Origin of the sequence: Thermoleptolyngbya sp. C42_A2020_037, from assembly GCF_015272455.1 — a bacterium.
Classification (GTDB): domain Bacteria; phylum Cyanobacteriota; class Cyanobacteriia; order Elainellales; family Elainellaceae; genus Thermoleptolyngbya.
In genome coordinates this window covers 1-94217 of the sequence record NZ_JACYLP010000041.1, presented here as the reverse complement: position 1 = coordinate 94217, position 94217 = coordinate 1, and the positions used below count along the sequence as shown (strand labels likewise).

General features: G+C 55.8%; 86 protein-coding genes, 1 tRNA gene and 2 pseudogenes. 47 read left to right on the top strand and 42 right to left on the bottom strand.

Features of this window, described 5'->3' with window-relative positions; all coding sequences use genetic code 11:
* Positions 1-839, top strand: an 839-nt coding sequence (locus tag IGS16_RS13555) for a hypothetical protein (RefSeq protein WP_297086226.1), incomplete at its 5' end; no start/stop codon positions are given.
* A gap of 346 nt (positions 840-1185) precedes the next feature.
* On the opposite strand, the gene IGS16_RS13550 is transcribed toward IGS16_RS13555, so the two are convergent.
* On the bottom strand, positions 1186-2646 hold the full coding sequence (locus IGS16_RS13550; protein WP_297086224.1) for an ATP-dependent DNA helicase RecQ: 1461 nt from the start codon (positions 2644-2646) through the stop codon (positions 1186-1188).
* 271 nt (positions 2647-2917) lie between these two features.
* Here IGS16_RS13550 and IGS16_RS13545 point away from each other — a divergent pair, with 271 nt between their 5' ends.
* Positions 2918-4087, top strand: coding sequence for an alpha/beta hydrolase (locus tag IGS16_RS13545; RefSeq protein WP_297086222.1), 1170 nt, complete (start codon positions 2918-2920; stop codon positions 4085-4087).
* A gap of 260 nt (positions 4088-4347) precedes the next feature.
* On the opposite strand, the gene IGS16_RS13540 is transcribed toward IGS16_RS13545, so the two are convergent.
* Positions 4348-4590 carry a hypothetical protein gene (locus tag IGS16_RS13540; protein ID WP_297086220.1) on the bottom strand — a complete coding sequence of 81 codons (243 nt, stop codon included), beginning with the start codon at positions 4588-4590 and terminating at the stop codon, positions 4348-4350.
* Positions 4591-4592: 2 nt separating this feature from the next.
* Positions 4593-6176 (bottom strand): sodium:proton antiporter, encoded by a 1584-nt coding sequence (locus tag IGS16_RS13535; protein WP_297086218.1) that lies wholly within the window; start codon positions 6174-6176, stop codon positions 4593-4595.
* Between the two features lie 400 nt (positions 6177-6576).
* On the opposite strand from IGS16_RS13535, the gene gap reads away from it, so the two are divergent.
* Positions 6577-7599: a type I glyceraldehyde-3-phosphate dehydrogenase gene (gap, locus tag IGS16_RS13530; protein WP_172356154.1), complete on the top strand. Its 1023-nt coding sequence runs from the start codon at positions 6577-6579 to the stop codon at positions 7597-7599.
* Between the two features lie 174 nt (positions 7600-7773).
* Here the strand turns inward: gap and IGS16_RS13525 are convergent, their stop codons facing one another.
* Positions 7774-8457, bottom strand: coding sequence for a TrkA family potassium uptake protein (locus IGS16_RS13525; RefSeq protein WP_068507369.1), 684 nt, complete (start codon positions 8455-8457; stop codon positions 7774-7776).
* Positions 8458-8701: 244 nt separating this feature from the next.
* Positions 8702-10297, bottom strand: coding sequence for a sulfatase (locus IGS16_RS13520; RefSeq protein ID WP_297086216.1), 1596 nt, complete (start codon positions 10295-10297; stop codon positions 8702-8704).
* A 288-nt stretch (positions 10298-10585) separates the two neighbouring features.
* On the opposite strand from IGS16_RS13520, the gene IGS16_RS13515 reads away from it, so the two are divergent.
* Both IGS16_RS13515 and IGS16_RS13510 read left to right on the top strand, forming a co-directional pair.
* The gene (locus IGS16_RS13515; protein WP_297086234.1) at positions 10586-11077 is read left to right on the top strand and encodes a DUF427 domain-containing protein; all 492 of its coding nucleotides are present in this window, start codon (positions 10586-10588) and stop codon (positions 11075-11077) included.
* 166 nt (positions 11078-11243) lie between these two features.
* Positions 11244-12881, top strand: coding sequence for a family 10 glycosylhydrolase (locus IGS16_RS13510; RefSeq protein WP_297086214.1), 1638 nt, complete (start codon positions 11244-11246; stop codon positions 12879-12881).
* Between the two features lie 21 nt (positions 12882-12902).
* On the opposite strand, the gene IGS16_RS13505 is transcribed toward IGS16_RS13510, so the two are convergent.
* Together IGS16_RS13505 and psb28 are read right to left on the bottom strand one after the other, a co-directional pair.
* On the bottom strand, positions 12903-13430 hold the full coding sequence (locus IGS16_RS13505; protein ID WP_297086213.1) for a MogA/MoaB family molybdenum cofactor biosynthesis protein: 528 nt from the start codon (positions 13428-13430) through the stop codon (positions 12903-12905).
* 34 nt (positions 13431-13464) lie between these two features.
* Positions 13465-13800: a photosystem II reaction center protein Psb28 gene (gene psb28 / locus IGS16_RS13500; RefSeq protein WP_297086211.1), complete on the bottom strand. Its 336-nt coding sequence runs from the start codon at positions 13798-13800 to the stop codon at positions 13465-13467.
* A 1361-nt stretch (positions 13801-15161) separates the two neighbouring features.
* On the opposite strand from psb28, the gene IGS16_RS13495 reads away from it, so the two are divergent.
* Both IGS16_RS13495 and IGS16_RS13490 read left to right on the top strand, forming a co-directional pair.
* Positions 15162-16007 (top strand): Uma2 family endonuclease, encoded by an 846-nt coding sequence (locus IGS16_RS13495; RefSeq protein ID WP_297086209.1) that lies wholly within the window; start codon positions 15162-15164, stop codon positions 16005-16007.
* A gap of 127 nt (positions 16008-16134) precedes the next feature.
* Positions 16135-17619, top strand: coding sequence for a glycosyl hydrolase family 57 (locus IGS16_RS13490; protein WP_297086232.1), 1485 nt, complete (start codon positions 16135-16137; stop codon positions 17617-17619).
* Positions 17620-17712: 93 nt separating this feature from the next.
* On the opposite strand, the gene IGS16_RS13485 is transcribed toward IGS16_RS13490, so the two are convergent.
* The 9 genes from IGS16_RS13485 to IGS16_RS13445 all read right to left on the bottom strand — a co-directional run bounded on the left by IGS16_RS13485 (position 17713) and on the right by IGS16_RS13445 (position 28457).
* On the bottom strand, positions 17713-18240 hold the full coding sequence (locus IGS16_RS13485; RefSeq protein WP_297086207.1) for a hypothetical protein: 528 nt from the start codon (positions 18238-18240) through the stop codon (positions 17713-17715).
* A gap of 77 nt (positions 18241-18317) precedes the next feature.
* Complete coding sequence (gene lpxB, locus IGS16_RS13480) at positions 18318-19544, bottom strand: lipid-A-disaccharide synthase (RefSeq protein WP_297086205.1); 1227 nt, start codon at positions 19542-19544, stop codon at positions 18318-18320.
* Positions 19544-20368, bottom strand: coding sequence for an acyl-ACP--UDP-N-acetylglucosamine O-acyltransferase (gene lpxA, locus IGS16_RS13475; protein ID WP_297086203.1), 825 nt, complete (start codon positions 20366-20368; stop codon positions 19544-19546). The genes lpxB and lpxA overlap by 1 nt, the downstream gene beginning before the upstream one ends.
* A 3-nt stretch (positions 20369-20371) precedes the next feature.
* On the bottom strand, positions 20372-20890 hold the full coding sequence (gene fabZ, locus IGS16_RS13470) for a 3-hydroxyacyl-ACP dehydratase FabZ (RefSeq protein WP_068507388.1): 519 nt from the start codon (positions 20888-20890) through the stop codon (positions 20372-20374).
* A gap of 140 nt (positions 20891-21030) precedes the next feature.
* Positions 21031-21951: a UDP-3-O-acyl-N-acetylglucosamine deacetylase gene (gene lpxC, locus IGS16_RS13465; protein WP_297086200.1), complete on the bottom strand. Its 921-nt coding sequence runs from the start codon at positions 21949-21951 to the stop codon at positions 21031-21033.
* Positions 21952-22004: 53 nt separating this feature from the next.
* Positions 22005-24350 (bottom strand): BamA/TamA family outer membrane protein, encoded by a 2346-nt coding sequence (locus IGS16_RS13460; RefSeq protein ID WP_297086198.1) that lies wholly within the window; start codon positions 24348-24350, stop codon positions 22005-22007.
* Between the two features lie 224 nt (positions 24351-24574).
* Positions 24575-25363 (bottom strand): phosphoribosylaminoimidazolesuccinocarboxamide synthase, encoded by a 789-nt coding sequence (gene purC / locus IGS16_RS13455; RefSeq protein ID WP_297086196.1) that lies wholly within the window; start codon positions 25361-25363, stop codon positions 24575-24577.
* Between the two features lie 65 nt (positions 25364-25428).
* Positions 25429-27069, bottom strand: coding sequence for a DUF2079 domain-containing protein (locus IGS16_RS13450; protein ID WP_297086194.1), 1641 nt, complete (start codon positions 27067-27069; stop codon positions 25429-25431).
* 83 nt (positions 27070-27152) lie between these two features.
* Positions 27153-28457, bottom strand: a complete 1305-nt coding sequence (locus tag IGS16_RS13445; RefSeq protein ID WP_297086193.1) for an AAA family ATPase — start codon at positions 28455-28457, stop codon at positions 27153-27155.
* A 254-nt stretch (positions 28458-28711) separates the two neighbouring features.
* On the opposite strand from IGS16_RS13445, the gene IGS16_RS13440 reads away from it, so the two are divergent.
* On the top strand, positions 28712-29275 hold the full coding sequence (locus IGS16_RS13440; protein WP_297086191.1) for a Uma2 family endonuclease: 564 nt from the start codon (positions 28712-28714) through the stop codon (positions 29273-29275).
* Between the two features lie 4 nt (positions 29276-29279).
* On the opposite strand, the gene IGS16_RS13435 is transcribed toward IGS16_RS13440, so the two are convergent.
* Complete coding sequence (locus IGS16_RS13435; protein WP_297086189.1) at positions 29280-30377, bottom strand: formylglycine-generating enzyme family protein; 1098 nt, start codon at positions 30375-30377, stop codon at positions 29280-29282.
* A 388-nt stretch (positions 30378-30765) separates the two neighbouring features.
* Between IGS16_RS13435 and IGS16_RS13430 the strand changes: the two genes are divergently transcribed.
* A complete protein-coding gene (locus IGS16_RS13430) occupies positions 30766-31695 on the top strand; it encodes a glycine betaine ABC transporter substrate-binding protein (protein ID WP_297086188.1) in 930 nt (309 codons plus the stop codon).
* Between the two features lie 10 nt (positions 31696-31705).
* On the top strand, positions 31706-32680 hold the full coding sequence (locus IGS16_RS13425) for an ABC transporter ATP-binding protein (RefSeq protein WP_297086186.1): 975 nt from the start codon (positions 31706-31708) through the stop codon (positions 32678-32680).
* A gap of 14 nt (positions 32681-32694) precedes the next feature.
* Here the strand turns inward: IGS16_RS13425 and IGS16_RS13420 are convergent, their stop codons facing one another.
* Both IGS16_RS13420 and IGS16_RS13415 read right to left on the bottom strand, forming a co-directional pair.
* Positions 32695-33777 (bottom strand): aromatic ring-hydroxylating dioxygenase subunit alpha, encoded by a 1083-nt coding sequence (locus IGS16_RS13420; RefSeq protein WP_297086184.1) that lies wholly within the window; start codon positions 33775-33777, stop codon positions 32695-32697.
* Positions 33759-34868, bottom strand: a complete 1110-nt coding sequence (locus IGS16_RS13415) for a RuBisCO accumulation factor 1 (RefSeq protein WP_297086182.1) — start codon at positions 34866-34868, stop codon at positions 33759-33761. Before IGS16_RS13415 ends, IGS16_RS13420 begins: the two co-directional genes overlap by 19 nt.
* 131 nt (positions 34869-34999) lie before the next feature.
* Here IGS16_RS13415 and IGS16_RS13410 point away from each other — a divergent pair.
* The 3 genes and pseudogenes from IGS16_RS13410 to IGS16_RS22355 all read left to right on the top strand — a co-directional run.
* Positions 35000-35072: transfer RNA gene (locus IGS16_RS13410), tRNA-Ala, on the top strand.
* 347 nt (positions 35073-35419) lie between these two features.
* Positions 35420-35722, top strand: coding sequence for a hypothetical protein (locus IGS16_RS13405; protein WP_297086180.1), 303 nt, complete (start codon positions 35420-35422; stop codon positions 35720-35722).
* Between the two features lie 385 nt (positions 35723-36107).
* Positions 36108-36474 (top strand): annotated as a pseudogene (locus IGS16_RS22355) (hypothetical protein); the annotation flags it as partial.
* A gap of 139 nt (positions 36475-36613) precedes the next feature.
* Here the strand turns inward: IGS16_RS22355 and IGS16_RS13400 are convergent.
* Positions 36614-37132, bottom strand: coding sequence for a hypothetical protein (locus IGS16_RS13400; protein WP_297086178.1), 519 nt, complete (start codon positions 37130-37132; stop codon positions 36614-36616).
* Entirely contained in the window at positions 37132-39198 is a 2067-nt protein-coding gene (locus IGS16_RS13395; protein WP_297086177.1) for a DNA phosphorothioation-associated putative methyltransferase, read from the bottom strand. The genes IGS16_RS13400 and IGS16_RS13395 overlap by 1 nt, the downstream gene beginning before the upstream one ends.
* Positions 39199-39449: 251 nt before the next feature.
* Between IGS16_RS13395 and IGS16_RS13390 the strand changes: the two genes are divergently transcribed.
* The 16 genes and pseudogenes from IGS16_RS13390 to rpmB all read left to right on the top strand — a co-directional run bounded on the left by IGS16_RS13390 (position 39450) and on the right by rpmB (position 52693).
* Positions 39450-40421, top strand: a complete 972-nt coding sequence (locus tag IGS16_RS13390; RefSeq protein WP_297086175.1) for a DUF4007 family protein — start codon at positions 39450-39452, stop codon at positions 40419-40421.
* Between the two features lie 14 nt (positions 40422-40435).
* The gene (locus IGS16_RS13385; RefSeq protein ID WP_297086173.1) at positions 40436-43951 is read left to right on the top strand and encodes a hypothetical protein; all 3516 of its coding nucleotides are present in this window, start codon (positions 40436-40438) and stop codon (positions 43949-43951) included.
* Between the two features lie 44 nt (positions 43952-43995).
* Positions 43996-44640: a Uma2 family endonuclease gene (locus tag IGS16_RS13380; RefSeq protein WP_297086171.1), complete on the top strand. Its 645-nt coding sequence runs from the start codon at positions 43996-43998 to the stop codon at positions 44638-44640.
* Positions 44641-44692: 52 nt separating this feature from the next.
* Positions 44693-45505, top strand: a complete 813-nt coding sequence (locus IGS16_RS13375; protein ID WP_297086169.1) for a phosphoadenosine phosphosulfate reductase family protein — start codon at positions 44693-44695, stop codon at positions 45503-45505.
* A 281-nt stretch (positions 45506-45786) separates the two neighbouring features.
* Positions 45787-46446 carry a Uma2 family endonuclease gene (locus IGS16_RS13370; RefSeq protein ID WP_297086167.1) on the top strand — a complete coding sequence of 220 codons (660 nt, stop codon included), beginning with the start codon at positions 45787-45789 and terminating at the stop codon, positions 46444-46446.
* A gap of 4 nt (positions 46447-46450) precedes the next feature.
* Entirely contained in the window at positions 46451-46594 is a 144-nt protein-coding gene (locus IGS16_RS13365; RefSeq protein WP_297086165.1) for a hypothetical protein, read from the top strand.
* 41 nt (positions 46595-46635) lie between these two features.
* On the top strand, positions 46636-46812 hold the full coding sequence (locus IGS16_RS13360) for a DUF2281 domain-containing protein (RefSeq protein WP_297086163.1): 177 nt from the start codon (positions 46636-46638) through the stop codon (positions 46810-46812).
* Between the two features lie 10 nt (positions 46813-46822).
* Positions 46823-47098 carry a hypothetical protein gene (locus IGS16_RS13355; RefSeq protein ID WP_297086161.1) on the top strand — a complete coding sequence of 92 codons (276 nt, stop codon included), beginning with the start codon at positions 46823-46825 and terminating at the stop codon, positions 47096-47098.
* Positions 47095-47499 (top strand): type II toxin-antitoxin system VapC family toxin, encoded by a 405-nt coding sequence (locus tag IGS16_RS13350; protein ID WP_297086160.1) that lies wholly within the window; start codon positions 47095-47097, stop codon positions 47497-47499. The genes IGS16_RS13355 and IGS16_RS13350 overlap by 4 nt, the downstream gene beginning before the upstream one ends.
* A gap of 106 nt (positions 47500-47605) precedes the next feature.
* Positions 47606-48457, top strand: a complete 852-nt coding sequence (locus tag IGS16_RS13345) for a DUF4007 family protein (RefSeq protein ID WP_297086158.1) — start codon at positions 47606-47608, stop codon at positions 48455-48457.
* A gap of 278 nt (positions 48458-48735) precedes the next feature.
* Complete coding sequence (locus IGS16_RS13340; RefSeq protein WP_297086156.1) at positions 48736-48957, top strand: helix-turn-helix transcriptional regulator; 222 nt, start codon at positions 48736-48738, stop codon at positions 48955-48957.
* 65 nt (positions 48958-49022) lie between these two features.
* Positions 49023-50141: an HNH endonuclease domain-containing protein gene (locus tag IGS16_RS13335; RefSeq protein ID WP_297086154.1), complete on the top strand. Its 1119-nt coding sequence runs from the start codon at positions 49023-49025 to the stop codon at positions 50139-50141.
* Positions 50142-50169: 28 nt separating this feature from the next.
* Positions 50170-50361, top strand: coding sequence for a hypothetical protein (locus IGS16_RS13330; RefSeq protein WP_297086152.1), 192 nt, complete (start codon positions 50170-50172; stop codon positions 50359-50361).
* A gap of 143 nt (positions 50362-50504) precedes the next feature.
* Positions 50505-50708, top strand: a pseudogene (locus tag IGS16_RS13325) (nucleotidyltransferase family protein); the annotation flags it as partial.
* Positions 50709-51515: 807 nt separating this feature from the next.
* Positions 51516-52337: an MBL fold metallo-hydrolase gene (locus IGS16_RS13320; RefSeq protein ID WP_297086148.1), complete on the top strand. Its 822-nt coding sequence runs from the start codon at positions 51516-51518 to the stop codon at positions 52335-52337.
* 119 nt (positions 52338-52456) lie between these two features.
* Complete coding sequence (rpmB, locus tag IGS16_RS13315; RefSeq protein ID WP_068508289.1) at positions 52457-52693, top strand: 50S ribosomal protein L28; 237 nt, start codon at positions 52457-52459, stop codon at positions 52691-52693.
* Positions 52694-53002: 309 nt separating this feature from the next.
* Here the strand turns inward: rpmB and IGS16_RS13310 are convergent, their stop codons facing one another.
* Positions 53003-53545, bottom strand: coding sequence for a response regulator (locus tag IGS16_RS13310; protein WP_297086146.1), 543 nt, complete (start codon positions 53543-53545; stop codon positions 53003-53005).
* A gap of 382 nt (positions 53546-53927) precedes the next feature.
* Between IGS16_RS13310 and lipA the strand changes: the two genes are divergently transcribed.
* Entirely contained in the window at positions 53928-54884 is a 957-nt protein-coding gene (lipA, locus tag IGS16_RS13305; RefSeq protein ID WP_297086144.1) for a lipoyl synthase, read from the top strand.
* Between the two features lie 30 nt (positions 54885-54914).
* On the opposite strand, the gene IGS16_RS13300 is transcribed toward lipA, so the two are convergent.
* Entirely contained in the window at positions 54915-55667 is a 753-nt protein-coding gene (locus tag IGS16_RS13300) for a PspA/IM30 family protein (RefSeq protein WP_297086142.1), read from the bottom strand.
* A gap of 215 nt (positions 55668-55882) precedes the next feature.
* On the opposite strand from IGS16_RS13300, the gene IGS16_RS13295 reads away from it, so the two are divergent.
* Positions 55883-56626 (top strand): MOSC domain-containing protein, encoded by a 744-nt coding sequence (locus tag IGS16_RS13295; RefSeq protein ID WP_297086140.1) that lies wholly within the window; start codon positions 55883-55885, stop codon positions 56624-56626.
* A gap of 189 nt (positions 56627-56815) precedes the next feature.
* Complete coding sequence (gene htpG, locus IGS16_RS13290) at positions 56816-58786, top strand: molecular chaperone HtpG (RefSeq protein WP_297086138.1); 1971 nt, start codon at positions 56816-56818, stop codon at positions 58784-58786.
* 115 nt (positions 58787-58901) lie between these two features.
* Here the strand turns inward: htpG and ffh are convergent, their stop codons facing one another.
* From ffh to IGS16_RS13270, 4 genes are all read right to left on the bottom strand, one after another.
* A complete protein-coding gene (gene ffh, locus IGS16_RS13285) occupies positions 58902-60371 on the bottom strand; it encodes a signal recognition particle protein (RefSeq protein WP_297086136.1) in 1470 nt (489 codons plus the stop codon).
* A 219-nt stretch (positions 60372-60590) separates the two neighbouring features.
* A complete protein-coding gene (locus IGS16_RS13280) occupies positions 60591-61757 on the bottom strand; it encodes an NDP-sugar synthase (RefSeq protein ID WP_297086134.1) in 1167 nt (388 codons plus the stop codon).
* Positions 61758-62112: 355 nt separating this feature from the next.
* Positions 62113-62958 (bottom strand): segregation/condensation protein A, encoded by an 846-nt coding sequence (locus IGS16_RS13275; RefSeq protein WP_297086132.1) that lies wholly within the window; start codon positions 62956-62958, stop codon positions 62113-62115.
* Between the two features lie 169 nt (positions 62959-63127).
* Positions 63128-63493 (bottom strand): lipopolysaccharide assembly protein LapA domain-containing protein, encoded by a 366-nt coding sequence (locus IGS16_RS13270; protein WP_172353785.1) that lies wholly within the window; start codon positions 63491-63493, stop codon positions 63128-63130.
* Between the two features lie 1276 nt (positions 63494-64769).
* On the opposite strand from IGS16_RS13270, the gene IGS16_RS13265 reads away from it, so the two are divergent.
* Positions 64770-65414: a sugar transferase gene (locus tag IGS16_RS13265; RefSeq protein WP_297086130.1), complete on the top strand. Its 645-nt coding sequence runs from the start codon at positions 64770-64772 to the stop codon at positions 65412-65414.
* Positions 65415-65654: 240 nt separating this feature from the next.
* Here the strand turns inward: IGS16_RS13265 and IGS16_RS13260 are convergent, their stop codons facing one another.
* Together IGS16_RS13260 and IGS16_RS13255 are read right to left on the bottom strand one after the other, a co-directional pair.
* Positions 65655-65951, bottom strand: coding sequence for a hypothetical protein (locus IGS16_RS13260; RefSeq protein WP_297086127.1), 297 nt, complete (start codon positions 65949-65951; stop codon positions 65655-65657).
* A 47-nt stretch (positions 65952-65998) separates the two neighbouring features.
* Positions 65999-67363 (bottom strand): FAD-binding oxidoreductase, encoded by a 1365-nt coding sequence (locus IGS16_RS13255; RefSeq protein WP_297086125.1) that lies wholly within the window; start codon positions 67361-67363, stop codon positions 65999-66001.
* A 287-nt stretch (positions 67364-67650) separates the two neighbouring features.
* Here IGS16_RS13255 and IGS16_RS13250 point away from each other — a divergent pair, with 287 nt between their 5' ends.
* From IGS16_RS13250 to IGS16_RS13235, 4 genes are all read left to right on the top strand, one after another.
* Positions 67651-69126 (top strand): DUF2157 domain-containing protein, encoded by a 1476-nt coding sequence (locus IGS16_RS13250; protein WP_297086123.1) that lies wholly within the window; start codon positions 67651-67653, stop codon positions 69124-69126.
* A 128-nt stretch (positions 69127-69254) separates the two neighbouring features.
* Positions 69255-69962 carry a GDYXXLXY domain-containing protein gene (locus tag IGS16_RS13245; RefSeq protein WP_297086122.1) on the top strand — a complete coding sequence of 236 codons (708 nt, stop codon included), beginning with the start codon at positions 69255-69257 and terminating at the stop codon, positions 69960-69962.
* 229 nt (positions 69963-70191) lie between these two features.
* Positions 70192-70827 carry a metalloregulator ArsR/SmtB family transcription factor gene (locus IGS16_RS13240; RefSeq protein WP_297086120.1) on the top strand — a complete coding sequence of 212 codons (636 nt, stop codon included), beginning with the start codon at positions 70192-70194 and terminating at the stop codon, positions 70825-70827.
* A 166-nt stretch (positions 70828-70993) separates the two neighbouring features.
* Positions 70994-71659 (top strand): YgcG family protein, encoded by a 666-nt coding sequence (locus IGS16_RS13235; RefSeq protein WP_367185793.1) that lies wholly within the window; start codon positions 70994-70996, stop codon positions 71657-71659.
* A 104-nt stretch (positions 71660-71763) separates the two neighbouring features.
* Here IGS16_RS13235 and sbcD read toward each other — a convergent pair whose 3' ends face one another.
* A complete protein-coding gene (gene sbcD / locus IGS16_RS13230; RefSeq protein ID WP_297086117.1) occupies positions 71764-73083 on the bottom strand; it encodes an exonuclease subunit SbcD in 1320 nt (439 codons plus the stop codon).
* A 217-nt stretch (positions 73084-73300) separates the two neighbouring features.
* Here sbcD and IGS16_RS13225 point away from each other — a divergent pair, with 217 nt between their 5' ends.
* Both IGS16_RS13225 and IGS16_RS13220 read left to right on the top strand, forming a co-directional pair.
* The gene (locus IGS16_RS13225; RefSeq protein ID WP_297086116.1) at positions 73301-73912 is read left to right on the top strand and encodes a DUF3318 domain-containing protein; all 612 of its coding nucleotides are present in this window, start codon (positions 73301-73303) and stop codon (positions 73910-73912) included.
* On the top strand, positions 73909-74211 hold the full coding sequence (locus tag IGS16_RS13220) for a serine protease (RefSeq protein ID WP_297086114.1): 303 nt from the start codon (positions 73909-73911) through the stop codon (positions 74209-74211). The genes IGS16_RS13225 and IGS16_RS13220 overlap by 4 nt, the downstream gene beginning before the upstream one ends.
* On the opposite strand, the gene IGS16_RS13215 is transcribed toward IGS16_RS13220, so the two are convergent.
* Positions 74141-75358, bottom strand: a complete 1218-nt coding sequence (locus IGS16_RS13215; protein ID WP_297086112.1) for a chromate transporter — start codon at positions 75356-75358, stop codon at positions 74141-74143. The genes IGS16_RS13220 and IGS16_RS13215 overlap by 71 nt on opposite strands.
* A gap of 271 nt (positions 75359-75629) precedes the next feature.
* On the opposite strand from IGS16_RS13215, the gene IGS16_RS13210 reads away from it, so the two are divergent.
* Complete coding sequence (locus IGS16_RS13210; protein ID WP_297086111.1) at positions 75630-76925, top strand: carbamoylphosphate synthase large subunit; 1296 nt, start codon at positions 75630-75632, stop codon at positions 76923-76925.
* A gap of 122 nt (positions 76926-77047) precedes the next feature.
* Here the strand turns inward: IGS16_RS13210 and IGS16_RS13205 are convergent, their stop codons facing one another.
* The 3 genes from IGS16_RS13205 to IGS16_RS13195 form a co-directional block, all read right to left on the bottom strand.
* The gene (locus tag IGS16_RS13205) at positions 77048-77302 is read right to left on the bottom strand and encodes a gas vesicle protein GvpG (protein WP_297086109.1); all 255 of its coding nucleotides are present in this window, start codon (positions 77300-77302) and stop codon (positions 77048-77050) included.
* Between the two features lie 41 nt (positions 77303-77343).
* The gene (locus IGS16_RS13200; RefSeq protein WP_297086107.1) at positions 77344-78090 is read right to left on the bottom strand and encodes a GvpL/GvpF family gas vesicle protein; all 747 of its coding nucleotides are present in this window, start codon (positions 78088-78090) and stop codon (positions 77344-77346) included.
* A 157-nt stretch (positions 78091-78247) separates the two neighbouring features.
* Positions 78248-78670, bottom strand: coding sequence for a gas vesicle protein K (locus IGS16_RS13195; protein WP_297086230.1), 423 nt, complete (start codon positions 78668-78670; stop codon positions 78248-78250).
* Between the two features lie 317 nt (positions 78671-78987).
* On the opposite strand from IGS16_RS13195, the gene IGS16_RS13190 reads away from it, so the two are divergent.
* From IGS16_RS13190 to IGS16_RS13175, 4 genes are all read left to right on the top strand, one after another.
* The gene (locus IGS16_RS13190; protein ID WP_297086105.1) at positions 78988-79185 is read left to right on the top strand and encodes a hypothetical protein; all 198 of its coding nucleotides are present in this window, start codon (positions 78988-78990) and stop codon (positions 79183-79185) included.
* A gap of 495 nt (positions 79186-79680) precedes the next feature.
* A complete protein-coding gene (locus IGS16_RS13185; RefSeq protein WP_297086104.1) occupies positions 79681-80784 on the top strand; it encodes an amino acid ABC transporter substrate-binding protein in 1104 nt (367 codons plus the stop codon).
* Positions 80785-81106: 322 nt separating this feature from the next.
* Positions 81107-82291, top strand: a complete 1185-nt coding sequence (locus IGS16_RS13180) for an ABC transporter permease subunit (protein WP_297086103.1) — start codon at positions 81107-81109, stop codon at positions 82289-82291.
* 79 nt (positions 82292-82370) lie between these two features.
* The gene (locus IGS16_RS13175) at positions 82371-83585 is read left to right on the top strand and encodes an amino acid ABC transporter permease (protein WP_297086102.1); all 1215 of its coding nucleotides are present in this window, start codon (positions 82371-82373) and stop codon (positions 83583-83585) included.
* Positions 83586-83720: 135 nt separating this feature from the next.
* Here the strand turns inward: IGS16_RS13175 and IGS16_RS13170 are convergent, their stop codons facing one another.
* The 5 genes from IGS16_RS13170 to IGS16_RS13150 all read right to left on the bottom strand — a co-directional run bounded on the left by IGS16_RS13170 (position 83721) and on the right by IGS16_RS13150 (position 87861).
* Positions 83721-84068, bottom strand: coding sequence for a hypothetical protein (locus IGS16_RS13170; RefSeq protein ID WP_297086101.1), 348 nt, complete (start codon positions 84066-84068; stop codon positions 83721-83723).
* A 20-nt stretch (positions 84069-84088) separates the two neighbouring features.
* Positions 84089-84211 (bottom strand): hypothetical protein, encoded by a 123-nt coding sequence (locus IGS16_RS13165; protein WP_297086100.1) that lies wholly within the window; start codon positions 84209-84211, stop codon positions 84089-84091.
* Between the two features lie 224 nt (positions 84212-84435).
* A complete protein-coding gene (locus IGS16_RS13160; protein WP_367185792.1) occupies positions 84436-86097 on the bottom strand; it encodes a SulP family inorganic anion transporter in 1662 nt (553 codons plus the stop codon).
* Between the two features lie 148 nt (positions 86098-86245).
* Positions 86246-86746, bottom strand: coding sequence for an N-acetyltransferase (locus IGS16_RS13155; RefSeq protein ID WP_297086097.1), 501 nt, complete (start codon positions 86744-86746; stop codon positions 86246-86248).
* Between the two features lie 221 nt (positions 86747-86967).
* Positions 86968-87861: a methylated-DNA--[protein]-cysteine S-methyltransferase gene (locus IGS16_RS13150; RefSeq protein WP_297086095.1), complete on the bottom strand. Its 894-nt coding sequence runs from the start codon at positions 87859-87861 to the stop codon at positions 86968-86970.
* Positions 87862-88416: 555 nt separating this feature from the next.
* Between IGS16_RS13150 and IGS16_RS13145 the strand changes: the two genes are divergently transcribed.
* Both IGS16_RS13145 and IGS16_RS13140 read left to right on the top strand, forming a co-directional pair.
* The gene (locus tag IGS16_RS13145) at positions 88417-89106 is read left to right on the top strand and encodes a TetR/AcrR family transcriptional regulator (RefSeq protein WP_068508344.1); all 690 of its coding nucleotides are present in this window, start codon (positions 88417-88419) and stop codon (positions 89104-89106) included.
* 781 nt (positions 89107-89887) lie between these two features.
* Positions 89888-90169 (top strand): response regulator transcription factor, encoded by a 282-nt coding sequence (locus IGS16_RS13140; RefSeq protein WP_084782168.1) that lies wholly within the window; start codon positions 89888-89890, stop codon positions 90167-90169.
* Between the two features lie 262 nt (positions 90170-90431).
* On the opposite strand, the gene IGS16_RS13135 is transcribed toward IGS16_RS13140, so the two are convergent.
* The 3 genes from IGS16_RS13135 to IGS16_RS13125 all read right to left on the bottom strand — a co-directional run bounded on the left by IGS16_RS13135 (position 90432) and on the right by IGS16_RS13125 (position 92297).
* Positions 90432-90686, bottom strand: coding sequence for a YkvA family protein (locus IGS16_RS13135; RefSeq protein ID WP_084782171.1), 255 nt, complete (start codon positions 90684-90686; stop codon positions 90432-90434).
* 230 nt (positions 90687-90916) lie between these two features.
* A complete protein-coding gene (locus IGS16_RS13130) occupies positions 90917-91732 on the bottom strand; it encodes a TlyA family RNA methyltransferase (protein WP_297086228.1) in 816 nt (271 codons plus the stop codon).
* Positions 91733-92063: 331 nt separating this feature from the next.
* Entirely contained in the window at positions 92064-92297 is a 234-nt protein-coding gene (locus IGS16_RS13125) for a hypothetical protein (RefSeq protein ID WP_297086091.1), read from the bottom strand.
* A 227-nt stretch (positions 92298-92524) separates the two neighbouring features.
* Here IGS16_RS13125 and IGS16_RS13120 point away from each other — a divergent pair, with 227 nt between their 5' ends.
* Positions 92525-93664, top strand: coding sequence for a DegT/DnrJ/EryC1/StrS aminotransferase family protein (locus tag IGS16_RS13120; protein WP_297086089.1), 1140 nt, complete (start codon positions 92525-92527; stop codon positions 93662-93664).
* Positions 93665-94217 lie beyond the last annotated feature (553 nt).

Here is a 94217-nt window from a genome sequence, read left to right as displayed (position 1 = left end):
GAATTCATCGTCCTCAGCCGCATTCCAGCCTCTTAGTTTTGTCAGTCAAGCAGGGGATAAAGGTTTCTCACAGGACTCAACAGCGATTAGTGCATCGTCAAATCTTTGAGTTACCGCAAGTGGAAGAAACGGTTGAGGAGATGAGTATCGATGGAGGTAAAGTGCGATTGCGAACACCCGAAGGAGAACCGAGTGAATGGCGAGATTACAAGGCAGTGAATCTGCACGAGTCCTGTGTTGCTGCCTTCTTTCAAGACAATGAGCAGTTGGTCAACTGGGTCAATGTTCAGTCTTTATCTGACCCATTGACTTGTATTGGAGATGGGCATGATGGGATCTGGAATGTCTACACCCAGATTGGCAACCAGACCCAAAGACGGGAGATTTTGGACTGGTATCACTTGGTTGAGAATTTGGGCAAAGTGGGTGGTTCTGTGCAACGTTTAGATGCCGTGGAAACCTGTTTGTGGCAAGGCGATGTCGAGGGCGCAATTGCACAGTTTGAGGATTGGCAACACGAGCGGGTTACGAATTTCGTTAGCTACCTTAACAAGCATCGACAGCGGATTGTCAATTATGGCTACTACAGCATTTTCTTGCCTCGTGAGGCACATGCTGCCCTCACGAGGCAAGGGCTTATTGACCATCCGTGTGCCTCACTAGCTTCAAAAACGCTGTATCAAGCTGAAGGAGTCTCCATTGGTTCCGGGGCAATTGAATCGACCGTTAAACAACTTGGGCGGCGAATCAAGATATCGGGGGCGCAGTGGGACAAAGATAACGTTCCGCAGGTGCTGAAGCAACGTTGTGCCTACCTCAATGGGCAATTCTCAACATGAGTCTTGCAAAATTGGGATGCACTCCAACAGTGTTTGGGTAAGATGCAAACTTTAAGTCGCGGTAGATTTGGGTCAGTAGTTCGAGGTTCCAAAAGTTGTCGGAGGGCGATCGCCGGGAGGTTTCGGTGTTGGGAGATGAAGGGCGATCGCCGGAAGGTTTGGGTGCTGAGAGAAACGGGCGATCGCCCAGAGGTGTTGGTGTTGGGAGATGAAGGGCGATCGCCAGAATTGGTGTAAACTGGCGATTTGTGCGAATACGGTTTCTGGTGTCGATGAGAAAACAAGTTTGTAATCGCGAGAGTTCGAGTGTAGTTGGCGGGATCATCTCCTGCATTGAGTCCATCAACTACAAACAGAACCTACAGCGATCGCACGTTTGGCAGCGCAGCGCCTCTGCCTCTTTGGCAAAGCCAAAGCTCCGCAGCAACAGCCGCCAGCGACACTCGTGAGTATAGAGGTAGTCCTGCATTTGGCGGATGGCGGGGTCTGCCCGGAAGGGCTGCGGTGTCGCGCCAGGCAGGATGCGGTAGTGAAACGGATCGTCCCAGACCAGCTGACCGTTGCGGTGGAGCAGGGCCAGGGCGATCGCCCCATCGGGAAACTGGCGGGCCACCCCGGCCACGGGCCCCGCTTTTGGCAGCTTGCAGATCAGCGATTGGGCAGTTTGGTGCTGCGATCGCGCTTTTTCGGTGAAAAACTGCTGCCGCTGGCGATCATCCGGGTTCAGCCAGCCGGGGCGATCGCTCACCAGGGTTAACGCTTCGGCGGGTTTGCCGTCGCGCCCGGCCCGCCCCACCTCCTGCACATACTCACTCAGCAACAGCGGCGCGTGATAGTGAATCACCCAGCGGACGTGGGGATGATTAATCCCCATGCCAAAGGCGCTGGTGCAAACCACAAACGGCATTTCTCCACCCAGCCACGCCTGCTCAATCCGTCGCCGCTGCGCCGGAGCTAGTCCCGCATGGTAGGCCGCCGTGGGAAAGCCTTCCTGGGTTAGCCAGTCCGCCAGTTCCTCGCCCTCCCGGCGCGATCGCACGTAGACCAGCCCCGCCTTGCCCTGCCGTGCCCGGATAAATCGCAAGAGCGATCGCCTGCGCCCGCGTGGACTCCACACCGGTTGCACGGACAGCGCCAGGTTGGGGCGGTAGGGATTCTGCAAAAACACCTGCGGCTGGTTCAGCCCCAGCACTTCGGAAATCGTCCGCTGCGCCTGCGGGTCGGCGGTGGCGGTGAACGCGGCGATCGCCAGTGTTGTGCCTGCGGGTTTCGCTGCTAGCAGCGCCGGTCGCACTGCCCCCAGCCGCCGATAAGCCGGCCGAAACGAGTCGCCCCACTGCACCAGGCAATGCGCCTCATCCAAAATTAGCCCGCGAATCTGCACCTGCGGCTGGCTCAGGAGGTTCCACACGGGCGCACTCAGCAGCGTCTCCGGCGACAGATACAAGAGTCGCAGCCGCCCGTGTTCCAACTGCCACAGTGTTTGCTGGCGCTGGCGGGGCGGCAGTTCGCTATGCAGCAGGGCGGCGGGCAGCCGCTTTTCGCGCAACTCCTGCACCTGGTTTTCCATCAGCGCCACCAGCGGCGACACCACCAGTGTCAGCCCTGCTTGCAGCAGCGCCGGAAGCTGGAAGCAAATCGACTTGCCACCCCCCGTCGGCATGACCACCAGGGCATCGCGCCCAGAGAGGAGCGATCGCACGATGTCGCCCTGTGGCGGTCGAAAGTCGTCGTAGCCCCAAACCTGCTGAAACGTCGCCCGGACACGCGCCCACTCTGGCGCAGAAACAGAGTCGGTCAGATGCATCGCCGATGGAAAAGCAAAAGAACTGCCTTCAGGATTCCCAGATTGAGTCAGAATGGCGCGATAGGGAGCCTCGCCTGAAGCCTCTGAGCCACATCCCCCCTGCCCTCTTGGAGAGTCAACCCATTTGCTTGCAACTGGCAGGGCGACGATAATAAGAGCGGCTCAACGGCTCACATCGACGGCTCACATCGACGGCTCACATCGACGGCTCACATCGACGATTCACATCGACGACTCACAGAAGGTTGGATACCTCAATCCTGTTCCCAATATGCAAACAGCCCCCACCCCTACAGCCGCCCAGATTGATCAAGCCAGAGAGGCGATCGCCGCCTACGTCCGCCAGATTGAGTCCAGTCCTGATCGGCGTGAGGGAGCCTATCCTTATTGCCTGTTTCACGAGCCAGGACAGCCGATTCGCGGTACGGTGATGATGTTTCATGGGTTCAGCGCCAAACCGCACCAGATGTGGCGATTGGCAGATTACCTGTTTCGCAATGGGTTGAATATCTACCAATGCACCCTCGCCGGCCACGCCTTCGTCAACCCCGACAAAAACTGGTGTCAGGTGGATCTCAAGCCCGAAATTGCTATTCCCCTCAAAGAAAAAGTGGCCGCCGACCCCGTGCTGCAAGCATCGCTGGCCAACCTAACCAACCCCAAAGCGGCTGGCGACCTGCCCCGGCCCAGCTATTTGCAGCGGATGGCGCTGATTGCTCGATTGCTGCGGATAGAGCCGCGCCTGCTGGACATTCTGAAGGCGATCGATCGCCCGAATGATCCCGACTTTGACCGCTATTTCATCTCATCACATCTGCACTATCTTACCGATGCCCGCGATCGCCTGCAGGAACTGGACTCTCTGCCAGGGCCCATCTTCACCGTGGGCCTGTCCGTAGGGGGTGCAGTGGCGCTGGCGCTGGCCGCCGACCAACCCGACCGAATTGCGCGAGTGGTTGCCTATGCGCCCCTGCTAGAAATCTACGGCGAAGAGCGGCGCAAGTATGTGGAACTGGCGGGGCCGCTGGATATTCGCGAACTGGGCTGGGACCCTGCGCTACGGTTTCCGGTGGGGGCGCTGACGGCAAATGCCCGCTTTGGCAAAGCCTACGTGCAGCAAAATGTTCGCAGCATTTCCCGAACACCTGTCTTCATGGTGCTAACGGAAAACGAAGACGCAGCCGACATCGAGACGAATCGTAAGTTTTATCAAAACCTGGGGGGCGATCGCCAGGGGCATCGCTTTTATCAATATCCGCAGGAAGACCTCGTGCCGCACCCCATGATAGACCCCACCGAAGTTAGCCAGGGCATGAGCAACCGCTTTTGGCAGAGCCTTTACCAAGAAACCTTCCGGTTCTTAACCACGGGCGAAGTTAATTCCAGTAACCTCCGGAGCATTGATCAAGACGCTGCCTTACCCGCCGTGCCACCGATCTAAGTCTCGGTCAGAGCAAGCATAGTTGGCACTCGGAATCTGCTCTGACGGGTTTGGTAAACCTAGGGCATGACCATCAACGCGCAACCTCTTGCGAGACGGTTGCTATAAATACCGCCATTTCGCTACCCGATTCCGCCTTTGAAGACGCAGAGAGAGTCGCTATGCTGAACCATCTCAACCAGGTTTATGACCGAGAATCTTCTGCACTGGCTCCAGCACTGGCAAAAGTGCAACTCCTATCTCTGCCGCATGAGGACTAGTCATGTATCTCTTCCGAGTAGGGCTACAGCCTGTTTTGTATCTGTAGATTGGAGGACGATCATTTGTCCAATCTCATAGACTTCCAAATTTTTCAGCAGTTCGAGGTTCCGAGAGATGTCGGGGGGCGATCGCCCAGAGGTTTTGGTGTCGGGAGATGAAGGGCGATCGCCCAAAGCTGTCGGTGTTGGGAGATACGGGGCGATCGCCGAAAGACGAACCTGTACCTGTTTGATCTTACTCACTCTTACTCGTCCTCCAAAAGCAAGATCTGTTCGTCGATTTGCTGAAGCTGTTCGCGGGCGATCGCCTCAGAAATCACCCGTTTTCGCAGGGCCTCTTGCAGGGCGCTTTTTTCCGACAGCAGCAGATGGCGGCGGATGGCATCGAGTTTGGGGCGATCGCCCGCGTCGATTGCGCCAGAGTCCGCCCGCTGGTTGTAGCGATCGCGCAGAGATTTTTCGGCGCGGGCCACCTGGACTTGATAGCGCGATCGCAGTTCTTCATACACAGCCTTGGGCAATACGCCCGTCTTCAGCAGGCTTTCTAGCTCGTCCTGGGCAGCTTTGGCGGCGATTAGTTGCGCCTGCAATTCCTCGGTTTGGCGGCGGGTTTCCGACAGGGGCGATAGCTTTAGCTGCTTCACCAGCCACGGCAAGCTGAGGCCCTGCCCCACCAACGACAGCAGCACGGCTCCATAGACCAGCGCAATCAGATTGCCGCGTTCCGCTAGGCTGGCAGGCAGGCTCAGCGCCAGCGCCATCGACAGCGAGCCTTTGATGTTGCCCAAAAACATCACATGCTGCCAGCGCAGGGGAATTGGGCGATCGAAGGGACGCAGCAGCGCCAAGAGCGGATAGACCGACAGCAGCCGCCCCACCTGATACGCGGCGATCGCCAACAGCACAGCGGGCAGGTTCCGCCACAGCGTAAACAACTCCAGTTCCAGACCAATCAGCAGAAAAATAAATGTATTGACCCCAAAAGCAGCGTAATCCCAGAAGTTATACAGCGTGATGCGACTGGAGGCAGAAAATCGCCGCGATAGACCCGCATTCCCCACGATCAGTCCAGACACCACCACCGCCACCACGCCCGACACCCGCAGCAACTCCCCAAGCTGATACGCCCCCAGCGCCAGCGCCACCGTCAGCAAAATGCCGCTAAGGGGATCGTCCGACTGAGTAAAAAAGCCCGCACAGAGATAGCCCAACACCAGCCCCAGCAGTGCCCCGCCTGCAATCACCACCACAAATCGCTGCACGCCTTCCGTCAGCGTCACCGAACCCGTCAGATGCGCTTGCAAAATCAGCCCAAACAGCACCAGGGCAATGCCATCGTTAAACAGACTCTCGCCCTCCACAATGGTCGAAAGGCGACCCGGCACAGCAACTTCTTTGAACACGGCAATTACCGACACCGTATCAGTAATGGCCAAGATCACCCCCGCCAGCAGCGCCGGAATCCACCCCAAGCCCAGCCCAAACTTCAGCACCAGCGCAGTGATACCTGAAGCCAGCACCACACCTGGCCCCGCCAGCAGCAGAATTGGCCTTAGAGTGCTGCGGAGGCGGCTGATGTCAGTGTTGATGGCAGATTCAAACAGCAGAATGGGCAAAAACAGGTTCAGGATCAGCGAGGTGTTGAGGCCAACTCGCTGGGGCAACAGTTCGGCGATCGCCAGCCCTGCAATCACCAGCCCCGTCACGTAGGGCAGCCGAAACCGCCGCGACAGCAGCGCCACCGCCGTCGCCACCAGCAGCAAAATAATCAGCACCGGAATTAGCTCTGGCACGTCACGAGTGGCAGTGGCCGCGGTTCCAATCAACATCACAGGCTCAAAGTTCAATTTGAAGTTCAATCGGTTTAGATCCAGCAGGTTTAGCGTTGAGTAATCCTGCTGACAAGACGAAATAGGGCAGTTGCTATAGCCTAGCTGCAAGGAGTTGAGGCAGCGTTCAAGGTAACATTCAAACCAAGACTGAAAGGGCGTTGGCACCAGCCTTGCGGAACCGCATCGTCCCTCAGGAATCGGATTGACAAAGCCCTGAAATCATACCGTTTTCTCAGCTTCACCTTAAGGAAATCCGGTAATCTGGGCAAGAATTCCAATTTGCCCCTAGTTTGAGATCTAGTTTTACAACTGGTTTCGCAGCTAGTAAGGCAGCGCTGATGACGTAGCAACTGAAAGCCGCCATTGAAACCCTCCCACACCCAAGGAGATTTACCCTATGACCGTTAGAGTCGGCATCAACGGATTTGGTCGCATCGGTCGCCTGGTGCTTCGCGCAGGCATCAACAACCCCAAGTTTGAATTTGTCGGTATCAACGACCTCGTACCCGCCGACAACCTCGCCTACCTGTTCAAATACGACTCCACCCACGGCATGTATCACGGCACGGTGGAAGCCACCAGCGACAGCATGACCCTCAACGGGCACAAGATTCCCTGCATGGCCACGCGCAACCCCGCAGAACTGCCCTGGGACAAGCTCGGCGTAGACTACGTGGTAGAATCTACCGGCTTTTTCACCGATTATGAAGGCGCATCCAACCATCTCACCGCAGGCGCGAAGCGAGTGCTAATTTCGGCTCCTACCAAAGACCCCGAAAAAGTCCCCACCTACGTCGTTGGCGTGAACCACGAAGACTTTGAGCCTTCCAAAGACGTGATTGTTTCCAACGCAAGCTGCACTACCAACTGCCTCGCCCCGATCGCCAAGGTGCTGCACCAAAACTTTGGCATCGCCGAAGGGCTGATGACCACGGTTCACTCTATGACCGCCACCCAGCCTACCGTCGATGGCCCCAGCAAAAAAGACTGGCGCGGCGGCCGCGGCGCTTCGCAAAACATCATTCCTTCTTCGACGGGCGCGGCCAAAGCCGTAGCGCTGGTGCTGCCAGAACTCAAGGGCAAGCTGACGGGCATGGCTTTCCGCGTCGGCACGCCCGATGTGTCGGTGGTTGACCTCACCTTCAAGACCGAAAAAGCCACCACCTACGAGGAAATCTGCGCCGCCATGAAGGCCGCCTCGGAAGGGCCCATGCAGGGCATCCTAGGCTACACCGAAGAAGAAGTAGTATCAATGGACTTCCGCACCGACCCGCGTTCCAGCATCTTCGATGCCAAAGCCGGCATCGCGCTCAACTCCAATTTCTTCAAGGTTGTGTCCTGGTATGACAACGAGTGGGGCTATTCCAACCGCGTCCTTGACCTACTCTTGCAAATGGGCGAAGAGGATGGGTTGATCTAAGACCCAGTGTGCAGTTTTACTGCCGCCTTATCCTAATATCAACCCTGTTGAGATGGGGTTTAGATTTTTTGTAGAAGCTCTGCTATACGGGGCTTCTACAAAAATTATTGGGGAATTATTGAAGATACTATCGCCGAGTTTTAATACGGGTTGCTAATTCTTGAAAGCCGGAAATTAATCTGTGGGGCAGCCTTCGATGAAATCCACCGCCTGATGAATGGAGCCGGGTTTGGTAGCCATGAGAATTGTGGAACCCGCCTCCAGCACCGTGCTGCCCTTGGGAATGACCAGGTTTTCATGATGGTGGGGCTGATAGCCAATGATCAGGGAATCACGAGGAAAGCGGGGATCTTGGGCAATCTCAGCAAGGCTGCGGCCGACAACGCGGCAACTCGCTGGGATATGGAGCTTAAGGATTTCGATTTGCCCTTGGTCGAAGTGCATGATGGACTCGACCTGGGGATACTCAATCGCGTTGGCCATGGTGGATACGGCCAGGTCGATGGCGTTGACGACGGTGGTTGCGCCCGCGATGCGATAGGGTTCGGCAAAGTCGCGATGGCGCATCCGCACGACGATTTGCGGCACGCCGTAGTGTTTTGCTAGCGTCACCATTGCCAGATTGAGCGCGTCTTCTCGCAGCACGGCGGCGATCGCATCTGCCTTGCGAATGCCTGCTTCTAGCAGCACTTCAGTACTCACGGCGCTGCCCTCAAACGCCATTGCGCCGATCTGTTCTCGCGCATAGCGGCAGGCGTTGGGGTCAATATCCACCAGCGCAACCGTGTGCCCCAGTTCTACGAGCGTTTGCGCTAGACTGATGCCAATTACACCCGCACCCCCGATCAGGACGTACATGCTAGTCTCCTGAGTTGACCCGTAATTTTTTGGTAACTCTTTTTGGTAAATTTGGGCAAAACCTGATTTGATCAGGACTCACGCACTTGCGATACGTTTTCTGGGTTTTGGACGATTTCTCACGGGCTGCGCCTGCGAGAAGCCCTCCAACTGCGTAAGTCCTATTTGATTTTGGATTGGAGATTTTGGATTTTGGCGAGGGTGGTCTAGATGGGCCTTAGCCCCAACTCCCAACCCCTGAATTTTAGTCTTCCAGATAGCCTAGGTCGCGCAGGCGGCGCTGCACTTCGGGATCGTCGAAGCCAGGGGCGCGATGCTGTTCCGTTGCACCAGCGCGATCGCCATATTCCACGCCCTTGCCTGCATATTCCCCAACAAACTGCTGCAAGCACTCCTGAAGCACTTCCACGTTTTCTGGCAGGATGTCGCTGAGGTTGAGGGCTTCCGTGGGATCTTGCTGAAAGTCGTATAGCTCTAGGCGATTGGCGAAGCGATCTGTCCCGGAATCGCCCCCGGTTTCGATCAGCTTGTGGTTGCCAATCCACACAGCGCGGCGCGGCTGATCGCAGGCGCGGGCCAGCACCAGTTCTGGCTGCCGCTTATAGAGCAGGTTCACCACGTTTTGCGGCGGAATCGCTTCGGCAAAGACACGGCGATCGCCCTCGCTGCCAGGAGCCTGCGCCAAGGTCAGAGTTTCCTCCACTTCGTTGGCCAGTCCGGCACTAGTCAGCACGGTATGAAACAGGCGACGAGTCGAAACGACCTCCTCTCGCACTGTGCCCTTGGGTAAATTGCCGCTGGGGTCGTGGATAATCAGTGGCACCTGAATCAGTTCGTTATAAAGCGTGATGGAGTGGCCGATGAACTGCTTTTCGCCCAGGTGTTCGCCGTGGTCGGAACACACGATGACCAGCGTGTTGTCCAATCGCCCGCTCTCCGCCAGCCTGCGGAAAAACGCGCCCAGCAGTTCGTCCTGATACGCCACCTCTGCATCGTACATGCCGTCCAGCGTGGCTTTCTGGCGTTCGTCCAGCACCTCCGCTAGGGGAGCCAGCCAGCCATAGATATCGCCATTAAACTGCTTCAGGTAATGCTGTGCCGCCTTGTCGCGCAGGACGTTTGGCGCAAACCGCTCCACATACTGCCGGGGCGGGTGGTAGGGCATGTGCGTGCCCATCAGGTTCAAAAAGCTGAAAATGGGCTGATCGCTATCAAGTCCTTTGCGGTCGATCAGCAGTTGGGCCGCGTCGTCCAGGGATTTGCGCGTGTTGCCCTTAAAGCTCAGCGCCGTTTGCCAAAGGGGAACCATGAGCGGCGTAAAGGACAGCGCCAGCATCAGTTCCGATCGCGCAAAGGAATCCTGCACCCGGTTTAGCAAATTAGCGAGCGATCGCTTAAAAAACTGCCGATATTTGCCCACCAGCCCAGACGGAATGCCAGCCTGGTTGGGACGTGAGGTGAGCAGACCGCTATAGTTCAAAAAGCTGTAGAACCCACGCCGCAGCCCGTTGTTGATCACGCCCACCAGCGGATTGTTGCAAAAGCCCGCCGTATAATAGCCGCCTGCGCTCAGCCGCTCTGCCAGCGTGGGAATGTGATCGGGCAGCCGCGAGTAGGACTGCAACACGCCATGCGCCGAGGGGTAGAGGCCTGTGAACATCGTGGCGTGGGAGGGCACGGTCCATTGCGCCGCAGACACCGCATGGTGAAAGCGGGTAGACGTTGCGGCAAATGCGTCCAGATGGGGCGAGGTCGGCAGCGGGTAGCCGTAGCACGAGAGGCGATCGCGCCGCTGCGTATCCAGCACAATAAACACAATGTCAGGCCGCGCCGTGGACATGAGCCAACTCCCAGCGTTGAGCGTTTACCCCTTAGATCATAAGGGAGGGTTGCGGGATTGGGGTCGTGCGGGAGAGGGAGATGGGGAGGGAGGAAGAAATGAAAAATGAAGAAGGAAAAATGAAAAACGAAAAATAAAACCTCTTCGTTCTTCCTTCTTCGTTCTTCCCTCTTCGTTCTTCCCTCTTCCTTCTTCGCTCTTCCTTCTTCCTTCTTCGCTCTTCCCTCCAACCCTGCACTACACTAAGGGGCAATCAGTTTGAGTAACCATTGCAAGGGGCAGAGCGACATGCGCGATCGCATTGTGCCAGGGCCGGGACAAGAGTCGGTGTGGGATTATCCCCGTCCGCCTCGGCTAGAGGCAACGTCAAAGCGGGTGCAGGTGGTGTTTAATGGGGTGGCGATCGCCGACACGCAGCGGGCGAAGCGGATCTTGGAAACGAGCCATCCGCCGGTGTACTATATCCCGCCGGAGGATATCCGCATGGAGTATCTAACGCCGACTCCGCGCTCTAGCTTTTGCGAGTGGAAGGGGCAGGCGGGCTACTATACCGTCACCGTGGGCGATCGCACGGCGGAGAACGCAGCCTGGTTTTATGCCAACCCGGTCAGCGCCTATGCCGAAATCAAGGATCACGTTGCGTTCTATCCGAGTAGAATGGACGCTTGCTATGTCGATGGTGAGCAGGTGCAGGCTCAACCGGGTGATTTCTACGGCGGCTGGATTACGCAGGAGATTGTCGGCCCGTTCAAAGGGGGGCCCGGCTCCTGGGGATGGTAATCCTAAGTCGGATTTCTGATTTGGGTGCAGACAGCAGCGCTGTTTTGAGGCGCGTTCTTTTTGGGAAGGCTTCTACTGGTCAAGACAAAGGACAACAAGGCGGAGTCCCCAGGTTGGCTCAGTTCTGGATGTTATTCCGCTGATGACGTAGAAATTAGGTTGGCTCATGACAGGTTTGCGACAGATGGGTTTGCGACAGGTGGGTTTGCGACAGGTGGGTTTGCAACAGACGGGTTCGCGACAGGTGGGTTTGCAACAGACGGGTTTGCAACAGGTGGGTTTGCAACAGATCTTGGCTGGGATTCGGTGGCGAGGCGTGTCGAAAATTTTGGCGGCGGTGCTGTTGACTGGGAGCCAGTGGGGGCTGGCGGGCAGCCGCGTGGCAGAGGCCCAAATCGAACCCTACTGCAATTTTTCTGCCGAAGACATTACCCAAAAGCAGGCTTTCCTGGTGGGGGCGTTGCAGGGCGATCGCAATGCGGGCAATCGCTACCGCAATCTGATCGAGCAGCATGGCGATCGCCTGCGTCGCTGTCGGCGCGAAAGCTGGCTGAAAAACCAGGCGGTGTGGCTGCGGCTCTATCCCTGCGATGCGCGACCCGGAGCGATTGAGTATCTCATGGATCAGATTGTGAACCGGGGCTATAACCAGGTTTATGTGGAAGTCTTTGGCGGCGGGCAGGTGCTATTGCCCCGTGCGGAGAATAATACGCCCTGGCCGTCGGTCGTTCGCACGCCGGGGTTTGAAAATCGAGATTTGCTGGCAGAGGCGATCGCCAAGGGGCGCGAGCGGGGGCTAAAGGTCTATGCCTGGATGTTTAGCATGAATTTTGGTCATACCTACGCCCAGCGCCCCGGTGCAGAGCAAATTCTGGCCCGCAACGGACGCGGGCAAAACAGCATGACCTTCAACGGCGCAACGGGGATTAACAGTCTTGGCGAGGTGGTATCGGAAGAGGTGTTCATCGACCCCTACAACCCCCAGGCTAAGCTGGAGTTTTATAACCTGGCGCAGGCGATCGCCCGTCGTCGCCCAGATGGCATGTTGTTCGATTACATTCGCTATCCCAAGGGCAACGGCAATGCGTCCGTCGCGGGGCGGGTGCAAGATTTGTGGGTCTACAGCCCCGCTTCGCAGCAGGCGTTGTTGCAGCGGGCGCTGAATCCCAGCGGGCAAGACCTGATTCGTCGCTTTTTGCAGCGGGGCTACGTCACGGCGCAGGATATCCAGGACATTGCCACCGCCTACCCGCTGGATGGACAGCCGCTCTGGCAGGGGCGATCGCCCGATCCGCTCTACGCTTCCCTCACGCCCGATCAGGCCCGGCCCTCCCTGCAAACAGAACTCTGGCAGCTCAGCGTAGCCCATGCCTTCCAGGGTGTCCTTGACTTCCTCACCGCAGGCACTACACCTGCCCAGCAGGCCGGCATTCCTGCGGGTGTGGTGTTCTTCCCGGAGGGCAACCAAACCGTGGGCGCGGGCGGCTACGACTCACGCTTGCAGTTTTGGGATCGCTTCCCAAGCAATTTGGAATGGCATCCCATGTCCTATGCCACCTGCGGCCGGGCCGACTGCATTGTGCGGCAGGTGCAGCGCGTGCTGGCGGGCGCACCCGCAGGGACGCGAGTGATGCCCGTGCTAGCGGGCACTTGGGGGCGCTCGGTCAGCAACCGCCCACCGCTCGAAACTCAGATGCAGGCTATCCGCCAGTCTGCGCCCCAGATCGACGCCATCAGCCACTTCGCGCTGTCCTGGCAAGATCCAGAGGGCGATCGCACGCGCAAGTCTTGCCGATTACCTTAAGATGCCCTGAGTAGGATTACCTTAGCCAGAGAGATTTCTAGTTCCCTGCACCTGTTGGGTCAAATGCACCAACTCCGGCAGGATTAGCGCGTCCATTGCAAGTCGAACGGCATTGCTGGAGCCAGGGAGAGAGAAAATCAGCGTGGTGCCGCGCAGTCCAGCGGTGGCGCGAGAGGCGATCGCCCGCGAGCCAATTTCTTGATAGCTCAGCCAGCGAAAGACCTCGCCAAAGCCGGGGAGCGTTTTATCCAGTAAGCTTTCAATCGCATCATAGGTCGTATCACGAGGAGCAATGCCCGTGCCGCCGTTGAGGAGGATGGCAGAAATATCGGGGCGATCGCACAGTTCCAAAACCCTGGTGCGGATTTGCTCAGGCTCATCCGGCAAGATTTCGTAAGCCAAGACGCGGTGTCCGCCAGACTGGAGGCGATCGCTCGTCAGTTGGCCGCTGCGGTCAGTTTCCGGCGTGCGCGTATCGCTCACCGTAATCACCGCGCAGCCAACTGACAACTGTTCTGTGTCTGGGTGGGGAAGCGCTGCATAATTCATAGATGCTTTAAGAGTCCCCAAAGTTCTGTAAAGCTCAGGACTTAGTGAATCCGAGTCCATGCTCCTCAGCGTAACGCTCCATGAACCGCATAAATCGGTTCCACTCGTCTACGCTCTTAATCACGTAGACTGCTTCGAGGGCTGCTGGCTGACCGTTGATGAACTTGGCCTTGACCTCACGGGTCACTAACTCGCCTTCTTCGTCGAGCAGGTACATTCCCGTAATATCCTCGGTGCTCTCCATGCTCAAGGCCTTAGGGTTCTCAAAATAGAATGTCGCCGTCCCGTTGGTACCGTCTTTTGAACGGGTCATCCGCACATCGGGAACGACCTCTTCTGTGATACCCCTAGAAAACTGGATTTCAGCCATAACCTCTCCCTTACAAACTGTTACCGTCGGCTTAATATCCCATCTTCTCACGGTAACAGCCTACTAAAGCAGCCACACCCACAATCGCGTGCATCTGTACTTCAGTCAAGGGGGCTACCCAATCAGTAGCCCGATCAATAGCCTGTCTGATTCCAGTCTTTGCACAAGACCGTGAATTTGATTGAGATTGCTAAACCCACTCAAGAACCTAGACAAGGAGTCTGAACGTATGATGCAGCTTTCTAAGCACAACCCAGAAACCCCATCTCGCGCAATTGCTGACCCTTCTGATGTCAATTCTGTCCCTACTTCGAGGTGGATTGCCGACCACAGTACTACCGCATGGGTGTATCGGTTTCTCTCCGCCCAATCGCCCATTTCCCGAGAAGACATCGGCAGAGTCGTCTATTTTAGCTTCGTTACAGAGTTATTTGAGACTCTCGTCTGCGAAAAGACCATTTCCCTAAGCAAACTCGAAGGAGTCGTACAGCAGTTCCAACCACACGGGGGACGGCGGTCGATAGACTATCACAATTGCCTTGCAGCCTACCGAAAGCATTATCTCAATAGTGATGGGGTCACAAGCTGGCGATTTCGGGAAGTTTATTTCCACAGCCATGAAGAAGCCTTATTTGTGAGAAGCGTACTGGAAGATCAAGGAACCCAACCCACAACTCGCATTCTCGCTGCTCTGCTGCTCCTAACCTGCCGCTATCGAAGCTGTCTGTTTCGTGGAAACACCAGTTGGAGCGTGTTGCCAAGTCGAGTCCCTATCCTCACGTCAGCGAGTACCCTGTTGATGCAATTTCTAGATTGCTGGCAAGACGGTTTTTGGAAGGGTAACCAGACCTATATGTGAGAGATGCAGGATGTGACAGTAGGGGTTAGTGACAGCAGGGGTTAGAAGGATTTGGAGTTAGCCCTACAGGGCTGACAAATGAACGGCTGACAGAACTTTTTGTGTCGCCTCAACATTCTTACCTGCTGCTGTAGACGCGAAGGGAACTGTCAACAAGGGCCTCCTGTAGAGGGGGGAGCCTGAAGAGGCCGACGATCTACGAAAGGGCGATTGTCGGCCCTTTTGCTGATTCTGGTTTCAGTAGGGGCACAAGGCTACCATCAAACCAGTCTGACCGATACACTTGAAACATCCGTTAGAACATCGGTACGTTCGAGATGAGAAATCTGCACTAGTGCTACGTCATAGCTAGAGCTTAGGTTGGTAGTCAGCGCTTTAGCGCTGAAGCGCTGACTACGAGCCAAGGCATCACCCTAAAACTAAACCATGACACTGCACTAGTCTCTGTGCTTATCAAGTTTGCCCCTCAAGTTTGCACCCATTAGTGTTCTGGAGCAAGGCTATGGCGATCGCCCCTTCCCAACCCGCCCTATCGCTTCCCGACCATACGCAACTGCCCGAAACCGACGGCACCTTTGTGAAGAACTTTCAGGAGCATCCCCAAAGCCTGCTGCTCACCGATTCCATCCGTCCTGTTCTAGACGCGCTGCATCCTGACGGGCAATACGCCATCGGGCAAGACTGCGGCATCTACTGGCGGCTGACTGACCCTCCGGAGCGCGGAGCCGAAGCCCCCGACTGGTTCTATGTGCCCAACGTGCCGCCCCTGCTAGACGGACAGCGGCGGCGCTCATACGTCCTCTGGCAAGAAATCATTGCGCCGCTGATCGTCATTGAGTTCGTCTCTGGTGACGGATCTGAGGAGCGTGACACCACCTCGCCCCTAGCCAGCCCAGAGTCCAAAGCGGGAAAATTTTGGGTCTATGAACAGGCGATTCGCGTCCCCTTCTACGCCATCTACGAAGTAGACAAAGCCTCGGTCGAGGTCTACGAGCTAGTCGGAAACCACTATCAGCGCTACACGCCCAACGAGCGCGGACATTTTCCAATTGACCCCATCGGCGTGGAACTAGGCATCTGGCAGGGGCAATACCTGAATCAAGATTTGCCCTGGCTGCGCTGGTGGGATTGTGAAGGCAATTTGCTGCTGAACGGCGACGAGCGGGCAGAACAAGCACGGCAGCGGGCAGAGCAAGAACGGCAGCGGGCAGAGCAAGAGCGGCAGCGGGCAGAACAAGAGCGGCAGCGGGCAGAACAAGAACGGCAGCGGGCAGAGCAGGAAAAGGAGAGGGGCGATCGCCTCGCGGCCAAACTGCGCGAGCTAGGCATCAACCCAGAAGACCTGTAAGCGCTAAGGGGCTTTAGCAACTCAGGTTCTTGAAGCCAGATTCCTTAAAATAAGCCGAGAGACTCAGCAGAAGCCAGCCACTAGAACTATCTTAAGAGCAGTCTTAACTCAAGGAACTGCGCTCATGATGACTGCTGTTGCTGATTTGCCAGCCCTTTCTCCCACGCACCACGAACTGCCCAACATCTGCGGCTGGGAAGCGGAAATTAGCGCCGTGGTCAACCACAGCGACCCTGTGTTTTTGCCCCACACCGCCCTGCGACTGGAAAGTATAACCAACGGGTTTGCCTGTGCCCTGCATATGCATCAGCCCACCATTCCCGCAGGTTGGGATGGGGCGCTGATCAGCAATTTGCAGTATATGTTCGAGCATCCGGGCGAGGGCGACAACCACAACGCAGGCGTGTTTGCCTGGTGCTATGGACGCATGGGCGACTTTATCCCCGAACTGGTGGGCAACGGCTGTCAGCCGCGCATCATGCTGGATTATTCCGGCAACCTGCTCTGGGGGCTGGTGCAGATGGGCCGGGAAGACGTGCTGGGCAACCTGCGGCGCATCACCTGCGACCCGCACTATCACCCCTACGTGGAATGGCTGGGCACGATGTGGAGCCATGCGGTGGTGCCTTCCACGCCGATTCCCGACCTGAAGCTGCATATCCAGGCGTGGCAGCAGTATTTCGCGGCGCTATTTGGCTATGAGGCGCTGCGGCGGGTGAAGGGCTTTTCGCCGCCAGAGATGCACCTGCCCAACCATCCCGACACGCTGTATGAATACCTGAAGGCACTGAAGGAATGCGGCTATCGCTGGCTGCTGGTGCAGGAGCATTCGGTGGAGCGGCTAGACGGGTCGAGCCTGACGCAAGACCAGAAGTATATTCCCAATACGCTGGTGGCGCGAAATTCTCACGGCGAAACGGTGCGGATGACGGTACTAATCAAAACCCAGGGGTCGGACACGAAGCTGGTGGCGCAGATGCAGCCCTATCACGAAGCGAAGGGGCGCGGGCGGCAGGAAATCGGTGGCGTGTCGGTGCCTTGCTGCGTAACGCAGATCGCCGATGGAGAAAATGGCGGCGTGATGATGAATGAGTTTCCGCGCGATTTTCACCCGGTGTGGTACCAGATTCGAGATGGGCATAGCAGCGGCACGGTCGGGCTGAACGGCACGGAATACCTTGAGCTAATCGAGGCGGCGGGCGTGAACCCGGCGGACTATCCTGAAATTCAGGCGGTGCAGCAGCACAAGATTTGGCAGCGGGTCGATCCGCAGGATGCCAGTCCTGAACAGGTGCAGGCGGCGATCGCCCAGATCCAGTCCACCGATCCTCAATTCCACATGGACGGCGCTTCCTGGACGAACGACCTGAGCTGGGTGGCAGGCTACGAAAACGTGCTGGAGCCGATGAACCAACTCAGCGCCGCCTTCCACCGAAAGTATGACCCGCTGGTGCAGCAAGACCCCGGCATCACGCGCCAGCCTGACTATCAGCAAGCACTGCTTTATAACCTCTTGCTGCAAACCAGTTGCTTTCGCTATTGGGGCCAGGGCACCTGGACAGATTATGCGCGGGAGATTTTTCGGCGAGGGCAGGAAGTGTTGGCAGGGTGAGGATTGGAGATTTTAGATTGCCGATTTTGGGCCGGTTTGGGGTAGCAATGCGGGCGATCGCCCCAAAATCCAAAATCTAAAATCCAAAATCCCCTAAACGCCCTCCAGCGCCGCCTGGATCACCGCCCGCTGCTCGTCGTCGTAGCGCCAGCGGTTCAGAAATTCAGCGTAGGGGCCATCACCTGTTTTGGCACTGTCGCGGAGTTGCTGCGCTTTTTCAGTCACTTGTGGTAAGCCGACCCGTTGGATCAGATCTAGCGTGCGGCGGCTGACCCGCTCGGAACCCTGTGCCATGTCTTCGACTTGGTTGCGGCGGTGGGCGATCGCCATTGCGGAAGACATGGCCACGTTTTTCACCAGCAGTTCCGCGACGGTTCCGGGGGACGATTGCAGCGCTTTTACCACGGCTTCTGACGGCGTATCTGCCAAGGCGCTGTCGCTGGTGAGATAGGTGACGAAAAAGCCCCGCGCCCCATTTTCGCTGGACACCAAAGCGGCGATCGCCTGTTCCTCTGCCTCAGCCGACAGCGTGCCTGCCGCCATCTGTGACATTAGGTCTTGCGTCAGGGCGATCGCCTGCTCAAAGGACAGATCTGGGGGAAGGGTGAGGGGGTTGGTCATGGCGGCCTCCAACTCGGTTTCCCCAGGATCATATAGCAGGGAACCGGGATCAGGTTATGCCAGCCGCTCGCCCTTTTCTACGCCATTACCCGTCCCATCTCTCGATGCGCCAACAGATCTAGCACCTCCCCCGCAGCGCGATCGCACACGCCGCCAGCCCCTAGCACTTGGCGCAATCGGGTATAGTCTTGCTGGGTCTGGTGGCGGCGGGCTGGGTCAATCAGCAGCGCCAGCCCTTCGCGGGCGATATTGTCGGGAGTTGCCGCTTCTTGCAGCAGTTCCGGCACGATCGGCTCCATCATTACCAGGTTGGGTGGCGACATGAAGGGAATCGAAAACTTTAGGAAGCGGCGGGCGATCCACGCGGTCACGCGGCTGACGCGGTAGATGACCACCTGGGGCACGCCTGCCAGCGCAATTTCCAGGTTGGCCGTGCCAGATTTGGTCAGCGCCAAGTCGGCAGCAGCAATCACGGTCTGGGTCTGCTCGGTCACAATCGTCGCCCGCAGCCCGTAGCGCCGGATCGCCTGCTCAACAGGGGTCTGAAACTGCGACAGCGAAAGCGGAATCCAGAGGTGCGCCTGGGGCAGGGCAGCTTGAATTTGCTGCGCCGCCTGACACAGCACGGGCAGCAGGTGTTTGACTTCCTGGCGGCGAGAGGCAGGCAAAAGGGCGATCGCCACTTCATCTTCGGCAATGCCCAACTGCTGACGGGCTGCGGCGCGGCTAGGAAAGGTGGCCACGCGATCCACCAGGGGATGCCCAACGTAGGTCGCGTTTGCGCCCCATTTTTCGTAATAGCGGGCTTCTTCGGGAAAAATGGCCAGGAGGCGATCGCTCAGGCTAATCACCTGCCGCGTCTTAGCCGGACTCAGCGACCACACCCACTCCTGCGGCGCGATGTAGTAAATCAGCGGCACCTGGGGAAAGTGGCGACGCATATAGGTGCCGATGCGCGAGTTTGGCCCAAAGTAGTCAATCATGACGACCAGATCGGGCGGATGCTGCTGTAATTGCTGCTGCACTCGCCGCTGGAGCATCAGCGTCGGCAGCACAAAGGGCAGTGCCTCGACAATGCCGACAGAACCGATGGCGGTCGTATTGCCCAGCAGGGTTGCCCCGGCCGCCGCCATGCGATCGCCCCCCAGCGCCAAAATCTCCAGCGCCAGACCGCGTTTCTCAGCCTGCCGCCGCAGCGCCTCCACCAGCAGCGCCCCCTGCAAGTCGCCCGACACCTCGCCCGTGCTAATCAAAATCCGAGCCGACCGGGCCGCAGGCGAGTGGGCTGGCTCAACCGTGTCCATCAATCTGCGCCTCGGCTGCGACCACTCCCCGGAATCAGCCCCCGGCGGCTTGGCAATTGCGACAGTTGCAAAAATTGTCGTAGATGCTGCAAGGGTTCGCAGTCGGGCAGCAGGTCGATCTGCTCGATTGCCTGATTCAGCGGCAGCCCAGAGCGATAGAGGGTGCGAAAGGCTTTTTTGAGTGCTTGATAGGTGCGTCCTTGGTCGGCATCCATCAGCCCAGAGCGGCGCAGACCCACCAGATTGAGCGATCGCACTCTGGCCGGGTTGCCCTCCACCAGCATGTAGGGCGGCACGTCGCGGTTAATTCGGCTCATGCCGCCGACCATCGCCAGTCGCCCCACCCGCACAAACTGGTGAATGCCCAGCACGCCGCTAATCGTCGCCCGCGCCTCGATGTGCACATGCCCAGCCAGCGCGGTGCTGTTGGCAATGACCACACGATCTTCGATGACGCAGTTGTGCCCAACATGCACGTAGGCCATCAGCAGGTTGCCATTGCCAATCACCGTCGCCTCGCCCGTGTAGGTAGCGCGGTTAATGGTCACGTATTCTCGAATCAGGTTGTCGTCGCCAATTTTGACCTGGGTGATCGCGCCGTCGTATTTCAAATCCTGCGGGGGCAAGCCGATGGCAGCACCCGGAAAGATCTGGTTGCGGGCTCCGATTTCTGTCCAGCCATCCAGCACCACATGGGCCCCAATCACCGTCCCTGGGCCCACCTTCACCCGATTGCCAATGACTGCATAGGCCCCAACCTGAACCGTCGGATGCAGCTCAGCGTCGGGGTGGATAACAGCCGTAGGGTGAATCAGGGTAGTCAAGGATCAGTCCACCAGTGAAAACATCAATTCGCCTTCGGCAGCCAGTTGCCCGTCTACCTCTGCGCGTCCATACATTTTGCCAAAGCGGCGTTTTTTGACCCAGAGCAGTTCGACGGTCATGATGATCTGGTCACCCGGCACCACCGGACGGCGAAACCGCACTTTGTCGATGCCTGCAAACATAAACAGACCGTCTTGCACGTCGGCCATCTGCGTCAGCACTACGCCCCCAACTTGGGCCATGGCCTCTACGATCAATACCCCTGGCATGATGGGGCGACCCGGAAAATGACCCTGAAAGTGGGGTTCATTGAACGTAACATTTTTGATGCCCACGGCCCGCTTTTCGGGAACGAATTCAATGATTCGATCGACCAAAGAGAACGGATACCGATGCGGCAGCAGCTTGTGAATTTCCTCAACCGAAAGCACGGTCGGCGGTGCAGTGGGGGTCACCGGAGCCGCTTCTGGCTCGGTCTGAACAGGGGACACGGTAGTATGAAGGTCGGTCAAAATGGTCATGGGCTGACAGAGGGGAATAATGGAATCAAAGGTTTGAAAGGTGGCTAGAGACTGGGCAGCAGGAACCAGACAAGAGCGGTAATAGGGCTGCGGAAACCGAGGGTGGGAGATTGGGCAGCAACGGCGCTGACAGAATGACGCTAGGGCGCAAACGGGGACAGTCGGAGGCGGCGAGCCATGTCAGTATGCAGTTGGTGGCTTGCTTTGTAGGCGACTAGGTGCGCCAGGGGCATCCAGCCGAGCAGACTGATATCTCCTACTAAGTCTAAAAGTTTATGACGCACTGGTTCATTTGAAAATCTCAGGGGTGGGTTTAGCCATCCGTCGGGGCCGCATACCAGGGCATTGTCCAGGCTGCCGCCGCGAATCAGGCCGAGCGATCGCAGTTGGTCGATCTGGTGCGCTAGTCCAAAGGTGCGAGCGGGGGCGATCGCCGTTTCAAAGGGTTCTGTGCTAGGCGACCAGCTTATCCACTGGTTGCCGATGGCGGGCAGGTCAAAGTCGATGCCGTAGCTAAAGCGCAGTTCTGGGGCGGGGATCGCGGCTACAAACGCATCGTCATGGCGCACCCAGACGGGTTCTGGCAGGGGAACCAGGGCGCGGGGTACGGGCTGAGCGGTGATTCCGGCAGCGGCGATCGCCCTGGCCCAGTCCTGAGCGGAACCATCCAGCAGGGGTACTTCGGGTCCGTCGATTTCGATGCGGGCGTTGTCGATGCCCATGCCCACCAGTGCCGCCAGCAGGTGTTCCACAGTGCGGACGCTGGCACGACCATCATCGGTTTCCACCGCCAGCTCGGTCGAAAGTCGCGTCTCGCGCACCTGATCAATGTGAGCCGGAATGGCAGGCTGCCCCGGCAAATCCACCCGCACAAAGTAGCGCCCATCTCCGGGCTGGGCAGGCAAAATCCTGACTTGGGTGAGTTCGCCTAGGTGCAGCCCCACGCCCGACTGCGCCAGTGGGCGGGTCAGGGTATGCTGCTGATCCCTCAGCAGACCGGGAGCAGAGGCTTCGCTGCGATTGGCAGATGGCGGACTGGAGGAAGAGAGGACTTGTTCCATTGCGATCGCCCAGATGGCGGTATCAAAACCTGACGAGTCTTGTAAGGCTACTTTTAGAATCGTTCCCCAATGCCAAAGTGAATCCGACTGTCGCCTTCATCATTAAAGCCCAGGTCTACCCGGATTGCGCCAATCGGCGACTGCACCCGAATTCCCAGCCCAAAGCCAATCCCGGTTCCTGGCTTGTCGCGCACCACAGCGGGCTGTCCTGGCACGTCGCTGCCAGTTCCCAAGTCGCTGCCCACATCTACAAACAGCACGCCGCCAACAATTGAAAAGATGGGGAAGCGGTATTCCACCGTACCCAGCACAAAGGCACGACCGCTGCCCACATCGCCCGCCTCATAGCCGCGCACCGAGTCTGTGCCGCCCAGCGAGAAGGCTTCGTAGGGCGGCAGATCACCCAGCACCACGCCGCCCTGCACGTTAAAGGCGAGCGTTTCGGGCCCTTCTGTGAAGTCGGTGATGTCTACGGGGAAGTAGCGGCTATAGCTGCCCCGCAGTCGGTTGAAAAAGATATTGCCCTGACCTACAGGAATCGACTGATCTGTCGAAATCCGGAGGTTATAACCCCGCGTGGGAGCGACGGCGCTGTCGCGGCGATCCTGGCTGGCGCTGAGCTGCACCAGCAAAATGTCATCTGTGCCCGATTCGCTGAAGCTAAGCTGGTTGCCCAATTCGTCCACCGGAGCCAGATCGCCATCGGAGTCTTGCAGGCGGATGTTCTGGTATTGCAACCCAGCCGTAGCCCGCCAGCCATTCCCCAGGGGCCGACCAAAGGTGACACCACCGCCAATCCGCCGCACGCGGGGGCGATCGCCATTTTCCAGCGTCACTTCCGTCTCGCCGCCCTGAAACACCAGCGGAATCGACCGACGGCTAAAGGCGTTGACCGTATAGGAGGTGCGGTTTGGATCGCCTGCAATCCACGGGTCTGTAAAGCTAATATCAAACAGCAAATCCCGCTGACCAAACTGCACCTCTGCACCGAGTCGCTGGTTGTTGCCGCCCAGGTTTTGCTCCTGATAGCTGACCGTGCCAAACAGACCGCTAGCCGAACTCACGCCCACCCCAGCGGAGATCGAGCCGCTGCTGCGTTCCACCGCGTTGATGGTCACGTCCACCTTGCGGGGGTCGTCACCTGGGTTCAGCGTCACCTGCAAGTCGTCAAATAGCCCCAGTCGAAAGGCCCGCTGGAGGTCTTGCTGAATCTGGTTCTGGTTGAACACGTCCCCAGGCTTGGTTTCAAACTCCCGCGTAATGATGAAAGCGCGGGTGCGGCCTCGAATCGGGTTGCCGTCGTCGTCCTCGGTTTCGCCGTCTTCGGTTTGAAAGGCGACGTTGATATCCTCGATCACGCCCTCTGCCACCGAGAGCGTGACCACGCCATCCTGGCTGATGCGGGGTGCGTCGATTATCTGCGCCAGCACATAGCCGTTGTCCTGATACCAGCGGTTGATGTTGCGGATGCCCGTCTGGAGTTGGTTCAGGTTCAACACGCGACCGTACTGCGTTCCAAAGGTCTGGTCAACCACCTGCTGGGGCAGCACCTCGTTGCCCTGGATCTGCACTGCCGTTAGCACCGGGTTGGGCTGTACCACAAACGTCACTCGCACGCCCAGCGGCGTATCTTCGGGAACCGCCCGCACGTCTGAGAAGAAGCCTGTTGCGAATACCGCGTTAATGTCTCGCTGAAGCTGGGTGCGCGTTGTAGTTGCGCCAGCGCGAGTGCTAATGGCGTTAAATACCGCGTCTTCTAGCTCTGGGCTGGGGGCCCCGCTGACAACCAACTCGGACACCAGCACCCGTGGTTCTTCCTCTGGGGGAGCCGTGGGGGTGGCTTCAGCAGGGGTGGGCTGGGGTTGGGGGATAAACTGGGCCAGTTCAATCGGGTCGCCTAGGCGCGAGGTTCCTGTCTGGGGCAAGGCCAGTTTTGACAGCGTGGAGGAGGTCGTAGGGTCGGCTGTTCCCAGGCTTGTGGTTTCAACTGCTGATGGGGCTGAGGCTTCTAAGAGTTGCGGTTCAGCGGGCTTCTGGGCCAGCCGCTCCGCCAGCGCGGTCGCGTTCACTGCTGTCGAATTTGCTGAATTTGCTGAACTCGCTGAATTTGCCGAGTCTGGAGTCGCTGCGATCGCCCCTTCTGGCATCCCCAATGCGGCATCCACCTCAGCGCGGGCGATCGCCCCTGGCAGCAGGGCTGGCTTGACCAGGCTCGGCGGGGCGGCTGCATCACCCACAGCAGCAGCGGATGCATCAACTGGCTCATGGGGTGCCTGCTGAACCGGACCTTGGGACAATTGCTCGGAAAGGGGGGCAGTCTGGGCACGCGCCGCCGGAGCCGCAAGACCTGAAACGGAAGAAATGGCGATCGCCGCCAATACGACAGGAGAAAAACGCATAGGTTTTAACACGTCCACACACCACAGACAGGAAGAACTGAGCAAAACAATCGGCTAGGTCAGCCAGGAACGATTCGGATCAGCGCGACGGCATAGCCCAGTCGAGATAGCCTAGTCGAGACGCAGATCGGGATTGACGAGCCGAGTGCGATTCCCGTAGGGATCGCTTCGCGAATCGCAATTCCGAGCAAACGGAGCAATTTTACAGCATTGGCAACGCCCTTCTAGACACTTTGTGCCAGAACTCGCTGTAGCACCTGCTGGTACGCAGCCTCCACATCGCCCAAATCGCGTCGAAATCGGTCTTTATCCATCACCCTGCGGTTGGGGTCAGACTCCGCCTGGTTCCACAGACGGCACGTATCGGGACTAATCTCATCCGCCAGCAGCAGCTTGCCTGTTCCATCAACCCCAAACTCCAGTTTGAAGTCCACCAGCGTAATCCCACACTGATTGAAGAACTCAGACAGCACTTGGTTGACCCGCAGCGCCATTTCCCGGAGTTGTTGCACCTGATCGGGTGTAGCCAGCCCCATCACGCGCAGCCGATCTTCAGTCAGCAGCGGATCGCCGAGGGCATCGTTTTTAAGGTAAAACTCCACCAGCGGCGGACTGAGCGGGGTTCCCAATTCCAACCCAGTCTGTTGACAGAGACTCCCCGCTGCAATGTTCCTGACTACCACCTCTAGGGGCACAATCGATACCCGCCGCACCCGCATGGTGTTGGAGGTGGGGCAGTCGATCAGGTGAGTCGGCACGCCCTGCGCCTCTAGCAGGCGAAACAAGTGCTGCGACATGGCGCAATTTACCTCGCCTTTGCCGGAAATCGTGCCCCGCTTTTGGGCATTAAACGCGGTTGCATCGTCTTTGAAGTAGGTCAGCAAGACTTCTGGATCGTCGGTGGCGTAGAGGATTTTGGCCTTGCCCTCGTATAGTTTTTGGGCAGCAAGGTTTTCGGCGACGGGATTTTCGGCGACGGGATTTTCGGCGGCAGGCGGTTCAAAGGCATTCATGGCAGCAGGGGAAAGAGACTCCAAAAGAACATTCTATGCAAGCGATTCAAGTTCCGTCGGCTGGTTTAATCTAGCGGTTGATGAAACTGGTTCCAGGCGGCGGCAGCTTCGGGGCTGGAGGGCACGCCGCGCCGCAGCAGGGCAACGCCATCCTGAAAATCCATCAGCCCAAAGCTGCCGTCTCGGAGCCAGCCGAGGACGCGGTTGGTCATGCCAAAAAAGCTTCTGCCTTCGTCGGGAAAGGCCGCCGAAAAGCGCAGTGGATACCAAAAATCCAGCACGGCATATTCCACGCCAATCTGTTTGCGGTCGTCGTTGATCAGGCGCGTGCCCGGATAGCGCAAGACCTCGCGGCGGCTGGAGAGATGCGCCACGATGTTTCCCGTGGCGGTGACGCTGGCATCGTCGGGGATTTGCCGCAAGAGCGATCGCACGGCTTGGGCGTGTTCCCACTGGCGGGCGGGTGACGTGTAGACCCACGGCTGAATCGAGTCAGGAATGAAGACCGACAGCGCCCGATTGGGATTTGACGCGATCGTTAGCAGCAGCGCCAGCCCCAGGCAAAAGAGCCAAAACTGCCGCAAGCGTGGGCGAAACCAGTGGGGATGCTTGTGCCACCAGAGGATTGCGCCGTAGAACAAACCTGGAACCAGCGACACGGCGTAGCGCAGGTGCATCGACAGGGCAGTAGGGTCCTCTTGCAGCAGCAGCTTGAGCAGCGGAAACCCGGTCAGCAGCCACGCATCCAGCGAAATCACCGGCACAAACGCCAGCGGCAGCCATTGCGCCAGGACATAGCTGAGGGTGCGTCCCGGTGGGTTGACCACTTCTGCCAGAACCTGGTCGGGGTTGCGGATCATCGCCCACAGCACCTCTAGCGTCGAAGCCTCCTGCCCGTCGGTAAACCGTCCAAACTGCTCCACCATGAACCGCCGCGAAATGTCCGGTGCAAACAGCGGCATCACCCAATTCGTCAGCAGCAGCATATAGCCCAGGCTGAGGACGCACACCGCCACCCCCGCCCGCAAAAACCGCCGCGATGCTGCCATGTAGAAGCCCACGCCAAAGGTAATCACCCCGGCATCTTCGCGCACTACCAGCGTCAGCCCCAGCAGCAGCCAAAACAGCCACCAGCGCCGCTTTTCCATCGCCCATAGCAGGCCAAAGACAAACAGCGGAATTTGGGAGAAATCGTGGAAATTGGCCAGCGTCGGCGCGATGACCGCATTCGCGCAAAAGTAGCTGACGGCAATCAGCGCCGACACCTGGGGCGGGTGATAGTGACGGGCCAGCGCGTATAGCACTAGTCCGCCTGCTGTCATCAGCGTCACTTGCAGCAGCGACAGCCCCGCAGGGGACTGAAACAGGGCATAAATCGGCAGCCACAGCAGCAGCGCCGGGGTGAAATGCTGGGCGAGGCGGCGATAAAACACCTCCGGCAGTTGGTTGTCTAGCTGCACGGCGCTCGATTCGCTGGAGGAGAGGGAGCTTTCAAACCAGCGCCCGTGCAGGCTATTCCAAAACACCTGGTTAAAGATGCCCTGGTCGAACGACACAAACGTCGGGAAAAAGTTATAGAACCGTTGCAGCGCAAAAATGCTGCACAGCACCCAGAAGAGGGCCGCCGCGATCAGCACCGTCCCCCAGCCCCAGCCAAACTTGTGTTTTGTGCGAGGTTCTGTCCCCTCGCGTCGTTCATCGCCCATTGTGTTTACTCTCGGCTCACTCTCGGCTCACTCTCGGTTCACTTTTTGATTTGCTGCCCAGTCTCACACCTGACCTCTCGCTGCTACGGGCGCTGGAGGAGGCGATCGCCCATGCGGTTGCGGTGTTTGTCGATAGTGACGAGGCGAATGTGATCCTTCGGATGTTCTGCGAGGCAGGTTTCCAGAGCGGCGATCGCCTCCTCTGGGCTGCCATCGTAGGTTCCAAAACATTGCCATGAACCCATGCGATAGCGACGCTCATCCACGTACTCAATGCCGAGTCGCAGTCCTCCTGCCAGGATGCTGCGGATGTCCTCGGCGACCTCTGCCACGATAGGGTGCAGTGTTCTAGTTGGCACACTTTGAGACAGAACCCCACCGTTCCCGTTTGAGGACTTGGAGGGTGTAGGTTCGGCTGCACCAGGGCGATCGCCATAATACATAAAGTATTTATCGGACTTGCTGACCGAATGGCTGGCACGGTTCGCTGAGCGGGGGCGATCGCCCTTCAGCACCTCGTGATACTCAGACACTAGCCGCAGTTCACGAATTCGTTCTTGTTCCTGCACCATCTCCGTGCCAATCTCAATTAAATGTTGCAGGCTAAAGTTGGGTTTTTGAAATTCCATCGGCTTGCCGTCGCTGTGAACCACCGTCTGCGAAATCTTGTCGATGCCGACCTGGTGAATGAGCGTGCGAACCTGTTCATCATACAAGCGCGATCGCAGTGCGCCAAAAAAGTCCGTCGCCTGTTCAGCAAAGTGATCCACCAGCGCTTCCACATCTGATCGGGGAACGCCATCCGCCTCAAAAATGCCCGCCACAATGCCCAGCCGATCGTCCCGCGTCGGGTCCCAAAAGAATTTCTCCATCCGTCCATCGCGGATCAGCGGCGCATACAGCGTTGCAAAGTCATTGCCCGTCACGATAATCGGAATTCGCTGGGTCGGCTCTGCGTCATAGCTGCCCGGAAGCTGCACATTGGTCGGGTTGTCGGCAATGTTCATCAGCGTGGCATTGACCAACTGCGTGTTCACGGTATATTGCGTGCTGGCATCCACCCGCCCAATGCCCGCATCTACGTCGTTGATCATTAGCACTGCCATGCGCCCGTGGGTGCGGCTCCACTCGCCCGCCTCCCGATAGCGCAGCCGAATTAGCCGCGCCGGATCGCCCGCATCGGGGCTTTCCAACTCGCCCGCCGACATATACACCGCCCCCAGCCCCATGCGCTTAAACACCAGCTCGCACATAAAGGTTTTGCCCTCGCCTTTGCGCCCATGAATCCCCAAAATCAGCGGCACCTTGACATTGGGCAACGCCAGAAAGTTCTTGGTAATATGCACCGCGAGGCGATCGAGAAATTTTGGCGGAATGTAGTAGACCATTTTGGACGGGATGGGGTAAGACGTGACGGGAGGAGGGGAAACTCTAAACTCGCTGCTTGCTATTCATCACCCTGTCCATCATCTCATCATCGCCTCGCATCCAGAATTTTTAGGAGCCACGCATTTATTCAGTGAAGCTCTGCCAGAGCATAGCGACTCAAGGAGCGTTGCAGGGGAATCGCCTAGAATAAGACTCAACCCTCACGCTCTAATCCGCCCTTTTCAGTTCGCCCTCTGCTCTTGGAGCCTCGCTCATGGTGCAAGTTCCCACAAAACCGTTGACCCTAGAGGAATTTCTGGCGCTGCCCGAAACCAAGCCCGCCAGCGAATTCATCGATGGCAATATCATTCAAAAGCCCATGCCCCAAGGAAAGCACAGCGTTTTACAGCGCGAATTGACCTTCACGCTCACGGCTGCGTTTCGCGCCAATCCTGTAGGGCAGGCGTTTCCAGAACTGCGCTGTACCTTTGGCGGGCGCTCGATTGTGCCCGACATCGCGGTTTTCCGCGCCGATCGCATTCCCAGAGACAGCAGCGGCGAAGTGGCCAATACGTTCAACCTGCCGCCCGACTGGACGATAGAAATCCTTTCGCCCGGACAGAGCCAGTCCAGGGTGATTCGCAACATTCTGCACTGCCTCAGTCACGGCGCGGAACTGGGCTGGCTGCTCGACCCGGAAGAGGTCTGCATCTTTGTCTATGGTGCAGATCGCTCAGTGCAGCTTTTTGATGAGCCGGACAGCGTGCTGCCTGTGCCCGCGTTTGCCGAGGCAGTGCAGCTCACCGTCGGCGAAATTTTCGGCTGGCTGCAAGTGTAAATGACTAATTGCCATAAATAAATTCAAGCCGAGCAACCGTTCGGCGATGAGGCTTACCAGGCTGCTCGACTTTGTTTGATTTTTGGATAGTCCATGAACTGGATATCACAGGAGCAGATCTGGACTCTCCTTCAACACGCTCGACGAATTGCCATCCATCGACTCTGGCACAGAAGAGTGCAGGGAAAACACCGACCACCCGAAACCCGATGTTATTGTTGCGGTTGTGCGGCGTGTTACGGTTGCGATTGGCAGAGCGGCAAAAGGCCGGATAGTAGAACCAGGAACCGCCCCGCACCAGCCTGTAGCGATCGTCACCCTCAGTTATCCAAGCGCTGCCATCAGTGGGCGATCGCTCGTAGGTGGGGTGCCAGTGATCGAGACACCATTCGTAAACATTGCCGTGCATATCGCCCAAGCCAAAACTATTGACCCCAAAGCTGCCGACTTCGGTGGTTGCCTGTCGATAGACCCCGACTGTGCCGTTGCCGTGTGTGTAGGTGGCGTCGTAGTTGGCAAGGTCGGAGCGGAGGGTGTCTCCCAGGTGGAAGGGGTCGGTGGTTCCGGCGCGGCAGGCATATTCCCATTCGGCTTCGCTGGGCAGGCGGTAGGGCTTGCCCGTGTGCTGCGAGAGGCGATCGCAAAACTCGATCGCGTCGTACCAGGAGATACTTTCGACGGGGCGATCGCCGCCTTTAAAGCTAGCGTTGGCTGGGTCTGGATCAAGTTCTCGATTCACCGGGGGCAACGCCGCCACCGCCCGCCACTGCGCCTGGGTGATAGGAAACTGGCTTATCGAAAAAGGCGGCACCGTGACCTGATGCTGCTGCTCTACAATCAGCCCTGTTGTTTCTGGAAGGTTGTATTGATAGTAATCGCGCCCTTCTTCTTCTGGCGGCGACTCCATCAGAAACGCTCCGCCGGGAATTTTCACCAAGTTGAGGATCTGCTCTAGTGGCAGGGCTTCTTGATAGACCGGAATCGACTTGACCTGCGTGCTGATCTGCCCATCTCGCAGTTGCACCATCAGCATGGGCACGGGCTGTCCGCTGGGTGCGCCGATCAGCCCTAGGGCGCGGGCGGCTCCCTGGCGCAGGGTCAATTGCCAATCCGGCTCCCCTTCGCCCTTTTTGGGAGAAGGGGCTGGGGGATGAGGGCGAATTTGCAGAACTGGGATGCGCTCCGACTCGATCCACCCAGCGAAGGGAGAGGCGCTGAAATTTTTGCCCCCTTGGACGGAGTTTGCCTAGCGAAACGCCTGGATTTGGGTTGAATCCTTTATGATGAGTGAAACCTTTTTTGCTGAGCAATTTTTGGCTGCAAATCGGCCTTCAGGCTTCTGGCCTTTGGCAATTGCACAGCGTCAGCGCAATCCTTAGAACAGTTCCTCAGAACAGTTAGAGGTTTCAGAAGCTCTGATTAGGTCGGCTTTCTAACCCCTAACCCCTAACTCCTCCATCGCGCCCAACTAGACTATGCAAGGTTTCAACATGCACGTTTCCAAGTCCCTGCGCCGACTGCTGATTTTGCCCTTGGTGGCGCTGTTTTCCGCCTTTGTCGTGGTGTCCTGCGCGGGCGGCAGTGGCGGCCCCAGTGGCTCTACCTCCGGGGGGACGGTCACCGTCGGCTCCAAGGACTTCACCGAAGCATTTATCATCGGCGAGATGTATGCGCTGGTGCTGGAAAAGGCGGGGCTGACGGTGAACCGCAAGCTGAACCTGGGGGGAACGCCTGTGGCCCAAGCAGCGCTGATGAGTGGCGAAATTGACCTGTACCCCGAATACACGGGCACGGGGCTGCTAACGGTGCTAAAATTGCCTGCCCAGAGCGATCGCCAGGCCGTGTTTGAAGCCGTCTCTAAAGGCTATAAAGAGCAATTTGACCTGGTGTGGCTGGAACCGTCGCCCATGAACAACACCCAGGCGCTAGCCATGACCCGCGCCAAGTCTGAAGAACTGGGCATTAGAACCATTTCTGATATGGCTGCTAGAGCCAGCGAACTGACGATTATCGGCCCGCCAGAGTTTGAGCAGCGTGAAGACGGTCTCCCCGGCATCAAAAAAGCCTACGGCGACTTCCAGCTAAAAGGCTACAAAGCCGTTGACCCAGGTCTGCGCTACAAAGGGCTGGTGGATGGCGAAGCAGATGTCGCTGTTGCCTTTGGCACCGATGGTGAAATCGCAGCCTTTGATCTGGTGCTGCTGGAAGATGACAAAAACCTCTTCCCGCCCTACCAGGTTGCGCCTGTGGTTCGGCAAAAGGCGCTGGATGCCAATCCTCAAATTGCCGACGCGCTGAATGCCCTTGCGCCCAAGCTCACCGACGATGTGATGCAAACCCTCAACTTTGAAGTCAGCGGCAACCAGAAGGAACCCGCCGACGTGGCCCGCGAGTTTCTGACGAGCGAAGGGCTGATTTAGGGGCTACTCCATGAGCACTATCCGATTTGATAATGTGCTGCTCCGCTTTCCGAGCATGGCCCGGGCGGCGGTGGATCACGTCAGTTGTGAGGTGGAGTCGGGCAATCTGGTCGTCATCTTGGGGCCGAGCGGCTGCGGCAAGACGACCCTGCTGAAGATGGTGAATCGGCTGTATGAGCCGACAGCAGGCACCATTTATCTGGGCGACACGGACATTCGCCAACTGCCCAAGACCCGCCTCCGCCAGCAGATTGGCTATGTGATTCAGCAGTCGGGGCTGTTTCCCCACATGACCGTAGCGCAGAATATTGCTGTTGTGCCCAGGCTGCTAGGCTGGGCCAATCCCCGCATTCAGGCGCGGATCGACGAACTGCTGGATTTGGTGGCGCTGCCGCCAGGGGAATATCGCGATCGCTATCCCGCCCAACTCTCCGGCGGACAGCAGCAGCGGGTGGGGCTGGCGCGGGCGCTAGCGGGCGACCCGCAGGTGATGCTGATGGACGAACCCTTTGGAGCAATCGATGCGATTACCCGTGCTACGCTGCAAGACGAAATTTTGCGGCTGCAACGGCAGTTGAAAAAGACGATTCTGTTTGTCTCACACGATGTTGAAGAGGCACTACGGCTGGGCGATCGCATTTTGATTATGAAGGCGGGACAGATCGTGCAATACGACACGCCATTCAATATCTTGACCAAACCGGCTGACGAGTTTGTGCATAACTTGGTGGGTGCGGACGACATGGTGCGCCAGCTCAGCCTGCTGCGCGTGGCCACCGCCATGACTCACTTGCCCGACGGCTACGCCCTCAATGGACACAATGGACAACCCACCATCGCCCGCGAAGACAGCCTGCGCGATGCCCTGTCGCTGATTCTCCGCACCGGCGCACCCAAGCTCACCGTGCTAGAAGACGGTTCCCCCGTGGGCACGCTGACCCTGGAGCATATCCGCGACTCTGCCAGCGTGGGCGCGAGGGGCTAGAGGGATTTCGGAAGCTAGACCATCACCCCATACCGCACGCCCAGTTGCCGGAGCCACTTACGGTAGGCTAGCGACGTGCGATCGCCCGGCAGGTGAAACTCGATCGCAGGATTTAGCGGCAGTTGCGGCGGGTCGTGGGATTCCAGATTGTCTAGGTCTTGCTGCACGATGCGATCCTGAAAGGCAATCAGTTCTGCATTCGGAATCTCCTGTCCAAAGTTCAGCACCATTGCCATCCAGCCGACGCACTCCGTCTCGCTGACAGGCGTGACGTGATACAGCAGCGCCAGATTTTCGCCGTTGGGGCTGGGCTTGCGGAGGTGCGCCGTGAGCGGACGCTCTACGCGGTAATCATAGACCACCTCGCTGCCACTGCCTGTGCCGTAGGGGTCGGGCTGCCAGATGCGTAGATTGCGGGCCACGATGCCTGCGGGCGTGACCTGCACCTCATAGTCGGCGATTTCAGGGCGCTGGGGAGAACCCAGAATGTCAGCGTGCAGAATGGGTAGATGGGTTACGTCCAAAAAGTTCTCGATTGCCCGCGGCCCGCTGGTGTGGATGGTGTAGGGCCCGGCGATCAGCCCGCGATAGCCCGGTTCGCGCCATTCGGGAAAGTCCACAATTCCCTGCTCCGGACTCCCCAGGCAGACATAGACCAGCCCGTAGCGCTCCTGCACGGCGTAGGTTTCGGCGCAGGACTGGGGCGGCGGCGTATAGCCAGGGTGTGCCGGAACCGACACGCAGCGCCCACTGGGGTCAAACGCCAGCCCATGATAGGGACACACAAGGCGATCGCCCTCTACCCGTCCCTTCGACAACTGCACGCTGCGATGGGGACAGCGATCGCGCCACGCCTGCACCGCCCCATCTGCGCTGCGCCAGAGGACGATGCCCGTATCAAGCAAGCGCGATCGCCCCACCGTGCCAATGGGCACATCCACCGACCGAGCCACCACATACCAGTCGTTCCAAATCACCGGGTCAATCGCCGCCGCAGTTGCCTTCAGCGGATTGGCAGCCGGATTGGCCGGGCGATCGCCAGACTCTTCAAGACCGCCCTCCACGCCCAGATCGAACCCTATTCTTCCAGTTGCCACAGCTCTTTATTAAAGTCTTCGTCCAGCACGCGCTTCGGCCGCATGATCAGCACCACTCGCCCCAGGATTGGCTTGGCCGGCGGCACGTCAAACCACTGAATATCCAACTGTCCCTCTTGGTCTACCACAAAGTAGCTGAACTCGTCCCACTGGCGCTGCGCCCGGTCAAGAATCACTAATACCGGCTCCGAGTTGCCCTCCGGCGCATTGGGCAGCTGGTCGCTGTCGGTGATCAGCGCCACGGGGTCTTCGGCCGCCAAAATCACCTGCCAGCCGGGCACTGGCACCCAAGCCCCCGTGCCCGAAAATTTAACAATGCCAAAGGGTTCCTCTTCTTGCAGAATCGGCACCGCCTGGAGGTGGGCGCGAGACAGCGGCAGCCGACCCGCCACCGGAATCACCCTCGGCACCTCTGACTCCGTTTCCAGCCGATAGAACGGCAGCCGGGGAGCCTGCTGCACACGAGCCACGCCAAAATCCGTCAGCAAATGCTCGAGCTGCTGGCGGGCACTGTCGCTGCTGGCGAATTTCAACCCCTGGGCAATCAGGCGCGATCGCGCTTGCAGATCCGCCTGCTGCCGCGCCAGGTTCCAGCAAAAATAAGCCACCGCGTCGCCCGGTGCCTGGGGAAACTTCTCTGGCGGGGCCGCCAGCCGCGAATACTCCTTCATCGCCCGCACCAGATCCCGCGCCCCTTCCGAGTCCACGCCTTTTTGTACCACCAGTTCTGCAATCGCCGCGCGATCGCCCTGGCTCAGCACCCGAAACTCGTACAGCGTATCGCTACCCGTCCGCTCAAAACGGGCCCGCACCGCGTCCGACACGCCCACCTTCAGCATCGACAAATACACCTGCGCCGCTACTACAATCTGGTTTTGCTGCACGGGTTCAAACCCCGTCGCCTCAAAAATTTGCTGCGGCGAATAGCCAGCTTTTTGCAACTGCAAGCAGGCTTTGCCCCAGTCCATCCAGGTGCCCTGCTTTCGTCGCAGCGACAGGAGCAGCGCCTCTATATCTGGCTCGGCGGGGGCGCGGTCGGGGGCGGGCGACGCTGGAGACGTTTCGGAAGGTTCGGGTGGCAGGTCAATCATAGGGCGTGAGATTCTGCGCCAAAGGGCGATCGCAACAAGGCTATTCCCCATTAAACGCCAAATCTCTCACTTGAAACCCAAAGATTAGTTGACGAAGTTGCCATTCGTCAGGCATCATAGAAAACGCACAAGGGGCTATAGCGCAGTTGGTAGCGCATCTCAATGGCATTGAGAGGGTCAGCGGTTCGAATCCGCTTAGCTCCATTTTTAGAAAGTAGAATTAGAAAGTGGAAGGCTTGATGGGTGAGTGTGATTGCGCCTGGAATTTTGGACAACTTTTCCAAGATTCGCTTCCGTCAAGTTTTGTCAAGCTATCGAAGGAATATTTCGTCGATTACTGAGCCAAATTCTTCGAGGGTGAGTTGTAGAGGCGATACGTGCTACCGCACCTGCTGTCGCCACCGCTGCCCTTGCACCAGAACAGTTGTGGTGGCAGGCGTTATCCCACACGTTCGGCGCACCAACGTTCACCAGGCTCGATGGGCTTGATGCCTCCACACTGCAACAGTGGGCGGAGATCATTGACTATCAGCCAGAAAACCCTTCCCATCATGGCAGTTGGCGATTTTTCTATTCTCCAACTGCGGCAAGCCTTACAGATGGCAATGTTTGGGTTGGGAATGCGATATGAGAAATTGGGACAGTCGTTGGGCGGTGGGTTTGTCTATCGGTTAGGGCAGCATGGATTCATGCCCGATGTCCTGTTTTTCCGAGGTGAGCCGCGCAATCGGCTGTATGAGTATTACCTGGAGGGAGCATCAGAAGTTGGCGCGAGATGCAGCTACATTCCTGCGAGATCACTACTCAATCGAACACTCCGTGCGGCAAAGCCTACGCATTTTAGTGGTGGGTGATTAGTGGTGGGTGATTAGTGGTGGGTGATCTGGTTGCACCTGAACTCTTAAATTTATGGTCTGAGCTAGTGCTGGTTGTTTGGAGATTGGAGAGAACCCACTCTGAATCAGGTCGAACCCGATATACCAGCCCAGAGGCGATGCTCTTTCAGAGCGGCTACGCCAACGCACGACAATTAAGTGACTATTTAAGTGTATTAAGTGACTATCCTCGAATTCACCTGGTGAATGCTGGAAAAGATCTCACCTCTACCAAAACAGCACTGCTGAATGCAGGTTATGTCGAGCTTTGAAGAATTTTCTGTTCTGGGGTTTGCTGAATTGGGTTGGGCAATAAAGTGGGGACAGATATATAGATACAATACAAAGAGCCTGGAGTTTCAGGATGGCTCAGACTGTGAAAGAGATGCGAATCGGTCAATACCTGACGCTGAACGAGTTTTGCACCTGCACGCAAACTTACCAGAAGTATGCGGATCAGATTAACCCGTATCCAGAAAACCGGTCAGAGACAATCCCAGCTTTAGAGGCTCTGTGCCATCAAATCCTTGACCCTGTGATTGCTCACTTCGGCAGGGAGCGGTTTCAGTTAACCTACGGGTTCTGCTCAAAGGATTTGATCAAAGGATTTGAAACGGTTTCTGGCTCAGAAAGACCTGGAGACAGGCATCAAGAATGGTCGGGTTGACCCAAGCCGGGATCAGCACATGGCACATGAGAAAAATCGAAATGGCAAGTATTATTGTTCCAAGAGTTTGGATGTTCAGGCTCTCTATCTAAGATCTCTAGAACAGCTAGAACTAAAAGAGGTTTATATTTAAATTCTCCACCTTGACTACGCCGAGAACGTAGTTTACGAATCCATTGTGTAATTAAAGAACGGTACATATCTTAATCCCACCAATAAGAGATGATCACAGCATCTTGATCGCGTTTCAAGTCTTCGCCCCATAAAGCTTTGCGGAGACGGAGTGATACATAGTCTCGAAATTCCCAATCTTCAGTCTCCTCAGCATTCGTGCCATCACACACATCTACACAATCTGCTCGCCACTTCTTTCCCAAATCCATTAATTGAGCTACCGTCGTGTCTCGGTTTTCTGCTAAGACATACAGTGTGTCTGCTGGATAAGGAACAAAGTGAATGATGCTTGATTCTGGCATTGGACGATAGTTTGCCATTGCCAGTAGCGTTTCAAGCACTCCATTAAAACTCAATCCATCTTTATCTGGCGCATAAATGGGTTTCGTAAAAAGAAAACTTTTCCACAGATGGTGATGGTTAGTGAGATCTGTGATTACTTCTTGTCCATCAAATTCGTTAAACCGACGTTGCCAGACTAGAGCCGCAAATAGCTCCTGAGGTGAGTAGGACTGAGCAAGCGACTGAATTCTCTCTAGCTCAAGCATTATTCTTCCTCATTCTTTCGCCCTGTTTGCTTTGCTCGGATAGCCGATCGCACCAACTTCACTCGATAGGGATCAGCATCTTTTCGCCATACCACACGATGCCCCTTTAATTCAGCACAATGCTCCTCCAGGCATTTTTGCCAGCCACGATCGTCATAAATCAGGCGCAAGTCATCCAGTAAGCCCCAATCGGTTTCCTGCCGCGTCAGCTTCGCGAACTTCTCATAGAGCGGATAGTCGGCTGTCACCATTGAATCTTTTTGGTGCAGCAGGGGTGGGTTATCGTTGGGGTCATAATCCCGATAATGGACGTGGAGATCTCGTAAGTCAATCTCCATACTGGTGTGCAGGGCAGGATGAGGGTCGGTGTCAAAATGAGGGTAGAACAGGTAGGAAATCTTGGGTTTACGGAAGTGGAACTTGACGACATTGGCTTCCTGGGGGCGACCGATCGTGCGAGAGGCACAACCCTCGTAGAGCCTCAGTAGCAGATCAAGTGCCTCGATCGCCGACACATGCACCCACAGCGAATTCGGTCGCTTCTGCCCGATTGCACTACTCTTGCAGCGTTCCTCGACGACCTCTAGATTGCCCAAACTCATCAGCATCAGGTCTGCCGCAGCACAGGCTTGCTGATAGCCTCCAAATAGACTTTTGATGTCGTTCTGAACCACAGGTGTCAAGTCCCGCAGCTTGGGACGACGACCAAAATGGCTTAACGCTAGATAAACCAGCAAGTCCTGACGGCGGCGATCGCTAATCTCATCCCATTCCTGTGGGTTTGTGGCTTGTAGGACGATCTGGAATGCCCGTCGCAGATTACCAAATTCAGCACTAAGGGTTTCCGTCTCAGGCAGTTCCTCTAGGGTTGGTAGTCGTCCCCGCTCCGTAAAGAATGCCATCAATGGAGTGAGCAGTTCCTTGTAATCTTCAAACCGTTTATTTGCGAGTTGAACTTTCGGAACACTGACGCGCGATCGAAACCGGGAGGCCCGAAAAGTCTGAGCCTGGGCCTCGTCTCGAAAAACAAAGTAGATCCCTAATGCTGCTGGAACTGCATCAACCCCAAGCACCTGGTCAATGTAAATCTTTAGTTCCTCCTGGTCATAGTATTTCTGGAAGGTATTACGGCTGGTAATCACCCCATCCCCATAGGCAATTTGGCTATTCCCCTGCGCGATGAGAACCTGGGCTGCCACAATGAGCACCTGCCCGGTTAGCTCCCAGGCTTTAATCAAAGCCTCACGTCGCTCTGCCTGAGACTCGATGACATTGATGACATATCCCAAGTTAACGACATCCGCAGCCACTAGGGGAGAATCTGGACGGTAGTAGGGGTCCCAGCCAGCACTCTCGTAGCCCAGTTTAGCCACCCGCTCCAGATCTCCGCCCTGCCCACAGCCGTAGTCAAAGAAGGTTGTGGTTTGGTTCAGCAGCCCTGTCTCTAATGCCAAACGCACAGGTTTAGAGAAGTCGTTTCGGCTGATAGCTGCTTTGTGGCGATCGATCTTAACCTGAGAAGAACGAGAATTCAGTAGAGAACGATGAACCAGCGTATGTCCTTGAAACGCCACCTTAAATTGGGCTAAGCGTTCCTCCCAAGCTAAGCGTGTCCCGATCGCCTTCGGATTATCCAATAGTCCTAGAGCTTCTTCCTGACGAGTGAGGGCAGCGAACTGCTGGTAGTGGGGATAATCAGTCGTAACAAAAGTTTCTTTTCGGTGAAGAATAAAGGGGTTGCCTGCCTCACCGTAATCTCGATAGTTCACCTCACGGCTTTGCAGGTTCACCTGAATGCTGGACTGAAGCGCAGGATGTGGATCGCTGTCAAACTCTGGGTATGAGAGATAGGAAATACTCGGCTTTTCTAGATTGAATTTAACGAGCGTGATCCCTTCTGGGCGGGCAGCAATTTCCCTTGCTGCACTCTCGTACTCTTGGAGAAGCGGGTCTAATGATTCTAGGGCTGAGACGTGGACGTATAAGGCATCCGGCAGAAGCTTACCCACCTTGCTGCGTTGGCAGGTAACGGCGATCGCACTAAAGTCATCAAGGCTACAAAACATCCGCAAAAGACTTCATCGGCCTAAGTCGCAATTTGAACCCATTATGCTATTGCCCTTAAACGGTTGATCACTTTTTGCGCTTCATTATTCTGCGTTATCCCTGTTAATTAAGGAGTTAATTAAGGACAATTAAGCTCCTCCCTCTATATATGGAGTAGCATAATAGATGCACGCTATAGCTGGGGCTTTCCAGGACGCTCCGAATCGTAAAAAATAGGTACATTCGTTCTATAAAATTATGGCGGTAGAGTATGGCGGTAGAGCAAGCGAATCGCAATACAGATGCCAGTGGCAATTCTAAAGCCATCGTCTTTGCTCGTCATGAAACGTTTCATCCCCGCTTTGGTTGGTTGAAGAAAGGTTTTGACCGTGCCTCTATCGATTCGGAGATTTTCTTAAGGGAGGATGCCCCTGTCCGGCTCGGCGTGGGAAAGAACATGGTGCGCTCCATTCGATACTGGTGTTCTGCCTTTAAGCTGCTGAAGGATGACCAGCCAACAGAATTTGGTCAGCAACTTTTGGGGCAGGAAGGCTGGGACTCTTATCTAGAAGATCCTGCCTCGCTTTGGCTGCTGCACTGGAAATTGCTAGAAGCGCCCAACCTAGCGACCGCCTGGGATTTTGCCTTCAACTATTTTCGCCGGGTCGAGTTTACGACTGAAGATTTGTTTTACCAGCTTTGTGAGTACCGCGATCGCAAAGCTCCCCGTATTTCTGAGTCTTCACTCAGAAAGGATGTGAGTTGCATTTTGCGGATGTATGTCGCACAACCCAGTGGTAAGGCTCAAGTCAGCGAAGATTCCCTGGATTGCCCCTTTACGGAACTGGGGTTGATTCACACCGCAGGGGACTCGCGGCACTATCTATTTCGCGTTGGACAAAAACCCAACTTGCCGCCAGAAGTGGTGGTCTATGCCTGCTTACAGCACCATGCTTCTCCTCAGGAGACGCTACGCGAACGAACGGGTAGCCCTGCTAAAACAATCCCCATTGCCAATTTGCTCTACAACCCTGGTAGTCCAGGACTCGTGTTTAAGCTGACTGAAAGTGCCATCTGTAACGCGATCGAAGTTATAGCCCGACGATGGGAGCAAATTCAACTGTCTGATGCTGCCGGAAAGCTGCAATTTTCCTTTGAAGGGGAGCCACTGAGCCTAGCAGCGGCTATCTTAGATGGGTATTATCGGTTCTCCTCTGGAGACGCTCCGCGAACGGGAAGGTGAGCAAGGTGAGTAAGATGACCCATAAGACGCTTGCAACTTACTTTGAGCTACACCGCCGCTACTACCGATCCGTCAACCTAGAGAGAGATTTAGATAAGCCTGATGCAGTGCATGGCTATGTTCCGACGGAGCGATCGGTTGAAGCATTGCGACGTATTCTGTCTACCATTGGCAATCCGAATGCTCACCGCGCCTGGACGCTCACCGGGGTCTATGGCACCGGAAAGTCAGCGTTTGCTCACTATCTGGCGGCGTTGTGTGCCCCAGAAGAAAGTCCGGTTGCTGAGGCAGCTTGGGCGATCGCTGAATCGGTTTTTCCGGCCAATAGCCCCGAAATGGAAGCGATCAGACGCATTCCTGAAGCAGGGTTAGTGAGAGCCGTCGCCACCGCTCAACGAGAACCGCTGAGCTGGACGATTGTGCGCGCCCTGTCCTATGGCTTTGATCGATTTTGGAAAAAAAGGCGGAAGCCAGATTTCTGGATGGATTTGAATGAGTGGCGCTTCCAGGCAGAGGAGGGCAACTGCCAGGTTACCGACCAACAAGTGCTGAAATTGCTTCGAGAGGTTGTCCAGACGGTTGAAACAGATGTGCTGCTCATTATTGATGAGTTGGGCAAGAATCTGGAATATGCGGCGCATCATCAGGGAATTCAAGATCTATACCTGCTGCAACAAATTGCCGAATTAGAGCTAGAGGGCGATTACCAAGTTCACTTGGTGGGGATTCTGCATCAGTCCTTTGCCGGGTATGGCGATCGCCTCTCAACCGTCGAGCAAAGCGAATGGACAAAGATTCACGGACGATTCACAGACATTGTTCTCACTGAATCGCCTAGTCAAATGACTCGCTTAATTGGGCAAGCGATCGTTCACTCCAGTCAAATTCGACCCGACCTTCACCGCCAAGCAGAACACTGGTTTGAGGCGTTAAAAGACGTACTCTCAGAATACGAGATTTCGGCAAAGGTGCTAGCAGATGCCTATCCCCTGCACCCCCTGACGGCGCTGGTGCTGCCCATGCTCTGTGTGCGCTACGCCCAGAACGATCGCTCTCTGTTTACTTTTCTCACCAGCGACGAGCCTTACGCCTTGCCGCAGTTTCTCAAGTCTACGACCATTCAGGGAGATCACATCCCCACCCTGAAGTTGTACCAGCTTTATGACTACTTTGTGGATGCCGTCACCGGATTGGCATCGCGTCTCAACTTACAACGTTGGGTAGAAGTACAGGGGTTGATTCAGGATGCCAGAGACCAGAGCCAGGATGTGCTCAAAGTCCTAAAAACCATTGGAATTCTCAATCTAATCACCTCAACTGGAAAGTTTCGGGCTACTCCTGAATTAGTAGCACTGGCATTGTGCGACACCCCCACCGATGAAAAGGGCCGTCAGCGTTGGCAGAAGACGATCCAATACCTGAAGCAGAAAAAATTAATCACCCACCGCAGCGCTCAAGACGAACTGCGAATCTGGCAAGGCTCTGATTTCGATGTGGAAGCCGCCATTCAAGGGCAAATCGAGCGAGCCTACAATCCCTTAGCCGATTTATTGACCACCACCCATCCCTTAAAACCGCTGGTCGCTCAACGCCATTACACCACGACGGGTAATCTCCGCTATTTTGAGCAGCGGTATGTGGATAGTCGGGTTGACCTGAAGGCGTTAACTGGTGCTAATTCAGGGAGTGATGGTTTGATTGCTTACTGGTTAGATACTGCTTCACCTGAATCAGTTCCAGCACGGACTGCGGATGGCAAACCACTGATTGTGATTACAGTTGCCAATCTTGAACTACTACGAATGCGGAGTGAAGATTTTTGGGCACTGAAGCAGATCTGGAAAGATGCTCCTGAGTTGCAAACGGATGGCGTGGCAAAGCGAGAGGTAAGACAGCGCCTGGTCGAAGCAGAGCAACTCCTGAATGAAACCATCGCTCTAGCATTCAACTGGTCAGCACAAAAAAATACCTGCTGGATTGATGGGCAACTCACCGCCATTGAATCTGACCGGGGCTTTCAATCTGCGCTTTCAAACTTGTGCGATCGCACCTACTGCCAGGGCCTAGTACTCGACAATGAACTGATCAATCGGCGTGAACTGACCTCCCAGGGGGCAAAGGCGCGGCGCGAACTAATTGAGGCCATGCTCAAACACGCTGACAAGCCACGCCTGGGGTTAGCAGGCTATGGGCCGGAAGTCGCCATGTATGGTTCGGTGCTGGAAGCTACGGGAATCCATCGGCAGGAGGATGGGGTGTGGGGATTTTATCGGGCGATCGCTGATTCAGGCGTGGCAATTGTGTGGCAGGCGATCGCCCGGTTTTGTCTGGAAGCTACCGACAAGCCGCGATCGCTTGCTCAACTCTATCAGCAACTAGCCAATCCGCCCTATGGAGTGAAGTCAGGAGTAGTGCCGGTACTATTGGCTGCCGTGTTGCTGCACTATGTCGATGAAGTTTCGGTCTATAAAGATGGCACGTTTATTCCGGTGCTGGGAGCAGAACATTTTGAGCTACTGGTCAAAGATCCATCCCGGTTTGCTGTCAAACATATTGCTGTAATGGGATTGCGATCGCAGGTGTTCCGGGAACTAGAGGCAATTCTCAGAAGCAGTCCTGCGAAGGGGCAACCGGGCAACCGTAATTGCACGATTTTGTCCGTCGTGAAACCGTTGGTGCAGTTTGTCCGCAAGCTCCCCGCATATACGGTGAAATCGAAGCGGCTCAGTGCCAATGCTCAAGCTGTGATTCAGGTGCTGCTGCAAACCCAGGAGCCGGATGAATTACTGTTTGCAGATCTGCCCAGAGCGCTAGGTTTAGACTCAATTCAGATTGACCCGGAACATGAAACAGCGACGGATTCAGCAACAGCGCGACGGTTTCGGGAACAGTTGGTGCAGATCCTACGGGAAATCCACACGGCCTACGATGCCTTGCTGCAAGACTGTGAAGCGATGCTGTACAACGCCTTTGGGCTAAGGAGCGATCGCGATCAACTACGATTGGATTTGCAGTTTCGGGCAAAGTACTTGCTGGGGAACTGTCTGGAGAGCAACCTGAATCGATTTGTGCGGGCGGCAGCAGATGAAACTGTCAGCGATCGCATTTGGTTAGAGTCGCTGCTGATGATTGTGGCCGATAAATCCGCAGAAGCCTGGACGGATCAGGATGTCACAGCCTTTGAGTTAAATTTGAGTGACCTGGCGCGACGGTTCAAAAATTTGGAAGTGCTGCAAAAAGATGTTGCTGCTCATAGTCGAAGTGGCTTTGAGGCGCGACGGTTGACGGTGACTCGACCGGATGGCAGCGAAATTCACCGCATGGTCTGGATGGATCAGGAACAGCAGCAACGTCTCGATCCGCTAATTGAACGAGTTCTGGCAGAATGTCCTGACCCTCAATTACGCCAAGCTTTTCTAACTCTTCTCAGCGAACGAGTGTTGGCAGAAACTTCGCAGCCGCCGCTGCCAATCAACCAACCATCAGCCAAGCCATCCAAAATCCAAAATCCAAAATCCAAAATGGCCTAACCTTGCCGATAATAGAGAGGCAATCAAGCAGACGCAAACGATCTATGCTCTTGGAGTTAAGACGGTTAGAGGTTCCGCCAGGGCAACGGTTGTTGTTGCGGGATGTCACCTGGCAAGAATTTGAAACGATTCTGGACGAACTGGGGGAGCATCGCGGCGCACGTCTCGCCTATGACCAGGGCACATTGGAGATGATGATGCCGTTGCCAGAACATGAAGACGATAAGGAGATCATTGGCGATTTAATCAAAGCCCTGCTGGAAGAACTGGATATGGAATTTAGAAGCCTGGGTTCCACCACGTTTAAGAAGGCGCAGACTCAGGGTTTAGAGCCTGATCAATGTTTTTACATTCAACATGAAGCGGTCATTCGCGGCAAACGACGGATTGATTTAGCGATTGATCCACCTCCAGACCTGGCGATCGAAATTGACGTTACCTCTCGCACCCACCCCAGTATTTATGCCGCACTCGGAGTCCCCGAACTCTGGCAATTCGATCGCGGTACGTTGCAAATCAACATCCTCCGGGGCGATCGCTATGAACTGGTCGCTGAAAGTCCCAATTTTCCAGGATTGCCGTTGGCGGAGGTGCTACCCCGCTATCTGGCGGAAAGTAAAACGATTGGGCGGAATCGCACCGTCAGAGCCTTTCGCCAGTGGGTCAGGGCACAGGGGGAAAGGGGCTGAGCGAGAGCCGGGAGTTTACCGTAATGAATGAATTTGTATCAATATAGCCAGTATGGAGAATACTAATACCAACAAACAACCACGACATATTTTAGGGCTGTCAGGGGGCAAAGACAGTACCGCCCTGGCAATTCTGCTGCATCAGGAAGTGCCGCAGATGGAATATTTCTTTTGTGACACCCACCGGGAGTTGCCAGAAACCTACGAGTATCTGGAGCGGATTAAAGCACGCCTAGGCATCCAGATTCACTATTTGAGTGCAGAGCGAGGATTCGATCACTGGTTAGACATCTATGGGGGGGCACTCCCTTCGCCCCAGATGCGATGGTGTACGAAGCAGCTTAAAATCAAGCCTCTGGAAGCCTTTATCGGTGACGACGAGGCGATTAGCTATGTTGGGATTCGGGCTGATGAGCATCGAGATGGCTATATTTCTACCAAGCCCAATATCAAAGCAGTGTACCCGTTTAAGGAGCGGGGGCTGGTGAAAGCAGATATTTTGCGACTGCTGGAAGAAAGCGGCATTGGGTTGCCCAAATACTACGAGTGGCGATCGCGCTCTGGTTGCTATTTTTGCTTCTTTCAGCGTAAGTATGAATGGGTGATGTTACAGGAAACCCACCCCGACCTGTTTGCCAGAGCCGTGGACTATGAAAGCCAGCACAAAGACGGCAGAACCTACACCTGGACCCAGGGCGAAACGTTGCTGGAGTTGCTAGAGCGGAAAGACCAAATTATTGCCGATCATCACAAAGCCATGGCACGAGAGGCCCAACAAAAGCCCGATCGCCCCCTGGTGGAGAGCCTGAAAGCTATTTTGGATGAAGAGGACGACACCTTGCCCTGTCTTGCGTGCCATCTATAAGCTGAACTCAAAGGATTGAGTACCGTTCGAGATGTCCATCCAGGAGGCTTGATGATCACCACTGCCATCCAACCTACTCAAACCCCTCAACCTGTGCGATTCACAGTGCAGGACTGGTGGGAGAGCAGACCCTAGCCCTTGCCCACGTTTTTCCTTGATTGACTTTTACAAAATACTTTGAGTCCAGCCATGGTACAGGCTCAACCGCAACTTCTATCGTTTCGATAGGAGCTTATACAATGGAGGCACCGAGAATTGGTCTCAGCGGAGAGAGATCCATCATGGCGCTAACGGCTCAGGAATTGGCAGACCTAATGCCCGATGCCCGTCAACTGGAGAGCGATGAACCGGAAATGGAGAGTTCATTACACTACGCCCAGTTGGCGCTCCTGGTGGCTTGTCTGGAATGGCTGTGGCGCGATCGCACTGACTTTTTTATCGGGGCGAATCTCTCTATTTACTTCAGCCGCGACCAGCTTAAAAAGCGCGACTTTCGCGGCCCAGATTTCTTTCTCGTCACGCACACAGAGCGCAAACCCCGAAAATCCTGGGTGGTGTGGGAAGAAGGCGGGCAGTATCCTGACTTGATTATTGAGTTGTTGTCTCCCGCGACGGCCCAAATCGATCGCAGTCTGAAAAAAGCCCTTTACCAAGATCGCTTCAGAACTCCAGAGTATTTCTGGTTCTCGCCAGACACCCTGGAGTTTGAGGGCTATCGGCTAGTGGGGCAACACTATGAGGCCATTGCCCCCAACCAGGTAGGCTGGCGCTGGAGTGAGGTGCTGGGGTTGTTTTTGGGGGTGCAGGATGGGCAGTTGCGCTATTTTACGCAGTTAGGAGAGTTGGTGCCAACCCCGCAAGAGGCTGCGGCTCAGGCAGAGGCACGATCGCGGCGATTAGCAGAGCAGTTGAGGGCACTGGGGGTGGAGCCAGATGCTTAGGCGGTTGCAAACAAAGAGATCCTCAAGCAGCCCTGCACCACCTGCTGGCCCCCAGCCCCACCGCCAAACCACCCTCGGCGGCGGCTCTTCGCAATACGGGAGGCAGCAATACGAGGCAGTGGGCGATCGCACTTTTCTCGGCATTTAATGTCCCTGCCATAATGAAGTTATCCTGGTTTTCTCAATGCCATGACCTCTGCCGCTGCTGACGATTCTTCCCCCGATCTGGTTGCTGCCATTATGGAGCAGGTGAAATCGCTCTCCCCGGAGTACCAGCAGTTTTTCCTCGACTATGTAGAATTTCTGCTCCAGAAGTACTCGCCCGCTCAAACACCCGCTGAAGAAACCGAACAACCAGGAGCCTGACCTGATAGTGATGCAACTCTCCGATGCCCAAACAATCTCCCCCAAGCTTGTAGAGCTTATCCAATCGAAAGTCCAGACGCTTCCAAGAGACCAGCAACAAGCCGCACTGGACTTTCTCAAGTTTCTGCGCCAGAAGAACGAACTGCATCAACCCCGAAAGAGTCTTTGGGAGAGGATTGACGAGGCGGTTGAACGTATCCCAGATGAAGCATGGGATAGTTCTCCAACAGATGGTTCTTATCAGCATGACCACTATCTCTACGGCACACCAAAGCGGGAGCAATGACAGTTTTTATTGATACGGCTTATTGGGTGGCCAGGATTGACAAACGTGATCAGTGGCGGGATAGAGCCAAGGCAGTGACACAACGACTTCTCACGACCCCGCTAGTAACCACAGAGTTGGTACTTGTAGAGGTATTGAACTATTTCAGTGGTTACCGAGCAGAGGTGAAACAGGAGGTTGCAGGCATTGTTGCATCTTTGCTGGATGAATCAGATATCAGAGTCATCTGGCAAAGTCGAGATTTGATGAGGAAAGGCTTGGCACTGTACCGCGATCGCCTGGACAAGGGATACAGCCTGACCGACTGTGTTTCAATGGTGGTGATGCGCCAGGAGACGATTCAGAAGGTTCTGACCCACGACCGGCATTTTCTTCAAGAAGGATTCTCGATACTACTCTAACCCGATCGTTCCATCCCCAATGTCCACGAACCCACCCCACACCCCCCTGAAAAAAGCAGCCCTGCGCCACCTGCTGGCCCCCAGCCCCACCGCCAAACCACCCTCGGTGGCGGCTCTTCGCAATGCGAGGCAGTGGGCTAGGGCGGCAAAGTTGCTCGATGAGCGGGGGTTGACTGCGGAAGGCAAGTTAGTTGCAACGAAAGATCCTTATCTGGAAGCAACAGTTACCGATTGGTTGATTCATTTTCATTTGAGTTCTGGCGATCGCAGTTTGTGGCAATCGTTTGTATTTGAGTTTCTGCCAGAGCATTCAGAATTTACTCAAGATGAATTGTTGAACTACTTCACAAACATATTCTCATCAGAATCATCTGATTCATTGCGTAAGGTCACTCAGTCAATTCTGAAAACCTACACAGATTCAGAGGCGATCGCCAAGAGTCAGTTTCTTACTCACACCCAAAAAACATATTCGATTGGCAATCCAGACCTGTCGAATCCTTACACGACTGGATATTTACTGGCAAAGATTTGGGAGCGAGATTTTAAGGCGCGATCAGCAGTTTTGGTGGATGACATCTTGAATGCAGAGATGGGATTAGCTAGCATTCTAGGGATTCAAAAAGACCAGTTGCGGCAGCAGTTAGATGTTCTGGCTAGATATGACGTAATTGAGCAGCGATCGGCGAAGCCCCATCTCTCTGACACAAAACCACCGATAAAAGAGGAGGGTGAGGCATCTTATCTGGTGTATCGCTGCTGGGAAACCCCAGACGAATTACTGAAGAAAGCCTACGAAAACGATAGGGCAACACCCAACCAACCGCTGATTCAGTCTCTTAGCTTGATTTTGGATGATGACGAAGACGCGCCAGATTTTTCCAGTTTCCTGGAATGGGCAACGGGCTTTATTTCGCTGGATGGCGGGTCGAACACAATCACCAGATTAGCGTCGTGAAGGTATCGCCGCAAAAGGATCAGATAGTTCTCTGCATCGCCGCGACGACGAAAACGGTTCACCACGACACGTTGCATATTGGGCAGTAGACGCACCACTACCCAGACATGAAGTGGACTAGCATTCATCATATTTCTTGAAATCAGCGCAAAGTTTAGCGAGACACTAGCTAAAGTGCCTCCCGAAATCGTTTAATGGAGGATGAGAAAGAACCTCTTACTAGAAAAGTTTTCTAGAAAAATGGGGAATTGTCAAGTGTTTCTAAAAAAGTTTTCCGGATGGAGCAGGATCGACCAAAACTGACCTTAAAACAACTAAGGGAGCAAGCAGGACTCTCACAGGAGGCTTTAGCGCGTCTGGTTGGGGTTAGTAGCAAAACTGTGAGCAACTGGGAAAGAGGAACTAATGTTGCTAGCTTGACAGTTCCTCAGATGAAAGCTCTATGTGAGGCTTTGGGTGTAACCCTCTATGAATTGCCGGACGACTTTAGCTCACAGTGATAGCTGCCTACTGCTTAAGGGAATTCTTACAGTAGATATACTCATAGCCATAAGAGTAAATTTCTATGGATAGTCCATACAGTCTGCCCAATTCTGAAAGCTTGGATATCGCTACTTTTTCCAGACTGCTTGATGACACTACAAATTCTTATAAGTTTCTCTTTTTTCTATCGCTGTTAGACATTCTAAGCAGTCGTTTTTTCAAGACAACTTCACCAATTAGGTTAAAAGATCTAGCTATTGAGATGTTGGTCAATGCTTGGTATCCGCATTCAGTATTTAGGCTATCCTTTGGATTGCAAGACATGGTTGCGGAAAAACTAGATTCTCTAGCATTGCATTTTGACGAATCTCTATTAAAAATCACGGAAGGCAATAAAACCATTGTTCGTGAAGCGATACAAATTAAAAATATTGATGACAGACTCATTAGATATGTTCCTTTTCGATTGATACGACCTTTCTTTAAAGAATTAAGAGGATTGAAAGATCAACAAGTTAACAACGAAGTAAAAAATGCAGCGGAGAGATTTTTTGAAGCTCGAAAACCTTTGTACAAATTCAATCAGGATGCTACAGCAATCCTAATTCATCCTGAATGGGCTTCTTATATTCAAATTAACCACCGAATTATTAGAGGCTGGGTTTCATGGGGTTGGCTGCAATATATGCAGAAAAAGAACCCTAACACTCCTGCCATTGCTAGTAAACTGTTTCCGCCTAGAGAGCGAGAGTCTTTACAAGGGCAAACTTCTTACTGGCGAACAGTTATTGAAAATTGCGAAGATTTAAGATGTATCTACTCAAACCAAATACTAGAGCTTGATGATATTTCACTTGATCACTATTTGCCCTGGTCTTTTGTGGCTCATGATCAGCTATGGAACTTGATTCCAGTTCCTAAAAGCGTTAACTCATCCAAGTCAGACAATATTCCTGACAATATTTATTTTGAAAGATTTATTAAAACACAGCACACAGGACTCATTATTTTCCACAATCATAGTTCTCAAAAGAAATGGACTAACTATATCGAATCGTATTTAGTTGATTTGGGGTTTTCTAATAAAGAAGAGTTGCTGAACTTTGAAAGCCTCAGAAAACAATACGAAATAAAATTCAAGCCTTTGATTGCTCTAGCAGTTAGCCAAGGATTTGAACCTAATTGGAGATATTCTCCCTAAAGCGCATGAATTCTGTTGAGATAGAATCGTGCGTTATCCCTTTGAAAAATTTGAGCGGCGTAAGTTTGTGCGGCGACTTAAGGAACTGACGCTGCTCAAGTTTGAGCCTGCGTTGTGGAAACGCCTGACGGCAGAAGACAAAGAAGCGCTGAGGGCGATCGCCCAGACTGCCCTGATAGAATACTATCAACGATTAGAACTCGGCTCGACCAAGCCCTAGCGCCATGACCACCGACCGCCTGCTGCAACTGCCTCCTCTGGAAAGTGGCGATCTCCATCTTCCGCTAGTGGCGCGAAGTAGAGGATGCCTATCACAGTAATAGAAAACTGGCCAGAGTACACGCTGGCAAGGAAACAGGTGAGATGACGATTCAGGCGATCGAGCTACCAATGGAGAAGATTGCAGAGTTCTGCCGCAAATGGCAGGTGACCGAATTTGCCCTCTTCGGTTCTGTTTTGCGGGATGACTTTCGCCCCGATAGCGATGTCGATGTGATGGTGCAATTTCACCCAGCGGCTCACCCAACTTTCCTTACCTTGGATCTGATGCAAGCAGAACTTCAAACCAGAGTGCATCCCGCTTTTGCGATGAGTATGAGAGCTTAGTTCTAGGCTTTGCCGATAGCGCCAAACTTTGAGCATCGTACCTTGACCCCATACCTGTCATAGACGCTGAGAAAAAAGCCCAAATCCAATCCCACGCTCGTGCCCTTGCCGCTCTGCTGTAAGGGGAAACCGACCCGGAGCAAGTGAAAACGTTGACAGGGATTGAGGCGGCAGTGCGCGGGCACCTGCTTGAACACGTCAGCCCAGAGATTGGGAATTTTCTAGGGCAACCAGCAGCGGCACTACAAGAGGACGAAAACGTAGCCTCGACAGCATCCTCGGTCGACTGCGCTTGAGTGAAAAACAAGCTCAAATTCTGGATATGAGCGGGCAGCAGAAGGACATCGAAGTGTTGACTGGGGTAACGGTTTCTCATAGGACGCAACAATGGCTTGTGCATCGTCAAATCTTTGAGTTGCCGCAAGTGGAAGGAACAGTTGAGGAGATCAGTGTAGCTAGAGGTAAAGTGCAATTGCGAACAGCCCAAGGACAACCGAGTGAATGGCGCGATTACAAAGCAGCGAAGCTGTACGAGTTCTATGTTGCTGCCTTGCTCCAGGACAATGAGCCGTTGGTGAACTGGGTCAAGGTTCAGCCTTTGTCTGACCCACGGTCTAGAGCTAGACATCCCACCCAAGACCAGTTGAGCCGCCATACTGAGAATTGCCGGTGGGAGAGTGTCCGAGCTTGATTCCCCCCTTAGCCCCTTTTTAGAAGGCAAAATCCGGCCGCTCCGGAGAGGGAGCGGTAAGATCAAGATGTCGAAATGTGAAGCATCTTAATTCTGTGGGGGCGATCGCCGTGGATCTCACCTGGCTGGACAATAACTCTTGGCTCATAGACCTAGACAATGTGCGGATTTTGCTCGATCCCTGGCTGGTGGGGCCGCTGACGGTGGGCAACCAGGAGTGGCTATTGAAGGTGACGCATCGCACGCCGCCCGCCATCCCCGACGAGGTGGATCTGATCCTGCTGTCGCAGGGGCTAGAAGACCATGCCCATGTGGAGACGCTGAAGGCGCTCGACAAATCGATCCCGGTAGTGTGTTCGCCGAATGCAGTTAGCGTTGTGACCGAACTGGACTATAGCTCGGTGACGGCACTGGCGCATGGTGAAACATATACCCACAAGGGCGTTTCGATTCAAGCCTTTCCGGGGTCACCCATTGGCCCGTTTTTGACAGAAAACGCCTATATGCTGACGGGGCAAACCGAGGGGACGCGGCTCTACTACGAGCCACACGGCTTTCATGCGCCCGCGCTGGCAGACCTCGCGCCAGTGGATGTGGCGATCGCCCCGCTGATGACGGTGAAACTGCCACTGGTGGGCGCGATTATCCAAGGTCAGGAGAGCGCGGTGGGTTTGGCGCGATCGCTCCAATTGCGATACCTGCTGCCGACGGGGGCGGGGCAGGCGGTGGACTATGCTGGGCTGCTGCCGTCGCTGCTGAAGGGGGAGGGTGGCCCAGCAGAGTGTCGAGCGCTGCTGGCGCAGGCGGGCTTGGCGACGGAAGTGCTGGAACCCAAACCGGGCGATCGCCTTTCGATTTCCCCAGCCTCCTCTCCAGCAACTCCCTCCGTCGCAGCGTAGGATTGTCGTTCGCGCTGCTCTCAAGAGACAGAGGTTTTTTGACCACTGGCATCCCTCAGTGGCTTCAAAAACGCTGTATAATGATGGCTTGTGCCAATTAATGACTTGAGAAAACCGCTATGAGCCGCACTTGTGAACTCACGGGCAAGAAGGCCAACAATGGCTACGCCGTTTCCCACTCGCACCGCCGCACGAAAAAGCTGCAACAGGTGAACCTGCAAGAAAAGCGAGTCTGGTGGCCGCAGGGCAAGCGGTTTGTGACGCTGCGCCTGTCTACCAAGGCGATCAAGACACTCGAAAAGAAGGGGATTGACGCAATGGCCAAAGCTGCGGGCATTGACCTGAACAAGATGTAATGAAGCTGGTGAGCATGAAACTGTCAGAATGAAGCGGTCAGTTTGAAACGCTGGGCGACTTCCTAGCAGTTTTAGAGCCTCACTCCCCTTCGGGACTTCAGGGCTTCAATCAAAGTTTCAAAATTAAACCCAGGCGTGAGACACTGCTCTTGCGCCTGGGTTTGCGTTGTCAGGGCGATCGCACGACACCTTGTTGAGCAATTAGCTGTTGGGCGATTGGCTGTTGGGCGATTGGCTGTTGGGCAATTAATTAGCTTGTTGGGCGATTCAGCATGGCCGCAATGCACTGCCCCGCAAGGCTTCGAGCCGTTACTTCAGCTTTTGCTTGATAAACGTAAGCAACTGGGCCATCTGCTTCTTGAGCGTGTCGATTTCGGCCTGCATTTTGTCAATCTTCTGGTTCAGCGCGGCTACCTCTGCGCTGCTGGAGGCCGTGCTGACCGGGGCTGTCGCAGCCGCGCCCACGGGCTGGGGCCATTTCTTGAACTTGGCCATGGCGGATTTGATCGCTTCGACCAGATCCTTTTGCTCAAAGGGCTTTTCGATGAACTCGAAATATTCGAACGGCTCCGGAAGTTTTTCCGTCACCTCTTCGCGGCGGCCCGACATCAGCACCAGCGGCGCACGCAGTTCAGGTTTTGCCTGGATTTCCTGAAACACTTCCCATCCGCTCATGCGGGGCAGCAGGAAGTCCAGCATGATCAGGTTGGGATGCTCTTGGTGAATCAGGTTGATGCCCTCCACCCCATCTTTGGCTTCCAATACCTCAAAATTGCCCTTGGGCAGCATGTCGCGCACCATGTTGCGGATGACTCGGCTGTCGTCGATAACCAGGATTTTGTGACTTGCCACGGTGGACTCCTGCGGTAGTGACTGGAAGGTAGTAGCGAGCGGGAAAAGCAGCGAATCTAGAATTCTAAATAAAGCGGGGAGCAGGCGGAGACACAGGAACAGCAGCGTAATAAAAACGCGCTTGCTTCAGAATAACGGATGCAACTTTCTGAGACCTACTTTTTGATACTAATACCCAATACTAATACGACTCAGTTTAGCGGTTCATGCTTGAGATCGCGCGATCGCCCGTCAAGATTCGCCCGAAAACGTCACCCTCCCTCGGTGTTGCTCCGAAACTGGGCTTGCTCAACTCAACTCGCGTTTGCGGCGAGTTCTTCTAGAAATCCTTCTAGAATCGAGGGAAGGGCGATCGCCCCCTCTCCTTCGTTATTGTGCCCCCATGAGCCAACCTGTAGAACAGTTGCCTCCAGAATTTACGCAGGAATTTTCTCTGCCCCATCCCGAACGGGCGACCCCTGCGTCCACCCCTCGGCCCAGCCTGCCCGACTGGCTGCGGCGACCGATTGGCAATGCCCGCGACCTGTCCACGGTTCAGCAAATCATCAAAAAACGGCAGATCCACACGATTTGCGAAGAGGGGCGCTGTCCTAACCGGGGCGAGTGCTATCGCCAGAAGACCGCGACGTTTTTGCTGATGGGGCCGACCTGCACGCGCAGTTGCGCCTTTTGCCAGGTGGATAAAGGTCACGCCCCGATGCCGCTCGATCCAGAGGAGCCGCAAAAAGTGGCGGAGGCGGTGCAGCTTTTGGGGTTGCGCTATGTAGTGCTGACTTCGGTGGCGCGGGATGATCTGCCTGATGGTGGCGCAGGCTGGTTCGCTCAGACGATGGCGGCAATTCGGCTGCGAAACCCTGATACCCAGATCGAGGTGCTGACTCCAGATTTTTGGGGTGGCCCTGGGGGCGAAGCCGCCCAGATCGAGCGCATCCAGACCGTGGTGAATGCCCAACCTGCCTGCTATAACCACAATGTGGAAACGGTGCGGCGGCTGCAAGGGCCCGTGCGGCGGGGGGCAAAATATGAGCGATCGCTCTTTGTGTTGCAACAGGTCAAGGTCTTGAACCCCCAGATTCCCACCAAATCGGGGCTGATGCTGGGGCATGGCGAAACCGAGGCAGAGGTGCTGGAAACCCTGCGGGATCTACGCGCTGTGGGCTGCGATCGCCTCACGCTGGGGCAATACATGCAGCCGTCGCTCGATCATCTGCCCGTGCAGCAGTATTGGACTCCTGAAGCGTTTGAGCGGCTAGGGGCGATCGCCCGCGAAATGGGCTTTAGCCATGTACGGTCGGGCCCGCTGGTGCGAAGCTCGTACCACGCAGGCGAAGAGGCATAGCGGCTAATGCAACCGCAAAGCGGCGATTGGTTAACTCTCTTCAAGCTGCGATCGCAGGCGGGTTAGGTCGTCGGCTTCGGGCAGTTGTCTGGCCGGCTCGCCGGACGCTAGCTCATGGGCGGGTTTCCCGATCAGTTCTGCCTTCATCGCAGCCAGTTCGCTGTCGATGTCGTCACCGCTTTCGATCTGGGCAAAGCGTTCTTCGAGCTTGTCGGCATTCAGTTCGGCGATCGCCTCCGACCGCGCTTCTAGATCCAGCACCTTTTGCTCCATCCGCTCAAAGGCAGCCAGTGCGCCCTCAGGGTTATACTTGCCAATCATTTCGTTCAGCCGCTCAGAAGCCTTGGCAGAACGGGCGCGGGCGATGTACAAATCCTTCTTGGTCTTTGCCTCTGCCAGCTTGCTTTCCAGCATGATCATGTTTTTCTTCATCTGAGCAACAATGCCAGCCTGCTGCTCGATTTGCCCCTTCAGCGCCTCCGCGGTGTCCTGATAGGTCTTGCGGCGGGTGAGTGCCTCTCGCGCCAGAGCTTCTTCGCCCTTTTGCAGCGCCAGTTGCGCCCGCTGATACCACTCGCGGGACTGGGCCTCTGCCTGGGTCTGCTGCCGCTCGGTGCGCTTTTGGGTGGCGATCGCCTGGGCCACTGCCTGCCGCAGCCGGATCAGGTCTTCCTGCATATCAATGACGGTCTGCTCCAGAATTTTCTCTGGATCTTCGGCCTGGCTGATCAGGCTATTCAGGTTGGCTCGAATCACGCGCCAGATTCGATCAAGCAGTCCCATGATGACTCCGGATGACGAGGTAAAAAACTGATGCACGGCGAGTTGTCTTACATCGTAACGTAGTCAGCGTTTGGGGGGCAGGCAAGCAAGTTGTAGAAAATTGCCCTGACAGCCTCTTCACAAAGATGGATTCATAAAGACGGATTCACAAAGACGTAAAATTTTGAAATTCCTGGCATCCTCGATGTTAGCCCTCCCTTTTTCGGCGTTCGACCTTGCAGATTCTCAACCTGTTTACCAAAACCGCGTCTGGCAAACCGCCCACGCCGTGCGATCGCCTCTGGTTGCGGCGGGGGCTGGGCATTGAGGGCGATGTCCATGCGCGGGCAGGCAGTCCCCGACAGGTGTTGCTGGCCAGCGCTCCGGTGCTGATGGAACACGGGCTGCGGCCGGGCGACTTGCGAGAAAACCTCCTGCTGGACGGCGTGGTGGAAGCACTGGTATCAGGTCAAGTGTTGCAGCTTGGCAAGGCGGCGCAGGTGCGGATTATGGGCGACTGCGAACCCTGCGCCTATCTGAATACGCTCCAGCCAGGGCTGGCAAAGCGGATCAATGGACAGCGAGGAATGCTGGCGATGGTGATTTCCGACGGCATGGTGCAGGTGGGCGATCGCGCCATTGTGTTGCCGCAGACCTTTCCCGCCGTGCCCAACGACACGCGGGGCAAGCTGCACGAGTTTGTGGCGCGGATTCCGCCGGGGCGCGTCGTGCGGACGACAGAACTGCTGGTGGCGCTGGGGCTAACCGCCAGCCACTATCGCGCCATTCCGGTGATGCTAAAGAAAGCGGAGGCAGGACTGCCCGTGCATCGCGTGGTGGGCGCAGGCGGTCGGCTGCTGACCCAGCATTTGCCCGACCAAGCGGAACGGCTGGCAGCCGAGCAAGTGGAAATCGAACAGGGCGAAGTGCGGGCGGAATTCTGCTGGGAGCCGCAGCAGTTTCACGCGCTGGAGGTTTGATGGGGGCCGGATGGGGCTGCAAATTCGCGCTGGTAGGGAAATCCGAACTCGCGCAACCGAAACCCTGGGCAACTAAAATAAAAGGCGATCGCAGGATTCATCACCTGCTCGAAGGATTGCACCGAAATTCATCCTTCATCCCTCCGCCTTCATCCTTTCCACTCACCTTATCCCTTCATTCCAAAACCTATGACGACGATTCTGGAACAGGGCAATATTTCAATTCATACCGAGAATATTTTCCCGATCATCAAGAAGTGGCTCTATTCTGACCACGAGATTTTCTTGCGGGAGCTAGTGTCTAACGCCGTAGACGCAATTCAAAAGCTGCGGATGGTATCGCACTCTGGCGAATATTCCGGCGACTTGGGCGATCCGCTAATCGAAATCAAGATTGACAAGGATGCAAAAACCCTGTCGGTGTCCGATAACGGCATCGGCATGACTGCCGACGAGGTGAAAAAGTACATCAACCAGGTGGCGTTTTCTAGCGCCGAAGAGTTTGTTGAAAAGTACAAAGCCAGCGGCGATCAGCAGATTATTGGTCACTTTGGGCTGGGCTTTTATTCGTCCTTCATGGTGGCGAAGCATGTCCGCATCGATACGCTGTCCTACAAAGACGGCTCCCAGCCCGTCCGGTGGGATTGTGACGGGTCTACGGAGTTTCAGTTGTCCGAGTCCGATCGCACGACGCGGGGTACAACCGTTACCCTAACGCTGCAAGACGAAGAAGAGGAATATCTAGAGACCGCCCGCATTCAGCAACTGGTGCGGAAGTATTGCGACTTTATGCCCGTGCCAATCCACCTGGATGGCGAACAGATCAACCGCCAGAAAGCACCCTGGAAAGAGTCGCCCAGTTCGCTGACCAAGGACGACTACCTGGAGTTTTATCGCTATCTTTATCCGTTCCAGGAAGACCCGCTGCTGTGGGTGCATTTGAATACCGATTATCCCTTTGTGGTAAACGGCATTCTCTACTTCCCCAAGCTGCGCCCCGATGTGGACGTGACCAAGGGGCAGATCAAGCTGTTCTGCAATCAGGTCTTTGTCAGCGACAACTGCGAAGAGGTGATTCCCCGATTCCTGATGCCGCTGCGGGGCGTGATCGATAGCTCTGATATTCCGCTGAACGTGTCGCGCAGCTTCTTGCAGAACGATCGCACGGTGCGCCGCATTGCGGACTATATTGCCAAGAAAGTGGGCGATCGCCTTAAGGAACTCTACCGCGACGACCGCGAAGCCTACATCCGCAGTTGGCAAGACCTGGGAACCTTCGTCAAGTTCGGCTCGATGAACGACGACAAGTTCAAAAAGCAGGTCGAGGATATCCTGATTTTCCGCACGACCTATCAGGAGCCACCCGCCGAGAAACCGGCTGTAGAAGTGCAGACTGCCGAGGGCGACGTGTGGGAGTCGGGCGCTGCCGCTCCGTCTAATACGGTCGATGGCAAAACCTACACCACGCTCAAGGACTATCTGGAGCGGGTGAAAGAGCGCCACGAAAACCGCGTCTTCTATTGCAACGACGAATCTGGTCAGGCAACCTATGTGGAACTGCACAAGAGCCAGGGGCTAGAGGTGCTGTTCCTGGATTCCTTCATCGATTCGCACTTCGTCAGCTTCTTGGAGCGAGAATACCCCGAAGTGCGCTTCTCGCGGGTCGATTCCGAACTCGACGATACGCTGATTGATAAAGACCAGGCAAACGATATCGTTGACCCGACCACCAACAAGACTCGCAGCGAACAGATTAAAGAACTGTTTGAAAAGGCGCTGAACAAGCCCAAGCTGACGATTCGCACCGAAGCGCTCAAGTCCGACAATGCCGAAGCCGCGCCGCCCGCGATGGTGCTGCTGCCCGAAAGCCTGCGCCGCCTCCAGGAAATGACCGCGCTGCTGCAACAGCAGGAAATGGCGTTCCCAGAGGAACACATTTTGCTGGTAAACACGGCCCATCCGCTGGTGCAAAACTTATTGTCCCGCAGCCAGGGTACGATTCTCCAGCCCGATGGTTCGGCCGCCTCAGACGATCTCTCAGCGCTGCTCTGCCAGCACATCTACGACCTAGCGTTGATGAGCCAGAAGGGATTTGATGCGGAGGGCATGAAGGCCTTCGTAGAGCGCTCGAATCAGGTGCTAACCCGCCTGACTCGTTAGGCTCTTCGGGCGCTAGAATGGTCGCTGCAACAGCAAAAAAGGGGAAGCTTCTAAGACTTCTAAGAAGAGTCCCCCTTTTTCATTGCGAGAAAAGTCTTTGCGAGAGATAGCGAGTCTAGAGGGTTCCAAACCCTTTCTTTTTCTTGTCTTTTTTCTTTTTCTTAGACGGAGGCCCGCCGGGATAGCCGCGCCAGCCGGGAGGTGGGGCGTTGCGCGGGCCACCCATTGCAGGAGCGCCGCCAAAGAGTCCGCCGCCGCCCATTCCTGGAAACCCCATTCCCGGCATCTGCCCCTGGCCCATTTGCTGCATGAGCGATCGCATCTTTTGGAAATCGCTGACCAGCTTGCTCACGTCGTCTAGTCCGTAGCCTGCACCCTTGGCGATGCGGCGGCGGCGACTGGGGGAGCTAGAGAGCAAATCTGGATTTTTGCGCTCCTCGCGGGTCATAGAGTTGATCATTGCCTCTGCCCGTTTAAGCTGCACTTCGCCCTGCTCTAGCTGTTCGCTCGAAATCTTGTTCAAGCCGGGGAGCATTTTCATGATGCCGCCCAGCGACCCCATCGCTTTCAGCAAGCGGGTCTGCTTCAAAAAGTCGTCAAAGTCGAACTGGGCATTGAGGATTTTCTCTTGCAGCTTTTCGGCTTCGGCGATATCGACTTCTTCCTGGGCTTTTTCGACCAGCGTCAGCACGTCGCCCATCCCCAAAATGCGGGATGCCATCCGATCGGGATAGAACGGCTGGAGCGCCTCCACCTTTTCGCCCACGCCTACAAACTTGATCGGCTGCCCCGAAATCCGCCGCACCGACAGCGCCGCGCCGCCCCGCGTGTCGCCGTCCAGCTTGGTCAAAATTGCGCCAGTAATGCCAATTTGGTCATGAAACGTGCGAGTCAGGTTCGCCGCCTCTTGCCCTGTCATCGCGTCTACCACCAGCAGCACTTCATGGGGCTGCACGGTATCTTTAATCTGTGCCAGCTCGGCCATCATGTCGGCATCGATTTGCAGACGACCCGCCGTGTCGATGATGACGGTGTTAATGCCGTCTTCTTTGGCTTTGGCTACGCCTTGTCGAGCAATCTCGACCGGGTTGGCATCGCTGCCTAGCTCAAACACCGGCACGTTAATCTGCTTGCCCAGCGTGATGAGCTGGTCGATCGCAGCAGGTCGGTACACGTCCGTTGCCACCAGCAGCGTACTGCGGTTCTGCTTACGGAGATGCAGCGCCAGCTTTGCTGTAGCCGTCGTTTTACCTGTACCCTGAAGACCCGCCATCAGCACGATGGTCGGCGCAGGCTCCGCCTCGGCGAGGGGAACGTTGGTGTCCCCCATGACCTCTACAAGCTGGTCATGGACGATTTTGATGAACTGCTGATCGGGACGAACGCCAGAAATAACCTCGGCACCCAGCGCCTTTTCCTGCACCTCTGCGACAAAATCTTTCACCACCTGGAGGTTTACGTCTGCCTCCAGCAGGGCCCGCCGCACTTCGCGCAAGGCTTCTTGGATGTTGGCTTCGGAGATTTTATCTTGGCCGCGAAGTTTTTTCCAGGCTCCTTCAAGGCGATCGGCTAGGGCTTCAAACATAGGGAAATCAGGGGTGAACTCGAAGTTGATCTGTGGCTGATGAGGTTAAGACTTTTGGATCTCTATCCTAACGTTATTGGGAGTGTATACAAAAAGCGGAACGCTCCGAGGTGGAACGTCCCGCCTGATGAAAATGCTTGAGAAAAGGACGACAAGATCGCTGAGCGATCGCCCTTTTGGGTTGTATAGGAAGCGCGATCGCCCCTCAAGTCTACTAGCCTATCGAGTCTCAGCGCTCAGCAGTTCCGTAATCGCCTGATGCTCGATCGGCGTTTCGGCAGGAATGTCGCCCCGTGTGTCGGCGATTAGCCAGTCGAGCGCGGCCGCCTGCACGTCGATGGATGCGCCCGTCTTGTCTACGCAATAGCGACCAAACACGAGCTTATCGACCAGGCGCACGCCCGGGCCGAGGCGCGAGTATTCAAAAATCACGCTGTTATCAACCGTTGCGCCGCTGCAAATGTGGCAGTTGGGGCCAATCATCGACGGACCGACAATGCGTGCGCCGTCCTCGATCTTGGTCATGCCGCCAATGTATACCGGGCCCTGAATGTCTACCTTGTCCCAGTTCACGGCGACATTGATGCCCGTGTAGATGCCGGGGCGCACTTCTCGGCCGGGAATTTCGACATTCTTGACTTCGCCCCTCAAAACGCTGCGAATGGCGTGCCAATAGTCAGGCACTTTGCCAATATCCACCCACTCAAAATCCATTGAAATGCCGTAGAAGGGTGCCCCTTTCTCCACTAGCTTGGGGAACAGGTCGCCGCCAATATCAAACTCTACACCAGAGGGAATGTAGTCAAAAATTTCTGGCTCAAAGATATAAATCCCGGTGTTGATCGTCGTGCTAAGGGCTTCTTCGACCGGGGGCTTTTCCTGGAACGCCTGGATGCGGCCCGACTCGTCCGTCACCACGACCCCATAGCTCGACACCTCTTCGCGGGGCACATCTTTCATGATAATGGTGGCGATCGCCCCCTTTTCTCGATGCCAGCGCACCGCCTCGGTCAAATTCAGGTCGATCAGCGCATCACCACACAGCACCACGAACGTATCGTCAAAAAACGGCGCAAAGTCCTGAATCTTCCGCATTCCGCCCGCAGAACCGATAGCCTGACCTTCGAGTTGACCATCCACAATCCGCCCTTCAAAGGAATAGGCAATTTGCACGCCAAAGCGCTGTCCATCGCGGAAATAGCTCTCGATTTCGTAAGCCAGGTGACTCACGTTTACCATGATTTCATCGAAGCCGTGCTGCCGCAGCAGCTCTAGCAGGAACTCCATCACGGGCTTTTGCAGAATGGGAATCATCGGTTTGGGAATCGTGTAGGTGATGGGACGCACACGAGTTCCCTTACCAGCAGCGAGGATCATGGCTTTCATAGCGTTTGCTCTAACCTTTGGGGCAATTTGCTTGGGTTGGTGTGGAGTAATTTACTACAGACAAAAGAAAGTTAACTCTACGTAATCTAAACTTAGTGTTCTCCAATTTAGGAAGACCGTCCAAGAATTGGCTGTGGAATTCACAGAATCTTTGCCAGCAAAACAGGTTGGAAGAAACTCTAATTAAGCCTTGAGTATCCCTTCACAGAAACCGGTTCTAGCCGCGCTCATCCTGAAATGACTCCTCCTGAGACTATGCGTGGTCCAAACCAATTTCTAAACCCACTAGACCAATTCAGAAATTGATTCAGTCGCGACGGGACGAAACCCCTTCCATACCCTAGCCTCCCTCTATCTAATCCAGCAAGTTGGACACAGCAGAGTTTTCCAGGGAATCCGTCTCAGATCCCGCCAGACTCCGCACCCGCAAATCCTGATAGAACTCTTCCTGGAGCAGTTCTACCTTAGATTGGGCAGAGAGATAAAGGAGCGCCCAAAACACCCCCACGCGATCGCCTTGAGGCGTTGCATGGTGTCCCTCTTGTCGGGTTTCTGCTGCTGCGTCCGACGCGACCCACAGTTCTAGCAACTGCTCAAACTCCATCCACTCATCACCCTGGCTCATCGCGTCCCAATGCTCTTGCAAAAACTGCTCCAGCGCAGCAGCAATTTCAGACAGGTTTTCCTGGTGAGCCAGTTGGGTAATGACGCGCACCGCCTGACTGCGCGACTGAGGACGGGGACGACGAACGCGCTGTCGAGGTCGGGGATCGGACACTGCCGCCGCCATCATCTCTAGCTGAGAAATGAGTTCTTGCAGCGTCACCTGGCGACTCTGCATCGGTCGGGCCACCGCTCTCCGCCGCAACCGCCGCTCTAGGCTGAGGGGCAAGGGCGCACCCGCAGTCCCGTCAGATTCTTCCAGAAACTCGTCTTCTAACGGCGCTTCGTCTTGAGTGGTGCGGGCTAGCGTATCGGCCTTGAGCAGCACCAGCATAGAAGCATAGAGAAATGCCTGACCCGACTCGGACAAGTCAGCCTCATAGGGGGCACGGCCGGCTTCCACCGCTTGCAAGGGCTTAAGCTGGCTGAGAAATCGATCAATAACGTCGATAACCTTGACATCCCAGGGGTCAATTTCGCCCCGTTCAGACAGGTCGATCAGCAGGGCGATCGCATTTTGCGCTAGCGAAAGAGCCATTTGCCAGGCAGCCCCAGTTTCCCTAAGGACTAATCTCTATTGGGTACTAATGTAGACGAAATAACCAGCCATCAACCCAATCAGACCCAGCAATAATAGCGGTACCCACAGACTGGCAATGTTGACCATGCGATTGACCCTGCGGCTATTCCTGCGCCAGCGAGGACACCTACTTGGCAAAGACCTCGGTCACTTCCACGTCTTGAGGGGCAGGCTGCGAAGCAGGCAGCAGGCGCTGCTGTTCTTCCAACTCCACCTTATAGCGCTGGATGTCCTGTTCCAATTCCTGAATCCGCACATCTCGCTGCCGCAACTCGCGCCCGGACTCCAGCAAATTTTGAATTTGATTCCACACGCTAAAGACCCAGGCCAAGACTGCGCCAATGCCCATTGCCAGCAAAAGCTCGATCGACAGCGGAGCCTGAAGATCTAGCCCCTCCACCACATGAATGACCGCAGGCTCAGTATTTTCGATGCCAAACAGCACTAGGGCCAGACAAATCACAAAGATGACGACAAAGTTGATTTGGCGCATGGATGTTGTCCCTCAATCTTTCACTCACACAGCAGACACCCAACAATCTTACAAACTTTCTTGCGACAGATGGAGTTCGGAGCCTGGTTGATCTGTCCTGCCAGAGGTCACCTGTTGTCTGGGATACCCATCCTAAAGGACTTTTAGAGCAAGGCTTCGAGCAAGAGTTTGATTACAGGTTGCCAGCAAACGGGGCTGTGTCTGCGAACGCCTTGAGGTTTATCAGGCAAACGAATACCAGGTCGCCTAGGCACTGAATCCTGCTGGCGCTTGAGGGCGCTGTCAATCTATACCTGCTTTGGCGATCGCCCCTATTGTCAGATTGGACTAAAGCTCATTGGGCTAAAGCTCATCGGTCGCAGAACGAGGGTAGAAACAACAAGAACAATTCTCAGAATTTCTACCGAGAAAAGGAGAACTTAAAGTGTAAAAAAATCAGCTGCTCTCCGGATAGCAGCATCATCTTATGAATACTGAGATAGCGTGTTTAGATATCACTTATCCACGCAAGGGTGTACCGATCGAGGATCTACGAGAAGCGCTACAGACAGCCACTTAATGACATGCTGGTCTTTTTTTCCCTAAACCGCCTGGGTCAGTGTTAGCGAGTCAAGCCTCTCTCTTTATCGATATAGACTGGCAGACCTGCATCAGCATTGACTGGGCGATCGCGCTGATCAGAGCCGCCCTTTCAATTATTCTTTAACCTGCTACAGCGTTTTTGAAGCTAGTGAGGCACACGGATGGTCAATAAGCCCTTGCCTCGTGAGGGCAGCATGTGCCTCACCCCGCAAGAAAATGCTGTATTTCAAGACCACAAAATGCCCCAGGAGATAGCTTCAGAAAATCCACGGTTGTCCTGATCGAATCACTGAGAACAGGAATATTCTCCTCAGTATTAAGGAGTTTGTGCGAGTAGCAAGAAAAAGTCACATCTGTTCAGTATTTACTGAGCAAACCCTGAAACAAACGGCATTTCGGGGACTGTTTCGTATGCCAAAACGTGCCGATCTTTGTGAGCAGAACCTGATACGTTGCTTCCCTACCGGAACTTTAAAGAAGTCTCGAACAAATTAAAGCTTCGGGCAACCTTGGCATACGGTTCTATCCAGGCTTGGGGGCGACTTCATAGCATAGGTATCAGGAGCTAGCCAGAACTGGTGAATTCTCAAATCATTCTCCTCATCCCAGTCCACTCACCGTGAAGGAGCGCAAGCAAACCGTGATAGTCACCTCCAGCCAACCTTCTTCCGTCATGAACTACTCCTCAAGACTAATGCAAATCGCTGAGCGACGAGCCGAATTGAAGGAAGTGCATCCCTCGGTGACCAGTAAGGCAAAGCGCTTGATTGATGTTCTGGGCGCGCTGGTGGGGCTGGCGATTACAGGCGCAATCCTGATTCCAGTGGCGATCGCCATCTGGGTAGATGACCCCGGGCCCATCTTCTACAGCCAAATCCGCTGCGGACTTAACGGTCAGTTTTTCCGCATCTGGAAGTTCCGCTCAATGGTCGTCGATGCCGATAAGGTCAAGCACCTGGTTAAAAACGAAGCTCAAGGACTTATTTTTAAGAACGAAAAAGACCCCAGAATCACTCGCGTCGGACGGTTTCTCCGCCGAACCAGCCTCGACGAACTGCCCCAGTTTTGGAATGTCCTGATGGGACAGATGAGCCTGGTAGGGACTCGTCCCCCCACCCAGGATGAAGTGTCGAAGTACAGCCCCCACCACTTCCAGCGCCTCGCCGTGAAGCCTGGAATCACGGGAGAATGGCAAGCAAACGGGCGCTCCACGGTCAAAGACTTTGAAGAAATCGTCAAAATGGATCTGGCTTATCAAAAGAAGTGGTCTGTTGGCTACGACCTCCAGCTCATTCTCAAGACGATTCAAGCTGTGCTGAACAAGAGTGGCGCTTGCTAAGCAGCCCTTCTGCATACCCATACCAGATAAGACTTACGCAGTTGGACAATTTCGCGGGGGCGCAGCCCGCGAGAAATTGTCCAGAATCTAGAAAGCTGATCGCAAGTGCCTAGGTTCTGCCAGATACTCATAACCAAATGCTCATACGGAACTAGCGTCTCCTGAAGTCGCGGGCTATTCTGCAACTCCAGGGGACGTTCTACTGTGAAGAGTAGGCTGGGGAGGAATCTTTCAGAACTTTCAGTAATAGACCGAGCCATCTTGTCGCTTGAAAAAGCGATAGGACGGCTTAATTCCAAATCCCGTCGGTAGCTTGCTTTTCGCGTCTATACAAACGCACAGGTCTTGATTTGGGAGGCGATCGCAGCGATCAATTTGAAATATCACTGATACTGCTTCGACCTGTCGCTCGATCAGGGGTTGATCTTCGGCATCCCGGTCGAGTTGCTCATAAGACCATTGCTCCACCTCAGCGCCAACGCGATCGATTTCCGCTCGCAGCAGCCTCCAGTGCAATCGGTAGCGATCCAAAAACATCAGGTTTTAGTCAAAGAAAGCTCAAAAAGACGGCTCAAAAAGACGGCTCAAACTGAACCGCGCTCTAGCCAGGCCCGCATCTTGCCTGGATTTAGCAGCCCGTAGGGGTCTATCTCTTCCTTAAACGCAAGCTGTACCGGGTCAATGGTTTTGCGGCCGCCGTCCTCCAGAATGTAGGTGTGGGGATTGGCGATAAACGCGCCCTGCTCTTCGTGATACTGGATGATCTCCCTCAGCCGCTCTGGGGTAGAGTAGCGTACCAACTGGAGCGCTGCCGGAACTGCCGTGCCGCCCGTCCGCAGAAACTCGAGGTGCATCATCACCTCGTCGCCAAAATGGCGATACATATGCTCAACGAGCGTGAGCTGTTTGTCAGCCGGAAACAGCGTTTGCAAGTAGGTCAGAGTTGGGTCAACGCTGCGGGCATGGAGCGTCGTGTGGTTCCAGGTGAATTCCATCAGCAGCGTGCCCTTGCTGGCCTCCTGGGCAGATTTTTGATAACACACTGCGCCGCCAAACTCCTTTACTAAATCGGCAAACGGCTCCATGCTGGGTTCTGCTACCATTACAAAGGCGCAGTGCTTGCCGTCGGGAATACTGTTTCGCAGGGCGGCGAAGTAGGTCGGGACTGGATGGGCAAAGACGGTGACGAGCTTTTTGGTGATGCCGTCGGAGTCGCTGAGCGCCTGACCAAAGCGAGCAGCGGTCATAAAGTCGTCAAAGGTAATGATTAGCTCGGCCCAGGGATAGGCGGGGGCTAGAGGAATTTCGAGTTCGGTGATGATGCCATTGGTGCCGTAGGCATGGTTCACCTTTTGCACCTCATCCCCCCGCAGTTCGATGATGCGGGGCGTGTCTTCCATCGTGACGACGCGCACGGCGTGGAGATTGCCGCGATCGCGCAATTGTCCATAGGTAACCGAGCCAATGCCGCCGCTGCCGCCGCCAATAAAGCCGCCAATCGTCGCCGTGCGGTAGGTGGAGGGAGCCATACGAATCTCCCAGCCCAGTTCTCGCGTTTGCTTGTCGATATTGACCAGCTTTGCGCCCGGCTCCACGCAGGCTAGCCCTGGCTTGACCCATTTCACGGCCTGCATCCGGGTCAGATCCAGAATGACACCGCCTTCCAGTGGCACACATTGACCATAGTTGCCTGTGCCAGCGCCGCGCACGGTCAGCGGAATGCGATGCCGAACGCAGACCTGTGCCACTTGCAACACCTCTGCTTCGCTGACGGGTCGCACCACCAGATCCGCCACTTTGTCGTCCAGCAGCGGCCGCAGGATTGGACTATAGGTGTAGTAGTCCTTTGACAGCTTGGCGACTTGCGCGGCATCGCGAATCACCTCTATCCCCGCCAGTTCTGCGGCAATGGCATCCCAATCGATGGTGCGCGGTGCGGTCAGCGTCATTCAAAATCCTCCTTAGATTTGCCCACTTAGATTTACCCAGTGGGGCGATCGCCCGATTAATTAAAAAATCTTTACTTACTGTGGTCTTAATTTAGCCAGATTGCAACCTGCGGTTGGGTGAAGTGGGCTACGAATTTGTGCTGATTAGTTTGTGCTGATTAGAGAATGGCGCTCTCTTTCAGTACGCTTTAGGTTCTGGCATAGCGGTCTAGACCTTTCCGGGGGATTTATGCGACACCGATGGTATGAATGCAAACGTTGCATCAACCCACAGCAGGATAATTCCTATGGCAAGCGAACAATTTCGGCGGCAACTCCGGCGCGAAGCCGAGCAGTGGCGGATTGACGGGCTAATTGAGCCGGGCCAGTATGAGCAACTGGCCGCACAGTATGACTTTGATGCGCTGGAGACGGGCGCACGCGATCGCTTCGTGGTCATTTTGCTGGGGCTGGGCTGCATTTTGCTGGGGCTGGGGGTGATTACCTTCGTCGCGGCAAACTGGCAGGCGATTCCCCACATGGGCAAAATGGTGCTGTTGTTTAGCCTGTTCGTTGCCGCCAATGCAGCGGGCTTTTACCTGTGGCGGCGACCCAAACTACACGGACGCGAACGCTGGCAGCACCGCTTGGGACACGGACTGCTGCTGCTGGGGGCGCTGGTGCTGGGGGCAAACCTGGCGCTGGCGGGGCAGTTGTTTCACCGCAGCGGCGCGTTTTATGAACTGTGCCTGGTGTGGGGATTGGGCGTGCTGGCGATGGCATTTGGGCTGCGGCTGCGATCGCTCGCGCTGCTATCCATTTTGCTGATGGGCGTGGGCTATTGGTCGGGGATGTGGGAAGCCACCCAAATGCAGGCCCTGGGGGGCTTAAATGGACTGATGAGCCTGATGCCGCTGGTGGCGGGGGGACTGTTTACGCTGCTGGCTTATCAGTGTCGCTCGAAGGTGATTTTTGCGCTGGGGGCGATCGCCACCGTTTCGGCGCTGCTCGTCACCCTGAGCGATGTGGGGAACCAGTTTAGTGGTCCTGCTGCTCCTGGCTTTTTGGTGGCGATCGCCTGCACCCTGCCCCCAGCCCTGCTATGGAGCTATGACGACGCGCTATGGTGGCGGCTGAGAAACGCGCCGCTGCCGTTAACTCGTCCATTTCGTCCCGTTGCCCAGGCGATCGCCCTGATTTTCCTGACGGCAACCTGCTATGGATTTTCGTTTCGCAGCATTTGGACTCCCATTTCCGACCAGCCCAGCTTTTCCCAGCAAGTTCGGATTTTGCTCAGCCACAGCGGCGATTTGCTGCTCAACCCCAACCTGTTTGTCTACACTGCGCTGATGCTCATCGGCTGGTTTTACCTGGCCTATCCCCGCCACCGGGGGCAACGCTGGGGACTCTCGCAGCACGACGCAGTGATGCTGGTGTTCTTGCTGACGGTGGGGCTGATTCCGCTCTGGCACTGGGGCGTTGCGCCCATTCAGGCGATCGCCACCTATTTGTTTAACGTGCTGCTGTTCCTGCTGTCGGCGGCGTTCATCCGACAGGGACTCGCCCAGGGCAGCCGCAGCCTGTTTTGGTACGGCATGGTGATGCTGGTCCTGCAAATCATCAGCCGCATGTTGGAATACGAAACCGGACTGCTGCTGAAGTCCGCTGTCTTTGCCCTTTGCGGTCTGGCAGTGCTATTCGTCGGCCTCTGGTTCGAGCGCCACGTCCGCACCCTCGCCCCCGCCGCCACGCTCACCCCCGCCTCTCAGGAAGAAACGGTTTAGCAGGGTTTAGGTGTGCCTCTTGCTTCAAATCCAGCCAGGGCAGGATTCGTGCAGCAGTTGCTTGATTTCGTTGCCTGATTTCGCTGCCTGATTTCGATATTCTCTAGCTTTTCCTTATCGAGCGTCCTATGAATTCCGAATCTCGTCCCTCCAACCGTCACCCCCTCGTCCCCGCTCCCCCGAGCGCACCCACTCCGCAGCATCCCCTCCCGCCCGCTCCCCCGCCCCCCCTCGCGCCTGCCCCGTCTGCCCGCTGGCGCTTCTGGCTGCCCCTGGCGATTCAGGCAGCGCTGATTTTGGTGATTCCCCTGCAAGCCACCTATACCCAGGCAACGGGACAGACCGTAATTTTGCAGACGGGCCCCGTTGACCCCTATCATCCCCTGCGCGGCTATTATGTGACGCTGGGCTACGACATTTCCCAGCCAGGTGAACTGGAGAAACTGCCAGGCTGGAAGGCATTTGAAGCAGAAGCGCAGCAGCGGCGATCGCGCTTTGCGGCTCGGACAATCTACGTCATTCTGGAAGCGTCGGAAGACGCAGATAGCCAGCCGCCCAAACCCTGGAAGCCGGTTGCCGTGTCGGGCGATCGCCCCCGCAACCTGCCCGCCAATCAGGTCGCCCTGAAGGGCATCTATCGCAACGGCTGGGTGAACTATGGGCTAGAGCGATACTACATGCCCGAAGCCGAGCGACTCGACATCAACAACCGCATCGCCGAACTGCAACAGGCCAATCCACAATCGCCCAACTTTGTCATGGAAGCCAAAGTCGGAGCCAATGGCGAAGCCGTGCTGACCCGAATGTGGCTCGCTGACCAGCCCTATCAGTTTTGAGGACGGTCAAGGCTTTTAGCAATTGCGCCTGGGTAAAAACGCCGTAACAACTGTCGCCAGCCCAAAAATTCCCAAAATTGAGGACAAGCGCCCTCCGCACACGGCACACTGAAGTATGGGGTTTGCCTTTGCCTATTGCGCTCACCCAGCATTAGGGGCAATCCAAGATCGAAAAGCGAAAAGCGAAAAGCGAAAAGCAAAAATCCAAAATCGAAAATCCACCCCCTCAATGGAGGACACCAAGCCCAGAGCCAAAGATCAGATCCTGCACCTGCTGAAAATGCGGGGGGCACAGACGGCGGCGGCCCTGGCAGAGCAGCTTGAGATTTCGCCGATGGCAGTGCGGCAGCATCTCCAAACGCTGAAGGCAGAGCAGTGGGTGACCTATCGCCAGGAGCGCCGCCCCACGGGTCGCCCGGTGAAGCTGTGGCAGTTGACTGAGCATTCCGTCAGCCGATTCCCTGATAGCCACGCTGACCTGATGCTGGACGTGTTGCGGGGGGTGGAGACGGTGTTTGGGGCGGAAGGGCTAGAGCGGGTGATTTCGGAACGCAGCCGCCGCCAAGTTCAGACCTATCGGGCGCAACTGGCTGGGGTGGAGTCCTGGCAGGCGCAGGTGAGGGCGATCGCCCACTTCCGCAGCCAGGAAGGATACATGGCCGAGGTTTTGGAACAACCCGACGGGCTATTGCTGGTGGAAAACCACTGCCCCATCTGTGCCGCCGCCCAGACCTGTCCGGGGCTTTGCACCGCTGAGCTGGAGGTTTTTCGTTCTGTTTTGGGAACGGGCTTGGTGGTCGAACGGGTGGAGCATCTGATGCAGGGCGATCGCCGCTGTGCTTACCGCATCCAGCCAGTCCATTAAACCCACTAAACTTTTTCCAGACTTGCCTACCACTCCATCTCTCCCCGCGCCCTCCAACCTGGTGTATTTTTGTAATGAGGGTTGGGAATTTTCAGAAATGACACATTTCTTTAAGCAAACAGATCGGAAACGAGTGGGTCAACTGTTGCGATCGCTCCATAGCCGGATGGGTGCGATCGCCCTAGCCTTGGGAGTCTTGCTGTGGCTGGGCGGCGCGGCCCCTGCCCTAGCAACTGGCGTATACGAGATGCCCGCCGTCAGCCCGACGGAGTGGGTGGTGGACGAGGGCGACGTGCTGAGCCGTCTGAATGAAAGCAACATCAACGGCAAGCTGAGCAGCTTATCCAAGAAGACGGGCAACGACGTGCGCTTGGTGACGATTCATCGATTGGACTATGGCGAAACCGTCCAAAGCTTTACTGACCAGTTGTTTGAGCAGTGGTTTCCCGAACCAGCCGATCAGGCCAATGAGGTGCTGCTGGTGCTGGATACAGTGACGAACAACGCCGCCATTCGCGTGGGCGAAGCTGCAAAGGAACTGCTGAGCGATGATATTGCCACTAGCGTTGTGGATGAAACGCTGGCTGTGCCTCTACGTCAGGGCGATCGCTACAACCAGGCATTTCTCGACGTGACCACGCGCCTGTCGGAAGTGCTGGCGGGCAATCCTGACCCCGGTCCGCCCGTCGTGGTCGAAGTCGATCAAAGCGAGGGCACTTTTGCCACGCCTGAAGAGACGGCTGAAAGCAATGCCACTGTCTGGGTGATTGGGCTACTCTTTGCCGCGACGGTGATTCCAATGGCGACTTATTACTGGTATCAGATGCGATAGTCGCAGCAGGCTGACAATTAAGCCTAATCATTTGAGAAGCAATTTGGGAAGCGTGGGACAAGATTCCATGCTTCTTTGCTTTGTCCTTATTTGTCTAATTTTGGTCAGAGCAGGCGCAACTGGGCGTTTGCAGGCTCTTCCAAGGCGGCGGCAGGGGCATCGGTTGAATCGATTTCTGGCAGCGCGTCACTGAGCGTGAGATCCTCAGGACAGTCCCCTGCCAGCAAGTTTTTTGCAGCAGCCAGCATGTCGTCTGCCAGCCCGCTCAGGTGGGGGTGATGCTCCAGGTAAGTTTTCAGGGCTTCAATCGGGTCTAGCTCGTTGCCTGCACCCAACTCTGGCAGGCGCGGTCGGGCAAGCTGGCTCTGCACTTCGGGATAGATGCTGTAGCTATGGGCGGATTTCAGAACTTCGTGCAGAGCGGCCTGATCGATTTCCTCAGATTGCTCTGGCAGGATTTTGTAGACCAGGCGCACCACCGCGTCGGCCATCAGGGTTTGCTGGAGATGGCTTAGGAGCGTTGCCTGTGGGTCTGCTGCATCCGTCAGATCCACGCTGAGGGTCTGAAAGGGGCGCACGGGCAGCGGGCAAAATTCCACCACTGCTTTGCCGCGCTCTAGGGACACCAGCACATAGCCCTTGTCTTCGGCTTCTTCGCTAAAGTCTACCCGCTCGATGCTGCCTGGATAGACCACGGGCGGCTGGTCGCAGAGAATCTGGTGGCGATGAACGTGACCCAGCGCCACGTAGTCAAAGCAGGGACGGGTCAGCAGCGCCATCGGCACGGTGAACCCCTTGCTGGCGGCGAGGAAGCGCTCTGCGCCAAAGCGGGCGGTGTCGGTCATCAGGTGCGCCAGCAGGACGGTGGGCAAATCTGGGTCGAGCCGCCGAATTTCGCCCTCCAGCGCCACCCGCAGCCGCTCCATCAGCATGTTGTCCACATCGGCTAGAGACAGCCCTTCGGTATCGGGACGGCTGAGCAAGGTGGAGCGCGTCAGCCAGGGCAAGGTGATCACCTGCACGTCGCCGCTGCGAGTAGTGATGCGATGGGTTTCCAGGCGATCGCCCACGACAAACCCTGGTACGCCCAGCGTCCGATAAATGCACAAACTCGCGCCGCCCTGTCCCTGCGTGTGCTGGTCGTGGTTGCCCACCAGCAGGACGGTGGGAATCTGCGCGTCTACCAAACGGCGAAACTGCTGAGCAAAGACTTCCTGCACCTTGGGCGGCGGCGTGGCATCGGGAAAGGCATCCCCACCAAACAGCACCAGATCAACGGATTCGGCGATCGCCCGATCGATACACCGCTCCAGCGATCGCCCAAAGTCCTCCAGCCGCGTGTTTGCGCCCGTCTCTGGGTTCACGCGCCCGTGCAACAGTCCACTGCCGAGATGAATATCCGACAGGTGCAGCAGTCGAATCATGGCGATCGCCCCATGCGTTTCAGTACAAGTGTTTAGAGCATCTATACTATATCAGGGCTTGCCGATTTTAGATTTTAGATCGGGGATTTTGGATTGGCGATTTTGGGGCGCTCTAGCCGTCTTCATCTGGTGTGATCGGGTGGCATCAGCGCGGCAACCGCAAACCTGATAGGCTGGATGCCAGAGATTTGCATCGCTTGCGAAAGGCACGGTTTTCATGAACCCCGATGACGAAATTAGCCGCCTGGTTGAAATCATGCCTGCCTCTGGGCGGATGTATGTAAAGCTAATCGACCGCCCAGCACAGGCGGAGGTAATTACAGCAAACCTGCCCCTGCCCTGGCAGCAAAGCCGCCCAATTTACCTGAACTTTGACCTGTGGGAAGAATTGAGTCGTTCTCAGCGCGATTTGCTGCTGCTGCGAACCGTGGCATGGGTGAACGCGACGCGGTGGTTTCAGCCCGGTTGGCCGCAGTTGCTCCTGGCTGCGGGCACGCTGGGAACTGTGGTGGAACTGGCACAGGGCGATGCAATGGGAACCGTTGCCGCGGCGGGGCTGACGGCCTTTTCGGGCTATCGCATCTGGAAAAATAGCCGCAGCTCACAAATCGAGCTAGAAGCAGACGAGCGAGCCATTAATTTTGCCCGACAGCGGGGCTATACCGAACAAGAGGCTGCCCGCAGTCTGCTGAGCGCGATCGAGGCGGTGGCGCAGATTGAGGGACGGTTTTCGCTGGATTTTACCGAACTGCTGCGCTGTCAGAACTTGCGGGCGATCGCCGGACTCTCCAACACGCCCGTCCCCGAACGCCTGCGCGACCAGCGGTGATCGTTGTGCGGGCGATCGCCCCTCGGATTGCAGAGAAGCAGACGGCTCAACCAACCGACCCCGAATCTGCGGCTGGCACCGCCTTTGGGCAGGAGCGGTTTCTCAATGCGCTGACCAGCGGCGTGGTGAGCAAGATCAACCCCGCCGAAGTGCTGACCGATGCCCAGATTAATCCTGGCAATTCGGGCGGGCCGGTGCTTGACCAGCACGGCAACGTGATTGGGGTGGTCAGGTCAAGCTCTGAGCCAGCAGACCCACGATCGCCCCACCCAGCACCAGCCAGACCGAGTTTACCTTGAGCCGAAACACGGCAACCAGGGACAACAGCGCGAGGATGACCGTCACCCAGTCCACCACGGCGGCGCGGACCAGCGTCCAGGTGACGACGGCCATGAGTCCGAGAGAGGCTGCGTTGACCCCATCCAGAAAGCCGCTGACCCAGCGCGACTGGCGGAGCTTGGGCAAAAACGGGTTGATGATTAGCACCAGGGCAAAGGCGGGCAGAAAGATGGCGATGGTGGCGGCTACGGCTCCGGCATTGCCTGCGAGCAAGTAGCCGATAAAGGTTGCCGTGGTGAACACGGGCCCTGGCGTGACTTGACCCACAGCCACCGCATCGAGAATCTGCTGCGACGTGAGCCAGCCCGTGCGCTGCACAAACTCGCGCTCCAAAAACGCCAGCAGCACGTAGCCGCTGCCATACAGCACCGCCCCAATTTTCAAAAACAGCAGAAACACGCTGCCCCAGGTGGGGGAATTGGTGGGCGAGGCTGCCGGAGCCGCACTGGTTTGGGCTAGTAGCGATAGGGGAAACAGCAGCAGCGGTGCGCCGGGTTCGCGCTGGCCCAGGTTTTTGATCAGCATGACGGCGACGCCGCCCAGCAGCAGCAGCGCGATTTCGTTTAGCCCGGTGGCAAAGAGCGCGATGACGGCGATCGCCACTGCCCAGGTGGGCCAATCCTTTAGCGCCTTTTTCCCCAGTTTCCACAGCGCTTGCACGATAATGGCGATGACCACCGCCTTTACCCCATAGAGCAGCCACTCCACCTGGGGAATCGCCTGATAGCGGACGTAGACTGCCGCCAGTGCCCAGACGATCAGCATCGCGGGCAAGATGAAGCAGGTGCCCGCCAAAACCAGCCCGCGCCAGCCGGCCCGGTCATACCCCAGGTAAATTGCCAGTTCCGTCGAGTTTGGGCCGGGGATCAGGTTGGTGATGCCCAGAAAATCGAGCAGCTTTTCGCGGCTGAGCCAGCGGCGGCGGGTAACGATTTCGTCGTCCATCATGGCGATGTGGGCGGCGGGCCCACCAAAGGCGATCGCCCCCAGCTTCAGAAACACGCCAGCCAGTTCCCCCAGACGTTGTCGCTGGGCCGCCGGACTCAGAGTGTCGTAGGGAAGGGTTTCGTCGCTAAAGCCTTCTAAGGGCTGAGAGGGCTGAGACATGGTTTCAAAGTTTGGTGCTGTAAGTGTGGAATACGCTGGGCTTGGCGTAATTGCGTCCTTAATCTATCAACTAAATTCGATTTAACACCAGCCCAACTAGCTACATTCTGCTCAGCCTAAAGACAGATTTTGCGCTGGGTGCAGATGGTATCACGGAGTGCAATTTGAGCGCTCCTGCTCCGCTTACCATCCAGCGTAGATTACGATTTGGCAAAAGACTTTGGTAAAAGACTTTTGAAACCTCCGAACTCTATCCTGATTCAATACGGCTATGGCCTTAGATTCCGACGTTCAGACCGACCTGCAAACCAACCTGCAATACACTCAGGCGACTAGCCTTTCCGACCTGTTTGCAGCAGACACCGCCGACGCGCCCCACGCCTTCATCCTCAACTATCCGGCCACCGCAAGCTGGGCCGCCTATCCCAATACCAAAAAGTACTTTCTGCAAGACGGCAGCGACGAAGCCACCAAGGTCAGCTATGACAAAATCGTGCAGCAGGAGCCGTGGAAAAACCTGGCCGTGTTGGGCGATCGCCTCGCGGGGATTGTCATCCGCCCGCCACGCAATATTTTGATCGACTACTGGCGGGAGCATTTTGGCTTTCGCTACGAGAATCTGGAGGTGCTGCAACGGTCGGTGTATCTGGACTACCTAAGCCAGAGCGATCGCTTTGCCAAGGTACTAACGCTGTTTCCCTTCGACCACCTCGCGCCCGAAAAGCACGCCGTCCCGCCCGACACCCACTATCGCTTGCTGAGTAAGGAAACCCTGGCCGAACTGGGTGTGCCCTGCCCGCACTACGTCACCTATCACCTAGACGAAACGCCGCTAGAGGACGTGCCGCTGCCCGCCGAGTTTCCTTACCTGATCAAAACGACCCACGGACTCTCTGGCGAAGGTACGTACATCATCCAGAATCCCAGCGATCTCGACTATTGTCTGCGGGAAATTCGCAAATATCGGGAAATCAACCTGGTTCGCAGCATTGTGGTGTCGGATTTTGTAAAAAACGCCGTGCAGAACTACTGTATGCAGTTCTACGTCAGCAAGACGGGCGCGGTGGAACTGATTGGCGTGACAGGGCAGCTCGTCACGGAGGAGGGCGGCTATTTGGGCGGGCTGATTGATTATCAAAATACGCCTGTGGAACGGTTCGCGCCGCATATCCTGGCGATCGCCCGCTATGCCCACCAGCAGGGCTATTTCGGCATCATCGGCTGCGACGTGCTAGAAGATACCGACGGACAACTCCACGCCATCGATGCCAACTTTCGGGTGAATGGCTCTACGCCACTGTGCTTGCAACGGCAACCCTTGCTGAAGGAAGGAAAGGCGATTGCCAAATATTCCACCGACTACCGCATGGACGGCACGCTCGATTCGATCCTGGTGGAACTTAGACCCGAACTGGCGCGTAAGGATTTCCTGATCCTCTCCGCCCTAGAAAAAGTAAAGTACGGCAAGATCTACACCGAACTTTACGGCATCGTCGCGGGCGAAACCCTGGAGGAGATGCAGCAGATTGAGCAAACGCTCCAGTCCAAGGGGCTGATGCTGGGCTGATTTTGGATTTGCGATTTTAGATTGCCGGTTAAGCACCTGCGGGGCATCTCAAAATTTCATTCGCAGCACCCCTCAGGAGAATTGCCATTAGAGGTGTTGATCAATCGTTGATTAGTCGTTGATTAATCTTCGTCCTCTGCGTCCAGTTCCTCGTCTTCGAGCGCCTGAATCGCCAGCAGCAGCGCCTCTTCCCGCTCCTCAAACTCGTCTTCGGGCAGTTCGCCCATGTCGAAGGCGAGTTGCAGCGCCAGCAGTTCCTTTTTCAGATTTTCTTTTTCATCCAGCAGCGGCTCTGCCTGCTCCAAAATCTTGCTGGCAATCCAGTTCATGCCGTTGATGGGCGCGGTGACAGGGGCGAGGAGGAGGTCAAAGATCATAGCGGGGGTTGGGAGGGAGGTAATAAAAGATGGGTGCTATCTTACTCTGCGTCTAGCTGGGCAAAGTTGTAGGGCGCGGTGAAGTTGTTGTAGCGGATGGTGAGGCGGCCGCTGAACTGCGTGTCCAGTTGCTCGACCTGCTGCCCAAAGGCGGGTTCGGACTCCCAGGGAATCAAGTAGGCGGCGTTGTAGATCATGCCTGGAACGCTGGGCAGCAAGTCGTTTTCAACGATCTCGACGGCGTGAGGATTGAGGCTGTCGCGAAAGGTCTGGATAATCGCGTCTTTGCGGACGGTCATGGCGTGTTCGATGGATTGCCCAATGCGAACGATTTCGTCCATGCTGAGGGTTTTTCCTTCGAGGCGATCGCGCTCGGCTCTGAGCAGATCGTTTTCCTGCATCAGCGCCTCTAGCTCCGCCTCCTGGTTCCACACCAGCTTGATGCCCACCTCGCGGCGACCGTCCAGCCGCTGAAACAACTGCCGCAGCGCCTCTCCCTTGGGCACGATGAGTTGCTCCTCGACGCTGGCCCAGTCCTTAATCACCAGGCCAAACTGGAGCGGCAGCAGGGTGCGATAGCCCTTTTCCATTGCTTGCTCCAGCACGCGCTCATGGCCCAGCAGGTTTTTGCGGCTAGAGAGATAGCGCTTTTGCTGTGCCTCGGAATAAAGGAATACGAAGTCGCCAATGGCGTGGGAATCAACGGGCTGCGCGTCTAGACCTTCGAGAGTCAGCCCGATGGGGCCGGGACTGGGGAAGATGCCGTAGAGATAAAAACCGTATGCCATGATGCGTGGGGGAAACAGGGCCACTGAGAGCAAATGGGCGCAAATCGTCGGGGGTTTTGCTGACCCAACTTGCCTACTCGCTGAGAGTGCCCAGTTTGGCAGGGGCGATCGCCAATTTTGCCAAATCGCGACATAGCGTTACAGACCGCCCAAAAAACTACAGCGGCTTGGATGTAAGCACCAGGCGGAGCTTGGCATGAATCAGACTCAGTTGCGCCAGTCCCAAATCCACATCGCCTTCGATCACCACGCCGGTATTTAACAGGCGATCCAGCAGTTCCAGAATCGACGGATTGGCAGACTGTTCGCCGGGATAGTAACCGCCCGCCTTGGGCAGCAGCGTTCCCATTTCACCCAAGTCAATGTTGAGATCAGCCGGATCGATTTCAAAAATTTCACAAAGCTGCACGACCTGTTCTTCCAACTTCCGCAAGCTTTCGGCAGCGCGATCTAGATCGCCGTCGCTCAGCAGCCCCTCTTCCATGCGGCGGATTACCTGCGCCTCCATCAACTGTCGCACTAGCTCAACAACCGTCAGCAGCAGCGGAGCCAGTCCCGCGTCTGATTTGCCCGCAGGCATCAGGGAAACCTCCGCAGGCCGCGCCGCCAAATCCCCAGACGAAACATCTGATGGAGGAGAATCCGCCGCAGCATCAGGAGATGCCGAATCGGACATCGAACCCGTAGAGGTTGATGCTGAAGCGGATGCAGAATGAGGTACAAAATTGACAGATTCCATGCCTCCATCATGCCCAAAATTCATCAAGATTCTCCGTGCATTGTTACAGCATCCGTCACAATCTGTGTCGTCTTGTGTTCACAATGCACCAGCGATAAAACAGATGGGTATGGTATAGAAAATAAAGAAAACCTTAAGGAGGCGGTATGAGTCCTCTAATGCTCCGGCGTCTTTGGATGGTTGTAGACGAAGCGCAATCGAGCGTATTGCTAAACCTGGATGACCACAGCCTCACCAAGTGGTTGATTGGGCAGTTTTACCAGGGGCGATCGCTCAGTCCCAGCGAATCTGACCTCCTCAGCGAATACATTCGCACTCGCATTCCGCTCATTCGGGAGATGGCCCACGGACGTTAGGCGACACGTTACTGGCCGATCGTTCACCTCATCTCGCGTTCATCAATTGTTCACTCTAGTTGCCCAAAAAGCTGCTAAAAAACTGCCAACGTAGTCCCAACGCATCAAAGCTCTACAGGGCAGCGGGTTACGACGATGCCTAATAATGCGCCTAATAATGTGCCTAATAAACGGTAACCCTACAGACTGAGCAAGCGTGTTGTTTTTTGGCTGAAGCTTTCAATTGCAGGCGCTTAACGCCTGATTTTGTCGGAGGGTTGTCGCCCGTTTTACAGACCTATGACAACCCTGCCAAACGTATAGTGGTATACAAACGGAATTCCGGAAGCAGTAGACTGTTAAGAAAGTTCAAAGCATTAAGCTGGGAGAGCGTTGAGTCTGCGTCTTGGCAGGTGTTTGTTGTTGGGTTGCAGATGCGCTTCTTCCACGCAGGTTGCTACCCTGATATTTTCCTAAGGTTCTGTTGAAGTTCTGTTTGAAGTGAGTGAGACAACTATGCGTAAGTGGGGTTCTTTGTTGCTGGCAGCCAGCCTGTCTGTAGCCGCAATCTCTGCCTGTACCTCAGCGCCTACGAATACTGCTAGTTCGCCGGGTGCTGAAGGCGCATCTCCAGCGGCGACTGCTGCGGGCAGAAGCCGTCTGGACATGGTGAAAGAGCGGGGCAAGCTGATCTGCGGCGTTGAGGGAACGATTCCTGGGTTTAGCTTTGTTGACCCCAGTGGCACCTATTCGGGGCTGGATGTGGATGTGTGTCGGGCTGTAGCCGCTGCGGTTTTTGGCACATCAGAAGATATCGACAGCAAGATTGAGTATCGAAATCTCGACTCTACGGCTCGCTTCCCTGCCCTACAAAACGGCGAAGTGGATATGCTGTCTCGCAACACCACTTGGACTGCTAGCCGAGATGCAGCGGGTGGAAACGGTTTGGAGTTTGCACCCACGACCTTCTACGACGGTCAAGGTCTGCTGGTTAGCAAAGCTAGCGGCATACAAGATGTGAAGGGATTACAGGGTAAATCAGTGTGTGTGGAAACAGGCACGACGACCGAGCTAAACCTGGCCAGCCGCACCAAAGAAGCAGGTGTGACGATTAATGAAGTGAAGTTCCAAGACTCTAATGCGGCGATCGCCGCTTTCTCAGAGGGTCGCTGCGATGCCTTTACGTCCGACCGCTCTCAGCTTGCCGCCAAGCGCACCTCCCTGCCCAACCCTGACGACTACGTGCTGCTCGACGTGGTGATGTCCAAGGAGCCGCTGGGCCCAGTAACCATCAACGGCGATTCTCGCTGGTATGACGTGGTGAAGTGGGTCACCTATGGACTCTTCCAAGCCGAAGAGTTTGGCATTACCCAGGCTAACGTCGATCAAATGAAGCAAGACCCGAACCCCGACATTCAAAACTTCCTGGGTGTACAGGGTGAATTGGGGAGCCAACTGGGTCTGCCTGCCGATTTCATGGTTCATGTCGTCAAGGCAGTGGGCAACTACGGCGAAATCTACGAGCGCAACGTGGGCAGCGGCTCCGAGCTAAACATTTCTCGCGGCCCCAATGAACTGTGGACGAATGGCGGTCTGATGTACTCTCCGCCATTCCGCTAGAGTCTGCGCCGTTTTTCAAACACGCTGGAGGGCAGGTCTCGTCAACATTCAATCCGTCACAGCAGGCGGCTATGTTGCAAAGCCTGCCCTTCCTGGTATCTTTTCTGCAAAGGGCGAATTCTGAGGGACGATATTGATTTTCGATTTTGGGTTTGCGATTTTGGATTGCCAGCTAAGGGGCTGCGGGGCTGCTGGCAATTTCATTCGTAGCGCCACTTAGGAGAATTGATAGACGCTCCGGTCAGCCCATTTGATGACGTAGTTTCTCAAGCGCATTTCCTCGCGTATTTTCTCCGAATTTCCAGAAACAGAGCAGGTCGGCATGACGCACTCTTCTGACGGCACCGAAAAGATTCCCTTTTGGCGAGACGACCGGGTCTGGCGAATCATTATCCAGTTGGTTGTGCTGGGTGTTGTAGTGCTAATCGGGTCGATCCTGCTTGGCAATATGTTTCGCAACCTGGCGCAGTTGGGGCGGCAGTTTGACTTTGGGTTCCTAAGAAACCAAGCTGGCTTCAACATTGGCGAAACCATCGTGCCTTATCAGACCAACGATCGCTACTGGTGGGCGCTGGTGGTGGGTTTTTTGAACACGCTGCGGCTGATTTTGGTGGGCTTTGTGCTGGCGACGGTGATTGGGGTGCTGGCAGGAATCGCCAGTTTCTCTGACAACTGGCTGTTGCGTAAGCTCAACGTGTTTTATGTGGAAATTGTGCGGAACGTGCCGCTGCTACTCCAGCTTTTTTTCTGGATTTTTGTGGTGTTCTACAGCCTTGCGCCGCAGCGTAGCCTCAACGACCCGCCGACTCCGCTGCTGGGCAAGGGCTTCATCAACAAAGCCGGGCTGTTTATTCCCTGGCCGGCCAACTCCACGGGCGACTGGCTGGCGCTGCTGGGGGTTGTGCTGGGGGCGATCGCCGCTTTCTTTGTCTGGCGCTGGCGGGTTCATCTGATGGAAACCGTTGGCGCGTCGGGCAAAACGCAGCAGTGGATGCTGATTGGGCTGGCGATCGCCGGTCTGCTCGTCCTGCTGTTTGGCATGGAGTGGGAAACGCCGACCCTGGGCGAAAACAACGCTATCACCGGCGGCTTGCGAATTTCGTTGGAATACGCCGCTGTGCTGGCTGGGCTGTCGTTTTACACGGGCGCGTTCATTGCGGAGATCGTTCGAGCAGGCATCCAGTCGGTGTCGAAAGGACAGTGGGAAGCTGCCCGCGCCTTGGGGCTGCATACTGGGCTGGCGATGCAGCTTGTCGTCTTGCCCCAGGCCTTGCGGGTGATTATCCCCTCCCTCAATAGCCAGTACCAAAACCTGGCCAAAAACTCGACCCTAGCGCTGGCCATCGGCTATCCCGACTTTTTCTCTACCTTTCAAACCACGCAAAACCAGACGGGACGGGCTGTTGAGATGATTCTCATCCTAATGGCGGTGTATCTCATCATCAACTTGGTGATCACGACGCTGATGAACCTGCTCAACCGCGCTGTCCAGCTTAAGGAGCGCTAGCCGCTGCGCCTGATGTCCCTGGTATCTGATTTAGAAGGCGATCGCCAAAACTCCCTTTCTTACTCCCAAGTTCTAGACCATGACCACCAGCTACCCCCCCGCCTCTGCTTCCCCCCCACCCATCGCCCAGATCGGCCCTGTCGCCTGGATGCGGAAGAACCTGTTTAATAGCTGGTTCAACGGCATCCTCACCATTTTGCTGGTGTGGCTTTTGGGCAGCACAGTGATTAATTTCGTGCGCTGGGCCTTTTCGCTGGCCCAGTGGCAGGTGATTCCGGCAAACCTGCCGCTGTATTTTGTGGGGCGCTTTCCGGCGAGTCAGTATTGGCGGGTCTGGGTGTTGGTGGCGCTGCTGGCGGCACTGGCGGGGCAGACCTGGGGCATTTTGGCAAAGACGGCTCCGCGCCTGTTTAGCCGTCCGGTGCTGATTGGGTTGGCGATCGCCGCGCTGATTGCCGTCATTTTTCCCACGCCGCCCCTCTATCGCCTGCTGATTTTGGGCGTTGTGCTGGTGGTTGCCGCGAGCGCCTGGGTGGGCTGGCAGATTGGCAGCAAGGTCCCCGGTTTTGGCAAGTGGCTGGCGCTGGCCTGGGCGATCGCCCTGCCGATTGCGCTATGGCTGCTGCTGGGGGGCTTCGGGCTGCGCCCGGTGAATATCAACGACTGGGGCGGGATGCTGCTGACGGTGTTTGTGTCGGTGATTAGCATCTTGCTGTCGTTTCCGCTGGGCATTTTGCTGGCGCTGGGTCGCCAAAGCACGCTGCCCGTCATCCGCTGGCTGTCTACGGCCTACATCGAGCTGGTGCGCGGGCTGCCGCTGCTGTCAATTTTGTTTTTTGCCTCAGTCATGGTGCCGCTGTTTATTCCGGGCAACATCCGGCTGAATCTGGTGATTCGCGCCATCATCGGTCTCACGCTGTTCACGGCGGCCTATCTGGCGGAAACGATTCGCGGCGGGCTGCAATCGATCCCTCGCGGACAAACCGAAGCCTCCCGCGCCCTGGGACTCAGCACGCCGCTGACGCTGGGGCTGATTATCCTGCCGCAGGCGCTCAAGGTGTCGATTCCGGCAATCGTGGGTCTATTCATCAGCTTGCTGCAAGACACGACGCTGCTGCTAATCATCGGTCTGTTTGAGCTATTGGGCATTAGCCGCGCCATTTTGGCAAACCCGCAGTTCATCGGGCGCTACGCCGAGGTGTATTTGTTTATTGGGCTGATTTTCTGGGTGCTATGCTATGCCATGTCCTGGGGCAGCCGCCGCCTAGAACAAAGCCTGAATACGACGCATTGAGTCTGGTATTCCGATGGGAGGCGCTAGCAAGAGTCACGAATTCTGCAAGACCCGGTTCTGCTCCTATTGCTCTGATCAAGAAGGGCGAGGGAGCAGGCTCGGACGCTCTTGCCCCCGTCACCCCCCATTTGCCGCCTAGCGCACCAGCACCGTCATGAACTTATCTTTAGCAAAGGGCGCGGGTACGATGGGCGTGAATTTTACCCGATCGTTCGCGATCTTTTTTACGTAGAACTCGTTCATCAGGTGAATCACTTGGTCGCGGGTGCCGATGATCCAGATCTGCGGGCGCTCATCCAAGGAAGGCCGAGGAGCCGCGCCGCCGCCCCCGCCGCCTTGGGATTCGGACATGGGCGGGTTTGCAGAAACGCTGGCAGTTGCGCGGTCAGTGGCGCTTGCCGCGGAACTTGTAGAACTTGCAGAAAAATCCGCAGCGGAAATGGGCGGCTGCGCGTGCAGCCCGTCGTTGCGTTCGGGAGACATGGTTTTTTCCTCGCTTGTGATTAGAAACGGGTTTGGGAAACAAACAGATCGCCCACCGGAAAGGCATCCGATGGGAGGGAAAGGCTCAGGGTGTGGCGGTTTCCCAACCACTTGTCAGCACTTGCGAGGCGAATGATAATCATCAAAGCCTGGCTCCTGCCCCGACAGGAGTTAGGTTAGCTGGTTAGTTCGTGCCCTTACACGGCTAATCAGCGCCTTCACCCTGAACCGGACAACCTCTACTGGAACTCAGAGAATTCGTTCCAGTGCCAGATACGATAGACCAAACTCTCGTAGAACGCAAGTATCAAACCCCAAAATTTCTCCAAATTTCTGTAACTCGATGTAAATGACAGCATCCTGCGGACTAGCGGCTCTTTCTGCCCTCAAATCCGGCGATCGCCGTGTGCAGCGTCAGGTAAATCTGGTCGGTTCCGATTTTCTCTAGCAGCCCCGCTCGCCGCAGTTGGGCGTAGAGGTCTTGCTTCACCCGCGCCAGGGCAAAGGTGATGTGGCGGCTGGCTAGCTCATCGCAAAATTCCGAGAGCATATCGGCAGCGGTGATGTCGATTTCAACGATCGCCTCGGTATTCAGCACAAACCACTCGACGGGAGCGTGTTCTGCGGCGATCGCCCCCAGGGCCCGCTGCTTGAAATCCTCGGCATTGGCAAAGCAGAGCGGCGCATCGTAGCGGTAGATGACCAAACCGGGAATCGTGACTGCGCCGGGCCAGTCGTCGATGTCGTGCAGGCCAGGCACATCGGGCACGGTTCCCAAAACGGCATCGTGGGGCCGCGTGATGCGGGCAAACAGATCGATCACCGACAGCCCCACGGCGATCGCCACGCCCACCAGGATATCCGTGAGCAATACGCCGAATAAAGTGGCGATCGCCAGCAAAAACTCGCTCTGGCGAAACCGCCTCAGCCGCTTCAGTTCGGGAATTTCAATCAGCTTGGTGGCGGCATAAATCACGATCGCCCCCAGCGCTGCCTTGGGAAACAGCGCCAGCAGCGGCTGCAAAAATAGGAGTACGACAATGACGACTCCGAAGGACACCAGCGAAAACAACTGCGACTTGCTGCCCAGGGAATCGCCAATCACCGTGCGGCTGCCGCTGCTGCTGACGGGGAAGCCCTGCATCAGCCCTGTGCCCAGGTTGGCCGCGCCCAGCGCCAGCAATTCCTGATTTGCGTTAACTTCGTAGCCGTTGCGCGTGGCAAAGGCGCGGGCCGTCAGCACGTTGTCCGAATAGCCCACCACTGCAATGCCCACCGCCGCCGCCAACAGCGCAGGCAGTTCCGACAGGCTGGCCAGGGGCAGCGCCAGATGCGGCAATCCGGCGGGAATTTCGCCCACCACGGCCAGGCCCTGTCGCTCTAAATCCAGCAGCGCCACCGCCGTTGTCGCCAGCAGCACCGCCAGCAGCGGCCCCGGAGCCGTGCGCCACCGCCGCTGGATGCCAAATAAAAACGCCAGCACCAGCAGCGACAGGAGAAACGTGGGTCGATGAATTTGGTCAAGCTGGCTGAAAAATTCGCCAAACTGGCCAAACACGTTGTCCGACTGGATGGCCACGCCGCTGATTTTGCCCAACTGCCCGCCGATCATGATCAGCGCCACGCCGGCCATGTAGCCAATCAAAATCGGTTTGGAGAGCAGGTTGGCCAAAAAGCCCAGCCGCAGTAGCGACCCTGCTATGCACACTAGCCCCACCAGCAGCGCCAGCAGGGCCGCCAGGGTAGGATAGCTCTGGGGCGAGCTGGCTAATAGAGGGGCGATCGCCGCTGCGGTCATTACGGCGGTGGTGGATTCCGGCCCGACCGAAAGCTGGGGCGACGACCCCAAAACAGCATAAATCAGCATCGGTGGCAAAATCGCCCACAGCCCCGCCACCGGCCCCACGCCCGCCAGTTCGCCATAGGCCATGCACTGGGGAATCAGATACGCCGCCACCGTTACGCCAGCCAGCACATCGCCCCGCAGCCAGTCGCGGCGATAGGCCCGCAGCCGATGCAGCCCCGGCATTGGCAGGCGATTCGGTCTCAGCAGGTTTGACTTGACGGCCACGGCAGTTCCTCGGGTTGCGACGGGTTAAGAAGAGATTAAGTCGCACCCTCTAGCCTAACGAAAAGGTGTCTCGGAATACCGTTATTCGCCGTTTTAGTAACCCTTCTCAGTAAACCTTTTCAAAATAATGGGTGTCTGGCATGTCGCGGCGCTGCCCCAGATCGACCCAGCCGCGCTTTTGGTAGAAGGCGATCGCCGCCAGGTTGGTCGGACTGGCGCTGAGGCGGGCCCGCCCATAGCCGTGCTGTCCAAAGAACTGAGTCGCATATTCATCCAGCTGCGCCCCCAGCCCTTGCCCTCGGTACTCTGGAGCCAGGTAAAACAAATTCACATAGCCCACGCTGGCATCGCGCTTCCAGCAGCCTAGCTCGATTTGCCCGATAATTTGCCCGGATTTCCACAAATGCACGCAACCATTGGGCAACTCCGCAATCCGCCGCTCTAGCCACCGCAAATACTGCACGGCCCCGGCTCCATTTGGCTCGTAAAACCGCTCCGCCGACCCAAAGCTGCACACAAATGCATCCGCCCTGAACTGCACACACACCTGATGGTGTTTTGCCAGATCAATGGGCTTGAACTCGAAGGCAGCGTCAGAAGAGGACATTGGATGGAGCGTCCTGAGGGTCTGGAGTGCGTTGGGGAAAGCAAGCACGGGGCGATCGCCCCCTGAACCCCTGGATTGCAGAGCCGGTTGCCCGCTGTTGTGCATAGTTTTGCACAATCCTGAGCCAGCGAGATTCATGACTCATGCAATTCCTTAATTTTATTCCTTTATTCCAGGTGTAAATTGGCAGGGCAAGGGCTGGAATATCGGCTGCGTCTGTCCTAATTAGCATCAACTCGGCCAGCTTCCCAGCTTAGCAAAGCCGACTTGCGCGGCAGCCCCCAGCGATAGCCGCCCAGCTCGCCCGACTCGCGGATGACGCGGTGGCAGGGAATCAGCAGCGCTACGGGGTTGCTGCCGATGGCGTTGCCGACGGCGCGGCTGGCGGTGGGGCGACCGAGGTGCTGGGCGATTTGCCGATAGGTGGCCAGGCTGCCGGGGGGAAGCTGGAGCAGCGATCGCCACACCTGAATCTGAAAATTGGTGCCTTTAACCCACAGGCTGATGGGCTTGGGGTTGTCGAGCGGGTTCAACAGGCGATCGCCCACGGTCTGGGTCGCGGTCGGGTTGTGGCGCAGCGCAGCGTTTGGCCAAAGCCGTCGCAGTTCCGCTTCCCCAGCAGACTCAGCAGCATCCAACCCATCCAAAAACAGCAGATTGCACAGGCCCCGTGGGGTCATCGCCACCAGCGCCCGTCCAAACCGCGTCGGGTGAATGCCGTAGACGATTTCCAGCCCTGCGCCGCCGGCCTTGTATTCTCCGGGCGACATCGCCTCCAGCGACACAAACAGGTCATGCAGCCGCCCCGGACTCGACAGCCCCGCTTCCAGGCTCAAGTCCAGCAGGCTCGCAGTTTCCGCAATTTTGGACTTGGCATATTCCACCGTCAGATATTGCAAGAACCGCTTGGGGCTGATGCCTGCCCAGCGAGTAAATAGCCGCTGCACATGGGATTCGCTGAGGTGGAGATGCTGGGCTACGGCGGCCAGGTCGGGCTGCTCAACTCGGTGCGCCCGCAAAAAGGCGATCGCCGCTGCAATGCGCTGATAGTCGTCCAGGTCGTCTCCTGCGACCGATCCAGCGACCGGGATTTGATGGGGTTGGAGTGTGTTCATTGCCAAAAAGCTAAGCCAAAATTTTGACTCACTTGCCTACTTTAGCGATCGCCCCTGGCAAAACTCCACCCGATTTTTGCAATCCTGCACCGCAAGTCCCAAAAAACACCGAGCGGGAAGCATACCAGGCGTTTATCTGTCAGCATGATCGAGAACGGTGCGATCGCCTCCCCAACTAAACCTCAGCGCAATCAAAAACTCAGAACATTGGGCAGAAATCGGCAGCGGCGCGGCGAAAACTGCTCGATGCTTTTATTTAGCTCAGCCTCAGCCAGTTTTTAACCAGCAGGATAGGGCGATAATCGATGTCAATCGTTTTTTATTCTGATTTTTGTTCTGACTTCCTGCTTTGTGCTTCTGGCTAATCGCGCTAGGCTTATCACATGAATCTTTTACCGAAGCCACGTCGAGTTGCGATCGCCGGGCTTTTCTTCCGTAAGCCTCCAAGTCCGTTGATGGCTTGAATGAGATAGACCAAGCCGCTAAAGGACTATGATAACTATATCGAACGCTTGATATACAAAAAGCCTGGTTTTGAATCCCCCACTTTAGTCAATGCCAAAGATTGTTGACCACGAAGAATATCGCAAAGAGTTGCTGAGCAAGTGTTTTGAGGTGATTGCAGAAAAGGGCTACAACGCAGTCACCATGCGGCAAATCGCTCAGCGCATTGGCGTTTCTACGGGCACGCTTTATCACTACTTTCCTAGCAAGGAAAGTCTGTTCGAGCAGCTTGTGGGTTTTGTTTGCGAACAGGACTCCTTCGAGTTTATGTCCCGCACTGCCCACCTAGAGAGCGTTGCAGAGCGGCTCAGGGTGGGGTTTGAGCTATTGGCGGAGCGCGAAGAATACTTTCAGCACCAAACGCTGATGATGCTGGACTTTGCCCGCCAGCTCAGCCTAGAAGAGGTGAATTGCAATGAAACCTTGCAAAGCTCGGTGGAGGGCACGGAGCAGGGCATGATGCACTGTCTCGGCATTGACGACATCGAACTGGTGCGCTTTTTGGGCAATTTTGTAGATGGACTGTTGCTGCGACGACTGTACGTGGGCGATCGCACGTCGATCCCGCGCCAGGCCGCGCTGCTGGGTGAAATGCTGCAAGCCTACCTCGCCTCTAAGCAAGCCACCCCGAGTGAGCCATCTGCTGCATCCCCCTGCCACGCCCTGAAGCAAACCCTGGAAGAAAAGCTCGGCAAAGATCTGGATGCCACCGCCCTGCTGAGTCAGGACGAGCGCAACTAAGCGACCTTGACGCATTCATAGAAACAGCGGGCGTTTGTGGAGCCTGGGGCTGAATCTGGCTGTCTGCAATCTGCTGGAATTTTTTCAAAAAAGGGCGTGACAAATTGAAACAATGCGCCTATATTGATTTTATAACTCCTGTTCGATATAAATTGTCTTGGCAATCGCCCTGACCTGGATCTTGCCTGTGCGGGCTGCGACAGGGCGGCTGGGTTTCAAGTGAAAAAGCTTTTAAGAAGTTGGGACAGTATTTGCTTGCAGGGTGGTATTTGCTTGCAGGGTAAAGTACGCGCCCCCCTTGGGAGACAGGAGTTTGATGGATGTCTGCGGATCTCACGAGGTGCAAAGGCGCTGCATTGGTTTAGGGTCGAATGCCCCTGCCTCAGCGATTAAGTGCTTGCCTGAGCGCCGCCTTTAGATTGCGCCGCGCGTCAAATCTGGTTCGCTTCCTGGAAATCCTGGCATCTTCCCCTGTCCCCATCGTCTGGGGAGGCTTGCACGATTCGTTAACCCCCGCTCACCACGTTCTCGGAGGAGTGCGTCTGTATGTTTCAGTTTTCATATCGAGCGTTCGATTTGCACCACGAAAAATATCGAACGGTTGATATACAAAAACGCTCCGTCAATTCTTGCGATTCTTGCTCATACTCAACCATGACCCGCTGATGCCGTTTCCAAGGTTCGTGCTGTCTTAAAGCAACACCGCGCTAGATCGCTGAATTCTGGTTTTGCTTTTGGTCAGCTTTGGCTACAAGATTTCCTCAAGAGCAGGTGTTCTTCTATGCAACCAATCAGCCCGTCTCCGCTTGCAAAGCCCAACCTAAAGCTTGCGTTTCTCCCGGTCAAGCAAGCCCGTCGCCGAGCCTCTAGTGTCCTTTCCATCCGCGAACAAGAGGTACTACAGCTTATTGTCGATGGGTGCCGCACCTCTGAAATTGCCAAACGACTGCACCTCAGCCAGAATACTGTCAAGGTTCACGTTCGCAATATCTTTAACAAGTTCGGCGTGAATGATCGCGTGCAAATGGTTGTTCATGCATTTCGGAATGACCTAGTTCACTAGCGTAAATAACCCTAATGATTGGCAAGTCTTTGTAGGATGCACTAGCTTTGTAGGATGCACTAGCGTCAACGTAACGCACTGAAGTTTTTCGAGTCAGTGTGTTCTAGAGCGGATTGTGCTAACAAAAAAGCGCCATCAACTAGGCGCTTTCGGGTGTGAGGATTCAGTAAAATGTCTCAGTAAACAGTGACACATTCATCGACCCATTGAGCTTCAGGAATTGGGAGAGAAAAACTGCCCAATTCCTGACTTTACAGCTAGGTTACGCTTCCGCTTCGGTCGGCTCTTGCTGTTTTTTAGCCTTGTATTGCAGCACCGCCTGAGATAGTTCCGTTGCAACCAGCGTAATCAGCAATGCATCGTCAATTTGACCCAGGAACGGGATCATGTCTGGGGAAAAGTCGAAGGGGCTGATGAGATAAATCAGCGATGCGCCGACGATCCACCAGCGGTATTTGGGGTTGGCAACCAGCTTGCGAAGCAACCCATAAAACGGCTGAGCAAAAAATTTCTTCATTTCAGTGACTCGATTCGCTTGACCACGACCTTACGTTATTGATCATCGCGGATTGCTCAGGGTTTTGAAAGCGTCTAGAGGTGCGGTTTATCGGGCTATTTTGGGGGTGAAAACCAGTCTTTGGGTCAGGAGTGGGCGAGTGATTTTAGATGTTGGATTGGGGATTTTGGATTAGGGATTTTGGGCGGCATTCGTTTGTTGTCTAATTCTTGGAACCTGCCTGCTGATTCCTAGTTCCTCAATGCAGAGTGTGCAGCTTGCGTCAGTGCTTTGAGGGCGGGGGTATCGGGGGGCGATTCGGTGCTGTCCAGGTTGAGCCAGAGCAGGTATTCCAGGTTGCCTGCGGGGCCAACGAGGGGCGACCAAGTGAGATTGGCGTAGCGCCAGCCGAGAGTCTGGGCAGCGGTCAACACCTGGGCGATCGCCCCTGCCTGATCCGCCGCCTCTCGCACCACGCCCTTTTTGCCAATTTTTTCCTTGCCCACCTCAAACTGGGGCTTCACCAGCAAAATTACGTCGCGGGGTGGCTCCAGCAGGTTCCACAGCGCCGGTAGCACTTTGGTCAAAGAAATGAAGGATACGTCCACAACGCCCAAATCGGGATGTGGATCGCCTGGGCCGTAGAGGTCGGCGGGCGCGAGGTGGCGCAGGTTGGTGCGCTCGCGCAGCACCACGCGCTCGTCTTGGCGAATGCTCCAGGCCACCTGGCCATAACCCACGTCGATGCCATAGACTCGTGCCGCGCCCGCTTGCAGCAGGCAGTCGGTGAAGCCGCCGGTGGAGATGCCGCCATCCAAACACACGCGCCCCGCGACGGGGACTTGAAAGTCGGCCAGCGCCTTGGCTAGCTTTTCGCCGCCGCGAGAAACGAAGGGCGATCGCGCTTTGACATCGATCTGAGCAGTTGGGTCAATTTCCGTGCCCGGTTTGTCGATCACCTGCTGGTTGACCCGCACTTCGCCAGCCCGGATCAGCCGTTGTGCCTGCTGCCGCGACTCGCACAGCCCTAGTTCTACCAGTTGTGCGTCCAGCCGCTGCCGCGCCACGCGATCGCCCCCCAAGAGTGCCCATGTCGATTTTAGATTTTAGATTGGGGATTTTAGGATTTTGGATTTTAGATTTTGGATTGGGGATTTCGGATCGTCCTGCTAAGAGATGCCAGGATTCCCAGCGCTCATAAAGCATAAAAAAGCCTGGGGCAGGCACGTTCCTCTAGCTCTGAATCTGATTGATGTCGCTGATCAGCCAATAGAGGCTTCCCTCTTCCCTCTTCGTTCTTCGTTCTTCCCTCTTCCCTCTTCGTTCTTCGTTCTTCGTTCTTCCCTCTTCCCTCTTCCCTCTTCGTTCTTTTCCCTCCCCTCTTCCCCAGGCTGCTGATCAGCCGATGGAGGATATCAGCTTTTGCACAGCATGACTGGCCTGATACCACAACTGGTCAGGGTTTAGCCCAAATACCAGCTTCACCAAAAACAGCAGGATCAAAATCGAGATGGCGCTGCTAATTAGCGACCCGGCGACGCGCAGCAGCCAGCCCAGTAGGGGCAGTGCGAGGGCGATCGCCCCCAGGATGAGGGCTAAAGTCAGGGCATCTTCTGGAACATGAAGGTTCATAGCAAAGCCTTGGTGCAAAATGGCTCAGACAGCCTAGCATTTTCTCTGGATGAGCGGGTGTGCGGGGCGATCGCTTTTAGCGGTAGGGTTTGGAAGTTTTCTTTAAGAAACGCACTGGCACCTGGCAATTGCAAGAACTGCCCTATCTGGGGATCTCGCAGCCGTGAACTTACGGGAAGATAGAGGCTGAATGCTAGTCCATCTCTATCAATTCTTGGTGTAAGCGAGTGAGCGCGATTCCCCCTCTGGATCTAACACAGCAATTTCAGACCATTAGTGCTGAGGTCAATGAAGCGGTGCTGGCGGTGCTGGCTTCGGGACAATATATCAACGGGCCGCGAGTGCAGCAGTTTGAGCAGGCGTTTGCGGCGTATATTGGCACATCAGAGGCGATCGCCTGCAATTCGGGGACAGACGCGCTGTATCTGGCGCTGCGGGCGTATGACATCGGCGCGGGAGATGAGGTAATCACCACGCCGTTTACCTTCATCGCGTCGGCAGAAACCATTAGTCAGGCCCAGGCAACGCCCGTCTTTGTGGATATTGACCCGGCCACGTTTAACCTGGATCTGGCGCAGGTCGAAGCGGCGATCACGCCCCGCACCAAGGCGATTATTCCGGTGCATCTGTTTGGGCAGCCCGTGGACATGACGCGGCTGATGGCGATCGCCCAAGCCCACAATCTCATCGTCATCGAAGACAGCGCCCAAGCGGCCGGGGCCGAGTGGAATGGCCAGCGAGTAGGCAGCATTGGGCACATCGGCTGCTTTAGCTTTTTTCCGACCAAAAACCTGGGAGCCTGCGGCGATGGGGGCGCGGTGACGACGAGCGATCCGGCGATCGCCGCCCGCATCCGTGCCCTGCGAGAACACGGCAGCCGCACGCGCTACTATCACGACGAGATCGGCCTCACTAGCCGCCTGGATGCGGTGCAGGCCACTATTTTGCAGGTGAAGCTGCGGTATCTGGAAACCTGGAATGAGCAACGACGGGCGATCGCCGCTCGCTATACAGAACTGCTCCGCCCGATTCCGGGTGTGATTCCGCCGTTGCCAGTTCCTGGCGGCAAACCCGTCTGGCATCAGTACACGATTCGCCTGTCGCCGCTGCCTGCGGGAACTGTAGGCGGGGAATACCGCGATCGCGTCCGGCAGTCTATGCAGCAGCAGGGCGTTAGCTCGATGATTTACTACCCATTGCCGCTGCATCTGCAAAAGGTCTACGAACCGCTGGGCTATGGCCCTGGCTCTTTCCCCATCACAGAGCAGCTTTGCCACGAAGTCCTATCGCTGCCCATGTTCCCCGAACTGACCCCAGAGCAGCAGGAGCAGGTCGTCTACGCCCTGAAGGATAGTCTGAAAGAATAGAGAGTTGAAAAACTCAAACTTGTTTGGGGATTTAGCTATACGCAATAGCAAAATGAATTGGAGGATGAATGATTTGAAATGAATTTCCAAATCATTCATCTTTTGGCAATGCCCAAAATAAACTTAGCAGTAGATTCTTGATCTAGAGCAAAAAATAATAATCGCATTGCTTTCATCTCAGAAATTACTCATTTCCAGGACTGTCTCCTAGTTCAGAGATTCAGCAACTACACTACTGTCAGCCAGCTTAACAGCTTTAACGGTTTTCCTCTAGCCGCGGAGAACTGTTGAAATCTATGACATAAATTCAGCTTTACACTGTCAATCATCAACTCCAATTGTCTAACCTTTCCATCTCTTCTTCAAATGCTTGCTTGTCCTTGCATAGAAAAACCACTAGATTGCCGTACTCTACTTTAAGCAGGAATTTAGACTTAAGCGCTCGTTCAATATAAGTTAAGTGGTCAGGTTTATCAAAGGGATGTGTTGATGTACATGACCAGAGGTGTTGAAAGATAGCTCAACATACAAAAAATGGGGGCAGAATGTAGTA

What these genes read in the sequence shown, in the direction of transcription:
- IGS16_RS13550 (WP_297086224.1), bottom strand. Translation starts at nt 2,646, where the DNA reads ATGCATCTGACCGACTCTGTTTCTGCGCCAGAGTGGGCGCGTGTCCGG.
- IGS16_RS13545 (WP_297086222.1), top strand. Translation starts at nt 2,918, where the DNA reads ATGCAAACAGCCCCCACCCCTACAGCCGCCCAGATTGATCAAGCCAGA.
- IGS16_RS13535 (WP_297086218.1), bottom strand. Translation starts at nt 6,176, where the DNA reads ATGTTGATTGGAACCGCGGCCACTGCCACTCGTGACGTGCCAGAGCTA.
- gap (WP_172356154.1), top strand. Translation starts at nt 6,577, where the DNA reads ATGACCGTTAGAGTCGGCATCAACGGATTTGGTCGCATCGGTCGCCTG.
- IGS16_RS13525 (WP_068507369.1), bottom strand. Translation starts at nt 8,457, where the DNA reads ATGTACGTCCTGATCGGGGGTGCGGGTGTAATTGGCATCAGTCTAGCG.
- IGS16_RS13520 (WP_297086216.1), bottom strand. Translation starts at nt 10,297, where the DNA reads ATGTCCACGGCGCGGCCTGACATTGTGTTTATTGTGCTGGATACGCAG.
- IGS16_RS13515 (WP_297086234.1), top strand. Translation starts at nt 10,586, where the DNA reads ATGCGCGATCGCATTGTGCCAGGGCCGGGACAAGAGTCGGTGTGGGAT.
- IGS16_RS13510 (WP_297086214.1), top strand. Translation starts at nt 11,244, where the DNA reads ATGACAGGTTTGCGACAGATGGGTTTGCGACAGGTGGGTTTGCGACAG.
- IGS16_RS13505 (WP_297086213.1), bottom strand. Translation starts at nt 13,430, where the DNA reads ATGAATTATGCAGCGCTTCCCCACCCAGACACAGAACAGTTGTCAGTT.
- psb28 (WP_297086211.1), bottom strand. Translation starts at nt 13,800, where the DNA reads ATGGCTGAAATCCAGTTTTCTAGGGGTATCACAGAAGAGGTCGTTCCC.
- IGS16_RS13495 (WP_297086209.1), top strand. Translation starts at nt 15,162, where the DNA reads ATGGCGATCGCCCCTTCCCAACCCGCCCTATCGCTTCCCGACCATACG.
- IGS16_RS13490 (WP_297086232.1), top strand. Translation starts at nt 16,135, where the DNA reads ATGACTGCTGTTGCTGATTTGCCAGCCCTTTCTCCCACGCACCACGAA.
- IGS16_RS13485 (WP_297086207.1), bottom strand. Translation starts at nt 18,240, where the DNA reads ATGACCAACCCCCTCACCCTTCCCCCAGATCTGTCCTTTGAGCAGGCG.
- lpxB (WP_297086205.1), bottom strand. Translation starts at nt 19,544, where the DNA reads ATGGACACGGTTGAGCCAGCCCACTCGCCTGCGGCCCGGTCGGCTCGG.
- fabZ (WP_068507388.1), bottom strand. Translation starts at nt 20,890, where the DNA reads ATGACCATTTTGACCGACCTTCATACTACCGTGTCCCCTGTTCAGACC.
- lpxC (WP_297086200.1), bottom strand. Translation starts at nt 21,951, where the DNA reads ATGGAACAAGTCCTCTCTTCCTCCAGTCCGCCATCTGCCAATCGCAGC.
- IGS16_RS13460 (WP_297086198.1), bottom strand. Translation starts at nt 24,350, where the DNA reads ATGCGTTTTTCTCCTGTCGTATTGGCGGCGATCGCCATTTCTTCCGTT.
- purC (WP_297086196.1), bottom strand. Translation starts at nt 25,363, where the DNA reads ATGAATGCCTTTGAACCGCCTGCCGCCGAAAATCCCGTCGCCGAAAAT.
- IGS16_RS13450 (WP_297086194.1), bottom strand. Translation starts at nt 27,069, where the DNA reads ATGGGCGATGAACGACGCGAGGGGACAGAACCTCGCACAAAACACAAG.
- IGS16_RS13445 (WP_297086193.1), bottom strand. Translation starts at nt 28,457, where the DNA reads ATGGTCTACTACATTCCGCCAAAATTTCTCGATCGCCTCGCGGTGCAT.
- IGS16_RS13440 (WP_297086191.1), top strand. Translation starts at nt 28,712, where the DNA reads ATGGTGCAAGTTCCCACAAAACCGTTGACCCTAGAGGAATTTCTGGCG.
- IGS16_RS13430 (WP_297086188.1), top strand. Translation starts at nt 30,766, where the DNA reads ATGCACGTTTCCAAGTCCCTGCGCCGACTGCTGATTTTGCCCTTGGTG.
- IGS16_RS13425 (WP_297086186.1), top strand. Translation starts at nt 31,706, where the DNA reads ATGAGCACTATCCGATTTGATAATGTGCTGCTCCGCTTTCCGAGCATG.
- IGS16_RS13415 (WP_297086182.1), bottom strand. Translation starts at nt 34,868, where the DNA reads ATGATTGACCTGCCACCCGAACCTTCCGAAACGTCTCCAGCGTCGCCC.
- IGS16_RS13405 (WP_297086180.1), top strand. Translation starts at nt 35,420, where the DNA reads ATGGCAGTTGGCGATTTTTCTATTCTCCAACTGCGGCAAGCCTTACAG.
- IGS16_RS13400 (WP_297086178.1), bottom strand. Translation starts at nt 37,132, where the DNA reads ATGCTTGAGCTAGAGAGAATTCAGTCGCTTGCTCAGTCCTACTCACCT.
- IGS16_RS13395 (WP_297086177.1), bottom strand. Translation starts at nt 39,198, where the DNA reads ATGTTTTGTAGCCTTGATGACTTTAGTGCGATCGCCGTTACCTGCCAA.
- IGS16_RS13390 (WP_297086175.1), top strand. Translation starts at nt 39,450, where the DNA reads ATGGCGGTAGAGCAAGCGAATCGCAATACAGATGCCAGTGGCAATTCT.
- IGS16_RS13385 (WP_297086173.1), top strand. Translation starts at nt 40,436, where the DNA reads ATGACCCATAAGACGCTTGCAACTTACTTTGAGCTACACCGCCGCTAC.
- IGS16_RS13380 (WP_297086171.1), top strand. Translation starts at nt 43,996, where the DNA reads ATGCTCTTGGAGTTAAGACGGTTAGAGGTTCCGCCAGGGCAACGGTTG.
- IGS16_RS13375 (WP_297086169.1), top strand. Translation starts at nt 44,693, where the DNA reads ATGGAGAATACTAATACCAACAAACAACCACGACATATTTTAGGGCTG.
- IGS16_RS13370 (WP_297086167.1), top strand. Translation starts at nt 45,787, where the DNA reads ATGGCGCTAACGGCTCAGGAATTGGCAGACCTAATGCCCGATGCCCGT.
- IGS16_RS13360 (WP_297086163.1), top strand. Translation starts at nt 46,636, where the DNA reads ATGACCTCTGCCGCTGCTGACGATTCTTCCCCCGATCTGGTTGCTGCC.
- IGS16_RS13355 (WP_297086161.1), top strand. Translation starts at nt 46,823, where the DNA reads ATGCAACTCTCCGATGCCCAAACAATCTCCCCCAAGCTTGTAGAGCTT.
- IGS16_RS13350 (WP_297086160.1), top strand. Translation starts at nt 47,095, where the DNA reads ATGACAGTTTTTATTGATACGGCTTATTGGGTGGCCAGGATTGACAAA.
- IGS16_RS13340 (WP_297086156.1), top strand. Translation starts at nt 48,736, where the DNA reads ATGGAGCAGGATCGACCAAAACTGACCTTAAAACAACTAAGGGAGCAA.
- IGS16_RS13335 (WP_297086154.1), top strand. Translation starts at nt 49,023, where the DNA reads ATGGATAGTCCATACAGTCTGCCCAATTCTGAAAGCTTGGATATCGCT.
- rpmB (WP_068508289.1), top strand. Translation starts at nt 52,457, where the DNA reads ATGAGCCGCACTTGTGAACTCACGGGCAAGAAGGCCAACAATGGCTAC.
- lipA (WP_297086144.1), top strand. Translation starts at nt 53,928, where the DNA reads ATGAGCCAACCTGTAGAACAGTTGCCTCCAGAATTTACGCAGGAATTT.
- IGS16_RS13300 (WP_297086142.1), bottom strand. Translation starts at nt 55,667, where the DNA reads ATGGGACTGCTTGATCGAATCTGGCGCGTGATTCGAGCCAACCTGAAT.
- htpG (WP_297086138.1), top strand. Translation starts at nt 56,816, where the DNA reads ATGACGACGATTCTGGAACAGGGCAATATTTCAATTCATACCGAGAAT.
- ffh (WP_297086136.1), bottom strand. Translation starts at nt 60,371, where the DNA reads ATGTTTGAAGCCCTAGCCGATCGCCTTGAAGGAGCCTGGAAAAAACTT.
- IGS16_RS13280 (WP_297086134.1), bottom strand. Translation starts at nt 61,757, where the DNA reads ATGAAAGCCATGATCCTCGCTGCTGGTAAGGGAACTCGTGTGCGTCCC.
- IGS16_RS13275 (WP_297086132.1), bottom strand. Translation starts at nt 62,958, where the DNA reads ATGGCTCTTTCGCTAGCGCAAAATGCGATCGCCCTGCTGATCGACCTG.
- IGS16_RS13270 (WP_172353785.1), bottom strand. Translation starts at nt 63,493, where the DNA reads ATGCGCCAAATCAACTTTGTCGTCATCTTTGTGATTTGTCTGGCCCTA.
- IGS16_RS13265 (WP_297086130.1), top strand. Translation starts at nt 64,770, where the DNA reads ATGCAAATCGCTGAGCGACGAGCCGAATTGAAGGAAGTGCATCCCTCG.
- IGS16_RS13260 (WP_297086127.1), bottom strand. Translation starts at nt 65,951, where the DNA reads ATGTTTTTGGATCGCTACCGATTGCACTGGAGGCTGCTGCGAGCGGAA.
- IGS16_RS13255 (WP_297086125.1), bottom strand. Translation starts at nt 67,363, where the DNA reads ATGACGCTGACCGCACCGCGCACCATCGATTGGGATGCCATTGCCGCA.
- IGS16_RS13250 (WP_297086123.1), top strand. Translation starts at nt 67,651, where the DNA reads ATGGCAAGCGAACAATTTCGGCGGCAACTCCGGCGCGAAGCCGAGCAG.
- IGS16_RS13245 (WP_297086122.1), top strand. Translation starts at nt 69,255, where the DNA reads ATGAATTCCGAATCTCGTCCCTCCAACCGTCACCCCCTCGTCCCCGCT.
- IGS16_RS13240 (WP_297086120.1), top strand. Translation starts at nt 70,192, where the DNA reads ATGGAGGACACCAAGCCCAGAGCCAAAGATCAGATCCTGCACCTGCTG.
- IGS16_RS13235 (WP_367185793.1), top strand. Translation starts at nt 70,994, where the DNA reads ATGGGTGCGATCGCCCTAGCCTTGGGAGTCTTGCTGTGGCTGGGCGGC.
- sbcD (WP_297086117.1), bottom strand. Translation starts at nt 73,083, where the DNA reads ATGATTCGACTGCTGCACCTGTCGGATATTCATCTCGGCAGTGGACTG.
- IGS16_RS13225 (WP_297086116.1), top strand. Translation starts at nt 73,301, where the DNA reads ATGAACCCCGATGACGAAATTAGCCGCCTGGTTGAAATCATGCCTGCC.
- IGS16_RS13215 (WP_297086112.1), bottom strand. Translation starts at nt 75,358, where the DNA reads ATGTCTCAGCCCTCTCAGCCCTTAGAAGGCTTTAGCGACGAAACCCTT.
- IGS16_RS13210 (WP_297086111.1), top strand. Translation starts at nt 75,630, where the DNA reads ATGGCCTTAGATTCCGACGTTCAGACCGACCTGCAAACCAACCTGCAA.
- IGS16_RS13205 (WP_297086109.1), bottom strand. Translation starts at nt 77,302, where the DNA reads ATGATCTTTGACCTCCTCCTCGCCCCTGTCACCGCGCCCATCAACGGC.
- IGS16_RS13200 (WP_297086107.1), bottom strand. Translation starts at nt 78,090, where the DNA reads ATGGCATACGGTTTTTATCTCTACGGCATCTTCCCCAGTCCCGGCCCC.
- IGS16_RS13195 (WP_297086230.1), bottom strand. Translation starts at nt 78,670, where the DNA reads ATGCCTGCGGGCAAATCAGACGCGGGACTGGCTCCGCTGCTGCTGACG.
- IGS16_RS13190 (WP_297086105.1), top strand. Translation starts at nt 78,988, where the DNA reads ATGCTCCGGCGTCTTTGGATGGTTGTAGACGAAGCGCAATCGAGCGTA.
- IGS16_RS13185 (WP_297086104.1), top strand. Translation starts at nt 79,681, where the DNA reads ATGCGTAAGTGGGGTTCTTTGTTGCTGGCAGCCAGCCTGTCTGTAGCC.
- IGS16_RS13180 (WP_297086103.1), top strand. Translation starts at nt 81,107, where the DNA reads ATGACGCACTCTTCTGACGGCACCGAAAAGATTCCCTTTTGGCGAGAC.
- IGS16_RS13175 (WP_297086102.1), top strand. Translation starts at nt 82,371, where the DNA reads ATGACCACCAGCTACCCCCCCGCCTCTGCTTCCCCCCCACCCATCGCC.
- IGS16_RS13170 (WP_297086101.1), bottom strand. Translation starts at nt 84,068, where the DNA reads ATGTCTCCCGAACGCAACGACGGGCTGCACGCGCAGCCGCCCATTTCC.
- IGS16_RS13165 (WP_297086100.1), bottom strand. Translation starts at nt 84,211, where the DNA reads ATGATTATCATTCGCCTCGCAAGTGCTGACAAGTGGTTGGGAAACCGC.
- IGS16_RS13160 (WP_367185792.1), bottom strand. Translation starts at nt 86,097, where the DNA reads ATGCCGGGGCTGCATCGGCTGCGGGCCTATCGCCGCGACTGGCTGCGG.
- IGS16_RS13155 (WP_297086097.1), bottom strand. Translation starts at nt 86,746, where the DNA reads ATGTCCTCTTCTGACGCTGCCTTCGAGTTCAAGCCCATTGATCTGGCA.
- IGS16_RS13150 (WP_297086095.1), bottom strand. Translation starts at nt 87,861, where the DNA reads ATGAACACACTCCAACCCCATCAAATCCCGGTCGCTGGATCGGTCGCA.
- IGS16_RS13145 (WP_068508344.1), top strand. Translation starts at nt 88,417, where the DNA reads ATGCCAAAGATTGTTGACCACGAAGAATATCGCAAAGAGTTGCTGAGC.
- IGS16_RS13140 (WP_084782168.1), top strand. Translation starts at nt 89,888, where the DNA reads ATGCAACCAATCAGCCCGTCTCCGCTTGCAAAGCCCAACCTAAAGCTT.
- IGS16_RS13135 (WP_084782171.1), bottom strand. Translation starts at nt 90,686, where the DNA reads ATGAAGAAATTTTTTGCTCAGCCGTTTTATGGGTTGCTTCGCAAGCTG.
- IGS16_RS13125 (WP_297086091.1), bottom strand. Translation starts at nt 92,297, where the DNA reads ATGAACCTTCATGTTCCAGAAGATGCCCTGACTTTAGCCCTCATCCTG.